The sequence below is a fragment of the Methylobacterium sp. Gmos1 genome (genome assembly GCF_053764715.1).
In genome coordinates, this window is record NZ_JBSNCC010000021.1 from 1 (window position 1) to 94,011 (window position 94,011).

The 94,011-nt window shown below is 70.8% G+C and carries 83 protein-coding genes, 2 tRNA genes and 1 rRNA gene; 36 read left to right on the top strand and 50 right to left on the bottom strand.

The features are described 5' to 3' along the window. Both rrf and ACS5PV_RS27290 read left to right on the top strand, forming a co-directional pair. A 5S ribosomal RNA gene (gene rrf / locus ACS5PV_RS27285) occupies nt 1–104 on the top strand; the annotation flags it as partial. Between the two features lie 42 nt (nt 105–146). After that, nucleotides 147–223, top strand: a tRNA-Met gene (locus tag ACS5PV_RS27290). 47 nt (nt 224–270) lie between these two features. Here the strand turns inward: ACS5PV_RS27290 and ACS5PV_RS27295 are convergent. The 3 genes from ACS5PV_RS27295 to ACS5PV_RS27305 form a co-directional block, all read right to left on the bottom strand. Then, nucleotides 271–501, bottom strand: coding sequence for a tautomerase family protein (locus ACS5PV_RS27295; protein ID WP_455398476.1), 231 nt, complete (start codon nt 499–501; stop codon nt 271–273). A 17-nt stretch (nt 502–518) separates the two neighbouring features. Further along, a complete protein-coding gene (locus tag ACS5PV_RS27300; protein ID WP_455398554.1) occupies nt 519–917 on the bottom strand; it encodes a (R)-mandelonitrile lyase in 399 nt (132 codons plus the stop codon). 90 nt (nt 918–1,007) lie between these two features. Further along, nucleotides 1,008–2,480, bottom strand: coding sequence for an amino acid permease (locus ACS5PV_RS27305; protein WP_455398477.1), 1,473 nt, complete (start codon nt 2,478–2,480; stop codon nt 1,008–1,010). Nucleotides 2,481–2,670: 190 nt separating this feature from the next. On the opposite strand from ACS5PV_RS27305, the gene ACS5PV_RS27310 reads away from it, so the two are divergent. Then, a complete protein-coding gene (locus tag ACS5PV_RS27310; protein ID WP_455398478.1) occupies nt 2,671–2,961 on the top strand; it encodes a ribbon-helix-helix domain-containing protein in 291 nt (96 codons plus the stop codon). A 195-nt stretch (nt 2,962–3,156) separates the two neighbouring features. On the opposite strand, the gene ACS5PV_RS27315 is transcribed toward ACS5PV_RS27310, so the two are convergent. Beyond that, nucleotides 3,157–4,794, bottom strand: a complete 1,638-nt coding sequence (locus tag ACS5PV_RS27315; RefSeq protein WP_455398479.1) for a GMC family oxidoreductase — start codon at nt 4,792–4,794, stop codon at nt 3,157–3,159. A gap of 103 nt (nt 4,795–4,897) precedes the next feature. Between ACS5PV_RS27315 and ACS5PV_RS27320 the strand changes: the two genes are divergently transcribed. The 3 genes from ACS5PV_RS27320 to ACS5PV_RS27330 all read left to right on the top strand — a co-directional run bounded on the left by ACS5PV_RS27320 (nt 4,898) and on the right by ACS5PV_RS27330 (nt 8,745). Next, a complete protein-coding gene (locus ACS5PV_RS27320; protein WP_455398480.1) occupies nt 4,898–6,454 on the top strand; it encodes a tannase/feruloyl esterase family alpha/beta hydrolase in 1,557 nt (518 codons plus the stop codon). Between the two features lie 194 nt (nt 6,455–6,648). Then, a complete protein-coding gene (locus ACS5PV_RS27325) occupies nt 6,649–6,888 on the top strand; it encodes a hypothetical protein (RefSeq protein WP_455398481.1) in 240 nt (79 codons plus the stop codon). Nucleotides 6,889–7,023: 135 nt separating this feature from the next. After that, nucleotides 7,024–8,745 (top strand): sensor domain-containing diguanylate cyclase, encoded by a 1,722-nt coding sequence (locus tag ACS5PV_RS27330; protein WP_455398482.1) that lies wholly within the window; start codon nt 7,024–7,026, stop codon nt 8,743–8,745. 6 nt (nt 8,746–8,751) lie between these two features. Here the strand turns inward: ACS5PV_RS27330 and ACS5PV_RS27335 are convergent, their stop codons facing one another. From ACS5PV_RS27335 to ACS5PV_RS27355, 5 genes are all read right to left on the bottom strand, one after another. Continuing rightward, complete coding sequence (locus ACS5PV_RS27335) at nt 8,752–9,306, bottom strand: hypothetical protein (protein ID WP_455398483.1); 555 nt, start codon at nt 9,304–9,306, stop codon at nt 8,752–8,754. 545 nt (nt 9,307–9,851) lie between these two features. Further along, nucleotides 9,852–10,109: a hypothetical protein gene (locus tag ACS5PV_RS27340; RefSeq protein ID WP_455398484.1), complete on the bottom strand. Its 258-nt coding sequence runs from the start codon at nt 10,107–10,109 to the stop codon at nt 9,852–9,854. A gap of 364 nt (nt 10,110–10,473) precedes the next feature. After that, on the bottom strand, nt 10,474–11,223 hold the full coding sequence (locus ACS5PV_RS27345) for a Crp/Fnr family transcriptional regulator (protein ID WP_455398485.1): 750 nt from the start codon (nt 11,221–11,223) through the stop codon (nt 10,474–10,476). Next, nucleotides 11,213–14,794: a CheR family methyltransferase gene (locus ACS5PV_RS27350; RefSeq protein ID WP_455398486.1), complete on the bottom strand. Its 3,582-nt coding sequence runs from the start codon at nt 14,792–14,794 to the stop codon at nt 11,213–11,215. Before ACS5PV_RS27350 ends, ACS5PV_RS27345 begins: the two co-directional genes overlap by 11 nt. Before the next feature lie 199 nt (nt 14,795–14,993). Further along, complete coding sequence (locus tag ACS5PV_RS27355; RefSeq protein ID WP_455398487.1) at nt 14,994–15,785, bottom strand: glycosyltransferase family 2 protein; 792 nt, start codon at nt 15,783–15,785, stop codon at nt 14,994–14,996. A gap of 291 nt (nt 15,786–16,076) precedes the next feature. On the opposite strand from ACS5PV_RS27355, the gene ACS5PV_RS27360 reads away from it, so the two are divergent. Further along, nucleotides 16,077–17,354, top strand: coding sequence for an alpha/beta hydrolase (locus ACS5PV_RS27360; protein ID WP_455398555.1), 1,278 nt, complete (start codon nt 16,077–16,079; stop codon nt 17,352–17,354). Between the two features lie 221 nt (nt 17,355–17,575). Beyond that, nucleotides 17,576–18,586, top strand: coding sequence for a TRAP transporter substrate-binding protein (locus tag ACS5PV_RS27365; protein ID WP_455398488.1), 1,011 nt, complete (start codon nt 17,576–17,578; stop codon nt 18,584–18,586). 1 nt (nt 18,587) lies between these two features. On the opposite strand, the gene ACS5PV_RS27370 is transcribed toward ACS5PV_RS27365, so the two are convergent. From ACS5PV_RS27370 to ACS5PV_RS27380, 3 genes are all read right to left on the bottom strand, one after another. Then, nucleotides 18,588–19,031, bottom strand: a complete 444-nt coding sequence (locus tag ACS5PV_RS27370) for a GNAT family N-acetyltransferase (RefSeq protein WP_455398489.1) — start codon at nt 19,029–19,031, stop codon at nt 18,588–18,590. Further along, nucleotides 19,028–20,197: a mandelate racemase/muconate lactonizing enzyme family protein gene (locus ACS5PV_RS27375; RefSeq protein ID WP_455398490.1), complete on the bottom strand. Its 1,170-nt coding sequence runs from the start codon at nt 20,195–20,197 to the stop codon at nt 19,028–19,030. The genes ACS5PV_RS27370 and ACS5PV_RS27375 overlap by 4 nt, the downstream gene beginning before the upstream one ends. A 98-nt stretch (nt 20,198–20,295) precedes the next feature. Then, nucleotides 20,296–20,616: a hypothetical protein gene (locus ACS5PV_RS27380; protein ID WP_455398491.1), complete on the bottom strand. Its 321-nt coding sequence runs from the start codon at nt 20,614–20,616 to the stop codon at nt 20,296–20,298. 520 nt (nt 20,617–21,136) lie between these two features. On the opposite strand from ACS5PV_RS27380, the gene ACS5PV_RS27385 reads away from it, so the two are divergent. Further along, nucleotides 21,137–21,412: a hypothetical protein gene (locus tag ACS5PV_RS27385; RefSeq protein WP_455398492.1), complete on the top strand. Its 276-nt coding sequence runs from the start codon at nt 21,137–21,139 to the stop codon at nt 21,410–21,412. Between the two features lie 8 nt (nt 21,413–21,420). On the opposite strand, the gene ACS5PV_RS27390 is transcribed toward ACS5PV_RS27385, so the two are convergent. The 3 genes from ACS5PV_RS27390 to ACS5PV_RS27400 all read right to left on the bottom strand — a co-directional run bounded on the left by ACS5PV_RS27390 (nt 21,421) and on the right by ACS5PV_RS27400 (nt 24,317). Further along, the gene (locus ACS5PV_RS27390) at nt 21,421–22,104 is read right to left on the bottom strand and encodes a sigma-70 family RNA polymerase sigma factor (protein WP_455398493.1); all 684 of its coding nucleotides are present in this window, start codon (nt 22,102–22,104) and stop codon (nt 21,421–21,423) included. Nucleotides 22,105–22,258: 154 nt separating this feature from the next. After that, nucleotides 22,259–23,071, bottom strand: coding sequence for a hypothetical protein (locus tag ACS5PV_RS27395; protein WP_455398494.1), 813 nt, complete (start codon nt 23,069–23,071; stop codon nt 22,259–22,261). Between the two features lie 70 nt (nt 23,072–23,141). Next, the gene (locus ACS5PV_RS27400; protein WP_455398495.1) at nt 23,142–24,317 is read right to left on the bottom strand and encodes an MFS transporter; all 1,176 of its coding nucleotides are present in this window, start codon (nt 24,315–24,317) and stop codon (nt 23,142–23,144) included. 336 nt (nt 24,318–24,653) lie between these two features. On the opposite strand from ACS5PV_RS27400, the gene ACS5PV_RS27405 reads away from it, so the two are divergent. From ACS5PV_RS27405 to ACS5PV_RS27415, 3 genes are all read left to right on the top strand, one after another. Next, the gene (locus tag ACS5PV_RS27405) at nt 24,654–25,673 is read left to right on the top strand and encodes an aldo/keto reductase (protein WP_455398496.1); all 1,020 of its coding nucleotides are present in this window, start codon (nt 24,654–24,656) and stop codon (nt 25,671–25,673) included. 167 nt (nt 25,674–25,840) lie between these two features. Then, complete coding sequence (locus tag ACS5PV_RS27410) at nt 25,841–26,254, top strand: SWIB/MDM2 domain-containing protein (protein WP_455398497.1); 414 nt, start codon at nt 25,841–25,843, stop codon at nt 26,252–26,254. A 181-nt stretch (nt 26,255–26,435) separates the two neighbouring features. Further along, on the top strand, nt 26,436–26,630 hold the full coding sequence (locus ACS5PV_RS27415) for a hypothetical protein (RefSeq protein ID WP_455398498.1): 195 nt from the start codon (nt 26,436–26,438) through the stop codon (nt 26,628–26,630). Nucleotides 26,631–26,999: 369 nt separating this feature from the next. On the opposite strand, the gene ACS5PV_RS27420 is transcribed toward ACS5PV_RS27415, so the two are convergent. Then, entirely contained in the window at nt 27,000–28,643 is a 1,644-nt protein-coding gene (locus ACS5PV_RS27420) for an OFA family MFS transporter (protein WP_455398499.1), read from the bottom strand. Between the two features lie 179 nt (nt 28,644–28,822). Then, nucleotides 28,823–30,196 carry an MFS transporter gene (locus ACS5PV_RS27425; RefSeq protein ID WP_455398500.1) on the bottom strand — a complete coding sequence of 458 codons (1,374 nt, stop codon included), beginning with the start codon at nt 30,194–30,196 and terminating at the stop codon, nt 28,823–28,825. Nucleotides 30,197–30,568: 372 nt separating this feature from the next. Here ACS5PV_RS27425 and ACS5PV_RS27430 point away from each other — a divergent pair, with 372 nt between their 5' ends. Both ACS5PV_RS27430 and ACS5PV_RS27435 read left to right on the top strand, forming a co-directional pair. Then, entirely contained in the window at nt 30,569–30,757 is a 189-nt protein-coding gene (locus ACS5PV_RS27430) for a hypothetical protein (RefSeq protein ID WP_455398501.1), read from the top strand. 479 nt (nt 30,758–31,236) lie between these two features. Continuing rightward, the gene (locus tag ACS5PV_RS27435) at nt 31,237–32,298 is read left to right on the top strand and encodes an HD-GYP domain-containing protein (protein ID WP_455398502.1); all 1,062 of its coding nucleotides are present in this window, start codon (nt 31,237–31,239) and stop codon (nt 32,296–32,298) included. Between the two features lie 30 nt (nt 32,299–32,328). Here ACS5PV_RS27435 and ACS5PV_RS27440 read toward each other — a convergent pair whose 3' ends face one another. The 10 genes from ACS5PV_RS27440 to coxB form a co-directional block, all read right to left on the bottom strand. Beyond that, entirely contained in the window at nt 32,329–33,378 is a 1,050-nt protein-coding gene (locus ACS5PV_RS27440) for a hypothetical protein (RefSeq protein ID WP_455398503.1), read from the bottom strand. 23 nt (nt 33,379–33,401) lie between these two features. Further along, nucleotides 33,402–36,395, bottom strand: a complete 2,994-nt coding sequence (locus ACS5PV_RS27445; protein ID WP_455398504.1) for a penicillin-binding protein 1A — start codon at nt 36,393–36,395, stop codon at nt 33,402–33,404. Nucleotides 36,396–36,488: 93 nt separating this feature from the next. Continuing rightward, nucleotides 36,489–37,289, bottom strand: coding sequence for an SURF1 family protein (locus ACS5PV_RS27450; protein ID WP_455398505.1), 801 nt, complete (start codon nt 37,287–37,289; stop codon nt 36,489–36,491). Then, on the bottom strand, nt 37,286–37,654 hold the full coding sequence (locus ACS5PV_RS27455; protein WP_455398506.1) for a DUF983 domain-containing protein: 369 nt from the start codon (nt 37,652–37,654) through the stop codon (nt 37,286–37,288). The genes ACS5PV_RS27450 and ACS5PV_RS27455 overlap by 4 nt, the downstream gene beginning before the upstream one ends. A 107-nt stretch (nt 37,655–37,761) precedes the next feature. Next, the gene (locus ACS5PV_RS27460) at nt 37,762–38,619 is read right to left on the bottom strand and encodes a cytochrome c oxidase subunit 3 (RefSeq protein WP_455398507.1); all 858 of its coding nucleotides are present in this window, start codon (nt 38,617–38,619) and stop codon (nt 37,762–37,764) included. A gap of 160 nt (nt 38,620–38,779) precedes the next feature. After that, nucleotides 38,780–39,373: a cytochrome c oxidase assembly protein gene (locus ACS5PV_RS27465; protein WP_455398508.1), complete on the bottom strand. Its 594-nt coding sequence runs from the start codon at nt 39,371–39,373 to the stop codon at nt 38,780–38,782. Nucleotides 39,374–39,393: 20 nt separating this feature from the next. After that, nucleotides 39,394–39,549, bottom strand: a complete 156-nt coding sequence (locus ACS5PV_RS27470) for a hypothetical protein (protein WP_177302967.1) — start codon at nt 39,547–39,549, stop codon at nt 39,394–39,396. A 30-nt stretch (nt 39,550–39,579) separates the two neighbouring features. Beyond that, nucleotides 39,580–40,530, bottom strand: a complete 951-nt coding sequence (locus ACS5PV_RS27475; RefSeq protein ID WP_455398509.1) for a heme o synthase — start codon at nt 40,528–40,530, stop codon at nt 39,580–39,582. A gap of 187 nt (nt 40,531–40,717) precedes the next feature. Then, nucleotides 40,718–42,346 (bottom strand): cytochrome c oxidase subunit I, encoded by a 1,629-nt coding sequence (gene ctaD / locus ACS5PV_RS27480; protein ID WP_455398510.1) that lies wholly within the window; start codon nt 42,344–42,346, stop codon nt 40,718–40,720. A gap of 85 nt (nt 42,347–42,431) precedes the next feature. Continuing rightward, a complete protein-coding gene (gene coxB, locus ACS5PV_RS27485; protein WP_455398556.1) occupies nt 42,432–43,307 on the bottom strand; it encodes a cytochrome c oxidase subunit II in 876 nt (291 codons plus the stop codon). A gap of 301 nt (nt 43,308–43,608) precedes the next feature. Here coxB and ACS5PV_RS27490 point away from each other — a divergent pair, with 301 nt between their 5' ends. The 7 genes from ACS5PV_RS27490 (at nt 43,609) to ACS5PV_RS27520 (ending at nt 53,258) form a co-directional block, all read left to right on the top strand. Then, nucleotides 43,609–44,517 carry a LysR family transcriptional regulator gene (locus ACS5PV_RS27490; RefSeq protein WP_455398511.1) on the top strand — a complete coding sequence of 303 codons (909 nt, stop codon included), beginning with the start codon at nt 43,609–43,611 and terminating at the stop codon, nt 44,515–44,517. 154 nt (nt 44,518–44,671) lie between these two features. Then, complete coding sequence (locus tag ACS5PV_RS27495) at nt 44,672–46,363, top strand: methyl-accepting chemotaxis protein (RefSeq protein WP_455398512.1); 1,692 nt, start codon at nt 44,672–44,674, stop codon at nt 46,361–46,363. Nucleotides 46,364–47,204: 841 nt separating this feature from the next. After that, entirely contained in the window at nt 47,205–47,702 is a 498-nt protein-coding gene (locus tag ACS5PV_RS27500; RefSeq protein ID WP_455398513.1) for a formate dehydrogenase subunit gamma, read from the top strand. Next, nucleotides 47,699–49,261: a formate dehydrogenase beta subunit gene (locus ACS5PV_RS27505; RefSeq protein WP_455398514.1), complete on the top strand. Its 1,563-nt coding sequence runs from the start codon at nt 47,699–47,701 to the stop codon at nt 49,259–49,261. Before ACS5PV_RS27500 ends, ACS5PV_RS27505 begins: the two co-directional genes overlap by 4 nt. Before the next feature lie 11 nt (nt 49,262–49,272). Beyond that, nucleotides 49,273–52,134 carry a formate dehydrogenase subunit alpha gene (gene fdhF / locus ACS5PV_RS27510; RefSeq protein ID WP_455398515.1) on the top strand — a complete coding sequence of 954 codons (2,862 nt, stop codon included), beginning with the start codon at nt 49,273–49,275 and terminating at the stop codon, nt 52,132–52,134. Further along, nucleotides 52,121–52,957, top strand: coding sequence for a formate dehydrogenase accessory sulfurtransferase FdhD (gene fdhD, locus ACS5PV_RS27515; protein WP_455398516.1), 837 nt, complete (start codon nt 52,121–52,123; stop codon nt 52,955–52,957). The genes fdhF and fdhD overlap by 14 nt, the downstream gene beginning before the upstream one ends. A 10-nt stretch (nt 52,958–52,967) precedes the next feature. After that, complete coding sequence (locus ACS5PV_RS27520) at nt 52,968–53,258, top strand: formate dehydrogenase subunit delta (RefSeq protein WP_455398517.1); 291 nt, start codon at nt 52,968–52,970, stop codon at nt 53,256–53,258. A gap of 343 nt (nt 53,259–53,601) precedes the next feature. Here the strand turns inward: ACS5PV_RS27520 and ACS5PV_RS27525 are convergent, their stop codons facing one another. Beyond that, nucleotides 53,602–55,347, bottom strand: a complete 1,746-nt coding sequence (locus ACS5PV_RS27525) for an ATP-binding response regulator (RefSeq protein WP_455398518.1) — start codon at nt 55,345–55,347, stop codon at nt 53,602–53,604. Nucleotides 55,348–55,650: 303 nt separating this feature from the next. Between ACS5PV_RS27525 and ACS5PV_RS27530 the strand changes: the two genes are divergently transcribed. The 4 genes from ACS5PV_RS27530 to ACS5PV_RS27545 all read left to right on the top strand — a co-directional run bounded on the left by ACS5PV_RS27530 (nt 55,651) and on the right by ACS5PV_RS27545 (nt 58,271). Next, on the top strand, nt 55,651–55,878 hold the full coding sequence (locus tag ACS5PV_RS27530) for a hypothetical protein (protein WP_455398519.1): 228 nt from the start codon (nt 55,651–55,653) through the stop codon (nt 55,876–55,878). Between the two features lie 200 nt (nt 55,879–56,078). Further along, complete coding sequence (locus ACS5PV_RS27535; RefSeq protein ID WP_455398520.1) at nt 56,079–56,837, top strand: response regulator; 759 nt, start codon at nt 56,079–56,081, stop codon at nt 56,835–56,837. 164 nt (nt 56,838–57,001) lie between these two features. Then, nucleotides 57,002–57,841, top strand: a complete 840-nt coding sequence (cysE, locus tag ACS5PV_RS27540) for a serine O-acetyltransferase (RefSeq protein ID WP_455398521.1) — start codon at nt 57,002–57,004, stop codon at nt 57,839–57,841. A gap of 232 nt (nt 57,842–58,073) precedes the next feature. Next, nucleotides 58,074–58,271: a DUF3126 family protein gene (locus ACS5PV_RS27545; protein ID WP_210344710.1), complete on the top strand. Its 198-nt coding sequence runs from the start codon at nt 58,074–58,076 to the stop codon at nt 58,269–58,271. Nucleotides 58,272–58,280: 9 nt separating this feature from the next. Here ACS5PV_RS27545 and ACS5PV_RS27550 read toward each other — a convergent pair whose 3' ends face one another. Beyond that, nucleotides 58,281–58,988 carry a hypothetical protein gene (locus ACS5PV_RS27550; protein WP_455398522.1) on the bottom strand — a complete coding sequence of 236 codons (708 nt, stop codon included), beginning with the start codon at nt 58,986–58,988 and terminating at the stop codon, nt 58,281–58,283. A gap of 252 nt (nt 58,989–59,240) precedes the next feature. Between ACS5PV_RS27550 and ACS5PV_RS27555 the strand changes: the two genes are divergently transcribed. Next, the gene (locus tag ACS5PV_RS27555; protein ID WP_455398523.1) at nt 59,241–59,570 is read left to right on the top strand and encodes a DUF6949 family protein; all 330 of its coding nucleotides are present in this window, start codon (nt 59,241–59,243) and stop codon (nt 59,568–59,570) included. A 97-nt stretch (nt 59,571–59,667) separates the two neighbouring features. Here ACS5PV_RS27555 and ACS5PV_RS27560 read toward each other — a convergent pair whose 3' ends face one another. The 5 genes from ACS5PV_RS27560 to ACS5PV_RS27580 form a co-directional block, all read right to left on the bottom strand. After that, complete coding sequence (locus tag ACS5PV_RS27560) at nt 59,668–60,147, bottom strand: DUF2306 domain-containing protein (RefSeq protein ID WP_455398524.1); 480 nt, start codon at nt 60,145–60,147, stop codon at nt 59,668–59,670. A 134-nt stretch (nt 60,148–60,281) separates the two neighbouring features. After that, complete coding sequence (locus tag ACS5PV_RS27565) at nt 60,282–60,974, bottom strand: transglutaminase-like cysteine peptidase (RefSeq protein WP_455398525.1); 693 nt, start codon at nt 60,972–60,974, stop codon at nt 60,282–60,284. 146 nt (nt 60,975–61,120) lie between these two features. Beyond that, nucleotides 61,121–61,771, bottom strand: a complete 651-nt coding sequence (locus tag ACS5PV_RS27570) for a transglutaminase-like cysteine peptidase (protein WP_455398526.1) — start codon at nt 61,769–61,771, stop codon at nt 61,121–61,123. A gap of 176 nt (nt 61,772–61,947) precedes the next feature. Beyond that, complete coding sequence (gpt, locus tag ACS5PV_RS27575) at nt 61,948–62,454, bottom strand: xanthine phosphoribosyltransferase (protein ID WP_455398527.1); 507 nt, start codon at nt 62,452–62,454, stop codon at nt 61,948–61,950. Between the two features lie 6 nt (nt 62,455–62,460). Continuing rightward, the gene (locus ACS5PV_RS27580) at nt 62,461–63,213 is read right to left on the bottom strand and encodes a competence/damage-inducible protein A (protein WP_455398528.1); all 753 of its coding nucleotides are present in this window, start codon (nt 63,211–63,213) and stop codon (nt 62,461–62,463) included. 141 nt (nt 63,214–63,354) lie between these two features. Between ACS5PV_RS27580 and sfsA the strand changes: the two genes are divergently transcribed. Beyond that, on the top strand, nt 63,355–64,062 hold the full coding sequence (sfsA, locus tag ACS5PV_RS27585) for a DNA/RNA nuclease SfsA (RefSeq protein WP_455398529.1): 708 nt from the start codon (nt 63,355–63,357) through the stop codon (nt 64,060–64,062). A 4-nt stretch (nt 64,063–64,066) separates the two neighbouring features. On the opposite strand, the gene ACS5PV_RS27590 is transcribed toward sfsA, so the two are convergent. The 5 genes from ACS5PV_RS27590 to ACS5PV_RS27610 all read right to left on the bottom strand — a co-directional run bounded on the left by ACS5PV_RS27590 (nt 64,067) and on the right by ACS5PV_RS27610 (nt 68,027). After that, nucleotides 64,067–64,399 carry a hypothetical protein gene (locus tag ACS5PV_RS27590; protein ID WP_455398530.1) on the bottom strand — a complete coding sequence of 111 codons (333 nt, stop codon included), beginning with the start codon at nt 64,397–64,399 and terminating at the stop codon, nt 64,067–64,069. 127 nt (nt 64,400–64,526) lie between these two features. After that, on the bottom strand, nt 64,527–65,123 hold the full coding sequence (locus tag ACS5PV_RS27595; protein WP_455398531.1) for a hypothetical protein: 597 nt from the start codon (nt 65,121–65,123) through the stop codon (nt 64,527–64,529). A 7-nt stretch (nt 65,124–65,130) separates the two neighbouring features. Further along, nucleotides 65,131–65,640, bottom strand: coding sequence for a c-type cytochrome (locus ACS5PV_RS27600; RefSeq protein ID WP_455398532.1), 510 nt, complete (start codon nt 65,638–65,640; stop codon nt 65,131–65,133). A gap of 67 nt (nt 65,641–65,707) precedes the next feature. Continuing rightward, nucleotides 65,708–67,477, bottom strand: a complete 1,770-nt coding sequence (locus ACS5PV_RS27605; protein WP_455398533.1) for a PQQ-dependent dehydrogenase, methanol/ethanol family — start codon at nt 67,475–67,477, stop codon at nt 65,708–65,710. Between the two features lie 100 nt (nt 67,478–67,577). After that, a complete protein-coding gene (locus tag ACS5PV_RS27610; protein WP_455398534.1) occupies nt 67,578–68,027 on the bottom strand; it encodes a copper chaperone PCu(A)C in 450 nt (149 codons plus the stop codon). Between the two features lie 256 nt (nt 68,028–68,283). Between ACS5PV_RS27610 and ACS5PV_RS27615 the strand changes: the two genes are divergently transcribed. From ACS5PV_RS27615 to ACS5PV_RS27625, 3 genes are all read left to right on the top strand, one after another. Then, nucleotides 68,284–68,730 (top strand): cupin domain-containing protein, encoded by a 447-nt coding sequence (locus ACS5PV_RS27615; protein ID WP_455398535.1) that lies wholly within the window; start codon nt 68,284–68,286, stop codon nt 68,728–68,730. A 53-nt stretch (nt 68,731–68,783) separates the two neighbouring features. After that, entirely contained in the window at nt 68,784–69,569 is a 786-nt protein-coding gene (locus ACS5PV_RS27620; protein WP_455398536.1) for an SDR family NAD(P)-dependent oxidoreductase, read from the top strand. Between the two features lie 148 nt (nt 69,570–69,717). Then, entirely contained in the window at nt 69,718–71,868 is a 2,151-nt protein-coding gene (locus tag ACS5PV_RS27625; RefSeq protein WP_455398537.1) for a TonB-dependent receptor, read from the top strand. 267 nt (nt 71,869–72,135) lie between these two features. Here ACS5PV_RS27625 and ACS5PV_RS27630 read toward each other — a convergent pair whose 3' ends face one another. The 8 genes from ACS5PV_RS27630 to ACS5PV_RS27665 all read right to left on the bottom strand — a co-directional run bounded on the left by ACS5PV_RS27630 (nt 72,136) and on the right by ACS5PV_RS27665 (nt 79,153). Then, complete coding sequence (locus ACS5PV_RS27630; protein WP_455398538.1) at nt 72,136–72,378, bottom strand: hypothetical protein; 243 nt, start codon at nt 72,376–72,378, stop codon at nt 72,136–72,138. Between the two features lie 75 nt (nt 72,379–72,453). After that, nucleotides 72,454–73,098 (bottom strand): TetR/AcrR family transcriptional regulator, encoded by a 645-nt coding sequence (locus ACS5PV_RS27635; RefSeq protein WP_455398539.1) that lies wholly within the window; start codon nt 73,096–73,098, stop codon nt 72,454–72,456. Nucleotides 73,099–73,165: 67 nt separating this feature from the next. After that, nucleotides 73,166–74,347, bottom strand: a complete 1,182-nt coding sequence (gene pcaDC / locus ACS5PV_RS27640; protein ID WP_455398540.1) for a bifunctional 3-oxoadipate enol-lactonase/4-carboxymuconolactone decarboxylase PcaDC — start codon at nt 74,345–74,347, stop codon at nt 73,166–73,168. Nucleotides 74,348–74,358: 11 nt separating this feature from the next. Further along, nucleotides 74,359–75,717 carry a class-II fumarase/aspartase family protein gene (locus ACS5PV_RS27645; RefSeq protein WP_455398541.1) on the bottom strand — a complete coding sequence of 453 codons (1,359 nt, stop codon included), beginning with the start codon at nt 75,715–75,717 and terminating at the stop codon, nt 74,359–74,361. 5 nt (nt 75,718–75,722) lie between these two features. After that, nucleotides 75,723–76,556: a 3-keto-5-aminohexanoate cleavage protein gene (locus ACS5PV_RS27650; protein ID WP_455398542.1), complete on the bottom strand. Its 834-nt coding sequence runs from the start codon at nt 76,554–76,556 to the stop codon at nt 75,723–75,725. Nucleotides 76,557–76,833: 277 nt separating this feature from the next. Further along, on the bottom strand, nt 76,834–77,469 hold the full coding sequence (gene pcaG / locus ACS5PV_RS27655) for a protocatechuate 3,4-dioxygenase subunit alpha (RefSeq protein WP_455398543.1): 636 nt from the start codon (nt 77,467–77,469) through the stop codon (nt 76,834–76,836). Between the two features lie 2 nt (nt 77,470–77,471). Beyond that, on the bottom strand, nt 77,472–78,200 hold the full coding sequence (gene pcaH / locus ACS5PV_RS27660) for a protocatechuate 3,4-dioxygenase subunit beta (RefSeq protein WP_455398544.1): 729 nt from the start codon (nt 78,198–78,200) through the stop codon (nt 77,472–77,474). Nucleotides 78,201–78,328: 128 nt separating this feature from the next. Further along, complete coding sequence (locus ACS5PV_RS27665; protein WP_455398545.1) at nt 78,329–79,153, bottom strand: IclR family transcriptional regulator; 825 nt, start codon at nt 79,151–79,153, stop codon at nt 78,329–78,331. Nucleotides 79,154–79,258: 105 nt separating this feature from the next. Here ACS5PV_RS27665 and ACS5PV_RS27670 point away from each other — a divergent pair, with 105 nt between their 5' ends. Then, complete coding sequence (locus ACS5PV_RS27670; RefSeq protein WP_455398546.1) at nt 79,259–80,179, top strand: DMT family transporter; 921 nt, start codon at nt 79,259–79,261, stop codon at nt 80,177–80,179. A gap of 269 nt (nt 80,180–80,448) precedes the next feature. On the opposite strand, the gene ACS5PV_RS27675 is transcribed toward ACS5PV_RS27670, so the two are convergent. Next, entirely contained in the window at nt 80,449–81,513 is a 1,065-nt protein-coding gene (locus tag ACS5PV_RS27675; RefSeq protein WP_455398547.1) for a threonine aldolase family protein, read from the bottom strand. A 713-nt stretch (nt 81,514–82,226) separates the two neighbouring features. Here ACS5PV_RS27675 and gltB point away from each other — a divergent pair. The 4 genes from gltB (at nt 82,227) to ACS5PV_RS27695 (ending at nt 91,742) form a co-directional block, all read left to right on the top strand. Then, nucleotides 82,227–86,918 (top strand): glutamate synthase large subunit, encoded by a 4,692-nt coding sequence (gltB, locus tag ACS5PV_RS27680; RefSeq protein WP_455398548.1) that lies wholly within the window; start codon nt 82,227–82,229, stop codon nt 86,916–86,918. A gap of 230 nt (nt 86,919–87,148) precedes the next feature. Then, the gene (locus ACS5PV_RS27685) at nt 87,149–87,751 is read left to right on the top strand and encodes a glutathione S-transferase family protein (protein ID WP_455398549.1); all 603 of its coding nucleotides are present in this window, start codon (nt 87,149–87,151) and stop codon (nt 87,749–87,751) included. A 45-nt stretch (nt 87,752–87,796) separates the two neighbouring features. Next, complete coding sequence (locus ACS5PV_RS27690; RefSeq protein ID WP_455398550.1) at nt 87,797–89,221, top strand: glutamate synthase subunit beta; 1,425 nt, start codon at nt 87,797–87,799, stop codon at nt 89,219–89,221. A gap of 346 nt (nt 89,222–89,567) precedes the next feature. Continuing rightward, nucleotides 89,568–91,742, top strand: a complete 2,175-nt coding sequence (locus tag ACS5PV_RS27695; RefSeq protein WP_455398551.1) for a TonB-dependent siderophore receptor — start codon at nt 89,568–89,570, stop codon at nt 91,740–91,742. 84 nt (nt 91,743–91,826) lie between these two features. On the opposite strand, the gene ACS5PV_RS27700 is transcribed toward ACS5PV_RS27695, so the two are convergent. Beyond that, nucleotides 91,827–92,843: a TRAP transporter substrate-binding protein gene (locus ACS5PV_RS27700; RefSeq protein WP_455398552.1), complete on the bottom strand. Its 1,017-nt coding sequence runs from the start codon at nt 92,841–92,843 to the stop codon at nt 91,827–91,829. Between the two features lie 170 nt (nt 92,844–93,013). On the opposite strand from ACS5PV_RS27700, the gene ACS5PV_RS27705 reads away from it, so the two are divergent. Beyond that, entirely contained in the window at nt 93,014–93,844 is an 831-nt protein-coding gene (locus ACS5PV_RS27705) for a phosphogluconate dehydrogenase C-terminal domain-containing protein (RefSeq protein ID WP_455398553.1), read from the top strand. A 46-nt stretch (nt 93,845–93,890) separates the two neighbouring features. Here the strand turns inward: ACS5PV_RS27705 and ACS5PV_RS27710 are convergent. Further along, a tRNA-Met gene (locus tag ACS5PV_RS27710) sits at nt 93,891–93,967 on the bottom strand. Nucleotides 93,968–94,011: the final 44 nt, after the last annotated feature.

The following is a 94,011-nucleotide window of genomic DNA, read 5'->3' on the forward strand; positions in this document are numbered from 1 at the left end:
AGCGGGGTGATCAGAACCCGATCCCATCTCGAACTCGGCCGTTAACCGCCCCAGCGCCTATGGTACTGTGTCTCAAGACACGGGAGAGTCGGTCACCGCCAGACCTGCCAAGCACGTCACATTGCCTCCTCACGACAACACCCTGGCGCGGGGTGGAGCAGCCCGGTAGCTCGTCAGGCTCATAACCTGAAGGTCACAGGTTCAAATCCTGTCCCCGCAACCAAACCGACGACGAAGCCCGCCGGCGAACGCCGGCGGGGCTTTTCGCGTTCAGGCCGGTGCGTAGCCCGGCTTCTTGAAGATCGTGCCGGCCTTTGCGGTGATGTCGGGCTCGTAGACGGTCGCCGTCCAGGCGCTCGGCTCGACATCCTCGATCCCGACCGAGATCGAGCCTTCCGACGATCCGGCGGCATTCATCAGGGCCTTGGTGATCTCGTCGGCGATGCGCTGCTTCTGCTCGTCGGTGCGGCCGGCATAGAGCTTCACGATGACGTGCGGCATGGGTCCCGTATCCTCCCTCAGCGGGCGCCGTACTCGGCGTCCGTGACCTGTTCGAGCCAGGTCACGGCGCTGCCGTCCTGCTTCTCCTGGATGGCGATGTGGCTCATGCCGGTGGTCGCGGTCGCCCCGTGCCAATGACGCACGTTCGGCGGGAACCACACCACGTCGCCGGGCCGGATCTCCTCGACCGGTCCGCCCTCTTCCTGCGCCCAGCCGAGGCCGGCGGTGACGATCAGGGTCTGGCCGAGGGGATGGGTGTGCCAGGCCGTCCGCGCGCCGGGCTCGAAGGTGACGTGGGCGCCGGCGACCCGGGCCGGGTCCGGCGGGCTGAGGAGCGGGTCGATCCGCACCCGGCCGGTGAAGTACTCCGCGGAGCCCGTCTGTGACGGACGGGACCCGCTCCGGTGGATCTCCATGGCGATGGCCTCCTGGCGCGCATCCCGCGCGATCGGTCTTGCCATAGCCCAGTCGCCGTCGGCCCCGCCAGGGGAGGGGCCTCAGGTCCGTCAGCGGACCGCGTCGCGGCCGACCCGGCTGTGGCGCCGGCCGTAGCCGAAGTAGATCGCCAGCCCGATCCCGAGCCAGACCACCAGTCGCAGCCAGGTCTCGCCGTCGAGGGAGAGCATCATGCCGAGGCAGACCAGGATGCCGGCCGCCGGCACCAGCGGCACCAGCGGCACGCGATAGCCCCGCGGCTCGTCCGGGTGGGTGCGTCGCATGATGACGACGCCGGCGCAGACGATGATGAAGGCGAGCAGCGTGCCGATGCTGGTCATGTGGCCGAGCGTACTGATCGGGGTGAGGCCACCCAGCAGCGCCGCGAAGACCATGAAGAACAGGTTCGAGCGGTACGGCGTGCGCCAGGTCGGGTGGATCGCGGCGAAGAATTTCGGCAGCAGCCGGTCGTTCGCCATGGCGAAGAACACCCGCGACTGGCCGTAGAGCAGCACCAGCATCACGGTGGTGAAGCCCGCGATGACGCCGAGCGTCACCAGGGTCTGGAGCCAGGGGAACGGCGTCTGCTTGATGGCGGTGGCGACGGGCGCCGCGTCGCCCTTCATCGAGGCGTAGGGGACGAGGCCGGTCAGCACCGCCGCGAAGGCGATGTAGAGCACGGTGCAGACCGCGAGCGAGCCGAGGATGCCGATCATCATCGTGCGCTGCGGGTTCTTCACCTCCTGCGCCGCCGTCGAGACCGCGTCGAAGCCGATATAGGCGAAGAACACCACGCCGGCCGCCCGCATGATGCCGCTCCAGCCGTACTCGCCGAAGGTGCCGGTGTTGTCGGGGATGAACGGGACGTAGTTCTGCGCCTTGACGTAGAACAGGCCGACCCCGACCACGGCCAGCACCACCGCGACCTTCACCACCACGATCACGCTGTTGACCCGGGTCGACTCACGCACGCCGCGCATCAGCAGGAGCGAGATCAGGCACAGGATCAGGACCGCCGGCAGGTTGACGATTCCGTGGACGGTCGAGCCGTCGGCGAGCTGCACCGTCTCGAACGGCGAGTGGAGGAGCCGCGGCGGCAGGATGATGCCCCAGTCCTGCAAGAGGGTGGCGACGTATTTCGACCAGCTCACCGAGACGGTGGCGGCGCCGACCGCGTATTCGAGCACCAGGTCCCAGCCGATGATCCAGGCGACGAACTCGCCCATCGTGGCGTAGGCGTAGGTGTAGGCGCTGCCCGAGACCGGGATCATGCTGGCGAGCTCGCTGTAGCACATGCCGGCGAGGGCGCAGCCGATCGCCGCGATGGCAAACGAGATCACCACCGCCGGGCCGGCATTCTCCGCCGCCGCGATGCCGGTGAGCGAGAACAGCCCGGCGCCGATGATCGCCCCGATGCCGAGCCCGATCAGGCTCACCGGGCCGATCGTGCGCTCCAGGCCTTGGCCGCCGCCCTCCGCGTCCTGCCGCAGGCGGTCGATCGGCTTCGTCCGCATCAGCCCGTCCGCTACACTCTCCTGTGCCATCGCGCGTCCTCCGAGGCTCCCTGGAGAAGTCAACGCAGCGTCACCGTCAAAGCTGCACCGTGATGACCACCGGGTTTCGCGCGAAGACGAGATTGCTGCACCGCAATCCTCTCGCCCGCGACGCATCGGCGGCTTGCCGAGGCGTCCCTCGCTTCAATATGCTTCGGCAACAATGACAGGAGGAGCCCCCATGTGCCGGATCTTCGCCGAGCAGACGCCGGAGCGCTACGCCTACGAGACGCGCTCGCTGCGGATCGGCGGGCACTGCACCTCGCTGCGCCTCGAGACTGCGTTCTGGACCATCCTGGAGGAGATCGCCCGCCAGGAGGGCCTGAGCGTCGCGAAGTTCGCCACCAAGCTCCACGACGAGGTGTTGGAGCGGCACGGCGAGGTGCGCAACTTCGCCTCGCTCCTGCGCTGCTCCTGCCTGATCTACCTCTCCCAGGGCAGCCGCGCCCCGGTGCTGATGGCGGCCGAGTAACTTGCGTCGGCAGGCCGACGCTTCGTCCGCTCAGGGTCTTGTTTTGCCGCAGATTTTTGGCGCCGAACCGGCAACCACTTCGGCGAAAACTGCTTAGGGCATTTTCCGACGAAGTGGATACCGGTTCGTGGTAGAAAATGCGGCATAATTAAAGATCTAGAGAGCTTCGCGATTGCACCGTGATCGTGAAGCTCTCTAGCGCGAATCCTCGAGGATCATCGCCGCGCCCTTCTCGGCCAGCATGATCGTCGGCGAGTTGGTGTTGCCCGAGGTGATGCGTGGCATCGCCGAGGCGTCGGCGACCCGCAAGCCCCGCACCCCGCGCACCCGCAGGCGCGCGTCGAGCACCGCGCCGGCATCGTGGTCGGCGCCCATCCGGGCGGTGCCGACGGGATGGAAGATCGTGGTGCCGAGATCGCCCGCGGCCTTGAGCAGGTCGGCATCGCTCGTGATGCCGGGCCCCGGCAGGTGCTCCTCCGGCCGGTAGCGGGCGAGCGGCGCCTGGGCGACGATGCGGCGGGTGAGCTTGAGCGAGTCTACCGCGACCCGGCGGTCCTCCTCGGTCGAGAGATAGTTCGGCCGGATCTCCGGGGGCGCCAGCGGGTCGGGGCTGCCCGCATGCACGCTGCCGCGGCTCGACGGGCGCAGGTTGCAGACGCTCGCCGTGAAGGCGCCGAACCGGTGCAGGCCGTCGCCCCACTTGTCGAGCGACAGCGGCTGGAAGTGGTATTCGAGGTTGGCGGTGGCGTAATCGGGCGAGGAGCGGGTGAACACCCCGACCTGGCTCGGCGCCATGGTGAGCGGCCCGGTGCGAAACAGCGCGTACTCCACCCCCATCCAGCCGCGCTTGACCAGGTTGGCGTAGGAGAGGTTGAGGGTCGGGACGCCCGTGACCTTGTAGACCGGCCGGATCTGGAGGTGGTCCTGCAGGTTCTCGCCGACGCCCGGTGCGTGATGGGCGACCTCGACCCCGAGGTCACGGAGCCGCGCCCCGTCGCCGATGCCGGAGAGTTCAAGGAGTTTCGGGGTCGCCACCGCACCGGCCGAGAGCACCACCTCGCCGTTCGCGCGGGCGAGGTAACGCTGCCCGTTGCGGGAAAATACCACGCCTGCGGCGCGGCCGTCCTCGATCAGCACCCGCTCGACGTGGATTCCGGTCTCGAGCCGCAGGTTCGGGCGGTTCAGCGCCGGCTTGAGGAAGCCGCGGGCCGCACTCCAGCGCCGGCCCCGGCGCTGGTTGACCTGGAAATACGACGAGCCCTCGTTGTCGCCGGTGTTGAAGTCCGGGATCTTGGGGATCCCGGCGGCCTCCGCCGCGTCGCGGATCGCGTCGAGGATCGCCCAGCGGATCCGCGGCGGCTCGACCCGCCACTCGCCGCCGGAGCGATGGAACTCGTTCGGCGGCGCGATGTGGTCCTCGTGCTTGAGGAAGTAGGGCAGCACGTCGTCCCAGCCCCAGCCCGCCAGGCCGAGCTGGCGCCAGCCGTCGTAATCGGCGGCCTGGCCGCGCATGTAGATCATCGCGTTGATGGCCGACGAGCCGCCGATGACCTTGCCGCGGGGATAGGCGAGCTGGCGCCCGTTGAGGCCGGCTTCCGCCTGGGTGGTGAACAGCCAGTCGGCGCGCTTGTTGCCGATGGCGAAGAGGTAGCCGGCCGGGATGTGGAACCAGATCCAGTTGTCGCGCCCGCCCGCCTCCAGCACCAGCACTCGCCGGCGGGAATCGGCCGAGAGGCGGTTGGCGAGCACGCACCCCGCCGAGCCCGCCCCGACCACGATGTCGTCGTAGGTGCCGAAATCCTCGAATCCCTCGCCCGGCCTGCTGCCTGCCATCGCGTTTCCCGCCCTGATCTGTCGTTCCGGCGGGTTTAGCGCATTCCGCTGGCGACGACGCAAGAGGTTGCGGCTAAGCTCTCCCGAAACAGGGGGGAGAGGCATGGGGCGCAAGGTTGGAATCGCGGCGGGCCTCGCCGCCGGTCTGGGCTTGGCCGCCGGACTCTTGGCGGGACCGGTGCTCGCCGGGGAGTGCGGGGCGCTCGCCAACCTCCGGATCGAGGCGGTGAACCTCCATTCCGCCGCCGAGGTGCCGGCGACCAGTGACCTGCCGGCCTATTGCCGGGTGCTCGGCACGGTACGGCCGGCGACCAGCTTCGAGGTCCGGCTGCCGTTGCGGGACTGGAACGGCAAGTATTACGGCACCGGCTGCGGCGGGTTCTGCGGCACGCTCTTGTCGGACGCACCCGGCTTCACCAACGCGATGAATTACGGCCTGCGCCGGGGCTACGCCGCCTCGACGATGGACGGGGGCCACTGGGGCACCGGCTCGGCCGACGGGCGCTGGGCGGCGGGCGACCTCGTCGCCCGGATGGATTGGGGCCAGCGCGCGGTGACCGAGACCGCCCGGGTCAGCAAGGTGCTGGTGCGGGCCTTCTACGACCGGCCGCAACAGAAATCCTACTTCGCCGGCTGCTCCACCGGCGGCCGCATGGCGGCGATGGAGGCGCTGAAATACCCCAAGGACTTCGACGGGATCATCAGCGGGGCACCCGCCCTCGACTATACCGGCCTCGTCGCCACGTCCTTCGCCTGGGTGACGAAGGCGAATACCGGCCCGGACGGCAAGCCGATCCTGACGACGCCGCGGGCGAGGCTCGTGACGGAGGCGGTGGCGGCGGCCTGCGGGACGAAGGAGCAGTCCGGCCTCGTCGCCGACCCGCGGCGATGCAGCTTCGAGCCTGCGTCCCTGCGCTGCACCGGCGCGGCCTCGGACACCTGCCTGAGCGAGGCCGAGATCGGGGTGGTGGAGAAGTGGTATGCCGGGCCGACCGATGCCGGCGGCCGGCCGCTCTATCCCGGCGGCATCCCGCGCGGCTCCGAGGCGCATTGGCCGCGCTGGCTCACGGGCCTGGGCAACGCCCCGGCGATCCTGCCGCTCTTCTCCGCCGACTTCCTGCGCTACATGGCGTTCTGGCCCTCGCCCGGCCCGTCCTACCGCGTCGCGGACTTCGATTTCGGTACCGATCCGGCCCGGATGGCGCCGCAGGCGCAAGTCTACAACGCCGCCACCTACGATCCTGCCGCCGGAACGGTGCGGCCGGCGGCCGACCTCTCGGCGTTTCGCGACGCCGGCGGCAAGCTCCTGATCTATCACGGCTGGGGCGATCCCTTGGTCACGCCGTTCATGAGCGTCGCCTTCTACGAGGCGCTGGCGAAGGGGGCGGGCGGCCTCGACGCCCTGGCGAAGACCGCGCGGCTGTTCATGGTCCCGGGCATGGACCATTGCGGCATCGGCACCGAGGGGCCGGGCATCGGTGACACCGGCATCGATCCGCTGACGGCGCTGGAGCGCTGGGTCGAGGCCGGGGAGGCGCCGCGCGAGCTCGTCATGACGAAGCGCGATTCCGGCGGGGCGGTGCAATGGTCGCGCCCGGTCTGCGCCTATCCGCAGGATCCCCGGCCCGAGGGCGCCGGCCTCGCCTGCGCGGCGCCGTGAGGGCGGCCTCGATCGGCCCTGACATCGGAGCTGACCGGCTTAGGCCGTTCGCCCTGATCGGTCTCGACCGGTCGGCTAAAGGCGTGGAAAAACTTCCGCCGTCCCGCCGTGGCGGGGGGAATTTTCCTTTAGTGTAACGTGTTAGCCATTGTTCAGGGCCGCTTTCGTGGCATCTGTGCCGCAGGAGTGGCAGTATGAGCGACGACGCACGACCCCGGGTTCTCTCGATCACCAGCATCACCGCCGTCAGCACCATCGACGGTGGCGACACGCTGGCGGCTGAGGTGAGCGGGCCGGATGGCGGCACGGTCTTCCTGCTGATCCCCCTCGGCGCGGCGGGCGCGCTGATCACCCAGCTCACCGACGCCGCCGAGCGCGGGGCGCAGGAGCGGCGCCTGCACAGCCAGGGGCGACGCCACCCCCTGGAAACGTAGGGCCGAGCCGGGAGGACCGGGTTTTCCCTCGCGACTGTCCCCGGGGGAACGCCCGGTCGCTCAAATGCCGCCGATCCGCTGAACCGGTTGGTGAGGGATGCGGGCGACAACGGCCTCCTGGCCCGGAGGTGCGTCGTGTCGTTCAGGAATCGACTGCGGTTCGAGCACCAGCTCGCTGCGCTGGTCGGGCTGCTGTGCCTCGCCCTGGTCGGGGCGACGGTGGGCGGCGCCGTCTGGCTCGAGCGCCGCAGTGCCGTCCGGCTGGCCGAGGCACGCCTCGCCCGCCTCGCCGCCGGCATGGCCGAGACCCTCGACGTCACCCTGCGCGAGCGCTTCCGCGAGATCCAGGTCGTCGCCGGCTTGGAGCCGCTGCGCGAGCGCTGGACGAGCGACGCCACGATGGTCCGCGGCGTCCTCACCGCCATGCGGACCACGGCACCGGACTACGCCTGGCTCGGCTTCGTCGCCGCCGACGGCCGGATCCGGATCGGCACCGAGGGCATGCTCGAGGGCGTGGCGATGAACGGCAAGGCCTGGTTCGAGACCGGGCTCGCGCGGCCGAATGTCGGCGACGTGCACGGGGCGCCGCTGCTGAGCCGCCTGCTCGTGCGATCCGAGTCCGAGCCGCTGCGCCTCGTCGACCTCGCGACGCCGGTTCGTGACTCCGCCGGGACGGTCGTGGGCGTGCTCGGCGGCCATCTGAGCTGGGACTGGGCGATCCGCGCCCGTCGGCGACTCCTCGACGAGGGCCTGCCCGGCACCGAGCTGTGGGTGCTCGACCGCAGCGGCCGCGTGATTCTCGGGCCCCAGCTCGGCACGACGCCGTTCGGACCGGCCCGGGTCGGCGCCATGGTCGAGGAGACCCACGGCCAGTTCACCGCCGTGCTCGGGTCCGACACGGTGCTCGCCGGCTTCGCCTCGGCGGCGAAGGGCGAGCGGCGCGAGATCGCCGGCGGCGATCCCGGCCTCGGCTGGATCGTGGTGGCGACGCGCCCGGAGGCGCAGGCGCTCGCGCCGGTTCAGCGCTCGGTCCAGGCGCTGCTCGCCCTCGGGGCGACGGCGGCCGCGATCGGCATCGCGCTGGCCTGGTGCCTCGGTCACCGGGCGGCGGCGCCGCTGCGCCGGATGACCGCCGCGGCGGACCGGATCGGCCGCGAGGCCGACGCCACGACCCTGCCCCGCCTCGACGGCGCCCGGGAATTCGTCGCCCTCTCGGCCTCCCTGCGCTCGCTCCTGCGGCGCATCGGCACGGCGGAGCGCGAGCTCAGCGACGCCACGATCCGGTCGACCCGCGTCGCCGCCTTCTACCGGCGCCAGATCGAGGACCTGCGCCAGGTCGCCGGCACCGACGTGCTCACCGGGCTCCTCAACCGGCGGGGCTTCGCCGGGCCGGCCGAGGAGGCCTTCGCCCAGGCCAGGAACGGCCGTTGCGGGGTCGCGGTGCTGGTCGCCGACATCGACCACTTCAAGCGCGTCAACGACCAGCACGGCCACGATGCCGGCGATGCGGTGATCCGCCATGTTGGCGCCTTGCTGGCGGAGGCGGTGCGCGGCACCGACACGGTGGCGCGCTTCGGCGGCGAGGAGTTCGTGGTGCTGCTCGTCGGCCTCGGTGAGGCCGAGGCGTCGCTCATTGCCGAGCGCCTCTGCGCCGCCGCGCGGGGGGCCGAGATCGCGCATGGCGGATGCCCGATTCCCGTCACGCTCAGCGTCGGGGTCGCGACGGTGTCGGCCCGGGATGCCGATATCCAGGCGGCGATCGCCCGCGCCGACGCGGCCCTCTACGAGGCCAAGGCGCGGGGACGCGACCGCGTCAGTACGGCGGCGGAGATCGCGGAGGTCGGGCGGGCGGCGTAAGTGCGCTCACCCCCGTTCGAGGCGCACGGAGCGCCGAACGAAGCCGAGGGCGGAAGTCAGGCTGCTGCCGGCCGCCTCGGCGGCGGACTGAACCGCGTCGCTCGCGACCTGCAACGGTCCGGCCGCCGTCGAGTCCGGGGCGGGCAGGGCCGCGAGGCGGCTCGCCGCCCGCGCGAATCCGACCCGCAGCACCTCGCGGTCATGCGTCACCAGGGCGGCAAGCCTCGCATCCGCCAGGGCGACGACGACCCCGCCATCCGCGAAGGCGATCTCGACGAGCGCCTTCGGCTGGCTCTCGTCGGCCTCGACGGAGGCCAGGGCCGAGGCGGCCAGGCCGGCCGCGCCGGTCAGGTCGAGCTGCGAGGCGAGGCCGAGGCCGCCCTTGATGCCGGTCAGCACCTGCTCGCCCCAGCCACGCTCGCCGGTGACGCCGCCATGCGACTCGATGGCGACGACCGTGTCGACCCCGCGCTCGACGCCGTCCGGCGTCGTGAACACTCCCGCCTCGTACTGCCCGCGTCCCTTGCCGCAGCTGCCCGCGACGATCTTGATCTCGGCCATGAACGGCCCCCCTGTCCGCCCGCGGCGCCGGGTCTCGTGCCCCGTGCCGCCATCCTCGGCGTGGCAGCGAGCTTAGCGGTGGGGAAGGCGCCGTGTCGAGGAATTCGCCTCGCCTCCGAGGCTGCCGCCCCTGCAACCCCCGATGAGTATCCAGGATCCCGCGGAACCGGATCGCGCCAAGCTCCGTTACTACTCCATACGAGTATGTATGACAGTATTCACAGAGATATGGAGGCGACGATGATGAAGGGTGGGCTGCTCTGGCTGATCGGCATACCGCTTCCGATCATCCTGATTCTGTTCTTCCTCGGCTACCTGCACTGAGAGCCTGACTGTCCGATCGAGGAGACTGATCCGGCATTGCGCGGTGTCGTCCCGGGACTCGCTGACGGCGACAACCCGGGATCCACGACTGCTGTCGTCTTGGAATGAGGTGCGTCGCGTTCCGCCTCTTTCCGATCTGCCAGCGGGTATGGATCCCGGGGTCCGCTTTCGCGGACCCGGGCTGACGCAGTGGGATGTAGGATCTGTCGGGGGAGCAGGCCTCAGCGCCGCGAGGCGAGTTCGCCCATCCGAGCGGCGCGGCCCTGCTCGACGTGCCAGCGCGCGTCGGCCACCTGCCGGCGCAGGCTGTTGCGACGCCAGAGATGGTACAGGCGCAAGGGGTGCGGCGCCGTGCCGGCGCGGGCCTCGTGGTGCTTCAGGCGGCGCAGCAGGCCCGGCAGGCAGGCGCCCGCGGCCTCGCCCGTGGCGATGTCGCCGAGGCGGACCTGGCGCAGCAATTCGGCCCGGTAATCCTCCACGCCCGCTCTCCCCTCGTCCGTGGCCTGGAAGGCGGAGCCTGCCCCGGAAGGAGGCGCCGTCCGTCGTAGCGGCAGGAAGCAGGATGGGAAGATCGGGCGGAGGTGGCAACGCGGCATCGTCGCCCGCCCGCGAAAGGCGTAGGGTCCCGGGCAAAAAGAGGCCCTGCCGGCGGGAGCGAGCAGGGCGGTGAAGTCGACTTGGGGGCCTCAGCAACATCCCTGATGGTCGTCCACCCGGTCGAGACCGGGCCAGCAGGGACGGTCGGGCAAGAATTGCCGCAACACTCGCGATGTTGCTGGTCTTTTTCGGGCCGTTCCATCACCTATGTGAAAATCGACCGGCACCAAGCGACGTCGCCCACCGTCAGGCGCCGTGGGTGCCGGTATAGTCCGCGATCGAGACCAGGGCCGGGACGTCGCGCAGGGTGATGGCGGTGGCGCGCTGCTCCACCAGTCCGTCCCGGCGCAGCTGCTGCATCGTGCGGTTCATGTGCACCACGCTGAGGCCGAGCGCGTCGGCCAGGACCTCCTGGGTGATCGGGAACGAGAACCGGTTCTCCTGGACCCGGTCCACCGCCGCCAGCCGCTCGCGCAGCTCCAGCAGGAAATGCGCGACGCGCTCGTAGGCGGTCTGGCGCCCGAGGCGCACCACCTGGTTGACGAGCCAGATCTCCTCCATCTCCCGCGCCTGCCGGAGGGCCGCCGCGAGCCCGGCCTCTCTTCCGCCCCCGAGGCCCGAGCCCGCAGCGACGTCGCGCAAGGGGCCCGCCTCGCAGATCTGGGCCGGGGTCAGGGTGGTGACGGAGCCGAAGGACAGCGGGCGCCGGCGCCGGTCGAGACCGATCAGGTCGCCGGGCAGCAGCACGACGACGATCTGGCGCCGACCGTCGGCGAGGAGGCGCTGGCGGCAGGCCCAGCCCTCCAGCAGCACCTGCGGCCGCGGCGCCGCCTCGCCGTCGCGTACGAGCTCGGTACGGGCGGGCACCAGGACCGGGCGGGCGGTGACCTGGCGCAGCAGGGCCGCCTCCTCGGCGGCGAGCGCGGCGTAGCCGGAGAGGCGGCGCAGCGCCGCGTCCGGCACGGCCGGGGCGCGGGCGAGGGGTTCACCCGGCATCGGCGGCCTCCGCGGACGGATCCTCGGCCGCGACCGAGTCCGGGCCCTGCGACCCGCGGCCCGGAGACCGGATCGGCATCTCGATGACGCAGCGCACGCCACCCGGGCGGTAATCCAGGGCGGTCGTGGCGCCGAACTCGTAGACCAGCCCCTGCTCGATCAGCTCGCGCCCGAAGCCGCGGCGGGTCGGCGCGGCCGGCAGCACGGTGACGCCGCTCTCCTGCCATTCGAGCCGCAGGCGGCGCTCCGGCCCGGCGCCGTAGACGCGCCAGGTGATGGCGATCCGCCCCTCGGGCCGGGCGAGCGCCCCGTACTTGATCGCGTTGGTGGCGAGCTCGTGCAGCGCCAGGCCGAGGGTCTCGGCGGTCCTCTGCGGCAGGCGTACCTCGGGGCCGTCGAGGGTCACCTGGCCGCCGTCCCGCACCGCGTGGGACAGGACCTCCTCGCCGATCAGTTCGGCGAGGTCGGTGGCGGCGTCGGGGCTGCGGGTGAGGATGTTCTGGACGCGGGCGAGCGCCCCGAGCCGGCCGTCGAAATGCATCACGAAGTCGTCGAGCGAGGCCTGCCCCTCGGCGGTGCGGTTGGCCACCGAGCGCACCACCGCCAGGATGTTCTTCACCCGGTGCTGCAACTCGGTGAGGAGCAGGCGCTGGCGGTCCTCGGCCATCCGCCGCTCGTGGCTGTCGGTGCAGGAGCCGAACCAAGTGACGGCGCCCCCGTCCGGATCGGCCGTCGGCTCGGCCCGGACGGTGAACCAGCGGTAGGTGCCGGCGGCCGCCCGGATGCGGAACTCGTGCTCGAAGGTCTCGCGGGTGGACGCCGCCCGCTGCCAGCGGCGCTGGTTCTCCTCGACGTCCTCGGGGTGCATCACGGTCAGCCAGCCGAGGCCGAGCGCCTTGCCGTCCTCGAGACCTGTATGCTCGTAGAAGCGCGGATTGACGTAGAGCCAGTTCAGATCGGCATCGGCGGTGAACAGGAAGGCCGGGACGATGCGCTCCATCCGGCGGAAGCGCTCCTGGCTCGCGCGCAGCGCCCGCTCGGCCCGGGCGGTGGCGGTGATGTCGAGGAAGGTGATGACGACGCCGGCGATGAAGTTGTCGATCGACCGGTAGGGCAGCACCCGGGCGAGGTAGCGCGCCCCGCTCTCCGGGCTGCCGACCTCGCGCTCGATGGTGCCGAGCGTGCGCAGCACCTTGCGCACGTCCTCGGGCAGCTCCGGGTAGTGGATGCGCGCCGCGATGTGGGTGATCGGCCGGCCGAGGTCGGAATCGATCAGGTGGAAGATGTCGGTCACCGCCGGGGTGAAGTTCTTCACCCGGAACTCGTTGTCGAGGAACACCGTGGCGATCTGGGTGCTCTCGAGCAGGTTCTTCAGGTCGCTGTTAGCCCTCCCTAAGTCGTTGACCCGGTGGCCGAGCTCGCCGTTGACGGTCTGCAATTCCTCGTTGACCGATTGCAGCTCCTCCTTCGAGGTCTCGAGCTCCTCGTTGGCGGATTGCAACTCCTCGTTGATCGACTGGTACTCCTCGTTGGAGGATTTCAGCTCCTCGTTGGTGCTCTCCAGCTCCTCGATCGTCGCTTGCAGCCGCTCGCGGGTCAGGCGCAGCTCGCTCTCCAGGCGCTGGACGTGCTCGTCGCGCAGGAAGGTCGGGGTCGGCTCCTCGGTGCCGTCGCCCTCCAGGGTCTCGCCCTCCTGGAACAGGATGACGAAGCTCGGCGGGCCGTCGCCCCCGGGCACCGGCTCGACCACCAGGGTGACGAGGCGCCGCTCGCCGTTGGTGCCCATGGCGGTGCGCTCGGCCTTGACGGTGCGGTGCTCGGCGCCCGCCTTGAGCAGGGCGGCGCGCAGGTCGAGGCGCAGGTCGCGGTGGACGAGGTTGAGCAGGTTGAGGCTCGCCGCCCCCGTCGCCGGGTCGATGTAGCGGCCGGTGCGGCCGGAGAAGTGCAGCACGTCGTAGGCCTCGTCGACCACCACGTAGGCCGGGGCGTAGCGCTCGGCGACCCGCTCGGCCCGGCGGGCGAGGCCGCCCTCGATCGTGCGCGGCCGCAAGCCCCCGCTCTCCGCCTGGCGCCGGTCGGTGATCACCGTGAGGGGGAATTCCGGCAGCACCCGGGTGGCGCTCTCGAGCCGCCGGAAGATGCGGTAGCGCCGGTCTACGGGTGCGAACAGCTTGGCGTGCCGGGTGACGTTCTCGGAATTGCCCAGGAACAGGAACCCGCCCGGCCGCAGGGCGAAGTGGAACAGCGGGATCACCCGGTTCTGCAGTTCGCCGTTGAGGTAGATCAGCAGGTTACGGCAGGAGATGAGGTCGAGGCGCGAGAACGGGGCGTCCTTGATCACGTTGTGCTGGGAGAAGATGCACATCTCCCGCAGCTCCTTGACGACGCTGTAGGTCGCGCCCTCCTTGACGAACCAGCGGGCGAGGCGGTCGGGCCGGACCTGGCGGGCCACCCCCTCAGTGTAGCGCCCGACCCGGGCCGAGGCCAGCGCCCGCCCGTCGATGTCGGTGGCGAAGATCTGCACCTGCGGCACCGCGTCGAGCTTGGCCATGTGCTCGCGCAGCAGGATGCCGATCGAGTAGGCCTCCTCGCCGGTGGCGCAGCCGAGCACCCAGACCCGGACCTGGTCGCCCGAGCCCTTGCCGGAGAACAGCCGCGGGATCACCTCGGCTTCGAGCAGCTCGAACTCGCGATGGTCGCGGAAGAACTGCGTCACCCCGATCAGCAGGTCGTTGAACAGGTTCTGCACTTCGTCCGGATCGGCGCGCAGGTGCTCGACATAGGCCTCGATCGTCTCGACCTGCACCACCTGCATCCGGCGGTGGACGCGGCGCAGGAAGGTGTTCTGCTTGTAGCCGTGGAAGTCGTGGCCGGTCTTGTTGCGCAGGATGGTGGCGATGCGGATCAGGGAATCGCCCGCGGCATCGGCCTCCGCCGGCCGGACCTCGGCGTTGCGGCGCAGGTGGCGGGCGTAGGACAGGATCCGGTCGGCCATCAGCTCGGGCGGCACGACGTGGTCGGCAAGCGCGGCGGCGGTGCTGCCGGACGGGCCCTCGTCCCCTTGCGGCTCGGCCAGGGTCAGGCCGCCCGCCGCCTTGACGGCGGTGACGCCGAGCGTGCCGTCGCTGCCGGTGCCGGCGAGCACCACCGCCACGGCGTTCGCGCCCTGGTCCTCGCCCAAGGCGACCAGGAAGGTGTCGAGCCCGCCCCGTCCGTTCGGCCCGTCTGTTTCCGGCGCGAGGCGGAACCTCCCCTGCGACAGGGTCACGATGCCGCCCTCGGGCAGGAGGTAGAGATGCCCGGCCTCGACCGCGACGCCCTCGCCGACCGGAGCCTGCGGCAGGGCGACCGCCCGCGCCAGAACGGTGCGCCAGCGCGTCTCGTCGATCGCCTCGCGCTGCTGGAGCGCCACCACGACGGCGACGTCCGGCATCTCCGGCGCGTGGGCGAGGAAGCGCTCCAGGGAGTCGATCGCGACGCCTGCCGCACCGACGCCGACGATCACCGGCCCCTCCGGCGACGGGTCGGCCGCGTCGTCGGTGCCCGGCTCCGCACGGATCTTCCTCGCCAAGGGTCGTCGCCTCCGGTGTGCGTCGGGCCAGTGAGGTCTTGAGGACCGCCTTCGAGCATACGCGCCCGACAATCCGCTGTCAGGCCGACCGGCCGGCGATCCCGGGTTTTCGGCGCGGGTGTCCGGCCCGTCGAGCCTCGCACCCGCCCCGCAAGCCCGGCTTCGACACCGGTCGGGCGGCCGGATGGAACCGGCGCCGTCAGCGGCCGGGCGCCCCGGGCCGGCCGCCGATCCGGCGCTCGTAGTGCTTGGCGACCCGCAGGTGGCGCGAGATCGCGTAGTTCATCGCCGTGAGAAAGCCGTAGGCGCCGCGTACGCAGTGGCGCCGGCCGATATAGGCCTTGAGGAAGTTGCCCGGCAGCTCGACGAACAGGCGCCAGGTCGGGATCCGGACGCCCCGCGCCTCGAGGTCGTCGGCCTGCTGGTCGGAGTAGCGGTTGAGCTTGTCGAGCTGGTCGCCGAGCGAGCGGACCGAGAAGTGGTGGATCACCCCGCGCAGGCGCCCGGTCGTGACGCCGGGTTCGAGGTCGACCCGGTCGTGCACCGGCGAGGGCGAGTAGCGGCCGCGGTCGCGCCGGTAGAGCCGCACCGGCCACAGCGTGTAGGCGAGGCGGTGCGGGCGGACCTCGCCGGGAAACACCTCGGCGATGCCGAGCTCGTAGGCCGGGTGCGGCGGCTCGCCGGCGGCAAACAGCCGGCGGATCTCGGCCGCGAGTTCCGGCGGCACTACCTCGTCGGCGTCGAGGTTCAGCATCCAGACGTGCCGGCACTGCTCCTCGGCGAAGCGCTTCTGCGGCCCGTAGCCGGGCCAGTCGCGCTCGATCACGCGGGCGCCGAGGGAGGCGGCGAGCTCCCGCGTGCCGTCGGTGGAGCCGGAATCGACCACGATCAGGTCGTCGGTCAGGTCGCGCACGGCGGTCAGCGTGGCGCCGATCCGGTCGGCCTCGTTGCGCGCGATGAGGAAGATCGAGAGGGGAAGCGGGGCGGCCATGGACGACGAGGGGCGAGGAGCCCGTCCCGCTCGCGCGGGAGGGAGGATCGGGCAGCCTCTAGAGCATCTTGCCCACCCGTGGAAACCGGCTCCGGCCGGTCCCGCCCGCCGGCGGGCGGGAAGCGTGCCCCGGCGGCCACGGCCGCCGGCAGAAACGCGCTCCGGCTCCGCCGCCCCATTGGCGCCGCACCGGTTTGGCTCATCCTTAAGACGTGCTCTGGAGAATCGGGCGCGAGGAATCGGCGGGTGCCGCAGGGTTCGGGCGGCGGGCGGGGAGCGGGTCGGTCGGTGATGGGGGTTTTCGTGCGGAGTCGGACCTTGGGGATCCTCCTCGTCGCGGCCGGGCTCGGCGCCTGTGCCGGCACGCCGAAGGGCGTGCTGGCGCCGGTATCCGCGACGGTTCCGGGGGCCTCGCGGGTCGACATGCTGGTGGCGACGACGCGCAAGACCGCCGCCAATCCGGGCGAGATGTATTCGGGCGACCGCGGGCCGGCCCTGTCCTACGCCGACATCACGGTCTCGATCCCGCCGGATTCCGTGCGCCAGCCGGGCACGGTGCAGTGGCCGAAGGAACTGCCCGGCAACCCCGCCACCGACTTCGTCACCCTCAAGACCGAGACCCTGGACCGGCCGGAGGCCGCTTCCCGCCTGCGCCACTCGGCGCGCGCCGGCAGGCGCCACGTGCTGGTCTTCGTCCACGGCTTCAACAACCGCTTCGAGGACGCGGTCTACCGTTTCGCCCAGATCGTGCACGACACCCGCGCCGAGGTGGTGCCGGTGCTGTTCACCTGGCCCTCGCGCGGCAGCGTGCTCGCCTACGGCTACGACCGGGAGAGCACCAACTACTCGCGCAACGCGCTCGAGGGCGTGCTGCGCCGCCTCGCCCAGAACCCGGACGTCGCCGAGATCACGGTGCTCGCCCACTCGATGGGCAACTGGCTGGTGCTCGAATCCTTGCGCCAGATGGCGATCCGCGACGGGCGCGTGGCGGGCAAGATCCGCGACGTGGTGCTGGCCGCCCCCGACGTCGACGTCGACCTCGCCCGCGAGGCGTTTCGCGACATGGGCCCGTCGCGGCCGCGGCTCAGCCTGTTCGTGTCCCAGGACGACAACGCGCTCGCGGTCTCGCGGCTCGTCTGGGGCAGCTCCGGCGCGCGGTTAGGTGCCATCGATCCGTCGACCGAGCCCTATCGCAGCGAGCTTGCCCGCGAGAACATCGCGGTCCTCAACCTCACCGCCATGAAGGGCAGCGACGCCCTCAACCACGGCAAGTTCGCCGGCAGCCCGCAGCTCGTGGCCCTGCTCGGCAACCGGCTGGCGCAGGGGCAGACCATCACCGATTCCCGCGTCGGCCTCTCCGACCGCATCGTCCAGATGACCGCGGGCGCCGCCGCCACCGTCGGCACCGCCGCCGGCCTCGCGGTCTCGGCCCCGGTCGCGGTGATCGACGCCCAGAGCCGCGAGACCTACGGCGAGCACCTGCGCAACCTCGGCCAGGGCATCGGCGACACCGCGGAGGGAGCGGTGGACCTCGCCACCGCGCCGGCGCGGGCGCTCGGGGGGCGCTAAGCAGATTTCGCAAAAGTGGCCGCCGGTTTTGCGACAAAAATTTGCGACAAATCACGAAGCTAAGCGGACGAAGCGTTGGCCTGCCAACGCAAGTCTGCTTAGGGGCGTCGCTCGCGGCCACCCCGCCGTGGCGCGACGCCGCGACTCGGCTTAAGGCGTGCGTCCGATACGAGATCCCGCGTCGGACCGACGGCGATGGGACATCCCGGGAGGCCGACACCATGTACTCCGTCACGCGCCGCAGCCTGCTCGCGACCGGCTCCGCCGCCGCGCTCCTTCCCGCCCCGTGGGTCCGCGCGCAGGCCGGGGGCTTGCGGCTCAAATGCGGTGTCGTCACCCCCGACACCCATCCGGCGACGATCCGCCTGCGCGAGGCGGCCGAGAAGGTCGCCCGGGAGACGAACGGCGCGGTCGAGGTGGCGGTGTTCCCCAACGGCCAGCTCGGCTCGGATTCCGACATGCTGAGCCAGCTGCGCTCGGGCGCGCTCGAGATGTTCGCGCAATCCTCCTCGAACCTCGCGACGCTGGTGCCGCGGGCCTCGCTCATCAACATCGCCTTCGCGTGGAGCGGCTACGACAAGGTCTGGCCGGCGGTCGACGGCGAGCTCGGCGCCTTCATTCGGGGCGAGATCGTGAAGGCCGGCCTCGTGCCGTTCGAGCGGATGTGGGACAACGGCTTTCGCCAGACCACGACCAGCCTCCGGCCGATCACCGGCCCGTCAGGCTTCGACGGGCTGAAGCTGCGGGTGCCGAACAGCGCGCTGTTCACCTCCGCCTTCCGGGCGCTCGGCGCCGCGCCGGTCGCCCTCAACTTCTCGGAAGCCTACTCGGCGTTGCAGACCAAGGTGGTGGACGGCCAGGAGAACCCGCTCGCCATCATCACGAGCTTCAAGCTCGCCGAGGTGCAGAAGTACCTCTCCTTCACCAACCACATCTGGGACGGGTTCTGGCTGATGTCCGGCAACCGGACCTGGTCGCGCCTCCCCGAGGACGCGAGGGCGGTGCTCGCCCGCCACTTCAACCAGGCCGCCCTCGACCAGCGCCAGGACATCGCGAGCCAGGGCGTGGCGATGCGCGAGGCGCTGGGCAAGGCCGGCTTCGCGATCAACGACGCGCCCGCCGCCCCCTTCCAGGAGCGCCTGCGCAAGGCGGGCTTCTACACCGAGTGGAAGGGCAAGTACGGGGCCGAGGCCTGGGCCCACCTGGAGAAGTTCGCCGGGGCGGTGTCGTAGGTCAGACCGTGGGCGGGCGGGCGACGTAGGCCGTGCGCCGGCCCGGCACGAAACCCAGGCTCTCGTAGAAGGCGTGCACCCGCGGGTCGGCCCGCCCGCTCTGCATCAGGACGTGGTGGCAGCCGCTCGCCCAGGCCCGCGCAAGCGCCGCCCGGACGACGGCGCGGCCGTGCCCGCATCCCCGGTGGTCGGGATGGGTGACGACGTTCTCCAGGAAGCCGTGGGCGCGCCCGCCGCGCAGGAGGTTCGGCGCGGTGACGAGCATGCAGGTGGCCGCCAGGCACCCGCCCGCCTCGGCCACGAACACGGTGACGCCTGGATGCGCCAGGGTCTCCCGCCACAGGCGCTCGGCATCAGGCGGCGCGGCGGCGGCGCTGACCTCCGAGGCGGCGAACAGCGCCAGGAGCGCGGGCAGGTCGGAGGCGCGGGCCGTCCGGACGCTCACGCCCGCTCCAGCGGCCGCATCACCGCGTAGAGCGCGTTCTTCGCCTCGAAGCCGATGCCGGGCACGTCCGGCATCGCGACCCGGCTGTCCTCCACCGGCACGGAATCGGCGAAGCCGCCGAAGGGGGCGAAGACGTCCGGGTAGCTCTCGTTGCCGCCGAGGCCTAAGCCCACCGCGATGTTGAGCGCGAACTGGTGCCCGCCATGGGGCACGCAGCGGCGCGGCGACCAGCCGTGGGCCTGCAACACGTCGAGGGTGCGCAGGTACTCGACCAGCCCGTAGGACAAGGCGGGGTCGAATTGCAGGATGTCGCGGTCGGGCCTCAAGCCGCCGTGGCGGATCAGGTTGCGGGCGTCCTGATGCGAGAAGAGATTCTCGCCGGTGGCGAGCGGGGCGTCATAGGTCGTGGCGAGCGCCGCATGCGCGAGGTAGTCGAGGGGATCGACCGGCTCCTCGTACCAGCGCAGCCCGAGGGGAGCGATGGCCCGGCCGAAGCGGATCGCCTCCTCGAGCGTGAAGCGGCCGTTGACGTCGACGCAGAGGCGCGAGCCGTCGCCGCCGAGGACGCCGAGCGCCGCCTCGATCCGGGCGAGATCCTCGTCGAGCGGCACGAGCCCGACCTTCATCTTGACGGTGCTGTAGCCCCGGTCGAGGTAGGAGCGCATCTCGTCCTTGAGCGCGTCGAGGCCCTTGCCCGGATAGTAGTAGCCGCCAGCGGCGTAGACCCAGGCCCTGGCGTCGGCCTCTCCCCCGCGGTAGCGGTCGGCCAGCAGCCGCCAGAGCGGCACGCCCTTCGCCTTGGCGAGCGCGTCCCACAGCGCCATGTCGAGGACGCCGACCGCCACCGAGCGCTCGCCGTGGCCGCCGGGCTTCTCGTTCTTCATCATCACCCCCCAGGCCCGGTGGGGGTCGAGGAGCCCGTCCTCGTCCTGGATGTCCTCCGGCCGCGCGGCGAGCAGGCGCGGGATGAAGCGCTCGCGCAGGAGCCCTTGCGGGGCGTAGCGGCCGTTGGAGTTGAAGCCGAAGCCGACGACCGGACGTCCGTCGACCACCACGTCGGTCACCACCGCGACCACGCTCGCCGTCATGGTCGAGAAGTCGATCCAGGCGTTGGCGATGTCCGACTTGATCGGCGCGACGATGTCGCGGATGGCGGTGATGCGCATGGCGAAACCCCTCGGGAGGCTGACGATCCGTCTCGTAGGGGCGCGCGCCCGCGCTGACAAATGCGCGGGGCGCAGATGTCAGCCGGAGACGCAGGACCTCATTGCGGCTTGCCGTTCTTCTGCGAGCCGGGGCCGGTGCCGGGGGCGCCGCTGCCGGTCGGGCCCTCGCGCTGCACGGTCGGGCCCGGGCCCATGTTGCCGCCGCTCGACCCTTGCGAGCCGGTCGAGCCCATGCTGCCCGGGTTGTTGCCGCCGATGCCGGTGCCCGGCGGCTGGCTCGACATGCCGGAGCCGGTGTTGCCGCTCGACGGCGGGGCGACGCCGGTGCCGTTGTTGATGCCCTGGGCGGCGGCGGGGCCGGCGAGGAGCGCGCCGGCAGCGAGCGCCAGGGAGAGGGCGGAAAGGAGGCGGGTCGGCATGTCGGGTCTGTCCGCGGTTCGGGGTACGATCGGACCGGGGCAACGGCAGGGGCGGCCCGCCGTTCCCGATCGAGCGGCCCGGCTGCGCGCCTTGGCCGCGTGTCCCAGGCCCATGTCCCCGCCGCCCGACACGGCCTGACGTCTTGGCAGGCAGGCAGCTCTGCATGCAAAGTAGGCGGTCTGTCGTCCTGTCGTCCTGTCGTCATGGGGCGGCGGCTATCGCCACCCGGCAGAAGGTGGCGCGGATCTTGAAAGGGAGTGCGCGGGGTCCGGTCGCGACCCGTCCCGCGCGAAGGAGTTGAGATGCAGGTGTTCCTGATCGCCCTGGGGCTCGTTGCCGTCCTGGTCGCCATCGGCGTGTTCGGTCATCATCCCGACACGAGGGAGGACACGGTTCCCCGGCGGCGGTCGTGAACCGACGGGTCCCCGGCGCAACGGCGGCGCCCCTGGTGCGTTAGGGTCTGCGGGCGGCCGCGCGGCGGCCCCGTGGAGTCAGGTCCTCCTGCGACAGGAGCCCATCATGCCCGCATCGCATTCGCTCATCCGCGCGCTCCTCGCCGGGGCGCTCGTCTCCGCCGGGTCCCTCGCGCAGGCGCAAGGGCTCCCCGACCAGACCGGCACCGGGGGCGGGCCGCGCTCCACCATCACGGCGCCGAACACCAGCTCGGTCGGCCAGACGGTGCCGCGTCCCGGCGCGATCGACCATCGCCTGGAGCGCCGGGTCGACGACCGCACCCGCCAGGAGCGCGTCGACGACCGGATCGACACCGGCATCTGCGTCGGCTGCAACCGATAAGAGGCGTTTCAGCCCAGCAGCTCGGCGAGCCGCGCCCGGGCGCGGTTGATCCGGCTCTTCACGGTGCCGACCCGGCACTCCATCGCCGTCGCGATATCCTCGTAGGAGAGGTCGTGCACGGCCGAGAGCAGCAGCGCCTCGCGCTGGTCCGGCACCAGGCGGTCGAGGGCGGCCTGCAGGTCGTGCAGGTCGAGGGTGCTCTGCTGCGCCGGCAGGGAGACCAGGCTCGCGGCGAAAACCCCGTCGGGATCGCCGACTTCGCGCGCCCGCTTCTGGTGGTCGGAATAGAAGCTGTTGCGCAGGATGGTGTAGAGCCAGGCCGAGAGGTGGGTGCCGGGGACGAACCGGTCCTGCGCCGCCCAGGCCTTGAGCAGCGTCTCCTGCACCAGGTCGTCGGCGCGGGTGCGGTCGTTGCACAGGGTCACGGCCCGGCGCCGCAGCCGCGGCACCTCCTCGACGAGGTCGCGGCGGAAGGCCTCCGCCGCCGCGGTGTCGAGCCCGGCCAAGGCCTCGGCGAGGCGGGCGACCAGCGCGTGCAGCTGCGCGGAGGGCGGGAGCGCGGCGTCGTCGTAGGTGGCGCGCAGGGCCGCCCCGAGATGCGCCTGGATGCCGGCCGGCAGGGACGGCGCCTCGGCGGCTTCCGGCGCGGGCCGGACCGGGTGGGTCTCGAGGGTCTTGAGCGACGGCGCCATCGTGCGGTCTCCGATGACCGGCGCTTAAGGCATGCCTTGCCATACCATTACAATGATCCAGCCGTACTAGTCCGTCCGGCATGGCCGGAGCATCGTCCGGCGCAGAGGATGCCGGTTCGTCGTAGACAATGCAGCATAACCAAAGGCCGGGCACTCACGCCGCCGCGGTCAGGACGCCCGAGAGGTCGGGCGGGATCGTGCCCGGCAGCCAGCGCCCGCGCATGTGCCGGGCCGCCGCCTGGCGCAGCTTGCCGGCGTAGCCGGGGGAAGCGGGCCCGATCAGCGGGAGGGAGAACTCCGAGACGGTGGCCCGGATGCCGTCCTCGTCGAGGGCGCGGCCGGCGGCGACGGCGTGGCGGGCGATCTCGAGTTCCTGGCCCCAGAAGTAGATCGCCTTCGCCTGCACGTTCCCTTGCATCCGGCGCACCTCCGCGACCCGGTCGTCGGAGACGAGGGGCAGCCAGATATCCGGCATCAGCAGGTCGACCGGCCGGTCCGGCCGCCAGGCATGGGCGTCGCCCTCGACGATGCGGATCTTCTCCCGCGCCGCCGGCGGCAGCTGGGCGGCGAGGTCGAGCTCCCGGTGCAGCGCCAGCACCTCGGGGTCGATCTCGACCACCGTCACCGCGGTGACCTCCGGCCGGAGCGCGCTCGCCACCGTCGACCAGCCGAGGCCCAGCCCGAACACGACGACGTGCCCGCGCGCCAGGCGCACCCCGGTCTCCTGGCTCTCCAGCTCGATCGGCGTCGTCGACATCCAGGTGTCGTGGTCGCGCAGCAGCGCCGTCACCCGCGGCACCAGCCGCGCCGGGCTCCAGTAGCCCTGGCACAGCAGGTTCGCGCCGTGATGCACCTGCCACCGGCCGGAGCGCAGAGCCGGGTAGTCCGGCACGAACAGGTCGAAGGCGAACGGGACGAGGCCGGGTGGGATCGCGTCGATAGGGATCAAGCCGGGCGGGAGCGTCATGCCGTCATCCTCGGGAGGGAATCGCTGCGATTGGCACCGATTCCCGGGCCTGACGCAAGGCGACGCGCGGCTATCGCTCCTCGGCGAGGTCCCGGTCCGGCTGGCCCTCAGGCCCCTCGGCGAGACCCCGCACCAGGGGCAGGGCCGCCGCGCACAGGGCCGCCATGACCCAGAACGCCCCCGCCCCGAGGGCGCCGTAGAGCGGGCCGGCCGCCAGCGTCGCCAGCGCCGTGGCGAGGCCGAGGCCGAGGGTGCCGTAGAGGGTCTGGGCCGTCGCCGCGAGGGCGGGCGGCACCGTGCGCCCGAGGATCCGCATCGCCGCCAGATGCAGGAGCGCGAAGGTCAGCCCGTGCAGGGCCTGGATGCCGGCGAGCGCCGGCACCGCGACGGTGAGCGCCGCCACCGACCAGCGCAGGATCCCGGCGCCCGCGGCGAGCGCGAGGGCACCGGCGGGGCCGAGGCGGGCGAGGAGCGGCGGGCCGAGGACGAAGAAGACCAGGACCTCCGCCGCCACCGCCTCGGCCCAGAGCAGGCTCGCGGTCGCCGGGCTCAGGCCCGCGTCGCGCCAGCGGATCACCGCGAAGGCGTCGTGCACCGCGTGGCTGCCGACCACCAGGGCCGCCACCGCGACGAGGCGGCGAAAGCCGGGCGCGCGCAGGAGCAGGCCGGCTCCCGTGGTGGCGGGTGTCCCGGGTCCTGGCGCCGCCTGCGGCAGGCGCAGGCTCGCGCCGGCCAGCGCCGCGAAGGCGAGGGCGCCGGCGACCGGCAGGGCGGCGAGGCCGAGCCATCCGGTGATCTGGCCGGCCGCCAGGGTGCCGGCGATGAAGGCGGCCGAGCCCGCGCCCCGCACGGTGCCATAGGCGAAGCGGGCGGCCTCGGCGGCGGGAAGCGCCAGGGCGTCGGCGAGCGGCGCGAGCGGCGCGGTCGCGGCGGCGTGGAGGAGGCCGGCGAGCATGAGCCCGGCAAAGCCGTGGCCGGCGAGATAGAGGAGGGCGCTGCCCGCGGAGAGGACGGCGCAGGCGGCGAGCACCGCCCGGCCGGCGGCGAGCCGGTCGGCGAGGCGGCCCGCGAGGGGACCGGCGGCGAGCCGGATGCCGGTGCCGGCGGCGAGCACCAGCCCGACCTCGGTCGGCGAGAGCCCGCGCTCGGACAGGAGCGCGGGCAGGAACGGCGTGGTGAGGCCGTAGCCGGCATAGAGCGCGGCGTAGACGAGGAGGAAGCGCGGCAGCACGGCTCCGCCTTGCATGGCGCAAGCCTGCACGGAGGGACGCCCCGCCGCGCGGCCGGTCAGAGCAGGCCGGCGCCGTGGGGATGGTCGCGCGGCGGCTCGACCGTAACGATGGCCCCGAGGCCGAGGATGAGGGCGCCGGCGGCGCAGAAGGCGAGGGAGAGGGCGGCGATGATCATGAGGGCGAGCTTCGCGATTCCGTGCTTAACGCGAGCTTGCCGAACAGGGTGAAGAGAGGGAAAACCCCGGCATCCACACCGCGCGGGCGAGCCGGTGCGGCGCGGCCGCCACGGCCATGCAAACGCCATCATCGCCGCAGCGGCCTTGAGACCGTCATCACCGGAGGACGCCCCCATGGAGTACCGCACGCTCGGCCGGTCCGGCCTGAAGGTCTCGCCGCTCTGCCTCGGCACGATGATGTTCGGCGGGCCGACCCCCGACGCGGAGGCCGAGCGCATCGTCGCGGATGCGCGCGAGCAGGGGATCAACTTCATCGACACGGCGAACGCCTATACCGAGGGGCGCTCGGAGGAGGTGGTGGGCCGGGCCATCGCCCACGACCGCGACGCCTGGGTGCTCGCCACCAAGGTGGCGAACGCGATGGGGGCGGGGCCGAACGACCGCGGCCTGTCGCGCGCCCACATCGTGCAGGCCTGCGAGGCGAGCCTGAAGCGGCTCGGCACCGACCGGATCGACCTCTACTACCTCCACAAGGAGGACCACGAGACGCCGCTCTCCGAGACGGTGCGGGCGATGGCCGACCTGATCCGGGCCGGCAAGGTGCGCTACTTCGGGGTCTCCAACCACCGCGCCTGGCGGGTGGCGGAGATCTGCCGCCTGTGCGACGAGCACGGCATCGACCGGCCGGCGGCGAGCCAGCCGTACTACAACGCCCTCAACCGGATGCCGGAGGTCGAGCACCTGCCGGCCTGCGCCCATTACGGCCTCGGCGTCGTGCCGTACTCGCCGCTCGCCCGCGGCGTGCTGACGGCGAAGTACCGCCCCGGCGAGGCGCCGCCCGAGGGCACCCGCGCCGGGCGCGGCGACACCCGGATGATGCAGACCGAGTGGCGGCCCGAGAGCCTGCGCATCGCCGAGGAACTGAAAGCCCACGCGGAGGCGAAGGGCGCCTCGGTGATCGACTTCGCGGTGGCCTGGGTGCTGAACAACCGCGCCGTCACCGCGGTGATCGCCGGCCCCCGCACCTTCGACCAGTGGCGGGCCTATGCCGGGGCGCTCGCCTATCGCTTCAGCCCGGAGGACGAGGCGCTGGTCGACCGCCTGGTGCCGGCGGGCCATCCCTCGACGCCGGGCTACACCGATCCGGCCTATCCGCTCGAGGGCCGAAACACCTGGACGGCAGCCCGGGACTGAGCCACGCTCGTCGCCGTCAGGCTAATGGCGCATCCGATGTGGATGACTCCGGTCCGATGGCGATTTCCTCTTGGAACGCGCCGCGCACGGCTTAGTTGTTGACGCTATGTGCCCAGGCATGTCCAGTGTTCGACCCTGGGAGACGGGTTGCAGACCGGAGGAGAACGATGGCGATCAAGACCACCAAGAAGGCCGAGACGAAGGCCGAGCCCGAAGCCCCCGCCCCGAAGGCCAAGGCCGCCCCGAAGGCGGCGGCCAAGGAGGCCAAGGACGACGGCAAGGCCGCCGCCAAGGACGAGGCCAAGGGCAAGAAGGTCGCCGCTCCGAAGTCCGGCGACAAGCCGAACGCCCTGCAGAAGCCGCTCCAGCCGACGCCCGAGCTTGCCGCCATCGTCGGCGACAGCCCGATCCCGCGCGGAGAGGTGGTGAGCAAGGTGTGGGAGTACATTCGCAAGCACTCGCTCCAGAACCCCGAGAACAAGCGCGAGATCCTCGCCGACGACAAGCTGAAGAAGGTCTTCGGCAAGGACAAGGCGACGATGTTCGAGATGAACAAGTACCTCGCCCAGCACCTGAAGTAAGACGATCGTCCCGGTTCCGGCGATCGGCCTCCCCCGTCCGGATGGTCGCGCGACGCGGCCATCCGCTTCCTCGTCGTAAGCAGGCGGGGAAGGCTGTGACGGCGTTTCGGCGCGAGCCGGGCGGCTTGGCCGCTGCCTCGCGCGATCCCGCGGCCCTGGCGGTCTGCCGGATGATTTCCCGATGTCCCGCTCCCCCCATCCCGACCGCGATCCAGGCGATGCCGGCCGGCGTCGGGCGCTCGCCGCGATCCTGTTCCTGATAGTCCTGGTGGCCGGCTGCGTCTGGCTCGCCGGTACGCTGCGTCGCGAATCGGCCCGCGAGGATTGCCTGGCGAGCGGCCGGCGGGACTGCACGGTGATCCGCTCGGATCCTTGAGCAGGGTTCGGAACTCCCCGATCGGCTCGATGTATCGACACCCTCCGCGTCGCACGATTTCCGATTGATCGCTTCGGGCGATCCCTGCGGGATCGCTTTCGCGACGCGGAAATCGTGTCACCAGCCCGCGCGACGGAGCCGGGCATGACGTGGAGCGTGACAGTTCCTTATACCAACGGTCGTTGCAAACGACCTTTGGTTCCGTTCTCGAATTTTCGCCAAGCCTCTGGCTTGGCATCGAGAATTCGAGATGGGTCAACGGCCTGATGCGTCAGCATCTTAGGCCGTTGGTATTAGAGTCTCACCGAGCCGTTTCCCTCTCCCCGGGCTCGCTGCACCGCCACTCGCGGCAGGCCGGGCACCGGACCGCTACCGGAACAGGATCAGCGCCTTGGCGAGCGTGATCCACACGCCCCACAGGATCGGCAGCCCGACGGCGGCCCAGGCGAGCGCCGCCGCCGGGGTCGGGCCGCCCCGGCCGATCCCGAACGAGCCCGCCGGAACCGGCGCGCCGGGGACGGCCTCGGCCGCGTCCATGAACCAGCGCCGCGCGACCGGCCGGACCAAGAGGTTCGCCACGAACCCGACTGCTAGGAATCCGGCCAGGATCAGGAGCGTGCGGCCGTAGAGCGCCGCGCCCTGGAGGCCCGCATCGACCTGGGTCTGCCGGATCGCCGTCACCACCAGCGGGCCGACCACGCCCGCCGTCGACCAGGCGGTGAGCAGGCGGCCGTGGATCGCCCCGACGAACCGGGTGCCGAACATGTCGGCGAGATAGGCCGGGATCGTCGCGAAGCCGCCGCCGTACATCGAGAGGATCACGCACATCATGAGTACGAACGGCGCCTTCGAGCCGAGGCCGGCGGCCCAGGGCGCGGCGGCGTAGAGCACGCCGCCGAGCGCGAAGAAGGTGGCGTAGGTGGCCTTGCGGCCGATGCGGTCGGACAGCGTCGCCCAGAAGAACCGGCCGAGGATGTTGAACAGCGACAGCAGCCCGACGAAGCCGGCGGCGATCGCCGCGACCTGCGCCTTCTGGCCGGGGTCGAGCTGGCCGAACCCGGCCTCCGGCCGGCCGATCAGCGCGCCGCCGAAGATCTCTTGGAGCATCGGCGAGGCCAGCGCCAGCACCCCGATCCCGGCCGAGACGTTCAGGCACAGCATGAGCCAGAGGAGCCAGAACTGGGGCGTCCTGTGCGCGTCGGAGAGGTGGACGTGGCCGCTCGCGATCATCCGGTCGCGGGCGGCCGGCGAGGTCCAGCCGTCCGGCTGCCAGCCCTCCGGCGGCACGCGGTAGCCGAAGGCGCCGCACAGCATGACGACGAGGTAGCCGGCGCCCATCACCGCGAGGGTCTGCCACACGCCGGCGGAATCCGGGCCCTTGAAGTGGGTGATGAGCAGGTCGGCGAGCGGCGAGCCGATCATCGCCCCGCCGCCGAAGCCCATGATCGCCATGCCGGTGGCCATGCCGCGCCGGTCGGGAAACCACTTCACCAGGGTCGAGACCGGCGAGATGTAGCCGAGGCCCAAGCCTACGCCGCCGATCAGCCCGATGCCGAGCCAGATCAGCCAGAGCTGGTGCAGGTAGACCCCGAGCGCCCCGACCAGGAACCCGCCGCCCCAGGCGAGCGCCGCGGCGAGGCCGGCCTTGCGCGGGCCCGCCCGCTCGAGCCAGCCGCCGAACAGGGCGGCGGAGAGGCCGAGCATGACGATGCCGATCGAGAACACCAGCACGAGGTCGCTGACGCGCCAGTCGCAGGTCGTGGTGACGAGGGCTGTCGCGAGGCTCATCTCGGGGCAGGCGGCCGGGGCCGGCCGGCCGACGCTGAGCGCCCGCGACAGCGGTAGCCAGAACACCGACAGCCCGTAGGACATGCCGATGCAGAGATGGACGGCGAGCGCCGCCGGCGGCACGAGCCAGCGGTTGAAGCCCGCCCGCGCGACGATGCGCTCGCGGGCGAGGATGCCGGGAGCCGTAGTTCCGCGGATGGGTCGATCGGCGACGCGTGCGTCCACGCCTGTTCTCCTGGTTCCGGTCCCGCTTTCCCGGTGCCTGCCGGCCGGTTTCCCGGTTGCGGTCTAGGCCCTGGGCTCGATCCGCGGGTGTCGCAGCCCCGGTGGAATCCCCCGGGGCGCGTCATCAATTTGGACGATGGCAGTCCGCCGCGGCCGCGGCGGCGAGGGGAGCGGGCCGGTCAGCGCCGGACCCGCAGCCCGCTCGCGAGCGCGCCGGCGAGCGCCAGCGCGCTCGCGATCCACAGCACCAGCACGGTGCCGCCGGTGTGGAGATAGCCGAAGATCACCGCCACCATCGCGGCGCCGAGGGACTGGCCGAGGAGGCGCGCGGTCGATTGCATGCCGCTCGCGCCGCCGCTGCGTTCCCGCGGCGCGCTGGTGATGATGACCTTGTTGTTGGGCGACTGGAACAGGCCGAAGCCGAGCCCGCACAGCGTCAGCCGCAGGGCGATCGCCAGCGGCGAGGCGTCCGGGGGCACGCTCGCCATCAGGGCGAGGCCCGCCGACAGGGCGACGAGGCCGATGCCGCCGAGCAGCCCCGGCGGGTAGCGGTCGGCCATCCGCCCGGCGAAGGGGGCGATCACCGCGATGGCGATCGGCCAGGGCGTCATCAGCACCCCGGTCTGGGTGCTGGTGAGGTGGAGCACGTCCTGGAAGTAGAACGGCAGCGCCACGTAGGCCATCATCTGGGCCGAGAACGAGCAGACCGAGCTCACCATCGACAGCGCGAAGACCGGGATGCGCAGGAGATCGATCGGCAGGAGCGGGGCCGGGAGGCGGGCCTGCATCCACACGAAGGCGAGGCCGACGACGCCTGCACCGGCGAGCAGGGCGAGCGCCGTGCCGCCCTTGCCCGGATCGCCGAGCCCGTCGACGCCGGTGATGAGCAGGCAGAAGAACAGCGCGTTGAGGAGCGCGCTCAAGGCATCGAAGCGGGCGCCGCTGCGCGGCGTCGCCGGCAGCATCCGGGCGGCCAGCGTCAGCGCCGCGAGGCCGAGCGGCACGTTGACGAGAAAGAGCCACGGCCAGCTCGCCACCGACAGGATTGCGGCCGCGACGCTCGGGCCCGCCGCCGAGGCGATCGCCACGATCAGCGCCATGGTGCCGACGCCGCGCCCGATCATCCGGTGCGGGTAGATGAAGCGCACGAGCGCGATGTTGACGCTCATGATCCCGGCGGCGCCGAGGCCCTGGACGATGCGGGCCGCCACCAGCACCGGCAGCGAGCCGGCGAGCGCGCAGGCGAGCGACGCGGCGGAGAACAGCGCCAGCCCGGTGCAGTAGACCCGCTTGTAGCCGAGGATGTCGCCGAGCGAGGCCAGCGGCAGCAGGGCCGCGGTGACGGCGAGCTGGTAGCCGTTGGTGACGAAGATCGCGGCGCCGGGGCTGACCTGGAGGTCGCGGGCCACCACCGGCAGGGCGACGTTGACGATCGCGCCGTCGAGCACCGCCATCGACATGGCGATGCCGATCGCCAGCATCGCCCACAGCCTCGCCCGGGTCGGCAGGCCGTCGGCCACCTCCGCCGCCATCGGCTCCGCCACGCCCGTCATCCGTCCCGCACTCCGTCTCGTCCGCTCCGGTGACGTAGCCCAAAGTCGCGCCCGCCACATCTGCCGGTGGGTCATTCCGGCCCTGCGCGGGGAGGGCGGCCGGCGCCGCGCCCGGGACCAAAAACCGGTCCGCCGGACGGGCGGTTACGCGGGTGTTGACACGACGACCAGGCGGCGTATGGAGCCTCCCGTGGCCCGGGCGGCGTTCGCGCGCCCCGCCGCATCCAGCCAGGAACCATCAACCCCATGCCGAGCGACAGTCACAGTCGATCGACCGCGCCGTTCGCGTCGGCCGCTTCTCGCAGGGACGCCTGACCGGGCGCCCTCTCGTGGGCGCCGGCCGCGCGGACGGCCGCCCCCGAGAGGTGCATCATGACCTTCACGTCCGTCATCGCCTTCGCCCGGAAGGGCGCCGCTCCCGTCCGCGTGCCCGCGCCAAAGCCCGTCCTGCGCGCCACCTGGACCCTCGACCCGGTGACCGGCTGGCCGGTCTGCCACTGGAGCGCCGTGGACGAGGGCACCGGCACCCCGACGCCGCTTCCGCTTCCCCGGGCCGCATGATCCGCGCCGCCGGGATCACGCCCCCGAACATCGGCCCATAGCCCAGGCGCCCGCGCATCGTCCGCTCGGGGCTGGCACCTCGCCTGACCGTTGAAGGGCCGATATCGTCACGTGAATGGACACGCTGCGGAAGCGCGACGCGGCCCCCGGGGCAGCCTGCCCGGGCGCCGCGCCGCTCGCCACCGGCCGTCCAGCCTGCTCGTCCCCCAGGGTCATTCCCCTTCTTGGCACAAGTGTCTTCAGGTGAGAGTGAACAACGTCCGGTAGCATGCTCCGGATGACCTGGAGCAGGTCGCGCCCCGGACACGACCACGGGTGAAGGGCGATCCGCACGGTCGCGATCGCGGATAAAGGCGGGCTTTGTTTCCTGCCTGCGATCACTTCACCGGTCTGTCGCGCTTCGGCGTAAGCATTTATTCGGGACTGGACGCGTATTGGGTAGTCGCAATGGAGGCCGTGCGGCCGCCGGGAGGGACGTGATGCCCGACGAGAGGACCTTCGTCCTCGTGACCGACAGGCCGGACCGCAGCGCGGCGATCAGCGCGGCCTTGCGGGCAGTCGGGATCTGCGACGTCGTCGGACCCGAGGAGACCTGGCAGGACCGGCGCGCGCTGGCCGGGGTCATCTCCGACCTGACGCTGTCGCGGCCGGAGACCGACCATTGCCTGCGCGCCCTCCAGCGCCGCTTCGCCAACCGCAATCTGCCGGTGGTCTGCCTCCTGCGCAAGGCGACGCAGGACGCGCTGCGCCACGCCAAGACCCTCGGGGCGACGGTGTGCATGCCGGCCTACGTGCCGCCCGAGACCATCGTGGCCGCGCTCGCCAACCAGGTCGGGATCATGGCCGGCCAGGCGGAACAGGCGGTGAGCCAGGGCGTGGTCCGGGCCGGGGAGGCGCTGACCGGCCTGATGGCCGAGACCCGGGCCGGCCATCCGGTCCGCATGGGCGCCGTCGAGGCCGGGCTCGGCCCGATCCTGACCGCGGTGCAGGAGGGCGGCCTCGCCCGCTGGCTCGACACGGTCTGGACCCACGACGACGCCACCTACCAGCACTGTCTGCTGGTGGCCGGCCTCGCCGCGCAATTCGCCCTGCATCTCGGCTTCCGGCACGAGGACCAGTTCCGTTTCGTGCGCGCCGCGCTGATCCACGACGTCGGCAAGGCCCGCATCCCGCTCGAGATCCTCAACAAGCCCGGCCGCCTCGACCCGGACGAGCTCGCGGTGATGCGCACCCACGCGGCGATTGGCCATCAGGTCCTGCTGGCGGGCGGCGAGCGCGACCCGGTCACCCTCTCGGCGGTGCGCCACCACCACGAGATGCTCGACGGCTCGGGCTACCCCGACGGCCTCGTCGGCGACCAGATCGGCGACATGGTCCGCCTGCTCACCATCTGCGACATCTACGCCGCCCTGACCGAGCGCCGCCCCTACAAGTCGCCGATGCCGATGGCCGACGCGATGGCGATCCTCGCCGCCATGGACGGCAAGCTGGAGGCGCGCCTGGTGGATTCCTTCGGCGAGGCGATGACGGCGGCGGTGTGAGCCGCCGGCACCGGATCGCCGGGACGCCGATCACTCCTTCGCCAGTGCGTCGGCGAAGGCCGCGATGCGGTTGCGGGCGTAGGTCGGCAGGCCGGCGCTGATCGAGGTGCCGGTGTTGAACGAGGAATTGCCCATCAGCACCTGGGCCGGCAGCAGGTTGCGCAGCACCGGCACCCGCTCGTACTCCTTCTTGCGGTCGAGCACGTCGGCCTTGATCCCGAGCGTCATGTAGGCGGTGACGACGGTCTTGTTCGGGTCGGCGGCCACCGGCTGCATCACCGCCAGGAACTTGCCGAAGCGCAGGATCTGGTTGACCCAGAAGATGTTCTGCTCCATCGCGCCGGCGACCGGCGCCTCGATCTTCGTCAGCTGCACGAGCTTGGCCGCCTCGTCGGGCGGCAGCACGCGCAGCTCGCTCTGGAACGAGACGAATTCGGCGATCTTCTTTCCCCCGTCCTCCAGCTTGTTCGCCAGCTTGACGCCCAGCGGCAGCTTGCCCTCGAGGTCGTAACGCGACTCGATGCAGGTGGTGTCGGGCGCCTCGCACCACGGCCGGTCGGGGCGGCGGGCGAAGGCGGCGGAAGGGTCCTTGGTCGGGGTCGCGTCCGCGGGGCTCAAGGGCTTGTGCTTGATCGCCGGATCCATCCGCGAGAGGAACGGGATCGTGGCGAAGCGCTTCAGGTCGATGCGGTCGGCGCTGCGGGGCACGATGAAGCGCGCCTCGGCGACGTAGACCTTCAGCGCCTCGTGCCGGGGCTTGGCGACGCCGTTCACCGTCTGGACGTAGTCCGGCTCGACGTAGGCCGGGTGCGGCGCGAGCAGCGCCTTCTGGGCCGGGCTGCGCTTGCCCCACTCGGTGAACGGCACGAGGCCGCTCTCCGGGCTCGCCGGGTTGTCGCGGTGGTCGGTGAACGCGATGGTGTCGGGGGCGATGGCCCCCGGTTCGAGGCCCGTCACCGCCGGCACGTCCTTGGTGCGGTACTCGGCCAGCGCGGGAGAGGTCGTCAGCGCCGAGGCCGCCAGGACGGCGGCGAGCACGAGCGGAGAGAGGCGCGGGCGCGCCGTCAGGCTGTCACGCACGGGAGATGGGTCCTGTCTGGAGGTCAGTAGTTCGGGTCGTCGCCGAACAGGTAGTCGGGGTCGCGCCGGCGCGGCCGGCGGATGCCCTCGTCCTCGTCGCCGAAGGGCGAGCGGCTGCGGGCGCCCGGCCAGACCGGATCGGGCGGCTGGACCGGCTGGGCGCGTCGGATGTAGGGGCGCGGCTCGGGCCGGCCGAAGAGGGAGCCGAACGGGTCGTAGCGGTCGGCGTCGGGCGCCTCGTCGGGCATCCGGCCCGGATTCTCGCCGGGCAGGCCGCCGTCGAGCGCGTCGCCGTCCTGCTCGCTGTCCGGCCGCATCGCGTAGATCTGCTCCTGCGGCACCAGCTTGAAGCGGGTCTCGGCGAGGCGCCCGTCGACCGAGAGGCGGAAATGCTCCATGAAGCCGCCGCCGGCGACCCGGCTGCCGGAGCGCAGGTCGATCGGCTCGTCGGCGATCAGGCGCTTGGCCTCCGGGCTCGGGCCCGAGAGGGGCGACTTCGCCACCCCGTTGGCCCAGGCGGCCTGGAGCACCTGGGAGAAGATCGGCACCGAGAGGTGGCCGCCGGTCTGGCCGCGGCCGAGCGTGCGGCGCTTGCCGTCGGCATTGTCGTAGCCGACCCAGGCCACGATGGTGATCTCGTTGGTGAAGCCGGAGAACCAGGCGTCGTTCTCGTCCTCCGAGGTGCCGGTCTTGCCCGCCACGTACGGCGAGAACCGGGCCAAAGCGGCGGCGGTGCCGCGCTGGGTCACGCCCTGGAGCAGGCTTTTCAGCTGGTAGAACGCCACCCGGTCGGCCGAGCCGATGCGGGCGAGCGGCCTTTCGGCGTGCTGGTAGAGCACCTTGTCGCCCTGCGCCACGCTCTCGAGGCCGTAGGGGGAGGGGCGCTCGCCCTCGTTGGCCACCGCCGCGTAGAAGGCGGCGAGATCGATCATCCGCACCGGCTGGGCGCCGAGCACGAACGGGTAGTAGCGCTCGCACTCGGCGTAGAGCTGCGCTTCCAGCGCGATGTCGCAGACCTTCTGGAGGCTCGCCGGCGCCTTCTCGGCGATGCCGCCGCGCAGGAGCTGGGCCGTGACGAGGTTCTTCGAGTGCTCCAGGCCGCGGCGCAGGGTGGTGGGGCCGGAGCCGCCGCCCTCGTAGTTCTTCGGCGACCACGAATCGCCCACCCCGCCGATCGGCGGCAGGGTCACGCGGGCATCCATCACCAGGGTGTTGGGCTGGAGGCCGGCATTGAGCGCGGCGAGGTACGTCAGGGGTTTCAGGGTCGAGCCGGGCTGGCGCACGCTCTGCGTCACCCGGTTGAGCTGGCTCAACGGATAGGAGAAGCCGCCCGCCATGGCGAGGATGCGCCCGGTGCGGTTCTCCATCACCAGGACCGCGCCCTGGACCTGCGGCCGGATGCGCAGGTCCGCCCGCGGAGCGCCCTTGCCCTCCCACAGCTTCACCCGCACGACGTCGTAGGGCGAGAGCCGCCCGCGCGCGGCGCCGGGATTGAGGCTCGCGATCCGCCCGTCGGCGAGGCCCACCCGCGCGCCGCCCTGGCCGCCGGTGGAGAGCACGATCGCGGCCGGCCAGTGCACGTCGTAGAGCGGCAGGCGCGCGGTCTCGAGCGCCCGCTGCCAGGCCGGCTTGGGACCCGCGGGCCTTGCCGCCTTGGCCTGCTTCGGAGCCTTCTTGCCCTTCGGGGCGGGCTCCGGCGTCGGAGTGGGCTCGGGGGCCGGCGGGGTCCCGGCGGCCTCGATCCGGCGCACGGCGTCGGCGAGGTTGGCCTCCGGGCCCTCGTAGCGGGCGCGGCCCGTGGCGGCTTCGTAGCGCGACAGGCTCTCCTGGAGGATGCCCTCGGTCGCCTCCTGGAGGCCGGCATTGAGGGTGGAGCGCACCGTGTAGGCGCCCGCGGTGAGCGATTCGAGGCCCGCCAGCGTGCGCGCCTCCCGGGTGAGATGGTCGACGAAGTGGAAGCCGGCATCCTGGCGCAGGCGCTCCAGCGGCGCGAGGCCGAGCGGTGCGGCGAGCGCCGTCGTCATCTCGGCTTCGGTGATCGCGCCTTCCTCCTTCATGCGGGTCAGCACGTAGGCGCGGCGCTCCCGCGCCCGGTCGGGGTAGCGGTCGGGGTTGTAGAAGTTCGGGCCCTTCGGCATGCCGCCGAGGAGCGCCGCCTCGGCGACGTTCAGATCCCTGACGGATTTGCCGAAATAGCTGCGTGCCGCCATCTCGACGCCGTAGGCGCCGCGGCCGAGATAGATCCCGTTGAGGTAGAGGCCGAGGATCTCGGGCTTCGTCATCACCCGCTCGGCCCGGGCCGCGACGATCATCTCGCGGATCTTGCGCTCGTAGGTGACGTCGTCGCCGACGGAGAGGTTCTTCACCACCTGCTGGGTGATGGTCGAGCCGCCCTGCGGCCGGCCCGGCGAGGCGAGGTTGCCGATGAAGGCGCGGATCACCCCGCGCTCGTCGATGCCGTGGTGGGTGAGGAAGCGCTTGTCCTCCGCGGCGATGAACGCCTTCTGGACGAGGGCCGGGATCTCGCCGATCGGCACCGCGACGCGGCGCCCGTTCGGCTCGAAGGTCTCGGAGAAGCGCTGGCCGCGCCCGTCGAGGATCGTGGTCGCGCCGGGCAGCCGAAGGGTCTTGAGGGAGTTGGCGTCCGGCAGGTCGGTGACCGCCTTGTTGTAGAACTCGATCACGTCGCGGGCCACGAAGGGCGAGTTCGCCGGGTTCTCGCCCTTGCAGAACTGCTTGTAGCTCGTGTTGAGCTCGGCGATGTCGAGGCCGTGCAGGAGCTTCGATTCGCCCGCGACCGCCTTGGGGTCCTCCATCGCGGTCGAGATCAGGTCGTCGAGGTTGATGTCCTCGATGTCGAAGGCCTTGCGCATGTGGGCGCAGCCGTCGCGCAGGAGCTGCACCACCGCCGGCCCGTCCTTGCCCGGGTCGAACTGCGTCCGGATCGCGTCCGGACGCGTGGTGACCTGGCTCAGCGTCAGGGCCGTGGCAAACAGCTTGATGAGGATCGCGTTCATCGATGACCAGGGGCCGGGACGAGGCCTGCGGCAGGAAGCGCCCGGCGGCCTGAACCGGACATGGACGGACCCGACATCGACAACGCGGCTGTTTTAAGGACGCGGCGGGGAGGCCGGCGCCTGTGCGGCGCCCTCCACAGCCTCGGGCCGCAGGCGCCGCAGGGCGAAGGCCGCGAACACCCCGACGAGGCAGAGCGCGAGGCCGAACCACGTGAAGGCGTATTGCAGGTGGTTGTTCGGCAAATCGACCCGGAGCTGCCCGCCCTTCGGCCAGCCGCCGGGATTCGGCGTCGCGTCGGCCTCGATCAGGTAGGGGGCGACGTTCGCCAGGCCCTTGGCGGCGGCGATGCCGGGCACGTCGCGGTTGAACCACTCGCCGGTCTGCGGGTTCGGCGCCGGCACGAACATCGCCCGCGCCTCGCTCTGGCGCAGCATGCCGGTGACGGTGGTCTCAGCCGCCACCTGTCCGGCGGCGCGGCGGGCCGGGTCCTTGAGCTCGGTCGGCACGAAGCCGCGGTTGACGAGCACGGTGCGGCCGTCGTCGAGGCGCAGCGGCGTCACGACGTAGTAGCCCTGGAGCGCCCGGCCCGGCGTGTCGCCGGGCGCCAGCCCGTGGACGAGCGTCTCCTTGTCCTGGAGGAAGCGGCCGGTGGCGCGCACCCGCTCGAACTCGTCGCGGGCGGGATCGAAGCCGTCGAAGGCCGGCAGGGGTGCGGGCGGCTCGATGCGCGAGCGGGCGACGATCCGGTCGATCAGCGCCTCCTTCCAGGCCTTGCGCTCGAGCTGCCACACCCCGAGCCCGATCAGGATCCCCAGGCAGACGAGGGTCGCGAGGGCTGGGGCGATCAGGTCGCGCAGGGCCGCGCGCCGCTCCGCCGGGCCGAGCGTCGTCACCGGAAGCGTCCCTCCGCCGCCTTGTTGGAATATTGCAGCGCCGCCATCATGCCCTTGAGCGGGCGGACCAGGATCAGGCTCAAGGCGACCGACAGCGGCACCCAGAGCGCGGCGTGCACCCACATCGGCGGCTCGTAGGCGAACTCGACCCACATCGCGAGCGCCACCACCACGATGCCGACGATCGACATCACGAAGAAGGCCGGCCCGTCGGCGGAATCGATGAAGCGGTAATCGAGCCCGCAGACCTCGCACGAGGGCCGGAAGCTCAGGAAACCCTTGAACAGGTGCCCCTCGCCGCAGCGCGGGCAGCGCCCGCGCAGGCCCACGGTCGCCGGCGAATCGACGGTGCGGTTGGTGTCCATGGGCTCAACTCCTGAACGCGGGGGTGCCAGCGCGATCTGGGGGTTTCTCGTCATAAGAAAAGGGCGGCTTTCGCCGCCCTCTCATGCTTCCGGCGCTGCCCGGTCGGTCAGTGGGCGGCGTGGCCGGCGCCCGAGCCCCAGACGTAGATCGCGGCGAACAGGAACAGCCACACCACGTCGACGAAGTGCCAGTACCAGGCGGCGAACTCGAAGCCGAGGTGCTGCTTGGTGGTGAACTGACCGAGATAGATCCGGTACAGGCAGACCGCCAGGAAGATCGTGCCGATCAGCACGTGGGCGCCGTGGAAGCCGGTCGCCATGAAGAAGGTGGCGGCGTAGATGCTGCCCGAGAAGCCGAAATGGGCGTGGCCGTACTCGTAGGCCTGGACGCAGGAGAACAGCGCGCCGAGCGCGATGGTCAGCCACAGGCCGTACTTCACGCCCTTGCGGTCGTTGTTCAGCAGCGCGTGGTGAGCCCAGGTGATCGTGGTGCCCGAGGTGAGCAGGATCAGCGTGTTGAGCAGCGGCAGGTGCCAGGGGTCGAACGCCTCGACGCCCTTCGGCGGCCACAGGCCGCCGGTGAACTCGACCCGCGAGGCCTGGATTGGGTCGGCCGAGTAGAGCGCCGCCTCGAAATAGGCCCAGAACCAGGCGACGAAGAACATCACCTCGGAGGCGATGAACATCATCATGCCGTAGCGGTGCGACAGCTGCACCACGCGGGTGTGATCGCCGGTATTGGCCTCGTGGACGACGTCCCGCCACCAGCTCAGCATGGTGTAGAGCACGCCGAGCAGGCCGGCGAAGAACACGTAGGGACCGACCGCGAGGTTCGCGATGGTCAGGCTCTTCATCCACAGGACGGCGCCCGTCGTCATCACGAAGCCGCTCATCGAGCCGACGAGCGGCCACGGGCTCGGATTGACGAGGTGGTAGTCGTGGTGCTTCCCGTGCGCCTCGGCCATCGTGTCGGGTCTCCTGCCTGGTCTCATGCGACCGGTCGCGCCCCGCGCCGGCCGTGGATCTCGTTTGACGCGGAACGGCTCGCTCCCGGCGCCCCAGCGTTCTTCGCCGTCGGCGCTTGCGGTCACGCTTTAATGCCGCCCCGGCGGGGTTGTCACCTCGTCAATTCGCCTTGGTCCCCGCCGACGTCGCCAGCGCCGCCTGCGGCTGCCCGTTCTTCGACGCGAAATAGGTGTAGGACAGGGTCATCTCGGTGAGGTCGCGGGTGTTCGCGTCGGCCTTGATGCCGGGCTCGAGGTAGAACACGACGGGGAAGTCCATGGTCTCGCCGGGCTGGAGCGTCTGCTCGTTGAAGCAGAAGCACTGCACCTTGACGAAGTAGCCGCCGGTCAGCCCGGGCTGGACGTTGAAGGTGGCGATGCCGGTGCTCGGCACGCTGCCGGTGTTGGTGACGCGGAAGAACACCGTCTTCGTCGCGCCGAGCTGCGCCTCCACCTGCGGCGTCTCGGCCTGGAAGCGCCAGGGCAGGCCGGGGGCGACGTTGGTGTCGAAATGCACCAGCATGCTGTCCTGGCTCACCGCGCCGGAGGCGGCGGCACCCCGCAACGGCGTGCCGTCGTAGCCGGTCGCCTTGCAGAACAGGTCGTAGAGCGGCACGAACGCGAAGGCGAGCGCCGTCATCCCGGCGACGAGGCCGAGACAGGCGAGCGCCGTGGTGCGGGCCCGCTTCTGCTGGTGGTTGCGCGCATCGGTCATGACGGCATCACCCCTTCGCGTCACAGCGGCCGGTTGAGGACCTGAGGGCCGAGCTTGGCGATCGTCAGCACGTAGAAGATCAGGACCAGGGCGGCGAGCACCATCGCGATCGCGATGGAGCGCTTGCGCCGGCGCTGGATCTCGTCGGGGGTCAGTTGCTGGGGCACCGCACTCATCGCTGCGTCGATCGAAGGGGGGAGGGCGGCTCAGCCGAAGACCGGCCGGAACAGCCCGAGGCCCTGTTCCGCGAGGAGCGCGGAGAAGAGCAGGAACAGGTAGAGGATCGAGAAGCCGAACAGGCTCATCGCCGCCTTGTTGGCCGCATCCCCCTCGCGCCGACGCAGCACCTGAACGCTGAGCGCCACCATGGCGAGCCCGCCGACGAGGCCGACGACGCCGTAGATCAGGCCGCCGAAGCCGAGGAAGACCGGGGCGAGGCCGAGCGGGGCCAGCAGCACCGAGTAGGCGAGGATCTGGCGGCGGGTCGAGTCGGGCCCGGCGGTGTTCGGCATCATCGGGATGCCGGCCCGGGCGTACTCGCCGGCTTTGACCAGCGCCAGCGCCCAGAAATGCGGCGGCGTCCAGATGAAGATGATCAGGAACAGGACCGTGCCCTCGATCCCGATCGAGCCGGTGACCACCGCCTGGCCGATCATCGGCGGCAGGGCGCCGGCGGCCCCTCCGATCACGATGTTCTGCGCCGTCGAGCGCTTCAGCCACATCGAGTAGATCACGGCGTAGAACACGATGGTGAAGGCGAGAAGCCCCGCCGACAGCCAGTTCGCGGCAAGACCCAGCACCAGCACCGAGCCGACCGAGAGGGTGAGCCCGAAGGACAGGGCCTCGTTCGGCCGGATCCGCCCGGCGGGGATCGGCCGGGTGCGGGTGCGGGTCATGATCGCGTCGACGTCGGCGTCCCACCACATGTTGAGGCAGCCGGAGGCGCCGGCCCCGACCGCGATCATCAGGAGCGAGATCGCCCCGATCACCGGGTTCACGTGCGACGGCGTCACCGTCATCCCGACGAGGGCGGTGAAGATCACCAGCGCCATCACCCGGGGCTTCAGGAGGGCGAAGTAATCCGCCACCTCGCCGCCGGAGGAGCTGGCCTCGGCGAAGGGCCGGTCGGAGATCGCGCCGTTGGTCAGGGAGGTCATGCTGGGTGTCGCGGCCATCGTGTCTGGGGTTCGCGCTCCTCGCCGCAGCGCCCGCCGGGGCGCTCCGGGGAAGAGCGAGGACCGCCGGGGCGGCGGTCCTCCGTAAAGATGTGCGCCCGATCGCCGGGCGCGTCTGCTGGCTATGTTGGTCCGCCGCGAGATCCCCGCGGCGGATTGTTCGCCTCGCTCAGTGGGCGTGGGACGGCTCGTCCACGATCACCGGCAGGGTCTCGTACTGATGGAACGGCGGCGGCGAGGTCAGGGTCCACTCCAGGGTGGTGGCACCCTCGCCCCACGGGTTGTCCGCGGCCCGCTCCTTGGAGCGGAAGGCGAGCACCACGCCGATCACGAACACGACCATGCCGAGCGCGAAGATGTGGCCGCCCATGGTCGCCACCCAGTGCCAGCCCGCGAAGGCCTCCGGATAGTCGGCATAGCGACGCGGCATGCCGGCGAGGCCGAGGAAGTGCATCGGGAAGAACAGCACGTTGGCGCCGATGAAGGCGAGCCAGAAGTGCAGCTTGCCGGCCCATTCGGGGATGATGCGGCCGGTCATCTTCGGGAACCAGTAGTAGACACCGGCGAAGATGATGAACACCGCGCCGAGCGACAGCACGTAGTGGAAGTGCGCGACGACGTAGTAGGTGTCGTGCAGGTAGCGGTCGACGGCGGCGTTGGCCAGGATCACGCCGGTGACGCCGCCGACGGTGAACAGGAACACGAAGCCGACGGCCCAGTGCATCGCGGCGGTGAAGCGGATCGAGCCGCCCCACATCGTGGCGATCCAGGAGAAGATCTTCACGCCGGTGGGGACCGCGATCACCATGGTGGCGAACACGAAGTAGGACTGGGTCTGGAGGGTGAGGCCGACCGTGTACATGTGGTGGGCCCACACCACGAAGCCGACGACGCCGATCGCCACCATCGCGTAGGCCATCGCCAGGTAGCCGAAGACCGGCTTGCGGGAGAAGGTCGAGATGATGTGCGAGACGATGCCGAAGGCCGGCAGGATCATGATGTAGACTTCGGGGTGGCCGAAGAACCAGAACAGGTGCTGGTACAGGATCGGGTCGCCGCCGCCGGCCGGATCGAAGAAGGTGGTGCCGAAGTTGCGGTCGGTGAGCAGCATCGTGATCGCGCCGGCCAGAACCGGGAGCGACAGCAGCAGCAGGAACGCGGTCACCAGCATCGACCAGGCGAACAGCGGCATCTTGTGCAGGGTCATGCCCGGCGCGCGCATGTTCAGGATGGTGGTGATGAAGTTGATCGCGCCGAGGATCGAGCCGGCGCCCGACAGGTGCAGGGCGAAGATCGCGAAGTCGACGGCCGGGCCGGGATGGCCGGCGGTGGAGAGCGGCGGGTAGACGGTCCAGCCGGTGCCGGCGCCGACCGCGCCGGGCGCGCCCTCGACGAACAGCGAGCAGACGAGGCTCATGAAGCCCGCGACCGTCAGCCAGAACGAGATGTTGTTCATGCGCGGGAACGCCATGTCCGGCGCGCCGATCATCAGCGGCACGAACCAGTTGCCGAACCCGCCGATGAGGGCCGGCATCACCATGAAGAACACCATGATGAGGCCGTGCCCGGTGACGAACACGTTGTAGGTCTGCGGGTTGGAGAAGTACTGCAGGCCGGGGGCCTCCATCTCCATCCGGATGCCGAACGACAGGAACGCGCCGACGATGCCCGCCGAGAAGGCGAACAGCAGGTAGAGCGTGCCGATGTCCTTGTGGTTGGTCGAGTTGAACCAGCGCTGGAAGAACGGTGGGGTGTGGTCGTGGGCGTGGTCGTGCCCTGCCGTGACGGCTTGAGCCATGGGGTCAGCCTCTTCGAGGAATGTCTCGGTTTGGTCTGTCGAAAGGGGCGGGGCGCGCCGTCAGGCGTCGCCCCGCGTCAGGAAATCAGCGCGCCGCCTCGGCGAACTTCGGGCCGCCGTCGGTGCGGGCGAACTTGGTCTTGGCCTCGGCGGTCCAGGCCTGGAAGGCCTGCTCGCTCACCACCCGCACGGTGATCGGCATGTAGGCGTGGCGCTGGCCGCATAGCTCCGAGCACTGGCCGTGATAGGTGCCCTCGCGCTCGGCCTTGAACCAGAACTGGTTGAGGCGGCCCGGGATCGCGTCGATCTTGAAGCCGAAGGACGGCATCGCCCAGGAATGCATCACGTCGGCGGCCGTGACCTGGATCTTCACGATCTTGTTGACCGGCACCACCATCTCGTTGTCGGTGGCGAGCATCTTCGGCTGGCCCGACTTCACCTGGTCGTCGCCCTCCAGCAGGTTGGCGTCGAACTTGAAGCCGCCGACGTCCTGCGGGTACTCGTAGGACCAGTACCAGGCGTGGCCGATGACCTTGACCATCAGGTCGGCCTTCGGATCCGACAGCTGCGTGCGCAGCACCCGGAACGAGGGGATCGCGATCGCCACGAGGATCAGCACCGGGACGATCGTCCAGGCGACCTCCAGCATCGTGTTGTGGGTGGTGCGCGACGGGGTCGGGTTCGTCTTCTCGTTGAACTTGAAGATCACCGCGATCAGCAGGCCGAGCACGAACAGGACGATGACGAGCATGATCCAGTTCAGGAGGTGGTGGAAGTTGTAGATCTCCGTCGCCACCTCGGTCACCGGCCGTTGCAGGTCCATCTGCCACGGCACCGGCTGGCCCACGCCCGCCGCCGACGCGGCCGTGGCGGTGCCGAGGATCCCGGTCGCTGCCAGCGCCGCGGCGCGTCCCCAGAACCCGCGGCCCGTCGGCCGTCCTTGCGCCCTCGCCATCCCCATGGTGCCCTCGATGCTCCCCAACAGGCTGTCTGCCGGCAACGGCTGCCCGCGCGGCGGGAGCGCCGTCAATCTCGGCCGCAGGTTCTTCGGCCCGCCGCCCTGCGGCCTTAGACCCGGCCGAGACCCGATCGGCGTCTCTCACCACAATGGCGCCGCAAGCGCAACGGCGTTGGCGTCGCATCGGCGTGCCGAATTCGCCTGTGGGCACTGGACATTCGTCGCGAGGCTCGAATGATTCCGTAAAACCGCGCAGGGCGCCGAGGTGATCTCGCGGCCGGCCGGACGCGACCCCCGGCCTTCGATGATCGACCGTCTCGAGTTCATCCTGGCGCTCGCCCAGGAGCAGCATTTCGGCCGCGCCGCCCAGGCCTGCGGGGTGTCGCAGCAGACCCTCTCGGCCGGGGTCAAGCAGCTCGAGGAGCGCCTGGGTGTGCTTCTGGTGCAACGCGGCTCGCGATTCCAGGGCTTCACCCCGGAGGGCGAGCGGGTGCTCGACTGGGCGCGGCGCATCGTCGGCGATGCGCGGGCCATGCGCCAGGAGGTGGCGGCCCTGCGCCGCGGCCTGTCCGGCACGCTCAGGATGGCGGCGGTGCCGACCGCGACCCCGATGGTCGCCGCGCTCACCACACCCTTCCGCGCCCGCCACCCGGCGGTGCGCTTCTCGGTGCAGTCGGCCACCTCGCACGAGATTACCCGGCAGATCGCCAACCTCGAGCTCGACGCGGGCCTCACCTACATCGAGGACGAGCCGCTCGGGCGCGTGACCGCGCTGCCGCTCTACCGCGAGCATTACCGGCTGCTCACCGCCGCCGACGGGATCTACGGCGCGCGGGCGAGCGTGACATGGGCCGAGGTCGGGCGGATCCCGCTCTGCCTCCTGACACCGGCGATGCAGAACCGCCGCATCATCGACCGCCACCTGCGCGCCGCCGGGGCCGAGCCGGCGCCGCTCCTCGAATCGAACTCGATGATCGTGCTGGTGACGCATGTGCGCACCGCCAAGTGGGCGAGCATCATGCCGGCGGCGCTCGCCGAGACCTTCCGCCTCACCGAGCGGGTGCGGGCGGTGCCGATCACCGATCCGGACGTCAGCCACACGATCGGCCTCGTGGTGCCCGAGCGCGATCCGATGACGCCCCTCGTCGCCGCCTTCCTGGCCGAGGCGCGGGCCATCGCCCCGGGGCTGGCGGCGGAGGTCGCGGCGCTCTGAGCCCCATCGTGACCTTCGTCCTCGGACCCTGATCCTTGCCGCAGCGTCTCCGGCCGGCAAGGCGCGTTGCCGGTAAAACGACGCGGTTAAATGCAAGTTTAAGTTATCTGCTTCAGAGTGCATCCGCTCCCGCCACGTCCAGCCGGTGAACGTCATGCTGAAGCTGTCGAACATAGGAATCCTGTCAAAGATCGTCGGCGTCGTGCTGATGATCGGCGCGGTCACGGCGGGGAGCGTGTGGTACGCGCATTCACGCATGGACGTGATCGACGCCACTTACGGCACCTTCGTGATGCGCGAGGGCAAGGCGGCCACCAATGCCCGCCGGCTCAACCGTGCGATCTTCGAGCTGAACTACTGGGTCTACCGCGTCATCGCCGAGACCGAGGACGCGCAGATGGATGCGGCCAATGCCGGGTTCGACGCGGCCGTGCCCACCGTGGCGACGGCGATCCAGGCCCTGAAGGTCCAGGCCCCAGCCTTCCTGGACCGGATCGACGCCCAGGCCGCCCGGGTCGAGGCCTTCGTGCGCAACGTGGTCGAGGTGCGCCGCCTCGGCCGGCTCAACCGCAACGCCGAGGCGCTGAACCTCGTGCACCAGGCGGTCGATCCGACCTTCAACGCCCTGATCGGGGCGGGCAACGACCTCGCCGCCGACCTGGAGCGCTACCTGGAAGACGGCACGCGGCGGCTCCATGCTGAGACCGAGGCGACGCGCACCATCCTGGCGGCGGTGAGCGCCGCCGCGATCCTGCTCGGCCTCGCCGGTGCCGCCCTGGTGGCGATCTTCGGCATCACCCGGCCGCTCGCGAGCCTTGTCGGCGTGCTCGACCGCATGGCGCGGGGCGACATCGATGCCGGCATCCGGGAGGCGTCCCGCCGCGACGAGGTCGGCGCGGTCGCCCGGGCGGTCGAGGGCATCAAGGACATGGTCGCCCGCAAGGCTGCCGAGGAGGCGGAGATCCGCCGCCGTGCCGACGAGGCCGCGATTGCCGCGCGCCGCCAGACGATGCTGGAACTCGCCGACGGCTTCCAGGACGCGGTGGGCGGCATCGTCCGGCAGGTCTCGGCCTCGGCGACCGAGCTCCAGGCGACCGCCCAGCAGATGACCGCGACGGCGACGCAGACCGCGAGCCAGTCGACCACCGTGGCGGCCGCCGCCGAGGAGGCGAGCGCCAACGTCAACACCGTGGCCGCCGCGGCCGAAGAACTCGGCGCCTCGGTGCAGGAGATCGGCCGCCAGGTCTCGGGCTCGGCCGAGCTCGCGCAGGCCGCCGTGACGGAGGCCGACCAGACCGGCCAGCTCGTCCAGGCCCTTCGCCAGACCTCGGGCCGGATCGGCGACATGGTCGGGCTGATCTCCTCGATCGCCTCCCAGACCAACCTCCTCGCGCTCAATGCCACGATCGAGGCGGCCCGGGCCGGCGAGGCGGGGCGCGGCTTCGCGGTGGTCGCGGCGGAAGTCAAGGAACTCGCCAACCAGACCGGCCGCGCGACGGAGGAGATCGCGCGCCAGATCGGCGAGGTCCAGGGCGTGACCGACCAGGCGGCGGCGGCGATCGGCGGCATCACCGGGCGGATCCGCGAGATCAACACCGTGGCGGCCTCGATCGCCGCGGCGGTGGAAGAGCAGGGCGCGGCGACCCAGGAGATCGTGCGCAACGTCAACCAGGCGGCGACCGGCGCCGGCGAGGTCACCCACACCATCGCGGGCGTCGCCCAGGCCTCCGAGGAGACCGGCGCCGCGGCGGGCCAGGTCCTGACCTCCTCCACCGAGCTGTCGCGGCAATCCGAGACGCTGGCCGCCGAGGTGCAGCGGTTCCTGGCGACCGTCCGGGCGGCGTGAGGGTGGCCGTTGAGGCGGTTATCGCGCCGCCGCAGGGGCGGGGCTTGCCGGAGGCGCGGGGATGGGGTCGCGGGGCTTCCTGGAGTCCTTCCCCGCGACCTGAAGTGGAGGGCCCGTTCGATCGGGGCGTCGATCAGTCAGGCACGTAGGCCGACACCGGTCGTTGGCGCACGGTTTCCGCTGAGTCCGGTCAGACCAAAATCGAGCGCGTCTCCCCTCTCCCGTTTGGGAGAGGGGCTGGGGGATCGAAGATCCCGCGTGAGGGTGGCTCGGTTTCCGCAAGGGTCCGGAACCGTCGAGCTGCACAGCTCGACACTCGGAGCTTTACAGGGAAGCGCGTCACCCTCACCCCTACCCCTCTCCCAAACCTTGTAGCGATACCGGGCAAGCCCGGCATCACCTGGAGAGGGGATCCCGCGCCTGCTCAAATTCGATCAGAGTAAGCGGAACATTTATTGTCCCGGGTTCCGCTGCGAGGCCCCGGGATAGCCTGGAGAGCTTGCATCCGTCACGATAGTGGAGCGGGCCAAGCGATATCGACGGCCGCGGATGTCGTGACCGGGACCGACGTTGCGTTGCAATGCACCATTAGGGCGGCGTGTATAATAGCGGCTCGACGCTGCCCGATGAACGTGGGCGCTACAACCCGGGCCCGCAGATCGACGATTGGGCCGCGATCTCGGACTTTCGTCGCAAACGCCGCGCTCGTACGCGCTTTCTCCCTCGGGAGCTGCCGGTTCAACAAAAATTTCTTGTCGTGCTACCGGAACCGCCCGGTTGATCCCGTGGCCCCGACCGCCCACGCTCCAGCCTAGAACGATAACGATCTGGGCTGGAAACGATGCCGAGCCACGACCTTGGCCGCGGGGCGGGCCGGGCGCCCTGGGACGCCGACCGGGCGGCCGCGATCGTCGCGTCCCACGCCGGCCGCGAGGGCGCGACGCTGCCGATCCTGCACGCCTTGCAGGACACCTTCGGCTACGTCGATCAGGGGGCCGTGCCGCTGATCGCCGAGGCGCTGAACCTGTCGCGGGCGGAAGTGCACGGCTGCCTGACGTTCTACCACGATTTTCGCGAGGCGCCGGCGGGCCGCCACGTCGTGAAGCTGTGCCGGGCCGAGGCCTGCCAGGCGGTGGGCGCCGACGCCCTGCACGCGGACGTGCTCGCCCGCTACGACGTCGCCTGGCACGGCACCACCCGGGACGGGCGGGTGACGGTGGAGCCGGTCTTCTGCCTCGGGCTCTGCGCCTGCGGCCCGGCGGCCCTCGTCGACGGCGAGCCGGTCGGCCGGCTCGACCTCGACGCCCTGGCGGACGCGCTGACGGAGGCGGCCGCGTGAGCCTCACCCTGTATCTCCCGAAGGATGCCGCGAGCCTGGCGCTCGGCGCCGACCGGGTCGCCAGGGCGCTCGCCCGCGCGGCCGCCGCCCGTGGCCTCGATCTCACGCTGGTGCGCACCGGCTCGCGCGGGATGCTGTGGCTGGAGCCGCTGCTGGAGGTCGCCACGCCCGAGGGGCGCGTCGCCTACGGCCCGGTGCGGCCGGGCGACGTCGACTCCCTGCTCGATGCCGGGCTGGCAGCGGGCGGCGCCCACCCCTTGCGGATCGGTCGCCCGGAGGCGCACCCGTACCTCGCGCGCCAGCAGCGCCTGACTTTCGGCCGCTGCGGGATCGTCGATCCGGCCTCGGTCGAGGATTACCGGGCGCATGGCGGGTATCGCGGGCTGGAGGCCGCGCTGGCGGCAGGGCCCGCCCGCACCGTCGAGGCGGTGAAGGCCTCGGGGCTTCGCGGCCGGGGTGGCGCCGGCTTCCCGACCGGCATCAAGTGGAACACCGTGATGCTGGCCGAGGCGGACCGGAAATACGTGGTCTGCAACGCCGACGAGGGCGATTCCGGCACCTTCGCCGACCGGATGCTGATGGAAGGCGATCCCCTCACGCTGATCGAGGGCATGACCATCGCGGCGGTCGCGGTGGGTGCGACGCGCGGCTACATCTACTGCCGGTCCGAGTACCCGCACGCCTTCGCGGCGCTGGAGACCGCGATCGCCGCGGCCGAGCGGGCGGGTCTCCTCGGCCCGAACGTGATGGGCTCGGGAGCAGCCTTCCACCTCGAAGCGCGCTTGGGCGCCGGCGCCTATATCTGCGGCGAGGAGACCTCCCTCCTCGAGAGCCTGGAGGGCAAGCGCGGCATCGTACGGGCGAAACCTCCGATCCCGGCCCTCAAGGGCCTGTTCGGTCGGCCGACGCTCGTCAACAACGTGCTCTCCTTCGCGGCGATCCCTTGGATCCTGGAGCACGGGGGCGAGGCCTACGCCGCCTACGGCATGGGCCGTTCGCTCGGTACCCTGCCGATCCAGCTCGCCGGCAACGTCAAGCGCGGCGGCCTGATCGAGACCGCCTTCGGGCTCACGCTTCGCCAAGTGATCGAGGAATTCGGCGGCGGCACCGCCTCGGGTCGTCCGGTGCGCGCGGTGCAGGTCGGCGGGCCGCTCGGCGCCTACTTCCCCGAGAGCCTGTTCGATACCCCCCTCGATTACGAGGCCTTCGCGGCGAAGAAGGGTCTCCTCGGCCACGGCGGCATCGTGGTGTTCGACGACACCGTCGATCTGGCGCGCCAGGCCCGTTTCGCCTTCGAGTTCTGCGCCGCGGAATCCTGCGGCAAGTGCACGCCGTGCCGGATCGGCGCCGTGCGCGGCGTGGAGACGATCGACAAGGTGATCGCCGGCGAGTCGCCTCGCGAAAACCTCGCCCTCGTCGCCGACCTCTGCGAGGTCATGACCGACGGCTCGCTCTGCGCCATGGGCGGGCTGACCCCCGTGCCGGTGATGAGCGCGCTCACCCACTTCCCGGAAGATTTTTCCGGCCGCGGCGCCCGGCTGCCGCTGGCCGCCGAGTGAGGACGCAGGCCATGGCCCTCATCCAGGAAATCGACTACGGCACCCCGATCCGCGTCTCCGACGAGAGCGTGACGCTGACGATCGACGGCCGGAGCGTGACCGTGCCCGCCGGCACCTCGGTGATGGCGGCGGCGATGCACGCCGGCACGCAAGTTCCGAAGCTCTGCGCCACCGATTCGCTCGAACCCTTCGGCTCCTGCCGGCTCTGCCTCGTCGAGATCGACGGGCGGCGCGGCACACCGGCCTCCTGCACCACCCCGGCCGAGGCCGGCATGGTGGTGCGCACGCAGTCCGACAAGCTCGCGCGCCTGCGCAAGGGGGTGATGGAGCTCTACATCTCCGACCACCCCCTCGATTGCCTGACCTGCTCGGCCAACGGCGATTGCGAGTTGCAGACCCAGGCCGGCAGGGTGGGTCTGCGCGAGGTGCGCTACGGCTACGACGGCGCCAACCACGTCTCGAAGAATTCCGAGCTGTACCTGCCCAAGGACGAGTCGAATCCGTACTTCGCCTACGACCCGTCGAAGTGCATCGTCTGCAACCGCTGCGTCCGGGCGTGCGAGGAGGTGCAGGGTACCTTCGCGCTGACCATCGCCGGCCGCGGCTTCGACTCGCGGGTGGCGGCCGGTCCGACCGACTTCTTCAATTCCGAGTGCGTCTCCTGCGGCGCCTGCGTGCAGGCCTGCCCGACGGCGACGCTCCAGGAGAAGTCGGTCATCGCCATGGGCCAGCCGGAGCATGCCAAGGTCACGACCTGCGCCTATTGCGGCGTCGGCTGCTCGTTCAAGGCCGAGATGCAGGGCGACCGGGTCGTCCGCATGGTGCCCTACAAGGACGGCAAGGCGAACGAGGGCCATTCCTGCGTCAAGGGCCGCTTCGCCTACGGCTACGCCACCCACCAGGATCGCATCACCACGCCGATGGTGCGCGATAAGATCACCGATCCCTGGCGCGAGGTGTCGTGGGAGGAGGCGATCTCCCACGCCGCCTCCGCCTTCAAGCGCATCCAGGCGCAGTACGGGCGCGATTCGATCGGCGGCATCACCTCGTCGCGCTGCACCAACGAGGAGGCCTACCTCGTTCAGAAGCTGGTGCGGGCGGCGTTCGGCAACAACAACGTCGATACCTGCGCCCGGGTCTGCCACTCGCCGACCGGCTACGGCCTGATGTCGACGCTCGGCACCTCGGCCGGCACCCAGGACTTCAAGTCGGTGGAAGCCTCCGACGTGATCCTCGTGATCGGCGCCAACCCGACCGACGGCCACCCGGTCTTCGGCTCGCGGATGAAGAAGCGCCTGCGCCAGGGCGCCAAGCTGATCGTGATCGATCCGCGCCGGATCGACCTCGTCAAGTCGCCCCATATCCGGGCGGCGCATCATCTCGCGGTCAAGCCCGGCGCCAACGTGGCGGTCGTCAACGCGCTCGCCCACGTCGTCGTGACCGAGGGGCTGATCAACGAGGCCTACGTCCGCGCGCGCTGCGACCTCAAGGATTTCGAGATCTGGGCCCGCTTCATCGCCGACGAGCGCCACGCGCCGGAAGCGGTGCAGGAGCTCACCGGCTGCGATCCGGCCGAGGTGCGGGCGGCGGCGCGGCTCTACGCCAAGGGGGGGGCGGCCGCGATCTATTACGGTCTCGGCGTCACCGAGCACAGCCAGGGCTCGACCATGGTGATGGGCATGGCGAACCTCGCCATGGCCACCGGCAACATCGGCAAGCCGGGCGCCGGCGTGAACCCGCTGCGGGGCCAGAACAACGTCCAGGGCTCCTGCGACATGGGCTCGTTCCCGCACGAGCTGACCGGCTACCGCCACGTCTCGGACGACGCCACCCGCGAGACCTTCGAGGCGCTGTGGGGCGCCGCGCTCTCGCCCGATCCGGGCCTGCGCATCACCAACATGCTCGACGAGGCCGTCGCCGGCACGTTCAAGGGGCTCTACATCCAGGGCGAGGACATCGCCCAGTCCGACCCCGACACCCACCACGTCACCGCCGGCCTCAAGGCGATGGAGTGCATCGTCGTCCAGGACCTGTTCCTGAACGAGACCGCCAAGTACGCCCACGTCTTCCTGCCCGGCGCCTCGTTCCTGGAGAAGGACGGCACCTTCACCAATGCCGAGCGGCGGATCAGCCGGGTGCGCCAGGTGATGGCGCCGATGGGCGGCTACGGCGACTGGGAGGGCACGATGCTGCTCTCCAAGGCGCTGGGCTACCCAATGGCCTATTCGCATCCGTCCGAGATCATGGACGAGATCGCCCGTCTCACCCCGAGCTTTGCCGGCGTCTCCTACGCCAGGCTCGAGGAGCTCGGCTCGATCCAGTGGCCGTGCAACGATGCGGCGCCGCAGGGCACGCCGATGATGCATGTCGACCGCTTCGTGCGGGGGCTGGGCCGGTTCATGCTCACCGAGTTCGTGCCGTCCGACGAGCGCACGACCCGCAAGTTCCCGCTGATCCTGACCACCGGCCGCATCCTGTCGCAGTACAATGTCGGGGCGCAGACGCGGCGCACCGCCAACTCGCTGTGGCACCCGGAAGACGTGCTGGAGATCCATCCCTTCGACGCCGAGAGCCGCGGCATCGTCGACGGCGACCTCGTCGGCCTGGAGAGCCGGTCGGGCGACATCGCGCTCAAGGCCCGGGTCACCGAGCGGATGCAGCCGGGTGTGGTCTACACCACCTTCCACCACGCCAAGACCGGCGCCAACGTCATCACCACCGACTACTCCGACTGGGCGACGAACTGCCCCGAGTACAAGGTGACGGCGGTGCAGGTTCGGCGTACCAACCGGCCCTCCGATTGGCAGGCCCGGTTCTATGAGGAAGACATCTCCCTCACCCGCATCGCACACAACCTCGATGCCGCCGAGTAGCGGCGTCGCGACGAGATCTCCCGCGACGAGCTTTGCCGTCCCGACCCGGGTCGTCGCCTACGGGCGCGGCGAGGAGCGGGACGGAACGCGCCCGCTCGCCGTCGAGATGCCGGTGAACGTGATCTACGGCGACGTTCCCTACGCCGTGATGATGACGACGCCGGCCGACCTCGAGGATTTCGCCTACGGCTTCAGCCTGACCGAAGGCATCGTCGCGGGCGCCGACGAGATCCGCGGCGCGATCGTCGAGGACGGCGAGGGGGGCCTGCGCCTCGTCGTCGACCTCGCCCCGGGGCGCCTGCGCGAGCACCTCGCCCGCAAGCGGGCGCTCTCGGGCCGGACCGGCTGCGGCGTCTGCGGCATCGACGACCTCAAGGACATCCCCCGGGCCGAGCGGCGCGCGACGGAGGGCGTCACGGTCTCGCTCTCGGCCGTCGAGCGGGCGCTGAAGGCCCTCGACGACCTCCAGGTGCTCGGCCGCGAGACCCGGGCGGTTCACGCCGCCGCCTGGGCGACCCGCGACGGCGACGTGCTCGCATTGCGCGAGGATGTCGGGCGTCACAACGCCCTCGACAAGCTGATCGGCGCGCTGCTGAGGGCCGGCGCCGCGCCTGCGGACGGCTTCCTCGTCATCACCAGCCGGTGCTCGTTCGAGATGGTCGAGAAGGCGGCGAGCTTCGGCGCGGCGATCCTGGTGGCGATCTCGGCCCCGACCTCGCTCGCCGTCGAGCGCGCGGCGCTCCACGGCCTGACCCTCGCGGCGATCGCCCGCCACGATACCGTCACCCTGTTCACCGCCCCCGAGCGCCTGACCGTTCCGTGAGTATTTCGCAATGAGCGCCGTCGACCCGAACGAGAAGCTCGTCCGCATGGCGAACCAGATCGCCGCCTTCTTCCGCTCCTACCCGCAGGACGAGGCTGTGGCGGGCATCCACAAGCACGTCACTTCGTTCTGGACCCCGCGGATGCGCGACCAGCTCGTCACCTACTGCTCCGACGACGAGCACGGCCTCGATCCGCTGGCGCTGATGGCGCTCAAGATCGCCCCGAAGGCCCGCAGCCCGATCCGGGACGCGGTGGCGGACCCGCAGGCGCAGGGGTTGGGAGCGAGCGACGCAGGGTAAGGCCGGTCGCCGGACCGCCTTGCAGCCGGACCTGACCTATGGTCATCTGGTCGTGTGATCGAGCGGAAAGCGCCAGGGCGTCACGGCCCCACACCCGGCAAACGGCCGGGTGTCTTAGGGTGAGAGCATCGCCGGTCATGAACCCAGGAGGCGACGATGGGGTGGTTTCGGCCACGCTTTCGCGTTTTGATGTTCTATAAGCGAGTGCGGAGGACCAGCGTGACACTGATCCTCCGCGTACAGCTCGGGTAGTCGGAGCATCAAAAGGGGCGGGGGTAGCAGCCCCCGTCCCACTCCGGGTCTAAATTGTATGGTTCGCTGACCGACAGTCAACACGCCCTGCTCACACGACCTCGCCCGCCCCGTTCGGCAGCCGGATCGCGAAAGTGGATCCCGGCTCCGGCGCGTGGGTCTCGGCGGTCGCCCGTCCGCCATGCAGATCGGCGATCCGCTTGACGATCGACAGCCCTAAGCCCGTCGAGCCCTCGCCCGCCGTGGGCTTGGCGGAGAGGCGCTGGAAGCGGCCGAACAGGCGGCCGATATCCTCCGGCGACAGGCCCGGCCCGTAGTCGCGGACCGCGTAGACCGTCTCGTCGGCCTCCTGCGCTACCGTGACGACGATCTCGGCGCCGGTCGGCGAATACTTGATGGCGTTCGAGATCAGGTTGTCCATCGCCTCGCGCAGGCGCTCGGCGTCGCCGTGGAGCGTGAGGCTGTCGGGGATCTGCGAGCGCAGGGTCTGGCCCTTGGTCTCGGCCAGCGGCGCGTTGGCCTGCGACACCTCGCGGGCGAGGGCCGCGAAATCGACCGGCTCGCGCCGCAGCACGATGTCGAGGGCGTCGGTCATCGCGTCGGCGATCAGAGTCTCGATCATGCCGGTGAGGCGGCGCGCCGTGTCGCGGATATGGCCGATCTGGGCGTGCATCGCTTCCGCCGGCGGCGGTCTGGTCTCGATCATGTCGCCGAGCATCTCGGTCCGGCCGAGGATCACGGCGAGCGGGTTCTTGAGGTCGTGGGCGACCGTGCCCAGGATCTCGGTCTTGAGCTGGTTGGCGCGGCGAAGGTCCGAGCGCTGCATGGCCAGCCGGCGGTTGGCCCGCATCAGCTCGGCGGTGCGCTCCACCACCCGCTGCTCCAGGCCGATATTGGCCCGCTGCAATTGCTCGTAGAGGATCACGTTGTCGAAGGCGACCGACAGGCGCGAGGTGAACAGGCCGATGAGCGCCCGGTCGGTCTCCGACAGCGAGCGGTCGGCCTTGAGGAGGGCGACGATCTCGCTGCCGCTCGCAGTGTGGACGTAGAGGGTCGACCAGCGGTCGCCGAAGGTGTGGCGCCGCTCGGCGAAGGCCTGGGCGACGATCGTCCGCACATCGTCGTCGAGGGGCCGCTGCCCGTCGCCGGCGAGGTGCTGGTAGCAGCCGGAGCCCGCGAGCACGCTCACCGCGTCCTGCGGGCCGGATTGCTCGCGCAGGACCAGGATGCCCTCGCAGGCGACGTTGAGGAGCGAGGAGACCTGGGTCAGCACGCCCTCGGCCAGCCGCTGCATCGACTTGTAGTCGAGCAGCATCGGGGCGGCGTCGATGATGATCTCGAGCCCGCGCCGGGTCTCCTCCAGGCGCTTGAGTTGCTGGTAGGCGCGGAGCGCCGCGGTCAGGCTGGTGAACAGCTTGTCGGCGGTGAGCTCGGTTTTCGCCTTGTAGTCGTTGATGTCGTAGTCGACGATGACGCGCCGCTCCGGCGCCTGGCCGGGCTGGCCGGTGCGCAGGATGATGCGCACGGTGTCGTCCTTCAATTCGCGCCGGACGAAGTCGACGAGGCGCAGGCCCGCGTCGTCGGTCTCCATCACGACGTCGAGCAGGATCACCGCCATGCCGCGCCGGGCCGAGAGCAGGGAGCGAGCCTCGGCCGCCGAGTAGGCCGAGATCAGCTCGAGGCCGGCCCCGTCTAGCCCGTAGCCGGCGAGGGCGAAGCGGGTGCCCTCGTGCACCGCGGGGTCGTCGTCGACCACCATCACCGGCCAGGCGGCGGCTTGCATGTCCGCGCCGGGCTCGTCGTCCGGCAGCAGGAAGAGGATGTCGTCGTCGCTCATGATCGTCCGTGCGCGCGGCCCCGGCCGTGCCGGCGGCGTGCGAAGCTTCGCGCCGGCATCCTGGCCGGGGGAACGCGAAACGACAAGGTCGCGACAGACGAAGGACCCTGCTCCACCGTCATTCGTCGCGCGCCGTTCCATCGACGAAAGGACGCCGGGGGGAATGACCGGGCCCTCGCCGGGGCGAGGACTCGGTGCGCCGGGTGCGCGAGAGCACATCCCGCGCGACGACGACGACCACGTAATGATGATGCAACAGAGCCCGCCTACAAGCGCCACGCTTGCAGAAAAGGGAGGCACGCCATGCTTCACGTGGTCCCGGAACATGTCGGCGCGATCGCCGCTCCGCTGTCCGACGATGCGCCCTGGCAGCGCGATCTCGACGCCCTCGACGCGCTGCTCCAGGATTCGCGCCCGCAGCGTCCGAGCCGGGCGCAGATCGCCGCGCTGATCGAGGCCGAGGCGCCGGGCGCCCTCTCGGCCGCCTCGCGCGCCCGGATCGCCGAGCGGCTCGCCCGCATCCTCGGCTGAGGCCGGCGATGGCGACCGGGCACGATGATCTGAGGACAAATTCCCCGCCGCATCCCGGCCCCCGGCACGGCACGTGGACGGAAGGCGCCCGGCACGGCATTGTCGTCACTGGCGTTCCGGTCTCGCGGGACCGCCGCGGCACGGGGGTGCGGGATGACGAGGCGGGGACGCGGGCGCGCTGTCCGCCCGGGGGAGCCATGATGACCGGTGCCGCCCCGCACGTCGTCGTGGTCGACGACGAGCCCGATGCCCGCGCCATGGTGGGCGACTACCTGCGGATGCACGGGTTCGAGGTCAGCCTGTGCGACGGCGGCCGCGCCCTGCGCCGCCGCCTCGCCGAGATCGCCCCGGACCTCATCGTCCTCGACCTCAACATGCCGGAGGAGGACGGGCTGTCGATCGTGCGCGACCTCAAGGGCCGCTCGACGATCCCGATCATCATGCTCACCGCCACCGCGAGCCCGATCGACCGGGTGGTCGGCCTCGAGCTCGGTGCCGACGATTACCTGCCCAAGCCCTGCGAGCTGCGCGAGCTCGTGGCCCGCATCCGCTCGGTGCTGCGCCGGGCGGCGCAGGCCCGCGGCGCCGCGCCCGAGCCGGCCCCGCACGGGACACAGCAGGGAGCCCAGCCTCCGGCGAGGCAGGAGAACGGGGTCCGATTCGGCCGCATGATCGTCGATACCGAGACGCTGCGCCTGCGCGACGAGGCCGGCACCGAGCAGATCCTGACCCGCTCCGAATACGCCCTGCTCAAGGCCTTCCTCGACAACCCTAAGCGCGTGCTGACCCGCGAGCGCCTGCTCGACCTGGCGGATGCCCGCGACCCGGAGGCGTTCGATCGGGCGATCGACGTGCGGATCAACCGCATCCGCAAGAAGGTCGAACCCGACCCGGCCAACCCGCGTTTCATCAAGACCGTGCGGGGCATGGGCTACGTTTTCCGCCCCGACGGCGATTGAGGAAGGCCCTGCCGCACGGCAGGGTTTCGCGGCCCGGGGCTTGATGAACCGGGGGCGCCGCTCCACGCTATGGCGGGAGAGCGACGTCGCGCCGGGATTGCCGTCGCGCTATGAGCATGGCGTGGAGATTCGTTCGCCCATCGCCGCTGCCGAGGAGAAGGCCGTTGTCGTCCAGCCCCGCTCCCACCCTGTCCGGGGCCGATCCGGTCGCCGGCACCGTCGATCCGGTCTGGCGGCGGCTGCGCCAGGAGGCCGAGGCCGTGATGCGCGACGAGCCGCGCCTGGCCTCGTTCCTGTTCGCGAGCGTCCTCAACCATTCCACCCTCGAATCGGCGGTGTCGCACCGCGTCGCCTCGCGGCTCGGCCATCCGGCGCTGACCGCCGACCTGATCGCCCAGAGCTTCGGCGAGGCGGTGGCCGACGATCCCGGCATCGGCCAGGCCTTCCGGGCCGATATCGGCGCGGTGATCGATCGCGACCCGGCCGCCGGCCGGGCGATCGAGCCGGTGCTGTATTTCAAGGGCTTCCACGCCATCCAGGCCCACCGCCTCGGCCACTGGCTCTGGACCCGCGGCCGGCGCGACCTCGCGCTTTACCTCCAGAGCCGCTCGTCGGAAGTCTTCCAGACCGACATCCACCCGGCAGCGCGGATCGGCCGCGGCATCTTCCTCGACCACGCCACCGGCCTCGTCGTCGGCTCGACCGCGGTGATCGAGGACGAGGTCTCGATGCTGCACGACGTGACCCTCGGCGGCACCGGCAAGCACGGCGGCGACCGCCACCCGAAGATCCGCCAGGGCGTGATGATCGGCGCCGGCGCCAAAATCCTCGGCAACATCGAGGTCGGGGCCCGCGCCCGGGTCGCCGCCGGGTCGGTGGTACTCCAGGCGGTGCCGCCCTGCACCACGGTGGTCGGCGTGCCGGCCCGCGTCGTCGGCTCGGCCGGCTGCTCCGATCCGGCGCGCGCGATGGACCAGTTCATCCACCTGATGGACGGGATCTGACCGCCCGGGTCGCCGCCGCCTTGCCCGCCCGGCCCCGCCGTGGCAAGGCGGGGGCCCTACGGCCCGAGCCCCCCGTGGACCGCCCGCGCGGAACGCCCGGTGGTGAAGGGCCGTCGCATCCCGAGCCCGCCTGCGGCTCTCGGGTCCTCGTTGAAGGCAGCCCGTGCCCGCGCCTTTCGTCGGGCGCGGTCGCGGCCAAGCGCGTGAAGAGGCCAGCGTGAACAAGACCGAGATGACGAAGGTGGAGGGCTACCTTCGCCGCACTTTCGCCAACCACAACATCCGGCTCGTTGCCCGTCCCAAGAAGACGGACTCGGCCGAGGTCTATATCGGCGAGGAATTCGTCGGCGTCCTGTCGGTCGACGACGAGGACGGCGACCGCTCGTTCAACTTCTCGATGGCGATCCTCGACACCGACCTGGACGAGTAGGTTCAGGTCTCAAGGGCTGGGGCCGAACAGGCGCTCCAGCCCGGCGAGGCCGGCGCTCCAGGAGGGGAGCCGGTCGGCCGAGAAGCGCAGGCGCAGGCTCACGCCGCCGATCCGGATCTCGCTGAGGCAGGCGGCGTCCGGCTCCGGTACCTGACCGGTCACGCAGCGCGCCGCGAACCGGCTGCCTTCTCCTTGCGCCAGATACAGGTCCTCGCCCTCGAACGGCGTGCCGGCCCGGAAGCGCCGGCGCATCAGGCCGTCGCCGAGCGGCTGCGCCTCCGCGGTCAGGAAGCGGGCGTAGCGCCGGGCCGGGCTCAAGGGGCTTTCCGTCTCCGACGCCCGGGTCGCGGTCACCCGCATCAGGCCGGGCAGGGCGCTGCCGGTCAGCTCGGTCCACGGGATCGCGAGGTCGATTCGCTCCGGCGTCGCCTCGGCGACGGCACCGGGCCGCACGATCCAGGCGGCTGGCACCACCAGGGGCCGGGCGGCGAGGGTGCTCACCACCACTGGCCCGGCCGGCGCCATCGGCCGGGCGAGCCAAGCGGCGACGACGCCCGTGAGCGCGAGGGATCCGGCGAGCCCGAGGGCCGCCGCCAGGAACAGGCGCCGGTCGACCGGATGGCCGGCGACGGGCGAGACGGCCGGACGGCCGGCCTGCGCCGCGTGACTCACGTCCCGTTCGAGCCGCGCCACGGTGGCGCTCAGTGCAGGCCCCATGGCGCCCGCCTCCGATTCGTTCGATCGATGCCCGGAGCGGGCATCTCCCGGAACGTTCGGCCTCGATCGTTAACGGCTGCTTACCGAGACCCGGTCGAGGGGTGAATTTCCGTGACATGGGCGCCCCATGCCGAGGGAAATCCCGCAACGGGACCGGCCTCAAAGAGCTGTGGATAACGAAAAATTAACCATAACCCGAAATCGCGCCTGGCGCAGGGTGGGACGAACGCGCCTGCCGGAGTTTAACCTCCCATGAACCTCTCGCCCTCCGCCCTCGAGAACATCCAGACCCTGGTGCTCGGCCTCGCCTTCGCGGGCCTGCTGGCCAGCGCCTTCGAGTGGGCGACGGCGCGGCGCGCGAGCTTCGGCCTCCTGTCGGGCGGCGGCCTCGTGGCCATCGCCTCCCTGCCGATCCTCGCCTTCGGGGCGCCGTTCATCATCCTGCGCAACACCGTGCGCGGCCGGCGGATCGAGAGGCGGCCGATCCCGTTCGTGATGCTGGCGACGATGCTGGCCTGCGGCTGGAGCCTGGTCTCGGGCCGGGTTGTGCTGGATCTCGCCCATCTGGTCTCGGGCGCCTGAAGGCCGCCCGGCAGGGCAGGCATCGAGCGTCTGCCGCAGCGGTATCCGCGTCTACCGTGTCGGGGCGCCGCGTCCTGGCCGGCCCTTGTCGGCCAATTCACGCAGGACCGCTCGCGGCCGGTCGATGGCGGAGGATGAGGACTCGGCCGGCCAGCGTCACGACCAGGGTGACCGCCAAGGTCACGAGCCAGGCCTCGCCCGCATTTCGGAGCGGCAGGGTGCGCACGACGAGCTCGGTCGCCGCCGCAGCGAGCAGCCCGACATACGACCATGAGATCCAGAGATAGTGCTTCTCGCGCCAGTCGGTGCGCCGGGGGGAGCGGAGGACCGGCCAAAGGCCTGCTGCGATGCAGGCGAGGCTCGTCAGTGCCCCGACATGCAAGATGTTGAATACGCCCGTGAACTGAAAGACGAGCAGGGCCGCGCAATCGGCGACCAGCATGGCGTAGACGAACGCGTAGCCGACGGCGCGATGCAGGCTGCCACGCTTGCGGGTCAGAAATTGCACCATGCCGAGCACGATCCCAACCGCCGCCAGCACCGTATGGATGGTACCCGGTGTGGTGAGGGTGGGCATGGTTTGACTCTCCCCGGACCGTACCGTTGCCGAGCACGTCACCTTCGGCGTCCGCGCGGCGGCGACCGGGATGCGGCTCGCCGCGCCGCGAGATCGGCGGCGTGTTCAATCAGGCACGGACGGCCCGGCGAGGATCAGCGATTCGCCGTGGTGACCGGCGAGGCGACGCCGTTGAGCGCCACCCAGGCGAGGCCGTCCTGGCCCTCGCGCTTCACGTAGGTGTAGCCGGTGCGCTGCCAGGGCAGGATCGCGTTGGTCTTGTTGTCGAGGATGTAGTCGCCGCGGTCGGTGCGGACCATCAGGACCGCGTGGCCCTCGCCGATCTCGTCGATCACCACGGTCATCCGCAGGGCGCGGCGGGCGAGGCCGCGCTCCACCAGCATCCGGCGCTTGAGGAGCTGGTAATCCTCGCAATCGCCCATGCCGTCATCGGGGAAGTCCCAGCGGTCGACGACGCCCCAATGGTCCTGGTCGATCACCGGGCGGATGCGGCCGTTGACGCGCCGGTTCACCGCCGTCAGCGTGCGCCACAGGGACGGCGTCATCGCCAGGGTCGTCGGCTCCCGTGTGTCGACGGCGCATTCCGCCGGGTAGCGGGCACAGAAGTCGTTCCAGGCGCTCACGGGCTTGGCTGCTCCGCCGCGCTCGATCGCCGCGCTGGCATCGGGCAGGGCCGCGAGGGTCTGGGTCTGCCCCTGGGCGGTCGCGCCGCCGATCAGCAGCAGCGTGCCGAGAAGTCCCACCTGCGCCGCCCGGGCGCCGCGCTTCAGGAGGCCCTGGCGATCGATATGGCTCGCCCGGCCGAGGCCGTCCATCACTGCCCGCATTGCCCCATCGACTCGTCGCTTGGTTCTTGCATCCAAGCTGCCACGGGGGCGGACGGCACTCAACCGAAAAATTTAAACCCTGGTAAACGCCCCTGCCGCACTTTGGTTCCAATTCGGTACTGAGATTTTTCGGCTGATTCGTCCCGTCACCGATTGGCGGTGACGGTCGGGGCGGTGGCGCCACCCAGCGACACCCAGGCGGTCGCGTCCTGCGATTCGCGCTTGATGAAGGTGTAGCCAGTCCTGTGCCAGGGCAGCACGGCGCTGGTCTTGTTGTCGAGGACCAGATCGCCGCGGTCGGTGCGTAGCATCAGCACCGCGTGGCCCTCGCCCTTCTCGTCGATCACCACCGTCATCCGCATCGCGCGCCGCGGCAGCCCGGCCTGGGCGAGCAGCTTGCGCTTGAGGAGCTGGAAATCCTCGCAATCGCCCGAGCCGTCCTCGGCGAGGTCCCAGCGGTCCGGCACGCCCCAGTGCTCCTGGTCGGTGACGGCGCGCAGCGAGGTGTTGACCTGGCGGTTGATGCCGGTGACCGTCTGCCACAGCCGCGGGGTCAGGGTGACCTGGGCCGGCTCGCTCGTGTCCACCGCGCATTCCGAGGCGTAGCGGGCGCAGAACTCGACCCAGCCGACGATCGGCCGGGCGTGGCCGAGATCCGGGGCGCCGGCGCTCGGCATCGGCAGGGCGGCGAGGGTCTGGGCCGCCGCCTCGTTGCCGTGGGTCGCCACCAGGGTCGCCGCGAGCATGCCGGCGCCGACCAGAACCCGCTTCACCTGCCGCCCGAAACCCGTGGTCATCTGTGCCATCCCCTTCGTTACGAAGGAGAATGGCCCCCGACCTGCTCGGCGGCGCTGAAATGGATCCGCGCAATTTTATCGATCTGGCCCGCCGCGGACCGGTCCCGCGGACAGCACCAAGACCTCGCTCAACTGGTCCGGCGCATTCGCCGGACCGCGTTAGGAGGTGGAATACCTTAACCGGACGTTCCGGGCTGGATCGGCGCCTGGTAGGACAGGCCCATGTCCCACGGGAAGTAGATCCAGGTGTCCTGGCTCACCTCGGTGACGAAGGTGTCGATGAGGGGCCGGCCGGCGGGCTTGGCGTAGACCGTGGCGAAGTGCGCCGCCGGCAGCATGGCGCGCACCACCTGGGCGGTCTTGCCGGTATCGGTGAGGTCGTCGAGGACGAGCACGCCGCGGCCCGTGCCGTCGCCGATCGCCCGGATGTTCGGCGCCACGTCCTTGAGCACCTTGAGAGCGCCCTGCTCCTGATAGTCGTGGTAGCTCGCCACGCACACGGTCTCGATCAGGCGGATGCCGAGCTCGCGCGCCACGATCGCGGCCGGCACCAGCCCGCCGCGGGTGATGCACACGATGGCCTCGAACGGGCCGGCGCCGGCGAGCCGCCAGGCCAGAGCTCGGGCGTCGCGGTGGAACTGGTCCCAGGAAACCGGGAAAGCCTTGTCGCTCGGGGAAGCCATGGTCGTTCAGGTCCGTTCGGCTTGCAGGCGCGCGAGCAGCGCCTCGATGTCGGTGCGTGCGGCAGCGAGCGCTTCCGGCTCGCGCCCGCGCACCACGATCTGATTGCGGAATCCCGCCGGCGTCATCGACGGGTAGGAGCCGATCGAGACGCCCGGATGCGCCTTGGCGATGGCCGAGAGGCCTTCGGCGTAGCCGCCCTCGGGCAGGTTGCCGGCCTCGATCGTCTCGGCCATCACCCGCGCGCCGGTCTTCAGCCGCGGGGCGACCGAATCGAGCATCGCCTGCATGATCGAGGGCACGCCCGCCATCACGATCACGTTCTCGATCATGAAGCCCGGCGCCTTCGAGATCGGGTTCTCGACCAGCTCGGCCCCGAACGGGATCCGGGCCATGCGCAGGCGGGCCTCGTTGAGGTCCTCCGGCTTGATACGCTCCAGCAGCATCGCCTTCGCCCGCGGATCGACGTCGATGCCGACGCCGACGGCCTCAGCCACGCAATCGGCCGTGATGTCGTCGTGCGTCGGGCCGATGCCGCCGGTGGTGAACAGGTAGGTGTAGCGGGCGCGCAAGGCGTTCACCGCCGCCACGATCTCCTCGGCCACGTCCGGCACCACCCGCACCTCGCGCAGGTCAATGCCCGAATTCGTCAGGTACTCGGCGATGTAGCCGATGTTCTTGTCCTTGGTGCGTCCGGACAGGATCTCGTCGCCGATGACCAGGATGGCGGCCGTGACCGGGGCGGGGCTGGCGTCTGGCATCTTGGGCGCTCTCTCGGCTGCCCGCCGGGCGGCGGCGGTTAGGGTTACGCCCGCCTTATCGCGGCGCCTCCCGCGGCTCAAGCGTGACACCAGGCCCTGCGCCGGTTAAGCGCCGGGAATGCCCATCGATTCGGTCCTCTCATGCGCTTCCCCGGCCCGCTGACCGAGGGGCGGTTGCTGCGCCGCTACAAGCGCTTCCTCGCCGATGTCGAGCTGGTCGATGGCAGCTTCGTCACCGCGCATTGCGCCAATCCGGGGGCGATGCTGGGTCTTGTCGCGCCGGGCCGGCCGGTGCTGCTCTCGCCCTCGACAAACCCGGCCCGCAAGCTCGCCTGGTCGTGGGAGCTGGTCGAGGCGGACCTGCCCGGCGGGCCGCAATGGGTCGGCATCAACACCGCCCGGCCGAACGCCCTGGTGGCCGAGGCCTTTCACAAGCGGCGCCTGCCGCCGCTTTCCGGCGCCACGTCCTGGCGGGCCGAGGTGGCGTATGGAAAAGCGAGCCGGGTCGATTTCCTCGCCGGCGACGCCGCCGGGCCGATCCACGTCGAGGTCAAGAACTGCCACCTGATGCGCGAGCCGGGACTTGCCGAGTTCCCCGATTGCGTCGCTGCGCGCAGCGCCCGCCACATGGACGAACTCGCCGAGGTGGTGCGCCAGGGCGGCCGCGCGATGGTGATCTGGGTGGTGCAGATGCGGGCCGAGCGCTTCTCGGTCGCCGGCGATCTCGACCCGGGCTTTCACGCCGCGTTCCGGCGCGCGCGGGCTGCGGGCGTGGCGGCGCACGCCTTCACCTGCCGGGTCGATCGCAGCGAGGTGACGATCGGAGAGGAGATTCCGATCGTCGCCTGAGGCGCTACCAGCGTCCCGGCCCCGCCTCGTCGTCCCAGTGCCGGTGGCGGTGCCAGGGCGGCGGACCGTCACGGTCGCCGCCGCGGTAGCCCGGGCCCTCGTCGCAGACCCGCACCCGGCGCACCACCTCGTCGCCGTAAGGATCGATGCGGCGCTTGACGAAGACCCGGCAGGCCTCCGGCGCCTGCACGAAGCGCGGCGGGGGAGGGGGCGGGGCGCGCCAATCGCTACGGCCCTCGAAGCGGGGCGGGGGATACTCGTCGAGGTCGGCGGCGGCGACCGGGCCCGCGAGGGCGAGGAGCGCGAGGGTGCCGAGGATCAGGGAACGCGCGGTCATGGGGGCGACCTTGTGGTTGGCGAATCCCGGCGGTCTCGACCGCCGGTCTGCCACCACTGTCGTGCCCGGCCGTTGAACCGCCGCTGAAGCCGGCGTTGTCGAACCGTCAGCTTCGCGGGCGGCGCCCCTACTTCGTTTCCGCCACCACGACCTTCGAGCGGCTGATGAAGGCGCGCGGGTCGGCGCCCTGGTGGCCGTAGAGGTCGCGGGTCACCGTCACGCTCTTCGCGCCCAGGCTCTTGCGGCACTCCTCCTTGACGAAGGTCTCGCCGAGCGGGGTCTCGTCGCCGGCGGGCTTGCCCTCGGTGCAGGCCCAGCCGTCCTCGCCCCAGTGGCCGCGGGCCTGGAGCCCGAGGAGATGGCCCTTCTTGCGCAGGTAGAGCGGCACCGCGTCGTCGGTCTCGATCACCAGCCCGGCGACCCGGGCGTCGCCGCCGACGAGCAGCGTCAGCCGGGCCGGATGCCCGCCGACCCGGGTGCCGTTGCGGGTGGTGCCGTCGGCGTAGGAAAAGCCGATGGCGTGGCGGCCCGCCGCGTCCGCCGGGCAGGCGCGCCAGTCGCCCCAGGCCGCCAGCGTGCGGGGCGGGCCCTCGCGGCAGGCGAGGTCGCCGTAGGCGTGGGGCGCGATCTCCGCGACCGGCATCCCGACCCGCAAATCGCGCAGGTCCGCGGCGTCGGGACCGGCGGCGAGCGCCGGCCCGGCGCAGAGGAGGGCGGCGAGCATGGCAAGTTCAGTGCGAGACGGCCGGGGCATCGGCGCCCTCCTTCTTGCGGTAGATGTCGCAGGCGCGGGACGTCGTGCCGAAGAACGCGGTGCATTCCTCGATCGTCGGGTCGCCCTTGCCCTTGAGCTGGGTGGTGACGTAGGTGGCGACCGCGTCGATCTCCGCCGGGCGCAGGAAGACCGCGGTCTCCGGCGGCATGCTCGTGCCCATGTCGGCTTTCAGCGAATCGTAGCACTTCACCGTCTCGTAGGCGCCGCGCAGGTGGTAGGGCATGCCGGTGCCGGGCCGGCCGCAGCGCACCACCTCGGCGACCTGATCCTTGTCGAGCTGCGTCTTGCGCAGCGACAGGGCGTCGCCGCCATAGCCGCCGCCGCCGCCGCCGTGCCACTTGTGGCAGCCCGAGCAGGCCTTCTTGAACACCGCGAGATCGCCCTCGCTCCCGCCGGTCCGGGCCGATTGGGCAAACGCCCCGCCCGAGGCGAGCGCGAGGCCGGCGACCAGCGCCGGCAACACCATTTTCCGCATCCGCATGAACCCCGTGAGCGGCGGGGCACTCTCGCGCCCCGCCCGAAAGGACGCCTGGTCAGAGCGCGAAGACGTAGAGCATCGAGCCGGTCTGGATGTTCTTCAGCTCCGGGGTCGAGTCGATGAACCACTTGTCCCAGGCGCCGCCGAGGCCGACCAGGATCGCCAGATACTGTTTGCCGTCGACCGTGAAGGTCATCGGGGGTGCGTTGACGCCGCTGCCGGTGCGGAACTCCCACTTCTTCTCGAGGGTCTTGGCGTCCAGCGCCATCACCCCGCCGCCGGGCTCGCCGGTGAAGACGAGGTCGGGCGTCGCCAGCATGCCGCCGAGCAGCGGGAACTGAGTCTCGTGCTTGCCGGCGACCTTGCCGGTCTTGACGTCGATCGCCGTCACGCTGCCGGTGATCCGGAACGGCTGGCTCGGCCCGCCGCCGGTGAAGAACTCCCGCGGCTTGAGGTTGGCTTGCGTCATCGCCTCGTGGCTGACGCGGTTGCAGCTCTCGATGACCGGGATGTACCAGTATTGCAGGTTCGGGTTGTAGGCGGTCGGCGGCCAGTTCTTGCCGCCCATGTTGCCCGGGCAGAAATCGGCGTTCTTGTTCTCGGCCGAGGGCGTCGCCGCCGGGTTGTAGCGCTGCACGTCCTTGTTCGGGTCGTACTCGAAAGGCTTGCCGGTGTCGGGGTTGATGCCCTTGGTCCAGGTCACCTTCTTGACGAACGGCGTCGCCCAGACGAACTGGCCGTTGGTGCGGTCGACGGCGTAGGCGTGGCCGTTGCGGTCGGCTTCGATGGCGAGCTTGCGGCCGCCGGCGTCGACCAAGAGGTTCTCCGACACGCTGTCGTAGTCGTAGGGGTCGTTCGGCGTGTGCTGGAAGTGCCACTTGATCTTGCCGGTCGTCGCGTCGAGGGCGAGCGTCGAGTCGGTGTAGAGGTTGTCGCCCGGACGGTAGGCGTTGTCCCAGTCCGGTCCCGGATTGCCGGTGCCCCACACGATGGTGTCGGTCTCCGGGTCGTAGGTGCCGGTGACCCAGGTTGAGCCGCCGCCGCTGACCGCGGCGTTGTTCGGGCCCTTCCAGGTCTCGTAGCCCGGCTCGCCGGGTCCCGGGATGGTGTGGGTCCGCCAGACCTCCTTCTCGGTCTTCAGGTCGGTGGCGGCGATCCAGCCGCGGATGCCGTACTCGGCGCCGCCGACGCCCGAGATCGCCATGCCCTTCACGATGAGCGGCGCGCCGGTGATCGTCTCGCCCTTGTCGGGATCGGCGACCTGGCGCTGCCAGGCGACCTGGCCGGTCTCCTTGTTGGTGGCGATCAGGCGCCCGTCGAGGGTGTGGCTGACCACCATGTCGCCCCAGAGCGCGACGCCGCGGTTGTTGACGCCGCAGCAGGCGACCGCGCCGGCCCATTCGCGGTCGGTCTTCGGGTCCATCTTCCAGACGAGCTTGCCCTCGCCGCCGCGGGTGTCGATCTTGTAGACCGAGCCCCACCCGTCGGTGACGTACATCATGCCGTTCTCGACGATCGGCGTCCCCTCGAGCCCGCCGTGGCTCCAGATGCCGCCGGATTCGATGCCGCCGAGCGCCATCGTCCAGGCGACCTTCAGGTTCTTGACGTTGTCCTTGTTGATCTGGGTCAGCGTCGAGTAGCGGTGGCCGGCGAAGTTCTTGTGGTGCTGGATCCAGTTGCCCTCCTCCTTGTCGGCGTTCAGCAGGCGCTCCTGCGTGACGCCGCCCTCGGCGGCGAGCGCCGGGAGGCTGAACGAGGCGCCGGCACCGAGCGCGGCAAGCGAGGTCGCGGCGAGGATGCGCCGCGCCGTACGGGACGTCGTCATGGTGGTCTCCTCCGGGCGGCCTTTTTTGGTCTGTCGTCGCCGCGGCGCGGGCCGTCTCGCGGTCGGGCGTGGAACTGACGTGATCGGAACGGCGCCGGCCTCACGGACCGGCGCGGACCTCCACCGGCACCTCGACGGATCCGGCCTTGCGGAAGCTCGCCGAGCAGGTGAAGCGCTCGCCCGCGGCGAGCGGCTGGCGGATCTGAAGCAGCATCACGTGCATGCCCTCCGGGGTGAGCGCGGTCTCGCCCGACGCCTTGACGGCGATGGTCTGGACCGGGCGCTTCGAAGGCGGACCTTCGCCGCCCTTGTCGACCGTGACCCGCTCGCTGAAGTTCGCGAACGGGCAGCGGAAGCGCACGAGCGAGTCGGCTTCGCCTGCGCGGTTCATCACCGTGAGGTGGAGGGGGACGTCCGACCCGACCTTCTCGGTGGGGGCGACGGAAGCATGCAGGACGTCGATGTCACCGGCCGTGGCCGGGACACAGCCTAGACACAAGGCAAAGGCCGCGCTGTTCATCCAGTAAAAGGCGCGCGTCTTCAGCGGCATGGCACTGCCGCCTCGGCGTCAAGGCGCGGCATGGATGCTGGCATCCATTCTCCTCCACGGTGATCAGCTTCGCCTTTTCGTGGCGAATTACGCATGAGGGTAGCCGGCGCCGGCACTCCGTCAAGATCCGGGATTAGCGTGCGGAGGAAAATCGTCCGCGACCGATGCACACGCACCTAGCGCCAAACCCCCTCCCGCCGGAGGTCGGACTGCGCTAGCTTGAAAGGTTTGCAAGGGCGAATCGGGAGAGTGGACGATGGCCGACACAGAGAATCCGGCGCCGGAGCGGGGCCGCTTCGACATCGCGGCGATCGCTGCCGCGCTGCCCGACAGTGCCACCACGATGCTGGTCGACACCTACCTGACCGATCGGCCGGCGGCGAGCGCCCGGGTGTTTCGCGTCTACCGGCCGACCCCGGCGCATTACCACGAGGGCTGCGATGAATACCTCTACGTGCTCTCCGGCCGCGGCACGTTCTGGATCGGCGATGACTCCGACGAGGCGGAATTCGGCCCGGGCCAGCTGCTGTTCTTCGAGCGCGGCGTGGTCCACGCGCTGCCGCGGCTCATCGAGGAACCCGTTGTGTTCCTCTCGGTCGACACGCCGCGGCGCGCGCCGACCGACGTGATCTTCATCGATCCCGCCACCGGGACGGCGCAGAGCTTCATGGCCCGCAACGCGACGAGGGCCAATCCGGCTTGACCGGCCCGTCCCAGGCCGCGATGCACGGGGCCTAACAACGGGAGGGATGAAGCATGGCGGGCGAGAGCAAGGTCGCGCTGGTCACCGGCGCGGCGCGGGGCATCGGTCTCGCGACGGCGCGGCTGTTCCTGGACGAGGGCTGGCGCGTCGCGCTCCTCGACATCGACGGCACGGCGCAAGGACAGGCCGTGGCGGCGCTCGACCGGCCCGACTACACCCTGGCGCTCGCTGCCGACGTCGCTGACCCGGACGCCGTGGCTCAGGCGGTCGCGGCCGTCGAGGCCCGGTTCGGCCGGCTCGACGCGCTGGTCAACAATGCCGGCACCGCGGTGTTCAAGCCGCTCCTCGACACCAGCCACGCCGAATGGTCGCGGGTGCTCGCCGTCAACCTCACCGGGCCGTTCCTATGCGTGCAGGCGGCGGCCCCCGTGATGGCGCGGGGCGGCGGGGGCGCGATCGTCAACATCACGTCGATCTCCGGCCAGCGCGCCTCGACCCTGCGGGTCGCCTACGGCACCAGCAAGGCCGCGCTCAAGCATCTGACGAAGCAGCAGGCGGTCGAGCTCGCCCACCTGAACATCCGGGTCAACGCCGTGGCGCCGGGCCCGGTCGACACCGCCATGGCCAAGGCGGTCCACAGCCCGGCGATCCGCGCCGATTACCACGACGCCGTGCCGCTCAACCGTTACGGCCTGGAGCGCGAGATCGCCGACGCCATCGTCTACCTGTGCGGGCCGCGGGCGAGCTACGTCACCGGCCAGACGCTCGCGGTCGATGGCGGCTTCGACGCCGCCGGGATCGGGCTGCCGACGCTTCGGCGCGACCTCGTCGCCCGCTGATGCGGCGGGAGCCTGCCACCTGCCGGGACTTTCTCGTGTTGTAATAACGTTACGCTCGGCGTGCCTCGTGTCAGGCGCGCCGAGTTTCCTCTTGCCAGCCCGCCAGCGCTCGCGTGAATGCAATGTTATACCATTCATGGGGGCGGGCATGGGCAAGGTGAGGTCGTTCGGGGCGGGTCCGGTGCTGCTGGCCGCGGTCGCGACGCTCGCGGGACCGGCCCGCGCCGAGGAGATCGCCCTCGACACGATCGACGTCGCCTCGCCGAGCCCGATCGCGGCGGTGCCGTCCGGCGGCGGAGCGGGGGCAGGAGCGGGGATTCCCGGCACCTTTCCGGTCGGGGTGCTGCCGGTCGTCACCACCACCTTCTCGCCGGTCACGGTGGTGACCCGCGAGGACATCGTGCGCCAGCAGCCGCGGACGCTGGGCGACGCCCTGTTCGACCGGCCCGGCCTGTCGGCCACCACCTACGCGCCGGGGGCGGCGAGCCGGCCGATCATCCGCGGCCTCGATACCAGCCGGGTGCGGATCCAGGAGAACGGCATCGGCGTCCACGACGTCTCGGATCTCGGCGAGGACCACGCCGTGCCGATCAACCCGCTCGTCGCCAACCGCATCGAGGTGATCCGCGGCCCGGCCTCCCTGCGCTACGGCAGCCAGGCGATCGGCGGCGTGGTCTCGGCGGAGAACAACCGCATCCCGACCCTCGTGCCGCCGAACGGCATCGCCGGGCAGGTGACCACGGGCTATTCCTCGGTCGATAACGGCCGCAACGCCGCCGCGACGGTGGATGCCGCCGGCCAGTCGGTCGCCTTCCACGCCGACGCGTTCAAGACCGCCGCCGACAGCTACGCGACGCCGCTCGGGATCCAGCGCAACTCGGCCAACGAATCGCAGGGTGGCGCGGTCGGGATGTCGTACCTGTTCGACCGCGGCTTCGTCGGCCTGTCGTTCAGCCACTACGACGCGCTCTACCAGATCCCGGGCGGCGAGGCCGCGCAGAGCCGCACCCGCCTCGACCCGACCCAGGACAAGCTCCAGGCCAAGGGCGAGTACCGCCCCCTCGACGGGCCGGTCGAGGCGATCCGGTTCTGGCTCGGCGGCTCGACCTACAGGCACAACGAGATCGGCATCGGCGGCGACGGGATCGACGGCATCCAGGCGACCTTCAAGAGCCGCGAGGCGGAAGGGCGGCTTGAGATCCAGCACGTGCCAGTGACGACGAGCCTCGGCACGCTCACCGGGGCGCTGGGTCTCCAGGCGGACCGGCGGCTGATCGGCACCTCGGGCGAGGCCGGCAGCCTGCTGGCGCCGACCGATTCGCGCAGCAACGCCGTCTACCTGTTCGAGGAACTGGCGCTGGAGCGCGGCCTGCGTCTCCAGGCGGCGGGCCGGATCGAGGGTGCGCGCTCCACCGGCACCGCGACGCTGTTTCCGGGCGACTACGTGCCCATCGACGGCGAGGACCCGCTCTCGTATGGCCGCCGCCGCCGCTTCGCCCCGAAGAGCGCGAGCTTCGGCGTGCTCCAGGACCTGCCCGACGGCTTCGTCGCGAGCCTGACCGGCCAGTACGTCGAGCGCGCGCCGTCGGCCTTCGAGCTCTATTCCCGCGGGCCGCACGACGCGACAGAGACCTTCGAGATCGGCGACCCGAACCTGAAGAAGGAGCGCGCCCGCACCATCGAGGCGAGCATCCGCCGCGCCGTCGGCCCGTTCCGCCTCGACGCCACCGGCTACTACACGCGCTACACCGGCTTCATCTACAAGCGCCTGACCGGCCTTCGCTGCGGCGACGATTTTTCGAGTTGCGGCAGCGACGACGAGCTGGCCCAGGTCGTCTACTCGCAGCAGAACGCCACCTTCGCCGGAGCCGAGATCGGCTCGCAGCTCGACCTTCTGCCCGTCGGCAACGGATTCGCCGGCATCGAGGCGCAGTACGACTTCGTGCGCGCGACCTTCGACGACGGCACCTATGTGCCGCGCATCCCCCCGCACCGGGTCGGCGGCGGCGTATTCCTGCGGGCGGAGGGCTGGTACGCGCGGGTCAACCTGCTCCACGCCTTCGCCCATACCGAGACCGCGCCCTACGAGACGCGCACGCCCGGCTACGACAACCTGCGGGCGGAGGTCAGCTACACCAAGGCCTTCGATCCGGCGGTGACCGGCTGGAGCGAGGTGACGCTGGGCGTGCAGGGCACGAACCTGCTCAACGACGTCATCCGCAACTCGGCCTCGTTCAAGAAGGACGAGATCGTGCTGCCGGGGCGGAACGTACGGGTTTTCCTGACGGCGCGGTTCTAAAAGGCAAAAAGATATTGGAACCAAGGTTTTGAGGCAAAGTGCGTCCCCATCTCCAGGCGATGCCGGGCTTGCCCGGTATCGCTGCAAGGTGTGGGAGAGGGGTGAGGGTGACACGCTGCAGTGTAAAGCACTGAGCGTCGAGCTGGCAGCACAACGGACTGAGCTTTGCTCAGGACCGTAGCACCCTCACCCCCGGCCCCTCTCCCACAAGGGAGAGGGGATCCCGCGCCCTAATAGTTCAGCATGATGCTTTTGCAGCATTGAGCGTCACCCCTTCTGCGGCCGCAAAACGCCATCGGTGGTCTTCGGGTCCGGCGCGGGCGTCGTCGGCCTCACCGTCCCTGTCGAGTCCGCGTCGCCAGGGCGGACGCGCTCGGGCAGGGTCTCGCGGGGCGGCGGCATGTTGGGGGTCTGCTCGCGGCTGCGCTGCGGCGTGTCCGTGACCTGGGCCACGACCGGCGAGGCGGCCAGGACGGCGAGCAGGATGAGGCGGCTGGTGCCCCTGGTCATCGGGCTCTCCTCCGGAAGATGTCGTGCGATCTTGGAAGAATAATCGCCGCGCGCCGAATCCGGTTCCCGGCCGGATCAGCGCAAGGCCAGCATCCCGATTACCGCGTCCCCGGCCATCCGCTTGTGGCGGGCGCGCAGAGCCGGCGCGTCGAGGTCGAGGGAAAAGATCGCCCCGAAGGTATGGCGGTTCGAGACCCGGAAGAAGCACAAGGCGCTGATCATCAGGTGCACGTCGAGGGGATCGACGTCGGCGCGAAACAGGCCCTCGCGCTGCCCGCGGGCGATGATGTCGGTGATGGTCTGGATCACCCCGAGATTGAGCCCGCGGATCGTCTCCGAGCCCGACAGGTGCTCGGCCCGGTGGATGTTCTCGATCGTCACGAGGCGGATGAAGTCCGGATGGGCCTCGTCGTACTCGAAGGTGAACTCGACGAGCCGGCGGATCGCCTCGACGGGGCCGAGGTTGCCGAGGTCGAGGTCGGCCTCGACCTGGCGGATGTCGGCGTAGGCCTTCTCCAGCACCGCGAGGTACAGGCCCTCCTTGCCGCCGAAATAGTAGTAGATCATCCGCTTCGAGGTGCGGGTGCGCTCCGCGATGGCATCGACCCGCGCGCCGCTGAGCCCGAAGGCGGCGAATTCCTCGGTCGCGACCGCCAGGATGTCGGCCTTGGTCCGCTCGGGATCCTTGGTGCGGGAGGGGCGGGGCGTGGCGGCGTCCATGATCCAACAGTGATGGGCGGCGGGATGGCGCTCGGCTCTACCATCCCGGCCGCCCCGGCGCACCGGTTCAGGCGAGCTCGTCGCCCAGCACCTCGCGGGCCCAGCGGAAGGCGCCGTTCGCCGCCGGCACGCCGGCATAGATCGCGGTCTGGATCAGCAGCGCCTGCAACTCCGGGATCGTGACGCCGTTGCGCAGGGCCGGGCGGACATGGAGCTTGAACTCCTCCTCGCGGCCGAGCGCCACCATCATGGCCAGCGTCACGAAGGAGCGGGTCTTCCACGGGATGCGCGGATCGCCCCAGACCTCGCCCCAGGCGGTGCGGGTGATGAAGTCCTGCCACGGCCCGGCGAAGCCGCCCGCCGCGGCGAGCGAGCGCTCGACATGGGCGTCGCCGAGCACGCTCTTGCGGTTGCTGAGCCCGGACTCGAACGCCACCGCGCCGGTCGCCGTGTCGGGCGCCTCGCGGTGCCGGTCGAGGAAGCCGAGGAGATGGGCAGCGGTGGCGGCCGGCTGCTCGACCGAGAGGAGGTGGGCGGCGTTCGGCAGCACCACCAGCTCGGCGTGGCGGATGCCGTCGCAGATCTCCTGCGCCATGGCGGGCGGCGTCGCCGGATCGTCGCGCCCGGCAATCACCAGGGTCGGCGAGGTAATGCGGCCGAGCACTGGGCGCAGGTCCATGCGGCCGATGGCGTTGCAGCAGACCGCGTAGCCGGCCGCATCGGTGCCGGTGAACTGCGCGCGCACCGGCGCCACCGCGTCGGGGGAGGCGGCGGGAAAGTCGGGCGTGAACCAGCGGGTCATCGTCGCCTCGACGATCGCCGCCGTGCCCTTCGCCCGCACCAACTCGGCGCGCTCGTTCCACGACGCCTCGCTCGGCATGACGGCGGCGGTCGCCATCAGGGTCAGGCTGATGACCCGGTCGGGATGGCGGCTCGCCGCCGCCTGGCCGGTCATGCCGCCGAGCGACAGCCCGACCACGTGGGCGCGGGGGAGGGCGAGTGCGTCGAGGAGGCCGATCAGGTCCTCGGCCAGGTCCGCGACCTCGATCTGCGCGTCGCGCACCTGCGAGGCGCCGTGTCCGCGGGTGTCGTAGCGCAGCACCCGGTAGCGGCCGCGCAAGTGCGGCACCAGCGGGTCCCACATCGCCAGCGAGGTGCCGAGCGAGTTCGAGAAGACCACCACCGGCGCGCCGCTCGGGCCGGAGAGCTCGTAGTTCAGCAGGGTGCCGTTGGCCTCGATCTGGGGCATGGGAACCTCGATTACGCGGAATGCAGGAAGGTGGCGAGGCGCGAGACCTCGGCGAGTGCCCGGTCGGCGGTGCGGGCCCCGGCGCGGATCGCGGGCCCCAAGTCGAAGGCGGCATCGAGATCGGCGCCGGCCGCCTCGGGCCGGGCGCCCAGAACCTCGTGGAGCGAGCCCTTGCCGTCGCGCACCGCGCCGGCAGCCTCCTCGACCAGGGCGTAGGCCGCCTTGGCGCCGATGACCGGGCCGAGCCGGCTCGCGGCGGCATCGGCGAAGAGCAGGCCTTGCGTCAGGTCGAGGTTGCGCTGCATCCGGTCGGGATCGGGCACCAGCCCCTGCGCGAGGCCCCGCGCCTCGCGAAGCGCGCCGGAAGCGAGGCCGAACAGGGTCGGCAGGGCGTGCCATTCGGCGTGCCAGGCGCCGGCCGGGCGCTCGTGCGCCGCCGCCATCCCGTCGAGGAGCGTGAGGCTCACGCCCTTGGCGGCGCCGAAGGCGGAGAGGATCACCGTCGAGGAGACGGGGTTGCGCTTGTGCGGCATCGCCGAGGAGCCGCCGCGGCCCGGTACGTAGGGCTCGGCCACTTCCCCGACCTCGGTGGTGGCGAGATGCGCCACGTCGGTGGCGAACTTCGCGAGCGCGCCCATCATGAGGGCGAGCCAGGCACCGGTCTCGGCGATGCGGGCGCGCCGCGTGTGCCAGGGCGCGAGGTCCGGGTGCAGGCCGAGCGCGGCGGCGAATCCGTCGCCGACGGCCTCGGCCTTCTCGCCGAGGCCCGCCAGCGTGCCGACGGGACCGCCGAGGGAGGCGGTGAGCACCCGCTCGCGCAAGGCCGGCAGGAGGGCAGCCACCTCGGCGATGCCGAGCGCCCAGATCGCCGCCTTGAAGCCGAAGGTGACGGGTGCGGCGTGCTGGCCGTAGGTGCGCCCGACGCACGGGGTCTCGCGGTGCTGGCGGGCGAGCGTCGAGAGCCCGTCGAGGATCGCCTTCAGGTCGGCCGCGACGAGGTCGAGGGCGTCGCGGACCTGGAGCACCAGGGCGGTGTCGGCGATGTCCTGGGTGGTGGTCGCCTTGTGGAAGGCGGGCTCCAGCTCGGGCGGCAGGGCCCCCTGCACCGCCTTGACGAACGGGATCACCGGCACGCCCGACACGGCGGTGCGCCGGCCAAGCGCGGCGGGATCGAGCGCGGTCGAACTGACCGCCTCGATGGCGGGGCTCAGCGCGGCCGGCACCAGGCCGGCCTCGGCTTGCGCCCGGGCGAGGGCCGCCTCGGCCCGCAGCATCGCCGCCACCCGGGCCTCGTCGGCGAAGACGGCGCGCATCGCGTCCGTGGCAAAGAGGGGCCCGAGCAGGGCGGAGTCGAGGGCCGAGAGCGTCATCGGGTTCAGGCCGCGGGCGCGAGGTGGAGAAGGGCGCGGGCCTCCGCCGGCGTCGCGACCTTGCGGTTGTTCCGCGTCACCATCTCGGCGGCGAGCGAGACGAGCTCGGCGTTGCTTGCCGCCAGCCGATCCTTGGTGACCCGGATGTTGTCTTCCAGCCCGGTCCGCACCGCGTCCGCCCCGCGGGCGAGGGCCCAGCCCATCACCCGGGCCTGCTCGCGGCCGATGCCGGCCGCGGTCCAGGTCGCGCCCGGGATCACCCGGCGGGTCTCGGCGAGCAGGATGTCGAGCAGGTGCTCGTCGGCCGGCATCGCGTTCTTCACCCCCATCACGAACTGCACGTGCGGGTGGGCGTCCATCAGCCCCTCCTCGATCAGCCGCTTGGCGCCGTGGATGTGGGAGAGGTCGAAGATCTCGATCTCGGGCCGGATGCCGTGCTTATGCATCGAGCCGGCGAGGTCGTTCACCAGGGTGGCGTGGTTCTCGTAGACGATGCTCGGGAAGTTGACCGAGCCGGTCGAGAGCGAGGCCATGTCGGGCCGGTGGACCAGCGAGAGGCCGCGCGCGCTCGGATCGCGGCCGCGGCCGCCGGTCGAGAACTGCACGATCATCCCGGGGCAGTGCTTGCGCACGCCTTCCTGCACGGCCGCGAACTTGTCGGGGTCGGAGGAGGGGGATTCGTCGTCGTTGCGGACGTGGATGTGGACGAGGGTGGCGCCGGCCTCGAAAGCCTGGTGCGTCGACTCGATCTGCTCGGCGACGGTGGTGGGCACCGCCGGGTTGTCCTTCTTGCGTGGGACCGAGCCGGTGATCGCGACGGCGATGACGACGGGGTTCATGGCGTTCTCCTTAGTTGTTGCTGTCGTGAGGGAATGTCGATTTGATCGATGCTGATGCCGAGGAAAGCGCGGGATCCCCTCTCCCGTGTGGGAAAGGGGTAGGGGTGAGGGTGACACGGTTCCGGATCGATCTCCGACCGTTACGCAACCAGCACCACGCTCAGCGCTTCACACTGCACCGTGTCACCCTCACCCCCGGCCCCTCTCCCACACGGGAGAGGGGAGACGCGCCTCACCTTTATTCGGATGAGTCGAGTGGCAATCGGGTAGAAAAAATTTACACGTCGAAGAAGACGGTCTCGTTCGGCCCTTGCAGGTAGATGTCGAACACGTAGACCGTCTTCCCGTCCCGCTCCTCGCGTTTCGCCAGGAGGCCGTCGCGCAGGGGACCGCGCTCGACGAGGTTCAGCACCGGGTCGGCGGCGTTCGCCTCGGTCTCGTCCGCGAAGTAGAGCCGGGTCTGGAGGCCGACATTGATGCCGCGGGCGGCGATCCAGACGTTGATGTGCGGCGCCATCGGGCGGTGGCCTTTTCGGCCGTCGACCGGGCCGGGCTTCACCGTCTCGAAGAACCACAATCCGGTGTCGAAGTCGGAACCGGTGCGGCCCCACCCCCGGAACGTCTCGTCGAGAGGCTTGCCCTCCTGGCGGTCGGCCGGGTGGTTGTAGCGGCCTGCAGAATTGGCCTGCCAGATCTCGATGAAGGCGTCGCGCACGAGCGAGCCGGCGCCGTCGAGGACGCGGCCCTCGATCCGGATACGCTCGCCCTTGGTGTCCGGGCCGGCGAGCACGTTGGAGAAGTTGGTCTCGAAGATGTCGAAGCCGGCCTGGTGCGGGATCAGCCCGATATGGACGTAGGGGCCCGCGGTCTGGGACGGCGTCTCCTGGAGACGGACGGGAAGCGGCTGGACCATCGTCAGTTCCCCTGGAGCTTGTTCTCAAACAAGGTCTGCTGGCGGCCGCGCAGCACGATGTCGAACTTGTAGGCGAGCATGTCGAGCGGCACCGCGGCGTTGATGTCGAGGGGCGCGATCAGCCGCTCGGCGGCCGAGCGGTCGGGAATCCCGAGCACCATCGGGTCGCGCCAGATCAGGGGATCGCCCTCGAAGTACATCTGGGTGATCAGGCGCTGGGCGAACCCGGTGCCGAACACCGAGAAGTGGATATGCGCCGGGCGCCAGGAATTCAGGAAGTTGCGCCAGGGATAGGGCCCGGGCTTGATCGTGCGGAAGTAGTAGAAGCCGTTCTCGTCGGTGATCGTCCGGCCGCAGCCGCCGAAATTCGGGTCGATCGGCGCGAGGTAGCGGTCGTTGCGGTGGCGGTAGCGCCCGCCCGCATTGGCCTGCCAGAACTCGACCAGGGTGTGGGGGATGCCCCGGCCGTTCTCGTCGCGGACGTGGCCGTGGACGAAGATCCGCTCGCCGATCGGCTCGCCCTCGCGGGCGTAGTTGAGGATCAGGTCGTTGTCGAGCGGGCCGAGCTCGGAATGGCCGAAGGCCGGGCCGGTCACCTCCGACAGGGAGGATTGCAGCGACAGCATCGCGCGGCGCGGCGAGCGCAGCACGCTGGTCTTGTAGTCCGGCGTGAAGGCCGGCGGGTGGATCGAGCGGTCCCTCTGCAGGAACTCGCTGTCGGCGTGGGTCATCGTTTCCTCCTGTGCGCTCCTCGTCGGAGGCGGTTCGTGCGAGGGTGATCCTCGGCGGCTCTTTCACGGCCCGTTCGACGCACCCGCGGGACTTACCACCGTCGCGGGGGGCGGGCCATTTCAAGGCGTCACCCGGACGTGACCCCGGTCCGGTCGGCGATCCGGCCGCCGAGCGCCCCGAGATACTCGGAGAAGGCGCCGACCGAGGACAGCTCGGCGGCGGCGGAGAGCAGGTCCGGCGCGATGGCGTCGCGCTGCGACTCGGTCAGGCGCAGGCTCGGGCCGGCGACGCTGAGGTTGCCGATCGCCCGGCCGGTCTGCGGATGGACGATGTTGGCGGCCATCGCGGCCGCCCCCGGGGTATTGGTGTCCTGCACCCAGGCGTAGCCCCGGGCGCGGGCCTCGTTCACCAGCGCCATCAGGGCGGCGACCGTGCGCGGTGCGTTCGGTCCGCATTCCTCGGGCGTGCCGAGGCCCTGGCGCATGACGAGGCTCAAGGCCTCCTCGTCGGTGAGGCTCGCCAGCCACGCGATGCCGGTGGACGAGGTCGAGAGCCGCGCCTCGGCGCCCATGTCGCCGTCGTAGCGCAGGCCCGTGCGGGCGCCTTGCGCCTTCGCCACCCAGACGAGGCGCGGGTAATCGACCACCGCGAGCCGCGCGAGCTCGCCGCTGAGGTCGGCCAGCCGGTTGAGCACCGATTGCGCCACGTCGACGACGCCGGTGCGCGAGAGATGCTTGAGGCCGAGCGTCGCGAACTTGGTGGTGAGAAGATAGCGGCCGGTCTCGCCGTCCTGCACGACGTAGGCGTGCTCGGCGAGTTCGGCGAGCAGCCGGTGCGCGCCGCTCTTCGGGATATCCAGCGTCTCGGCGATGGTCTGGAGCGGCAGCCCGCGCGGATGGTTCGCGAGGAGTTCCACCAGGTCCAGGGCGCGCCGCAGCAGGGAGCCGGCCATCTGTCGTGCTCAGGTCTCGCGTCCGCAAATCTGGAACGCGGTTCTGGATTTGAACGGAGTTCCGGTCTAAGTCAAGACTCGGTGACGCGACGGGGGAGGCGGCGCATGCGCGGCGGCACGGGCCTGCGGGAGACGGGCCAGCGGGAGACCCTGACCGGCATCGCCCTGATGGTGAGCGCGGTTGCGGGCTTTGCTTCCATCGACGCCTCGGCGAAGTTCCTGAGCGGGTCGATGAGCCCGATGCTGATCGTGGCGGTGCGCTACCTCGTCAGCTTCGTGATCGTGGCAGGCTTCCTCGCCGCGCGGCGCGACATCGTCGGTCTGATGCGCACGCGAAAGCCCGGGCTCCAGGTGCTGCGCTCCCTGTGCCTGGTCACCGCCACGATGTGCTCGTTCGTGGCGCTCCGCTACCTGCCCCTGGCCCAGGTCACCTCGATCACCTTCGCCTCGCCCCTGGTGGTGGCGCTGATCGCCGGTCCCCTCCTCGGAGAGCGGGTCGGCTGGCGGCGGGCGGGCGCGGTGCTGGTCGGCTTCTCGGGCGTCCTGGTGGTGAGCCGTCCGGGCGTCTCGGGGATGCATCCGGCGGCGTTGCTCGCGGTGGTGACCGCCCTCGTCAACGGCGTCTACATCGTGGTGACGCGGATGCTCGCGGCCCACGATCCGCCCGAGACCACGATGTTCTATACCGGCCTCGTCGGCTCGGTGCTCACCGCGCCGTTCCTGCCGTTCCTGTGGGAGACGCCGTCCGAGCCCTCGACCTGGCTCGGCATCCTCTCGGTCGGCTTCTTCGGCGCGCTCGGGCATTGGCTGCTGATCCTGGCGCATCGCCGGGCGCCGGCCTCGACGCTGGCGCCCTTCGCCTACGCCCACCTGCTCTGGGCGGTGCTCCTCGGCTTCCTGGTCTTCGGCCACCTGCCGGACCACTGGACGATCATCGGCGGCGCGGTGGTGGCGGCCTCGGGGCTGTACCTGCTCTACCACGAGCGCCCGCCGGTCACGCCGCCGGGGGAGGAGGGGGCGGTGTGATGCCGTCCGCGGAACAGGGCCTTCCTATTTAAGAAAGAAGCGCTGGTTTCTCCTCTCCCCGCGGGCGGGGAGAGGGCTGCGCTCCCGTCCAGGGAGTGCAGCGAGCCCGCAGGGCGAGGGTGAGGGGGTGTTTCCGGAGGAGCCTCACGCGGCGAGACCCCCTCACCCTCGCTCCGGCTGCGCCTCCGCTTGCCGCGTCTCCTGAACGGAGACACGGCCCTCTCCCCGCCCGCGGGGAGAGGAGAAGGCCCGCGTTCCTCCTCCAACGGTCAGCCCTGTGCCCGCCGCGCCAACGCCAAGAACTCCTCCACCTCCGCCTCCGTGGTCGAGAAGGCGGTGATCAGGCGGATCATCCGCTCGCCCTCGCGAACCCTCTCCCCGGCCGGCAGGCTGCGGCTCGCCCAGTCGTAGTAGACCGCCCCGCCCCGGCGAAGGGCCGCGTCGAGCCCGGCCGGCAGGATCGGGAAGAGCTCGTTGCCCCGGACCGGCCAGGCCAGGCGTACCCCCGGGATCTCGGACAGACCTGCGGCGAGGCGCGCCGCCATCCGGTTGGCGTGGGCGGCGTTCTCGAGCCAGTGGTCGCCCTCGAGGTAGGCGTCGAGCTGGGCGGCGAGGAAGCGGCCCTTCGACAGGATGTGGCCGGCGCGCTTGCGGCGGAAGTCCAGCGTCTCGGCGAGGTCGGGGCGGAAGACCAGGATCGCCTCCGCGGCGAGCGCGCCGTTCTTGCTCGCCCCGAACGACAGGACGTCGATGCCGGCGCGCCAGGTCATCTCGGCGGGCGAGCAGTTTAGGGACACGAGGGCGTTGGCGAAGCGCGCCCCGTCCAGGTGGACGGTCAGCCCGTGGGCATGCGCGATGCGGGCGAGGCCCGAGATCTCCTCGACCGTGTAGACCTGCCCGCTCTCGGTGAGCTGCGACAGGGTGAGCGCGCGGGGCGGCATCTGCTTCACGTGCCGGGTCAGGCCGGAGAGGAACGCGTCGAGGGTGTCCGCCTCGATCTTGCCGCCGGTGCCGGGGAGGCCGTGCAGCTTGGCGCCGTGGGTGTAGAATTCCGGCGCGCCGCACTCGTCCTCCATCACGTGCGCCTCCTCGTGGCACACGCACAGGCCGAAGGGCGGCACCATCACCGAGAGGGCGAGCGCGTTGGCCGCGGTGCCGGTGGCGACCGGGAAGACCGCGAGCTCGGGATGATCGAACACTGCGCGGAAGCGCGGGGTGAGCCCGAGCGTCAGCGGGTCGGCGCCGTAGGCCGGCATCGCCCCGCCGTTATGGCGCACGATCGCCTCCAGGACCGGGGCGCTCGCCCCCACCACGTTGTCGCTTGCGAAGTTCATCGGCCTGCCTGTCCCCGAACGATGTTCCCGGCATCATGACGGGAAGGAGGGGCCGGGGCGAGGCGTGCCGGCTCATGGCCCTCATGTGCGGCCGGCCGCGTTTCACGGGGGAAAAATGCGCGCTCCCGCCCGGATTCGGTGTTTCGTTGCGAGGCCCGTCCGCGAAACGCAAGAAAAGCACAAGCCGGGACGGAATGGCCTCTTGCTGGAGCGATTGAAATCTGGCAGGTTCCGCGAGTTAGGACAGTACCGCTGTCCCATTTTCCCGGTCGGGCCCCGCGCCCCCGGGTCGCAAGGGCGCTGGCTTGTGGCTTGCACGATAGCCAAACGAGATACCAAACGCGCCGCCATTCGGGCGGTGCGGGCGCACGCGGGCTGAACACCAGCCTGCCGGGCGCTCGCGAGGTGCGGGCGCTCCCTTCGCGAGACGCGACCGACCCTCCCGCGGACCAAAGAACACGAAGGCAGGCGGCCGTGCCCTCGGCCGGCCGGCCCGCGGCGTCCCTCTCGGCCGTCCGCACCACTTTGCCCGCCCGACGAGGCGGGTATACCTGCCTGAGCGGCGGGTCTGCCTCTGCGGCAGGCAGGCCTGCCCTTGCGGCAGGCAATTGCTTCCGGCCCTTGCGCGGATTGGCGCATCGGCCACCAAAGACACGAACCAGCGCGCGCGTTCCGCGAGCCGAACCGAAGACCGGACCTTGGGAGACCAGACGATGAGCGGCACCGACCAGTCCCAGTCCTCCACCCGCGGGCAGGCCGTTCCCGCCCTCGTCGTGCGCGATCCGGCCCTGCCGGCGCGCCAGGGCCTCTACAACCCGGGCAACGAGAAGGATGCCTGCGGCGTCGGCTTCATCGCCGACATGCACAACCGTCAGACCCACGCCATCGTCCAGCAGGGCCTCCAGATCCTGGAGAACCTCGACCATCGCGGCGCCGTCGGCGCCGACCCGAAGATGGGCGACGGCTGCGGCATCCTGGTGCAGGTCCCGCACGGCTTTTTCGCGGCGGAGGCCGAGCGCCTCGGCATCAAGCTGCCGGAGGCCGGCCATTACGGCGTCGGCCAGCTCTACATGCCGCGCGACGAGAAGGGCTTCAAGCTCGTCGAGGGGATCGTCGAGAAGGCGATCGCCGACGAGGGCCTGACGCTCCTCGGCTGGCGCGACGTGCCGGTCGATCCCTCCGACCTCGGCGAGAGCGTGAAGGCGAGCGAGCCGCGCCACCGCCAGGTGTTCATCGGCCGCCCGGCGTCGAGCGCCGACCAGGACGCCTTCGAGCGCCGGCTGTTCCTCGTCCGCAAGGTGATCTCGAACGCCGTCTACACCCTCAAGGACGAGCGGCTGAAGGAGTTCTACCCGGTCTCCCTGTCCTCGCGCACCATCGTCTACAAGGGCATGGTGCTGGTGAACCAGCTCGGCCACTACTACCTCGACCTGAAGGACGAGCGCTTCGTCTCGGCGCTCGCACTCGTGCACCAGCGCTTCGCCACCAACACCTTCCCGACCTGGCGCCTGTCGCACCCCTACCGGATGGTGGCCCATAACGGCGAGATCAACACGCTGCGCGGCAACGTCAACTGGATGGCGGCACGCCAGGCCAGCGTCGATTCGGAGCTGTTCGGCAACGACATCTCGAAGCTGTGGCCGATCTCCTACGAGGGCCAGTCCGACACCGCCTGCTTCGACAACGCGCTCGAGTTCCTCGTCCAGGGCGGCTACCCGCTCGCCCACGCGATGATGATGCTCGTGCCCGAGGCCTGGGCCGGCAACCCGCTGATGAGCGAGGAGCAGCGCGCCTTCTACGAGTACCACGCCGCCCTGATGGAGCCGTGGGACGGCCCGGCCGCGCTCTGCTTCACCGACGGCCGCCAGATCGGCGCCACCCTCGACCGCAACGGCCTGCGCCCCGCCCGCTACCTCGTCACCGATGACGGGCTCGTCGTGCTCGCTTCCGAGATGGGCGTGCTGCCGATCCCGGACGAGAAGATCGTCTCGTCCTGGCGCCTGCAGCCGGGCCGGATGCTGCTGATCGACCTCGAGAAGGGCCGCATCGTCTCCAACGAGGAGATCAAGAGCGAGCTCGCCGCCGCCCACCCCTACAAGGAGTGGCTGAAGCGCACCCAGATCGTGCTCGAGGACCTGCGTCCGGTGCAGCCGCGCGAGTCGCGCACCGACGTGTCGCTGCTCGATCGCCAGCAGGCCTTCGGCTACACCCAGGAGGACCTGAAGCTCCTGATGCAGCCGATGGCCGTGACCGGCCAGGAGGCGGTCGGCTCGATGGGCACGGACACGCCGCTCTCCGCGCTCTCCGACAAGCCCAAGCTCCTCTACACCTACTTCAAGCAGAACTTCGCGCAGGTGACGAACCCGCCGATCGACCCGATCCGCGAGGAGGCCGTGATGAGCCTCGTCTCGTTCATCGGGCCGCGTCCGAACATCCTCGACCTGGAGGGCACCTCGCGCAAGAAGCGCCTCGAGGTGCGCCAGCCGATCCTGACCAACGCGGACCTCGAGAAGATCCGCTGCATCGGCCATTTCGAGGACCGCTTCGACACCAAGACCCTCGACATCACCTACCCGGCCGAGACCGGCGCCCAGGCGATGGACGGCGCGCTCGATCGCCTGTGCGACCGGGCCGAGGCCGCGGTGCGCGGCGGCTACAACATCATCGTGCTCTCCGACCGTGCCGTTGGCCCGGACCGGATCCCGATCCCGGCGCTGCTCGCCACCGCATCGGTGCACAACTACCTGATCCGCAAGGGGCTTCGCACCTCGGTCGGGCTCGTGCTCGAATCGGGTGAGCCGCGCGAGGTGCACCATTTCGCGTGTCTCGCCGGCTACGGCGCCGAGGCGATCAACCCCTACCTCGCCTTCGAGACGCTGATCGCGATGAAGGACGAGCTGCCGCCGGAACTTACCGACGACGAGATCGTCTATCGTTACATCAAGTCGATCGACAAGGGTCTGCTCAAGGTGATGTCCAAGATGGGCATCTCGACCTACCAGTCCTATTGCGGCGCGCAGATCTTCGACGCGATCGGCCTGAACTCGACCTTCGTCGAGCGCGACTTCTTCGGCACGGCGACCACCATCGAGGGCATCGGCATGGCCGAGATCGCCGAGGAGACGGTGCGCCGTCACCGCGACGCCTTCGGTGATTCGCCGGTCTACCGCACCGCCCTCGACGTCGGCGGCGAGTACGCCTACCGCCTGCGCGGCGAGGCCCATACCTGGACGCCCGACACCGTCGCGACGCTCCAGCACGCGGTGCGGCTCAACCTGCCCGACCGCTATCGCGCCTACGCCAAGATGGTGAACGAGCAGGAGAACCACCTCAAGACCATCCGCGGCCTGTTCCGGATCAAGAGCGCGGCGGAGATCGGCCGGACGCCGGTCGAGATCGACGCGGTCGAGCCGGCGGTCGAGATCGTCAAGCGCTTCGCCACTGGCGCGATGTCCTACGGCTCGATCTCGAAGGAGGCGCACGAGACCCTGGCGATCGCCGTCAACTCGTTCGGTGGGCGCTCGAACTCGGGCGAGGGCGGCGAGGAGCGCGAGCGCTACCGGCCGCTGCCGGACGGCCGCTCGCGCCGCTCGGCGATCAAGCAGGTGGCCTCGGGCCGCTTCGGCGTCACGGCGGAGTACCTCGTCAACGCCGACATGATGCAGATCAAGGTAGCGCAGGGCGCCAAGCCCGGCGAGGGCGGCCAGCTGCCCGGCCACAAGGTCGACGCCAAGATCGCCAAGGTCCGGCACTCGACGCCGGGCGTCGGCCTGATCTCGCCGCCGCCGCACCACGACATCTACTCGATCGAGGATCTGGCCCAGCTGATCTTCGACCTCAAGAACGTCAACCCGGCGGCCGAGGTCTCGGTCAAGCTGGTGGCGGAGGTCGGCGTCGGCACGGTGGCGGCCGGCGTCGCCAAGGCGCGCGCCGACCACATCACCATCTCAGGGTTCGACGGCGGGACGGGTGCGGCGCCGCTGACCTCGATCAAGCACGCGGGCGGTCCCTGGGAGATCGGTCTCGCCGAGACCCAGCAGACCCTGGTGCTCAACCACCTGCGCGGCCGGGTGGCGCTCCAGGCCGACGGCGGCATCCGCACCGGCCGGGACGTGCTGATCGCGGCCTTGCTCGGCGCCGACCAGTTCGGCTTCTCGACCGCGCCGTTGATCGCGGCCGGCTGCATCATGATGCGCAAGTGCCACCTCAACACCTGCCCGGTCGGCGTCGCGACCCAGGATCCGGTGCTGCGCAAGCGCTTCAAGGGCACGCCCGAGCACGTCATCAACTACTTCTTCTTCGTCGCCGAAGAGGTCCGCGAGTTGATGGCGTCCCTCGGCGTCGCCAAGCTCGACGACCTCGTCGGCCGCTCGGAATACCTCGACAAGCTCGCGGCGATCTCGCACTGGAAGGCCAAGGGCCTCGACTTCACGCGGCTGTTCCACAAGCCTGACGTGCCGGACACGGTCGCGCTCCGCCACGTCGACACCCAGAAGCACCCGATCGACCAGGTCCTCGACCGGCGGCTCATCTCGGCAATCGGCGACGCAATCGAGACTGGCGTGGCGGTGACCGTCGAGGACACGATCCGCAACTCCGACCGGGCCGCGGGAGCGATGCTCTCGGGCGCCGTCGCCAAGGCGCACGGCCACGAGGGGCTGCCGGACGACACCTTGACGGTGAAGCTCACCGGCACCGCCGGCCAGAGCTTCGGCGCCTGGCTCGCCGCCGGCGTGACGCTCAGCCTGACCGGCCACGCCAACGACTACGTCGGCAAGGGCCTGTCGGGCGGCAAGCTGATCATCCGGCCCTCGGATGCCCTCGGCTCGCCGTCGGACCGGACCATCATGGTCGGCAACACCGTGCTCTACGGTGCCATCGCCGGTGAGGCCTACATCCGCGGTGCGGCCGGCGAGCGCTTCGCGGTACGCAACTCGGGCGCCATCGCGGTGGTCGAGGGCATGGGCGACCACGGCTGCGAGTACATGACCGGCGGCGTCGTCGTGTCGATCGGCGAGACCGGGCGCAACTTCGCGGCCGGCATGTCGGGCGGCATCGCCTACGTGCTCGACGAGGACGGGTCGTTCGCCAAGCGCTGCAACCTGTCGATGGTCGATCTCGAGCCGGTCGAGGAGGAGGACGAGTTCATGCGCCGCTTCCACCAGGACGGTGACCTGGAGACCAAGGGGCGCATCGACATCCTGGCCGACATGTCCGGCCACGACGAGGAGCGCCTCGTCGGGCTCATCAACAACCACCTGAAGTACACCGGCTCGGTGCGCGCCAAGGCGATCATCGACAACTGGGACACCTACCGCACCAAGTTCGTGAAGGTGATGCCGGTCGAGTACCGGCGGGCCCTGCGCGAGATGGAGCGGGCCCGGATGCCGGTGGCGGCGGAGTAACGCCGACCTGAACCCTCCCCCCTATGCGGGGGAGGGTGCCCCGCGAAGCGGGGCGGGAGAGGGGACGCCGCTTCCGGAAAGATCGCGACCTCGGTGACGGGCACCAACTGAATCAGCGTCGCGCTGCCCCTCTCCCGGCCCCTGCTCACGCAGGGACCACCCTCCCCCGCAGAGGGGGGAGGGTTGGGGTGGAGCCTCGTCGACGATCGGGGAATCAAGGAGATCCCGCGGTGAAGGTCTACGGCGACATGATGTCGGGCAACTGCCTGAAGGTGCGGTACGTCGCCGACCACCTCGGGCTCGCCTATGAGTGGATCCCGATCGACATCATGCGGGGCGAGAGCCGCACGCCCGAGTATCTGGCCCGCTTTCCTGTGGGCCAAGTCCCGGGCGTGGTGTTCGACGATGGGCGGACGCTCGCCCAATCGAACGCGATCATCCGGTACCTCGCCCGCGGCTCCGCCCTGCTGCCGAACGACCCCTGGACGCAGGCGAAGATCGACGAGTGGCTGTTCTGGGAGCAGTACAGCCACGAGCCGACCATCGCAGTCTGCCGCTTCCACATGCGCTACCGGGGCGAGCCGGCCGAGACCCGCGATCCCAAGCGGGTGGCCGCCGGCGAGGCCGCCCTCGCCCTGATGGAGCGACACTTGACCGCCGTCGACTGGTTCGTCGGCGAGGCGGTGAGCATCGCGGACGTCGCATTGTTCGCCTATACGCAATTCGCCGACGAGGGCGGATTCGATCTCTCGGGCCGGCCCGCGATCCGGGCCTGGCTCACCCGCTGCGGGGACGCGCTCCCCACATCCGCCACCGTCGCTGGGGTCGCTTAAGACCCGCCGCCGGCCCGATCACTTCACGAACTGAGCACTCCACCGATGGGCAAGGTCACAGGCTTCCTCGAATTCGACCGGCAGGAGCAGAAGTATCAGCTCGCGGCCGACCGCGTGCGGCACTTCCTCGAATTCACCCTGCCGCTCGACGAGCACGACCTGAAGAAGCAGGCGGCGCGCTGCATGGATTGCGGCATCCCGTTCTGCCACGGCCCGACCGGCTGTCCGGTCCACAACCAGATCCCGGACTGGAACGACCTCGTCTACAACGCGGACTGGGAGGAGGCGGCGCGCAACCTGCACTCCACCAACAATTTTCCGGAGTTCACCGGCCGCATCTGCCCGGCGCCGTGCGAGGAGGCCTGCACCCTCAACCTCGAGAACCAGCCGGTCGCGATCAAGACCATCGAGCAGGCGATCGCCGACAAGGCCTGGAGCATGGGCTGGGTCGTGCCGGAGCCGGCCGAGGTCAAGACCGGCAAGAAGGTGGCGGTGATCGGCTCAGGTCCCGCCGGCCTGGCTGCGGCCCAGCAGCTCGCCCGGGTCGGCCACGACGTCCACGTCTTCGAGCGCGAGCCGAAGGCTGGCGGGCTCCTCCGCTACGGCATCCCTGACTTCAAGATGGAGAAGCGCCACATCGACCGCCGGGTGCGGCAGATGGAGGCCGAGGGCGTGCAGTTCCATTACGGCGTCAACGTCGGCGTCACCCGCTCCTTCGCCAGCCTGCACGAGGAGTTCGACGCCGTGCTGTTCGCCGGCGGCGCCGAGGCCCCGCGCGATCCCGGCCTGCCCGGCCAGGAGCTCGAGGGCGTGCACTTCGCCATGCCCTACCTCGTCCAGTCGAACCGCCGCGTCGGCCAGGAGGCGCCCACGGCCGAGGAGCCGATCGTCGCCGCCGGCAAGAACGTGGTGGTGATCGGGGGCGGCGACACCGCGTCGGACTGCGTCGGCACCGCCTTCCGCCAGGGCGCCCTCTCGGTCACCCAGCTCGACATCCGCCCGCGCCCGCCGGAGCGCGAGGACAAGCTCGCCGTGTGGCCGTACTGGGCGACCAAGATGCGGACCTCGTCGAGCCAGGCGGAAGGCGCCGAGCGCGAGTTCCAGGCCGCGACGTTGCGCATCGAGGGCAAGAAGGGCAAGGTTAAGGGCGTGGTCTGCGCCCGGGTCGACGAGTCCCGCAAGCCGATCGCCGGCTCCGAGTTCCTGCTGCCCGCCGACCTCGTCTTCATGGCGATCGGCTTTGCCGGCCCGGTGGCGACGGGCCTGATCGAGGAATCCGGCGTCGCCCGCGACAAGCGCGGCAACGTGCTCGCCGACGACAGCCAGTACCGCACCTCGAACGACAAGGTCTGGGTCGCGGGCGACATGCGCCGCGGCCAGTCCCTGGTGGTCTGGGCGATCCGCGAGGGCCGTCAGGCGGCTCGCGCCATCGACGAGGCGCTGATGGGGGCGACGACCCTGCCGCTGTGAGGCGGCGCGGGCGGCCTGGACCCTCCTGATCGATCGACGGGACTCGCTCCGGACCGGGGCGGGTCCCGTTCTCGTTTCAGAGGCGACGAGGAAGGTGACGAGCCTGGGGGGCAATCATCCTCTCGGCCCGGAAATCTCATTAGATCTATTCCAATTCTCAGGATGCAGAGCGATTATCCACTGCCCTGCCGCAGCAGCGAGCGCCAAGAAAGATGCATTGACGCAACACCAGGGCCGATAGCGACCGGACTTGGAACGGTTCAAAGTCTTGAGATAGTGAAGGAATTGATTGCCGGTGCCGGCGCGATTACCCGCGGACGAGACGCTTCTTCCGCCCGAGGTCCCCGTGCGCCCACGTCCCCGCCCCGTGAACCGGCGCCGCTCGCCGCTGCTCCTCGCGCTGCTCGCGGGCGCCGCGCCGGGCCTCGCGGCGGGCGGGGCGGGGGCGCAGGATGGGGGCGAGACCATCGCCCTCGACACGATCACGGTCGCCGGTCCGGCCCAGGTCCCGGGGGCCCCGGCCTTCACCGAGACCGCCACCGGCCCCGTCCAGGGCTACCGCGCCACCCGCAGCGCCACCGCGACGAAGACCGACACGGCTTTGCGCGACGTGCCCCAGACCGTGAACGTCGTGCCGCGCGAGGTGCTGGTCGACCGCCAGGAGACCCGGCTCACAGACGCCCTGTTCAACGTCAGCAACGTCCAGCCCGCCGGCACGCTCCAGGGCCGCACCGAGACCTACAACATCCGCGGCTTCAACACCCAGACCTACGCCATCGACGGCGTGTTCCTGAACCAGGCCAGCAACTTCTTCGTCACCCGGCGCGACCTCGCCGACGTCGAGCGGATCGAGGTGCTCAAGGGCCCGGCCTCCGTGCTCTACGGCCGCGGCGATCCCGGCGGCGTCATCAACATCGTGACGCGCCAGCCGAGCTTCGTGCCGACGGCGGATGCAAGCGTACAGGGCGGCAGCTTCGGCTTCCGGCGCGTGCAGGGCTCGGTGTCGGGCCCGGTTCCCGGCGCCGAGGGCCTGGCCGCACGCCTCAGCTTCGCGACCGAGGCCGACCCGACCTTCCGCAACTACGGCGGGCGCGATAACACCCGCAACTTCATCGCCCCGGCCTTCACCTGGAACCCGGGCCCCGACACCCGGGTGACGTTTATCGGCGAGTTCACCAAGCAGGACGGCCAATACGACGAGGGCCTGACCGCCTTTCGCGGCCGCGTGCCCCTCGACAACATCTCGCGCTACTACGGCGAGCCGTTCGCCCGCTACAACGCGATGGCGAATTTCGGCACGCTGAAGATCGAGCACGATTTCAACGAGAACCTGATGATCCGCCAGGTCCTCAACGCGCAAGGCGGCGGGTTCGACCTGATCTCGCCGCGGGCCAACAGCGTCAACGCCGCCGGCACGGTCCTGACGCGCCGGGTGACCGCCACCAACTCGACCTACGCCTCGGTCGACAGCCAGACCGAACTCGTCGCCAAGTTCGACTGGCTGGGCTTGCGCCACACCGCTCTCGTCGGCGTCGAGTACATCAACGGTTACCGCCACTCCTACACGACGCAAGGCAACATCGCGTCGGTGAGCTTCCTCAACCCGATCTTCGGGGCGCTGCCCGGCCCGCTCTCGCTCCAGAGCGACCTGAAGCAGAAGAACGAGCTCACCGGCCTCTACGCCCAGGACCAGATCGAGCTCGGCTACGGCTTCCAGCTGCTGCTCGGCGTGCGCTACGACACCGGCGAGCAGTTCTACTTCAGCCGGCTGCCGACCTCGCGCAGCCTGCCGCCGACGCAGGAGCTGTCCGGCGTCTCGCCCCGCGTCGGGCTGATCTACCGGCCGGTCGAGCCGCTGGCGCTCTATGCCAGCTACTCGACCTCGTTCAAGCCGCAGACCGCCAACGTGCTCGGCGCCGTCAATCCGGCGCCGGAGACCGGCGAGCAGGTTGAGGTCGGCGCCCGCTACGACCTCAACCCCGACCTGACCCTGAGCGCCGCCGCCTTCCGGATCACCCGCGACAACGTCGCGGCGAGCGACCCCGTCAACAGCGGCTTCTCGGTCATCACCGGGCAGCAGCGCTCGGAGGGTGTCGAGGCCGACATCGCCGGCACGATCCTGCCGGGCTGGAAGGTGATCGGCGGCGTCGGCTACCTCGACGCCCGCATCACCCGCGACACCACCTTCCCGGTCGGCAACCGCCTCGTCGGCGTGCCGGCCTTCAGCGGCAGCGTCTGGACCACCTACCAGGTCCAGGAAGGGCCCTGGCGCGGCCTCGGCGTCGGAGCCGGCATCACTTACGTCGGCAAGCGCACCGGCGACCTCAACAACAGCTACACGGTCGGCTCCTACGCCCGCGTCGATGCCGCCGTGTTCTATGATCTCAACGAGCACGCCCGGTTCTCGCTGAACCTGCGCAACCTGACCGACGCGCGCTACATCGAGCAGCCCTTCAACCAGTTCAACAACGTCCCGGGGGCGCCGTTCTCGGTGCTGGCGACGATCACGGCGAAGATGTAGCGGACGCGCCGCCACCGGTGCGGGGCAAGAGTTCAAGCGGTGTCTGACCGCATCACAGGCGGCGCGTAGGGCTCCACGCGCATGTCAGCGCCCGCGATACGCCGCCAGGATCCGCGCGCCCTCCGGCCCGGTCTCACCCATCCAGGCCGCCACCGCCACCTCGCCGGCCTTGGCGAGGGCCGCAGTGATCGACGGCTCCGGCGGATCGGCAATGGCGACGCCGTTCTGGCGCATGCGGGAAAAGTTCTCGTCCAGGCGGGTGCGGATCGCCGCCCATTGCCGCGCCTCGGTCTCGGCGGCCGCCGCGTCGACGGCCTGGCGCAACGCCTCCGGCAGGGCCTCGTAGGCCGATCCCGAGACCACGGCGATCGAGAGCGGCATCGCGTACTGCACCGCCGTGAAGTGCGGCAGCTGCTCCCACAGCCGGCGCCCGACACCGCCATCGCCGGAGGAGAGCATCGCGTCGACGGCGCCGGCTTTCACCTGTGGGATCGCATCGGCCTGGGACAGGTTCACGGCCCGCGCCCCCGCCGCGGTCAGGACCGCCGTGGAGACGGCGTCGTAGGTGCGGATCTTGAGGTTCTTCAGGTCGGCGGCGCCCGTCAGGGCATGGCGCGACCAGACCCCCGACGGCGCCCAGGGCGTGACGTAGAGGAGCCGCTGGCCTCGCGCCGCCAGCGCCCGCGCGTAGGCCGGTCGGGCGATGTCCGAGAGGGCCTTCGCCTGCGCGATCGAGGTCGCCAGGAAGGGCAGGGAGGACAGGCCGAAGATCGGATCGACCGCCGCGAGCGGCCCGGTGAAGGCGTCCGCCGCCTCGACCGTGCCGGCCGATACTGCGGCGATCATCGCGCCGGAGCGCAGGCCCGCGGCGGCATCGTAGCTCGGCGCCACCGCGAGGCGGCCGCCGCTGCGCTCGGCGACGAGGCGCGCGAAGGTGGCGAGACCCTCGCCCGGCATGGTGCTGGCGGGGTACTCGGTCGGCATCCGCCACGCGATGGGAGCACTCGTCGCCGGCTCTTGCGCCGCCGCTGGCCCGAGCGGCGGCAGCAGGACCCAGCACGAGCCGATCAGAATGGCTCGGAACAGGTCGCGCCTCGTCATTCGTTCAGATCCTCTTCGCCGATGATGCCGGGCGCTACGCCCGAGCCCCTGCCGCCGTCTGTGGACGACAAATCGATTGCCGCGGGCCCGCTCCGACGCCACTCTGGACCGCCGCCGCCCGGCAAGAGGCCATCCAAGCGGCCCGCGGCGGCTCGCGGGAGGGATGCGCCATGGCCGAGAGGATCGCCCTGTTCGGGGCCGGAGGGAAGATGGGCGTGCGGCTCGCCCGCAACCTGATGAAGTCCGAATTCCAGCTCGTTCCCGTCGAGGTGGGCGAAGCCGGGAGGCAGCGGCTGAAGGCGGAGCTCGGCCTCGACTGCGTCGAGGCGGATGCCGCACTCGACGGGGCCGAGGTGGTGATCCTGGCGGTGCCCGACACGCTGATCGGCCGCGTCTCGCACACCCTGTCGCCGAAGCTGACGCCCGGCACGATGGTGGTGATCCTCGACGCGGCAGCGCCCTTCGCCGGCCATCTGCCCGAACGACCGGACCTGACCTACTTCGTCACCCATCCCTGCCACCCGCCGATCTTCAACGACGAGGCGACGGAAGCGGGGCGGCGCGACCATTTCGGCGGCATCGCCGCGAAGCAGTCGATCGTCAGCGCCCTGATGCAGGGGCCCGAAGAGGCCTACGCCCTCGGCGAGCGCGTCGCGAAGGCGATCTGGGCGCCGATCCTGCGCTCGCACCGGGTCACCGTGGAGCAGATGGCGCTGCTCGAGCCGGGCCTGTCCGAGACGGTCTGCGCCACCCTGCTGGCGGTGATGCGCGAGGCGATGGACGAGACCGTGCGCCGCGGCGTGCCGGAACCCTGCGCCCGCGACTTCCTGCTCGGCCATCTCAACATCCTGGCCGCCGTCACCTTCCGGGAGGTCGACGGGGTGTTCTCGGATGCCTGCAACAAGGCGATCCAGTTCGGCAAGCCGCGCCTGATGCGCGACGACTGGCTCGGCTGCCTCGATGAGCACGAGATCACCGAGAGCATCCGGCGCATCACCTGAACACGAAAAGCCCCGCCGGCGTTCGCCAGCGGGGCTTTTCAGGATTTGGTTGCGGGGACAGGATTTGAACCTGTGACCTTCAGGTTATGAGCCTGACGAGCTACCGGGCTGCTCCACCCCGCGCCAGGGTGTTGTCGTGAGGAGGCAATGTGACGTGCTTGGCAGGT

What these genes read in the sequence shown, in the direction of transcription:
- ACS5PV_RS27295 (WP_455398476.1), bottom strand. Translation starts at nt 501, where the DNA reads ATGCCGCACGTCATCGTGAAGCTCTATGCCGGCCGCACCGACGAGCAG.
- ACS5PV_RS27300 (WP_455398554.1), bottom strand. Translation starts at nt 917, where the DNA reads ATGGAGATCCACCGGAGCGGGTCCCGTCCGTCACAGACGGGCTCCGCG.
- ACS5PV_RS27305 (WP_455398477.1), bottom strand. Translation starts at nt 2,480, where the DNA reads ATGGCACAGGAGAGTGTAGCGGACGGGCTGATGCGGACGAAGCCGATC.
- ACS5PV_RS27310 (WP_455398478.1), top strand. Translation starts at nt 2,671, where the DNA reads ATGTGCCGGATCTTCGCCGAGCAGACGCCGGAGCGCTACGCCTACGAG.
- ACS5PV_RS27315 (WP_455398479.1), bottom strand. Translation starts at nt 4,794, where the DNA reads ATGGCAGGCAGCAGGCCGGGCGAGGGATTCGAGGATTTCGGCACCTAC.
- ACS5PV_RS27320 (WP_455398480.1), top strand. Translation starts at nt 4,898, where the DNA reads ATGGGGCGCAAGGTTGGAATCGCGGCGGGCCTCGCCGCCGGTCTGGGC.
- ACS5PV_RS27325 (WP_455398481.1), top strand. Translation starts at nt 6,649, where the DNA reads ATGAGCGACGACGCACGACCCCGGGTTCTCTCGATCACCAGCATCACC.
- ACS5PV_RS27335 (WP_455398483.1), bottom strand. Translation starts at nt 9,306, where the DNA reads ATGGCCGAGATCAAGATCGTCGCGGGCAGCTGCGGCAAGGGACGCGGG.
- ACS5PV_RS27345 (WP_455398485.1), bottom strand. Translation starts at nt 11,223, where the DNA reads ATGCCGGGTGAACCCCTCGCCCGCGCCCCGGCCGTGCCGGACGCGGCG.
- ACS5PV_RS27355 (WP_455398487.1), bottom strand. Translation starts at nt 15,785, where the DNA reads ATGGCCGCCCCGCTTCCCCTCTCGATCTTCCTCATCGCGCGCAACGAG.
- ACS5PV_RS27360 (WP_455398555.1), top strand. Translation starts at nt 16,077, where the DNA reads ATGGGGGTTTTCGTGCGGAGTCGGACCTTGGGGATCCTCCTCGTCGCG.
- ACS5PV_RS27365 (WP_455398488.1), top strand. Translation starts at nt 17,576, where the DNA reads ATGTACTCCGTCACGCGCCGCAGCCTGCTCGCGACCGGCTCCGCCGCC.
- ACS5PV_RS27375 (WP_455398490.1), bottom strand. Translation starts at nt 20,197, where the DNA reads ATGCGCATCACCGCCATCCGCGACATCGTCGCGCCGATCAAGTCGGAC.
- ACS5PV_RS27380 (WP_455398491.1), bottom strand. Translation starts at nt 20,616, where the DNA reads ATGCCGACCCGCCTCCTTTCCGCCCTCTCCCTGGCGCTCGCTGCCGGC.
- ACS5PV_RS27385 (WP_455398492.1), top strand. Translation starts at nt 21,137, where the DNA reads ATGCCCGCATCGCATTCGCTCATCCGCGCGCTCCTCGCCGGGGCGCTC.
- ACS5PV_RS27390 (WP_455398493.1), bottom strand. Translation starts at nt 22,104, where the DNA reads ATGGCGCCGTCGCTCAAGACCCTCGAGACCCACCCGGTCCGGCCCGCG.
- ACS5PV_RS27395 (WP_455398494.1), bottom strand. Translation starts at nt 23,071, where the DNA reads ATGACGCTCCCGCCCGGCTTGATCCCTATCGACGCGATCCCACCCGGC.
- ACS5PV_RS27400 (WP_455398495.1), bottom strand. Translation starts at nt 24,317, where the DNA reads ATGCAAGGCGGAGCCGTGCTGCCGCGCTTCCTCCTCGTCTACGCCGCG.
- ACS5PV_RS27405 (WP_455398496.1), top strand. Translation starts at nt 24,654, where the DNA reads ATGGAGTACCGCACGCTCGGCCGGTCCGGCCTGAAGGTCTCGCCGCTC.
- ACS5PV_RS27410 (WP_455398497.1), top strand. Translation starts at nt 25,841, where the DNA reads ATGGCGATCAAGACCACCAAGAAGGCCGAGACGAAGGCCGAGCCCGAA.
- ACS5PV_RS27415 (WP_455398498.1), top strand. Translation starts at nt 26,436, where the DNA reads ATGTCCCGCTCCCCCCATCCCGACCGCGATCCAGGCGATGCCGGCCGG.
- ACS5PV_RS27425 (WP_455398500.1), bottom strand. Translation starts at nt 30,196, where the DNA reads ATGACGGGCGTGGCGGAGCCGATGGCGGCGGAGGTGGCCGACGGCCTG.
- ACS5PV_RS27430 (WP_455398501.1), top strand. Translation starts at nt 30,569, where the DNA reads ATGACCTTCACGTCCGTCATCGCCTTCGCCCGGAAGGGCGCCGCTCCC.
- ACS5PV_RS27435 (WP_455398502.1), top strand. Translation starts at nt 31,237, where the DNA reads ATGCCCGACGAGAGGACCTTCGTCCTCGTGACCGACAGGCCGGACCGC.
- ACS5PV_RS27445 (WP_455398504.1), bottom strand. Translation starts at nt 36,395, where the DNA reads ATGAACGCGATCCTCATCAAGCTGTTTGCCACGGCCCTGACGCTGAGC.
- ACS5PV_RS27455 (WP_455398506.1), bottom strand. Translation starts at nt 37,654, where the DNA reads ATGGACACCAACCGCACCGTCGATTCGCCGGCGACCGTGGGCCTGCGC.
- ACS5PV_RS27460 (WP_455398507.1), bottom strand. Translation starts at nt 38,619, where the DNA reads ATGGCCGAGGCGCACGGGAAGCACCACGACTACCACCTCGTCAATCCG.
- ACS5PV_RS27465 (WP_455398508.1), bottom strand. Translation starts at nt 39,373, where the DNA reads ATGACCGATGCGCGCAACCACCAGCAGAAGCGGGCCCGCACCACGGCG.
- ACS5PV_RS27470 (WP_177302967.1), bottom strand. Translation starts at nt 39,549, where the DNA reads ATGAGTGCGGTGCCCCAGCAACTGACCCCCGACGAGATCCAGCGCCGG.
- ACS5PV_RS27475 (WP_455398509.1), bottom strand. Translation starts at nt 40,530, where the DNA reads ATGACCTCCCTGACCAACGGCGCGATCTCCGACCGGCCCTTCGCCGAG.
- ctaD (WP_455398510.1), bottom strand. Translation starts at nt 42,346, where the DNA reads ATGGCTCAAGCCGTCACGGCAGGGCACGACCACGCCCACGACCACACC.
- coxB (WP_455398556.1), bottom strand. Translation starts at nt 43,307, where the DNA reads ATGGGGATGGCGAGGGCGCAAGGACGGCCGACGGGCCGCGGGTTCTGG.
- ACS5PV_RS27490 (WP_455398511.1), top strand. Translation starts at nt 43,609, where the DNA reads ATGATCGACCGTCTCGAGTTCATCCTGGCGCTCGCCCAGGAGCAGCAT.
- ACS5PV_RS27495 (WP_455398512.1), top strand. Translation starts at nt 44,672, where the DNA reads ATGCTGAAGCTGTCGAACATAGGAATCCTGTCAAAGATCGTCGGCGTC.
- ACS5PV_RS27500 (WP_455398513.1), top strand. Translation starts at nt 47,205, where the DNA reads ATGCCGAGCCACGACCTTGGCCGCGGGGCGGGCCGGGCGCCCTGGGAC.
- fdhF (WP_455398515.1), top strand. Translation starts at nt 49,273, where the DNA reads ATGGCCCTCATCCAGGAAATCGACTACGGCACCCCGATCCGCGTCTCC.
- fdhD (WP_455398516.1), top strand. Translation starts at nt 52,121, where the DNA reads ATGCCGCCGAGTAGCGGCGTCGCGACGAGATCTCCCGCGACGAGCTTT.
- ACS5PV_RS27520 (WP_455398517.1), top strand. Translation starts at nt 52,968, where the DNA reads ATGAGCGCCGTCGACCCGAACGAGAAGCTCGTCCGCATGGCGAACCAG.
- ACS5PV_RS27525 (WP_455398518.1), bottom strand. Translation starts at nt 55,347, where the DNA reads ATGAGCGACGACGACATCCTCTTCCTGCTGCCGGACGACGAGCCCGGC.
- ACS5PV_RS27530 (WP_455398519.1), top strand. Translation starts at nt 55,651, where the DNA reads ATGCTTCACGTGGTCCCGGAACATGTCGGCGCGATCGCCGCTCCGCTG.
- ACS5PV_RS27535 (WP_455398520.1), top strand. Translation starts at nt 56,079, where the DNA reads ATGACCGGTGCCGCCCCGCACGTCGTCGTGGTCGACGACGAGCCCGAT.
- ACS5PV_RS27545 (WP_210344710.1), top strand. Translation starts at nt 58,074, where the DNA reads ATGACGAAGGTGGAGGGCTACCTTCGCCGCACTTTCGCCAACCACAAC.
- ACS5PV_RS27550 (WP_455398522.1), bottom strand. Translation starts at nt 58,988, where the DNA reads ATGGGGCCTGCACTGAGCGCCACCGTGGCGCGGCTCGAACGGGACGTG.
- ACS5PV_RS27555 (WP_455398523.1), top strand. Translation starts at nt 59,241, where the DNA reads ATGAACCTCTCGCCCTCCGCCCTCGAGAACATCCAGACCCTGGTGCTC.
- ACS5PV_RS27560 (WP_455398524.1), bottom strand. Translation starts at nt 60,147, where the DNA reads ATGCCCACCCTCACCACACCGGGTACCATCCATACGGTGCTGGCGGCG.
- ACS5PV_RS27565 (WP_455398525.1), bottom strand. Translation starts at nt 60,974, where the DNA reads ATGCGGGCAGTGATGGACGGCCTCGGCCGGGCGAGCCATATCGATCGC.
- ACS5PV_RS27570 (WP_455398526.1), bottom strand. Translation starts at nt 61,771, where the DNA reads ATGACCACGGGTTTCGGGCGGCAGGTGAAGCGGGTTCTGGTCGGCGCC.
- gpt (WP_455398527.1), bottom strand. Translation starts at nt 62,454, where the DNA reads ATGGCTTCCCCGAGCGACAAGGCTTTCCCGGTTTCCTGGGACCAGTTC.
- ACS5PV_RS27580 (WP_455398528.1), bottom strand. Translation starts at nt 63,213, where the DNA reads ATGCCAGACGCCAGCCCCGCCCCGGTCACGGCCGCCATCCTGGTCATC.
- sfsA (WP_455398529.1), top strand. Translation starts at nt 63,355, where the DNA reads ATGCGCTTCCCCGGCCCGCTGACCGAGGGGCGGTTGCTGCGCCGCTAC.
- ACS5PV_RS27590 (WP_455398530.1), bottom strand. Translation starts at nt 64,399, where the DNA reads ATGACCGCGCGTTCCCTGATCCTCGGCACCCTCGCGCTCCTCGCCCTC.
- ACS5PV_RS27595 (WP_455398531.1), bottom strand. Translation starts at nt 65,123, where the DNA reads ATGCTCGCCGCCCTCCTCTGCGCCGGGCCGGCGCTCGCCGCCGGTCCC.
- ACS5PV_RS27600 (WP_455398532.1), bottom strand. Translation starts at nt 65,640, where the DNA reads ATGGTGTTGCCGGCGCTGGTCGCCGGCCTCGCGCTCGCCTCGGGCGGG.
- ACS5PV_RS27605 (WP_455398533.1), bottom strand. Translation starts at nt 67,477, where the DNA reads ATGACGACGTCCCGTACGGCGCGGCGCATCCTCGCCGCGACCTCGCTT.
- ACS5PV_RS27610 (WP_455398534.1), bottom strand. Translation starts at nt 68,027, where the DNA reads ATGCCGCTGAAGACGCGCGCCTTTTACTGGATGAACAGCGCGGCCTTT.
- ACS5PV_RS27615 (WP_455398535.1), top strand. Translation starts at nt 68,284, where the DNA reads ATGGCCGACACAGAGAATCCGGCGCCGGAGCGGGGCCGCTTCGACATC.
- ACS5PV_RS27620 (WP_455398536.1), top strand. Translation starts at nt 68,784, where the DNA reads ATGGCGGGCGAGAGCAAGGTCGCGCTGGTCACCGGCGCGGCGCGGGGC.
- ACS5PV_RS27625 (WP_455398537.1), top strand. Translation starts at nt 69,718, where the DNA reads ATGGGCAAGGTGAGGTCGTTCGGGGCGGGTCCGGTGCTGCTGGCCGCG.
- ACS5PV_RS27630 (WP_455398538.1), bottom strand. Translation starts at nt 72,378, where the DNA reads ATGACCAGGGGCACCAGCCGCCTCATCCTGCTCGCCGTCCTGGCCGCC.
- ACS5PV_RS27635 (WP_455398539.1), bottom strand. Translation starts at nt 73,098, where the DNA reads ATGGACGCCGCCACGCCCCGCCCCTCCCGCACCAAGGATCCCGAGCGG.
- pcaDC (WP_455398540.1), bottom strand. Translation starts at nt 74,347, where the DNA reads ATGCCCCAGATCGAGGCCAACGGCACCCTGCTGAACTACGAGCTCTCC.
- ACS5PV_RS27645 (WP_455398541.1), bottom strand. Translation starts at nt 75,717, where the DNA reads ATGACGCTCTCGGCCCTCGACTCCGCCCTGCTCGGGCCCCTCTTTGCC.
- ACS5PV_RS27650 (WP_455398542.1), bottom strand. Translation starts at nt 76,556, where the DNA reads ATGAACCCCGTCGTCATCGCCGTCGCGATCACCGGCTCGGTCCCACGC.
- pcaG (WP_455398543.1), bottom strand. Translation starts at nt 77,469, where the DNA reads ATGGTCCAGCCGCTTCCCGTCCGTCTCCAGGAGACGCCGTCCCAGACC.
- pcaH (WP_455398544.1), bottom strand. Translation starts at nt 78,200, where the DNA reads ATGACCCACGCCGACAGCGAGTTCCTGCAGAGGGACCGCTCGATCCAC.
- ACS5PV_RS27665 (WP_455398545.1), bottom strand. Translation starts at nt 79,153, where the DNA reads ATGGCCGGCTCCCTGCTGCGGCGCGCCCTGGACCTGGTGGAACTCCTC.
- ACS5PV_RS27670 (WP_455398546.1), top strand. Translation starts at nt 79,259, where the DNA reads ATGCGCGGCGGCACGGGCCTGCGGGAGACGGGCCAGCGGGAGACCCTG.
- ACS5PV_RS27675 (WP_455398547.1), bottom strand. Translation starts at nt 81,513, where the DNA reads ATGAACTTCGCAAGCGACAACGTGGTGGGGGCGAGCGCCCCGGTCCTG.
- gltB (WP_455398548.1), top strand. Translation starts at nt 82,227, where the DNA reads ATGAGCGGCACCGACCAGTCCCAGTCCTCCACCCGCGGGCAGGCCGTT.
- ACS5PV_RS27690 (WP_455398550.1), top strand. Translation starts at nt 87,797, where the DNA reads ATGGGCAAGGTCACAGGCTTCCTCGAATTCGACCGGCAGGAGCAGAAG.
- ACS5PV_RS27700 (WP_455398552.1), bottom strand. Translation starts at nt 92,843, where the DNA reads ATGACGAGGCGCGACCTGTTCCGAGCCATTCTGATCGGCTCGTGCTGG.
- ACS5PV_RS27705 (WP_455398553.1), top strand. Translation starts at nt 93,014, where the DNA reads ATGGCCGAGAGGATCGCCCTGTTCGGGGCCGGAGGGAAGATGGGCGTG.